General features: G+C 67.0%; 97 protein-coding genes and 1 tRNA gene (2 of these 98 running past the window's edge). 59 read left to right on the plus strand and 39 right to left on the minus strand.

The annotated features are described in order from the left end of the window. Nucleotides 1-159 carry the 5' portion of a hypothetical protein gene (locus AB4079_RS12435; RefSeq protein ID WP_441787615.1) on the minus strand. It extends 147 nt beyond the left edge of the window, so the window shows 159 of its 306 coding nt (coding positions 1-159); its start codon is at nucleotides 157-159; the stop codon falls past the left edge of the window. Nucleotides 160-527: 368 nt separating this feature from the next. Next, the gene (locus AB4079_RS12440; RefSeq protein WP_441787616.1) at nucleotides 528-2,501 is read right to left on the minus strand and encodes a hypothetical protein; all 1,974 of its coding nucleotides are present in this window, start codon (nucleotides 2,499-2,501) and stop codon (nucleotides 528-530) included. A 556-nt stretch (nucleotides 2,502-3,057) separates the two neighbouring features. Here AB4079_RS12440 and AB4079_RS12445 point away from each other — a divergent pair. The 6 genes from AB4079_RS12445 (at nucleotide 3,058) to AB4079_RS12470 (ending at nucleotide 9,643) form a co-directional block, all read left to right on the plus strand. Then, nucleotides 3,058-3,972, plus strand: a complete 915-nt coding sequence (locus AB4079_RS12445) for an aldo/keto reductase (RefSeq protein ID WP_441787617.1) — start codon at nucleotides 3,058-3,060, stop codon at nucleotides 3,970-3,972. Nucleotides 3,973-4,206: 234 nt separating this feature from the next. After that, a complete protein-coding gene (locus AB4079_RS12450; RefSeq protein WP_441787618.1) occupies nucleotides 4,207-4,491 on the plus strand; it encodes an ArsR/SmtB family transcription factor in 285 nt (94 codons plus the stop codon). Then, nucleotides 4,488-5,375: a PhzF family phenazine biosynthesis protein gene (locus AB4079_RS12455; protein WP_441787619.1), complete on the plus strand. Its 888-nt coding sequence runs from the start codon at nucleotides 4,488-4,490 to the stop codon at nucleotides 5,373-5,375. The genes AB4079_RS12450 and AB4079_RS12455 overlap by 4 nt, the downstream gene beginning before the upstream one ends. Beyond that, on the plus strand, nucleotides 5,372-6,394 hold the full coding sequence (locus tag AB4079_RS12460; RefSeq protein ID WP_441787620.1) for an ornithine cyclodeaminase family protein: 1,023 nt from the start codon (nucleotides 5,372-5,374) through the stop codon (nucleotides 6,392-6,394). The genes AB4079_RS12455 and AB4079_RS12460 overlap by 4 nt, the downstream gene beginning before the upstream one ends. A 43-nt stretch (nucleotides 6,395-6,437) precedes the next feature. After that, on the plus strand, nucleotides 6,438-8,711 hold the full coding sequence (locus tag AB4079_RS12465; RefSeq protein WP_441787621.1) for a hypothetical protein: 2,274 nt from the start codon (nucleotides 6,438-6,440) through the stop codon (nucleotides 8,709-8,711). Between the two features lie 110 nt (nucleotides 8,712-8,821). Further along, nucleotides 8,822-9,643 carry an NAD-dependent epimerase/dehydratase family protein gene (locus AB4079_RS12470; RefSeq protein ID WP_441787622.1) on the plus strand — a complete coding sequence of 274 codons (822 nt, stop codon included), beginning with the start codon at nucleotides 8,822-8,824 and terminating at the stop codon, nucleotides 9,641-9,643. A 54-nt stretch (nucleotides 9,644-9,697) separates the two neighbouring features. Here the strand turns inward: AB4079_RS12470 and AB4079_RS12475 are convergent, their stop codons facing one another. The 8 genes from AB4079_RS12475 to AB4079_RS12510 all read right to left on the minus strand — a co-directional run bounded on the left by AB4079_RS12475 (nucleotide 9,698) and on the right by AB4079_RS12510 (nucleotide 15,805). Then, a complete protein-coding gene (locus tag AB4079_RS12475; RefSeq protein ID WP_441787623.1) occupies nucleotides 9,698-10,102 on the minus strand; it encodes a cupin domain-containing protein in 405 nt (134 codons plus the stop codon). Nucleotides 10,103-10,184: 82 nt separating this feature from the next. After that, the gene (locus AB4079_RS12480) at nucleotides 10,185-10,829 is read right to left on the minus strand and encodes a CatB-related O-acetyltransferase (protein ID WP_441787624.1); all 645 of its coding nucleotides are present in this window, start codon (nucleotides 10,827-10,829) and stop codon (nucleotides 10,185-10,187) included. Nucleotides 10,830-11,019: 190 nt separating this feature from the next. Next, nucleotides 11,020-11,421 carry a GntR family transcriptional regulator gene (locus tag AB4079_RS12485; protein WP_441787625.1) on the minus strand — a complete coding sequence of 134 codons (402 nt, stop codon included), beginning with the start codon at nucleotides 11,419-11,421 and terminating at the stop codon, nucleotides 11,020-11,022. Then, nucleotides 11,418-12,956, minus strand: coding sequence for a hypothetical protein (locus tag AB4079_RS12490; protein ID WP_441787626.1), 1,539 nt, complete (start codon nucleotides 12,954-12,956; stop codon nucleotides 11,418-11,420). Before AB4079_RS12490 ends, AB4079_RS12485 begins: the two co-directional genes overlap by 4 nt. Further along, nucleotides 12,941-13,741: an ABC transporter ATP-binding protein gene (locus AB4079_RS12495; RefSeq protein ID WP_441787627.1), complete on the minus strand. Its 801-nt coding sequence runs from the start codon at nucleotides 13,739-13,741 to the stop codon at nucleotides 12,941-12,943. The genes AB4079_RS12490 and AB4079_RS12495 overlap by 16 nt, the downstream gene beginning before the upstream one ends. After that, the gene (locus AB4079_RS12500; protein WP_441787628.1) at nucleotides 13,738-14,373 is read right to left on the minus strand and encodes a TetR/AcrR family transcriptional regulator; all 636 of its coding nucleotides are present in this window, start codon (nucleotides 14,371-14,373) and stop codon (nucleotides 13,738-13,740) included. Before AB4079_RS12500 ends, AB4079_RS12495 begins: the two co-directional genes overlap by 4 nt. Nucleotides 14,374-14,422: 49 nt before the next feature. Next, nucleotides 14,423-14,887 carry a GNAT family N-acetyltransferase gene (locus tag AB4079_RS12505; protein ID WP_441787629.1) on the minus strand — a complete coding sequence of 155 codons (465 nt, stop codon included), beginning with the start codon at nucleotides 14,885-14,887 and terminating at the stop codon, nucleotides 14,423-14,425. Between the two features lie 12 nt (nucleotides 14,888-14,899). Beyond that, nucleotides 14,900-15,805 (minus strand): LysR family transcriptional regulator, encoded by a 906-nt coding sequence (locus AB4079_RS12510; protein ID WP_441787630.1) that lies wholly within the window; start codon nucleotides 15,803-15,805, stop codon nucleotides 14,900-14,902. A 79-nt stretch (nucleotides 15,806-15,884) separates the two neighbouring features. On the opposite strand from AB4079_RS12510, the gene AB4079_RS12515 reads away from it, so the two are divergent. Beyond that, the gene (locus AB4079_RS12515; protein ID WP_441787631.1) at nucleotides 15,885-17,087 is read left to right on the plus strand and encodes an MFS transporter; all 1,203 of its coding nucleotides are present in this window, start codon (nucleotides 15,885-15,887) and stop codon (nucleotides 17,085-17,087) included. Nucleotides 17,088-17,102: 15 nt separating this feature from the next. Here AB4079_RS12515 and AB4079_RS12520 read toward each other — a convergent pair whose 3' ends face one another. After that, nucleotides 17,103-17,708 carry an acyl-CoA-like ligand-binding transcription factor gene (locus tag AB4079_RS12520; protein ID WP_441787632.1) on the minus strand — a complete coding sequence of 202 codons (606 nt, stop codon included), beginning with the start codon at nucleotides 17,706-17,708 and terminating at the stop codon, nucleotides 17,103-17,105. Then, the gene (locus tag AB4079_RS12525; RefSeq protein WP_441787633.1) at nucleotides 17,692-19,233 is read right to left on the minus strand and encodes an MFS transporter; all 1,542 of its coding nucleotides are present in this window, start codon (nucleotides 19,231-19,233) and stop codon (nucleotides 17,692-17,694) included. Before AB4079_RS12525 ends, AB4079_RS12520 begins: the two co-directional genes overlap by 17 nt. A gap of 62 nt (nucleotides 19,234-19,295) precedes the next feature. Between AB4079_RS12525 and AB4079_RS12530 the strand changes: the two genes are divergently transcribed. Then, nucleotides 19,296-20,138, plus strand: a complete 843-nt coding sequence (locus AB4079_RS12530) for an alpha/beta hydrolase (RefSeq protein ID WP_441787634.1) — start codon at nucleotides 19,296-19,298, stop codon at nucleotides 20,136-20,138. Between the two features lie 106 nt (nucleotides 20,139-20,244). On the opposite strand, the gene AB4079_RS12535 is transcribed toward AB4079_RS12530, so the two are convergent. Continuing rightward, nucleotides 20,245-21,147, minus strand: coding sequence for a ribokinase (locus AB4079_RS12535; RefSeq protein ID WP_441787635.1), 903 nt, complete (start codon nucleotides 21,145-21,147; stop codon nucleotides 20,245-20,247). Nucleotides 21,148-21,319: 172 nt separating this feature from the next. Next, nucleotides 21,320-21,991 carry a TetR/AcrR family transcriptional regulator gene (locus tag AB4079_RS12540; RefSeq protein WP_441787636.1) on the minus strand — a complete coding sequence of 224 codons (672 nt, stop codon included), beginning with the start codon at nucleotides 21,989-21,991 and terminating at the stop codon, nucleotides 21,320-21,322. A 106-nt stretch (nucleotides 21,992-22,097) separates the two neighbouring features. Between AB4079_RS12540 and AB4079_RS12545 the strand changes: the two genes are divergently transcribed. The 12 genes from AB4079_RS12545 to AB4079_RS12600 all read left to right on the plus strand — a co-directional run bounded on the left by AB4079_RS12545 (nucleotide 22,098) and on the right by AB4079_RS12600 (nucleotide 32,493). Then, on the plus strand, nucleotides 22,098-23,333 hold the full coding sequence (locus tag AB4079_RS12545) for an MFS transporter (RefSeq protein ID WP_441787637.1): 1,236 nt from the start codon (nucleotides 22,098-22,100) through the stop codon (nucleotides 23,331-23,333). A gap of 350 nt (nucleotides 23,334-23,683) precedes the next feature. Further along, a complete protein-coding gene (locus AB4079_RS12550; protein WP_441787638.1) occupies nucleotides 23,684-24,061 on the plus strand; it encodes a hypothetical protein in 378 nt (125 codons plus the stop codon). Between the two features lie 23 nt (nucleotides 24,062-24,084). After that, nucleotides 24,085-25,452, plus strand: a complete 1,368-nt coding sequence (locus AB4079_RS12555) for an FAD-binding oxidoreductase (RefSeq protein WP_441787639.1) — start codon at nucleotides 24,085-24,087, stop codon at nucleotides 25,450-25,452. Continuing rightward, nucleotides 25,424-25,864, plus strand: coding sequence for a YciI family protein (locus AB4079_RS12560; RefSeq protein WP_441787640.1), 441 nt, complete (start codon nucleotides 25,424-25,426; stop codon nucleotides 25,862-25,864). Before AB4079_RS12555 ends, AB4079_RS12560 begins: the two co-directional genes overlap by 29 nt. Nucleotides 25,865-25,874: 10 nt before the next feature. Beyond that, the gene (gene trpS, locus AB4079_RS12565; protein ID WP_441787641.1) at nucleotides 25,875-26,942 is read left to right on the plus strand and encodes a tryptophan--tRNA ligase; all 1,068 of its coding nucleotides are present in this window, start codon (nucleotides 25,875-25,877) and stop codon (nucleotides 26,940-26,942) included. Further along, entirely contained in the window at nucleotides 26,939-28,447 is a 1,509-nt protein-coding gene (gene proS, locus AB4079_RS12570) for a proline--tRNA ligase (protein ID WP_441787642.1), read from the plus strand. The genes trpS and proS overlap by 4 nt, the downstream gene beginning before the upstream one ends. Nucleotides 28,448-28,581: 134 nt before the next feature. Continuing rightward, the gene (locus AB4079_RS12575) at nucleotides 28,582-29,133 is read left to right on the plus strand and encodes a GNAT family N-acetyltransferase (RefSeq protein WP_441787719.1); all 552 of its coding nucleotides are present in this window, start codon (nucleotides 28,582-28,584) and stop codon (nucleotides 29,131-29,133) included. A gap of 574 nt (nucleotides 29,134-29,707) precedes the next feature. Further along, nucleotides 29,708-30,058 (plus strand): ArsR/SmtB family transcription factor, encoded by a 351-nt coding sequence (locus AB4079_RS12580; protein WP_441787720.1) that lies wholly within the window; start codon nucleotides 29,708-29,710, stop codon nucleotides 30,056-30,058. Between the two features lie 79 nt (nucleotides 30,059-30,137). Beyond that, complete coding sequence (locus AB4079_RS12585) at nucleotides 30,138-30,521, plus strand: hypothetical protein (protein ID WP_441787643.1); 384 nt, start codon at nucleotides 30,138-30,140, stop codon at nucleotides 30,519-30,521. Nucleotides 30,522-30,538: 17 nt separating this feature from the next. Continuing rightward, a complete protein-coding gene (locus tag AB4079_RS12590; RefSeq protein WP_441787644.1) occupies nucleotides 30,539-31,108 on the plus strand; it encodes a GNAT family N-acetyltransferase in 570 nt (189 codons plus the stop codon). Between the two features lie 155 nt (nucleotides 31,109-31,263). Beyond that, entirely contained in the window at nucleotides 31,264-31,944 is a 681-nt protein-coding gene (locus AB4079_RS12595; protein ID WP_441787645.1) for a class I SAM-dependent methyltransferase, read from the plus strand. After that, nucleotides 31,945-32,493 carry a GNAT family N-acetyltransferase gene (locus tag AB4079_RS12600; protein ID WP_441787646.1) on the plus strand — a complete coding sequence of 183 codons (549 nt, stop codon included), beginning with the start codon at nucleotides 31,945-31,947 and terminating at the stop codon, nucleotides 32,491-32,493. It begins immediately after the preceding gene. On the opposite strand, the gene AB4079_RS12605 is transcribed toward AB4079_RS12600, so the two are convergent. Continuing rightward, entirely contained in the window at nucleotides 32,494-33,933 is a 1,440-nt protein-coding gene (locus AB4079_RS12605) for an aminotransferase-like domain-containing protein (RefSeq protein ID WP_441787647.1), read from the minus strand. Here AB4079_RS12605 and AB4079_RS12610 point away from each other — a divergent pair. The 6 genes from AB4079_RS12610 to AB4079_RS12635 all read left to right on the plus strand — a co-directional run bounded on the left by AB4079_RS12610 (nucleotide 33,905) and on the right by AB4079_RS12635 (nucleotide 38,919). Continuing rightward, nucleotides 33,905-34,825 carry a DMT family transporter gene (locus tag AB4079_RS12610; RefSeq protein ID WP_441787648.1) on the plus strand — a complete coding sequence of 307 codons (921 nt, stop codon included), beginning with the start codon at nucleotides 33,905-33,907 and terminating at the stop codon, nucleotides 34,823-34,825. The two genes, AB4079_RS12605 and AB4079_RS12610, sit on opposite strands and share 29 nt — an antisense overlap. Nucleotides 34,826-34,838: 13 nt before the next feature. Beyond that, on the plus strand, nucleotides 34,839-35,741 hold the full coding sequence (locus AB4079_RS12615; RefSeq protein ID WP_441787649.1) for a dihydrodipicolinate synthase family protein: 903 nt from the start codon (nucleotides 34,839-34,841) through the stop codon (nucleotides 35,739-35,741). Nucleotides 35,742-35,804: 63 nt separating this feature from the next. After that, the gene (locus AB4079_RS12620; protein ID WP_441787650.1) at nucleotides 35,805-36,782 is read left to right on the plus strand and encodes a nucleoside hydrolase; all 978 of its coding nucleotides are present in this window, start codon (nucleotides 35,805-35,807) and stop codon (nucleotides 36,780-36,782) included. 149 nt (nucleotides 36,783-36,931) lie between these two features. Further along, nucleotides 36,932-37,579 (plus strand): GNAT family N-acetyltransferase, encoded by a 648-nt coding sequence (locus AB4079_RS12625; protein WP_441787651.1) that lies wholly within the window; start codon nucleotides 36,932-36,934, stop codon nucleotides 37,577-37,579. Further along, nucleotides 37,471-38,328, plus strand: coding sequence for an aminoglycoside phosphotransferase family protein (locus tag AB4079_RS12630; protein WP_441787721.1), 858 nt, complete (start codon nucleotides 37,471-37,473; stop codon nucleotides 38,326-38,328). Before AB4079_RS12625 ends, AB4079_RS12630 begins: the two co-directional genes overlap by 109 nt. 201 nt (nucleotides 38,329-38,529) lie before the next feature. Beyond that, the gene (locus tag AB4079_RS12635; protein ID WP_441787652.1) at nucleotides 38,530-38,919 is read left to right on the plus strand and encodes a hypothetical protein; all 390 of its coding nucleotides are present in this window, start codon (nucleotides 38,530-38,532) and stop codon (nucleotides 38,917-38,919) included. 375 nt (nucleotides 38,920-39,294) lie between these two features. Here the strand turns inward: AB4079_RS12635 and AB4079_RS12640 are convergent, their stop codons facing one another. The 7 genes from AB4079_RS12640 to AB4079_RS12670 form a co-directional block, all read right to left on the minus strand. Beyond that, nucleotides 39,295-39,810 (minus strand): helix-turn-helix domain-containing protein, encoded by a 516-nt coding sequence (locus tag AB4079_RS12640; RefSeq protein ID WP_441787653.1) that lies wholly within the window; start codon nucleotides 39,808-39,810, stop codon nucleotides 39,295-39,297. 85 nt (nucleotides 39,811-39,895) lie between these two features. After that, nucleotides 39,896-41,125, minus strand: a complete 1,230-nt coding sequence (locus AB4079_RS12645; RefSeq protein ID WP_441787654.1) for an MFS transporter — start codon at nucleotides 41,123-41,125, stop codon at nucleotides 39,896-39,898. 406 nt (nucleotides 41,126-41,531) lie between these two features. Continuing rightward, a complete protein-coding gene (locus AB4079_RS12650; RefSeq protein ID WP_441787655.1) occupies nucleotides 41,532-41,957 on the minus strand; it encodes a hypothetical protein in 426 nt (141 codons plus the stop codon). Nucleotides 41,958-42,115: 158 nt separating this feature from the next. Beyond that, nucleotides 42,116-42,189: transfer RNA gene (locus AB4079_RS12655), tRNA-Gly, on the minus strand. 88 nt (nucleotides 42,190-42,277) lie between these two features. Then, the gene (locus tag AB4079_RS12660) at nucleotides 42,278-43,243 is read right to left on the minus strand and encodes a carbohydrate kinase family protein (RefSeq protein ID WP_441787722.1); all 966 of its coding nucleotides are present in this window, start codon (nucleotides 43,241-43,243) and stop codon (nucleotides 42,278-42,280) included. Next, nucleotides 43,243-44,487, minus strand: coding sequence for a glycoside hydrolase family 32 protein (locus tag AB4079_RS12665; RefSeq protein ID WP_441787656.1), 1,245 nt, complete (start codon nucleotides 44,485-44,487; stop codon nucleotides 43,243-43,245). The genes AB4079_RS12660 and AB4079_RS12665 overlap by 1 nt, the downstream gene beginning before the upstream one ends. After that, a complete protein-coding gene (locus tag AB4079_RS12670; protein WP_441787657.1) occupies nucleotides 44,484-45,845 on the minus strand; it encodes a glycoside hydrolase family 172 protein in 1,362 nt (453 codons plus the stop codon). The genes AB4079_RS12665 and AB4079_RS12670 overlap by 4 nt, the downstream gene beginning before the upstream one ends. 187 nt (nucleotides 45,846-46,032) lie before the next feature. Here AB4079_RS12670 and AB4079_RS12675 point away from each other — a divergent pair, with 187 nt between their 5' ends. From AB4079_RS12675 to AB4079_RS12695, 5 genes are all read left to right on the plus strand, one after another. Further along, the gene (locus AB4079_RS12675) at nucleotides 46,033-47,037 is read left to right on the plus strand and encodes a LacI family DNA-binding transcriptional regulator (protein ID WP_441787723.1); all 1,005 of its coding nucleotides are present in this window, start codon (nucleotides 46,033-46,035) and stop codon (nucleotides 47,035-47,037) included. A 144-nt stretch (nucleotides 47,038-47,181) separates the two neighbouring features. Then, entirely contained in the window at nucleotides 47,182-48,510 is a 1,329-nt protein-coding gene (locus tag AB4079_RS12680; protein WP_441787658.1) for an ABC transporter substrate-binding protein, read from the plus strand. Between the two features lie 99 nt (nucleotides 48,511-48,609). After that, nucleotides 48,610-49,446 carry a carbohydrate ABC transporter permease gene (locus AB4079_RS12685; RefSeq protein ID WP_441787659.1) on the plus strand — a complete coding sequence of 279 codons (837 nt, stop codon included), beginning with the start codon at nucleotides 48,610-48,612 and terminating at the stop codon, nucleotides 49,444-49,446. Then, nucleotides 49,443-50,351 (plus strand): carbohydrate ABC transporter permease, encoded by a 909-nt coding sequence (locus AB4079_RS12690; protein ID WP_441787660.1) that lies wholly within the window; start codon nucleotides 49,443-49,445, stop codon nucleotides 50,349-50,351. The genes AB4079_RS12685 and AB4079_RS12690 overlap by 4 nt, the downstream gene beginning before the upstream one ends. Nucleotides 50,352-50,491: 140 nt before the next feature. Then, complete coding sequence (locus tag AB4079_RS12695) at nucleotides 50,492-51,418, plus strand: quinone oxidoreductase family protein (RefSeq protein ID WP_441787661.1); 927 nt, start codon at nucleotides 50,492-50,494, stop codon at nucleotides 51,416-51,418. An 80-nt stretch (nucleotides 51,419-51,498) separates the two neighbouring features. Here the strand turns inward: AB4079_RS12695 and AB4079_RS12700 are convergent, their stop codons facing one another. Together AB4079_RS12700 and AB4079_RS12705 are read right to left on the minus strand one after the other, a co-directional pair. Then, nucleotides 51,499-52,296 (minus strand): alpha/beta fold hydrolase, encoded by a 798-nt coding sequence (locus tag AB4079_RS12700; protein WP_441787662.1) that lies wholly within the window; start codon nucleotides 52,294-52,296, stop codon nucleotides 51,499-51,501. Between the two features lie 32 nt (nucleotides 52,297-52,328). Then, entirely contained in the window at nucleotides 52,329-52,826 is a 498-nt protein-coding gene (locus AB4079_RS12705) for a putative quinol monooxygenase (protein WP_441787663.1), read from the minus strand. Here AB4079_RS12705 and AB4079_RS12710 point away from each other — a divergent pair. Then, nucleotides 52,768-53,415 carry a TetR/AcrR family transcriptional regulator C-terminal domain-containing protein gene (locus AB4079_RS12710; RefSeq protein WP_441787664.1) on the plus strand — a complete coding sequence of 216 codons (648 nt, stop codon included), beginning with the start codon at nucleotides 52,768-52,770 and terminating at the stop codon, nucleotides 53,413-53,415. The two genes, AB4079_RS12705 and AB4079_RS12710, sit on opposite strands and share 59 nt — an antisense overlap. 10 nt (nucleotides 53,416-53,425) lie before the next feature. Here the strand turns inward: AB4079_RS12710 and AB4079_RS12715 are convergent, their stop codons facing one another. Beyond that, nucleotides 53,426-56,008 carry a right-handed parallel beta-helix repeat-containing protein gene (locus AB4079_RS12715; protein WP_441787665.1) on the minus strand — a complete coding sequence of 861 codons (2,583 nt, stop codon included), beginning with the start codon at nucleotides 56,006-56,008 and terminating at the stop codon, nucleotides 53,426-53,428. A 231-nt stretch (nucleotides 56,009-56,239) separates the two neighbouring features. Here AB4079_RS12715 and AB4079_RS12720 point away from each other — a divergent pair, with 231 nt between their 5' ends. The 5 genes from AB4079_RS12720 (at nucleotide 56,240) to AB4079_RS12740 (ending at nucleotide 74,492) form a co-directional block, all read left to right on the plus strand. Next, nucleotides 56,240-63,499: a DUF7927 domain-containing protein gene (locus AB4079_RS12720; RefSeq protein WP_441787666.1), complete on the plus strand. Its 7,260-nt coding sequence runs from the start codon at nucleotides 56,240-56,242 to the stop codon at nucleotides 63,497-63,499. 59 nt (nucleotides 63,500-63,558) lie between these two features. After that, complete coding sequence (locus tag AB4079_RS12725; RefSeq protein WP_441787667.1) at nucleotides 63,559-64,191, plus strand: hypothetical protein; 633 nt, start codon at nucleotides 63,559-63,561, stop codon at nucleotides 64,189-64,191. Nucleotides 64,192-64,221: 30 nt separating this feature from the next. After that, nucleotides 64,222-65,970 carry an ABC transporter ATP-binding protein gene (locus tag AB4079_RS12730; RefSeq protein ID WP_441787668.1) on the plus strand — a complete coding sequence of 583 codons (1,749 nt, stop codon included), beginning with the start codon at nucleotides 64,222-64,224 and terminating at the stop codon, nucleotides 65,968-65,970. Next, nucleotides 65,967-66,752, plus strand: coding sequence for an energy-coupling factor transporter transmembrane component T (locus tag AB4079_RS12735; RefSeq protein ID WP_441787669.1), 786 nt, complete (start codon nucleotides 65,967-65,969; stop codon nucleotides 66,750-66,752). Before AB4079_RS12730 ends, AB4079_RS12735 begins: the two co-directional genes overlap by 4 nt. Before the next feature lie 180 nt (nucleotides 66,753-66,932). Beyond that, nucleotides 66,933-74,492, plus strand: coding sequence for a DUF5979 domain-containing protein (locus tag AB4079_RS12740; RefSeq protein WP_441787670.1), 7,560 nt, complete (start codon nucleotides 66,933-66,935; stop codon nucleotides 74,490-74,492). Between the two features lie 37 nt (nucleotides 74,493-74,529). Here AB4079_RS12740 and AB4079_RS12745 read toward each other — a convergent pair whose 3' ends face one another. Continuing rightward, nucleotides 74,530-76,137, minus strand: a complete 1,608-nt coding sequence (locus tag AB4079_RS12745) for a helix-turn-helix transcriptional regulator (RefSeq protein ID WP_441787671.1) — start codon at nucleotides 76,135-76,137, stop codon at nucleotides 74,530-74,532. Between the two features lie 104 nt (nucleotides 76,138-76,241). Between AB4079_RS12745 and AB4079_RS12750 the strand changes: the two genes are divergently transcribed. Beyond that, complete coding sequence (locus AB4079_RS12750) at nucleotides 76,242-76,826, plus strand: hypothetical protein (RefSeq protein WP_441787672.1); 585 nt, start codon at nucleotides 76,242-76,244, stop codon at nucleotides 76,824-76,826. Nucleotides 76,827-76,837: 11 nt separating this feature from the next. On the opposite strand, the gene AB4079_RS12755 is transcribed toward AB4079_RS12750, so the two are convergent. Further along, a complete protein-coding gene (locus AB4079_RS12755; protein ID WP_441787673.1) occupies nucleotides 76,838-78,166 on the minus strand; it encodes a response regulator transcription factor in 1,329 nt (442 codons plus the stop codon). Nucleotides 78,167-78,384: 218 nt separating this feature from the next. Further along, nucleotides 78,385-79,311, minus strand: a complete 927-nt coding sequence (locus AB4079_RS12760) for a hypothetical protein (protein WP_441787674.1) — start codon at nucleotides 79,309-79,311, stop codon at nucleotides 78,385-78,387. A gap of 87 nt (nucleotides 79,312-79,398) precedes the next feature. Between AB4079_RS12760 and AB4079_RS12765 the strand changes: the two genes are divergently transcribed. The 4 genes from AB4079_RS12765 to AB4079_RS12780 are packed head-to-tail and all read left to right on the plus strand — an operon-like array spanning nucleotide 79,399 to nucleotide 82,142. After that, nucleotides 79,399-80,205: an MBL fold metallo-hydrolase gene (locus tag AB4079_RS12765; RefSeq protein ID WP_441787675.1), complete on the plus strand. Its 807-nt coding sequence runs from the start codon at nucleotides 79,399-79,401 to the stop codon at nucleotides 80,203-80,205. A 21-nt stretch (nucleotides 80,206-80,226) separates the two neighbouring features. Then, entirely contained in the window at nucleotides 80,227-80,829 is a 603-nt protein-coding gene (dcd, locus tag AB4079_RS12770) for a dCTP deaminase (RefSeq protein ID WP_441787676.1), read from the plus strand. Nucleotides 80,830-80,857: 28 nt separating this feature from the next. Further along, a complete protein-coding gene (locus tag AB4079_RS12775) occupies nucleotides 80,858-81,385 on the plus strand; it encodes a hypothetical protein (RefSeq protein ID WP_441787677.1) in 528 nt (175 codons plus the stop codon). 10 nt (nucleotides 81,386-81,395) lie between these two features. Continuing rightward, nucleotides 81,396-82,142, plus strand: a complete 747-nt coding sequence (locus tag AB4079_RS12780; RefSeq protein ID WP_441787678.1) for a glycoside hydrolase family 16 protein — start codon at nucleotides 81,396-81,398, stop codon at nucleotides 82,140-82,142. An 87-nt stretch (nucleotides 82,143-82,229) separates the two neighbouring features. Here AB4079_RS12780 and idi read toward each other — a convergent pair whose 3' ends face one another. Next, on the minus strand, nucleotides 82,230-82,781 hold the full coding sequence (gene idi, locus AB4079_RS12785) for an isopentenyl-diphosphate Delta-isomerase (protein ID WP_441787679.1): 552 nt from the start codon (nucleotides 82,779-82,781) through the stop codon (nucleotides 82,230-82,232). Further along, complete coding sequence (locus AB4079_RS12790) at nucleotides 82,778-83,863, minus strand: hypothetical protein (protein WP_441787680.1); 1,086 nt, start codon at nucleotides 83,861-83,863, stop codon at nucleotides 82,778-82,780. The genes idi and AB4079_RS12790 overlap by 4 nt, the downstream gene beginning before the upstream one ends. A gap of 55 nt (nucleotides 83,864-83,918) precedes the next feature. On the opposite strand from AB4079_RS12790, the gene AB4079_RS12795 reads away from it, so the two are divergent. Continuing rightward, a complete protein-coding gene (locus tag AB4079_RS12795; RefSeq protein ID WP_441787681.1) occupies nucleotides 83,919-84,605 on the plus strand; it encodes a MarR family winged helix-turn-helix transcriptional regulator in 687 nt (228 codons plus the stop codon). Between the two features lie 151 nt (nucleotides 84,606-84,756). Here the strand turns inward: AB4079_RS12795 and AB4079_RS12800 are convergent, their stop codons facing one another. Then, nucleotides 84,757-86,205 (minus strand): MFS transporter, encoded by a 1,449-nt coding sequence (locus AB4079_RS12800; protein WP_441787682.1) that lies wholly within the window; start codon nucleotides 86,203-86,205, stop codon nucleotides 84,757-84,759. A gap of 63 nt (nucleotides 86,206-86,268) precedes the next feature. Further along, a complete protein-coding gene (gene sigJ / locus AB4079_RS12805; protein WP_441787683.1) occupies nucleotides 86,269-87,147 on the minus strand; it encodes an RNA polymerase sigma factor SigJ in 879 nt (292 codons plus the stop codon). A 90-nt stretch (nucleotides 87,148-87,237) separates the two neighbouring features. Here sigJ and AB4079_RS12810 point away from each other — a divergent pair, with 90 nt between their 5' ends. The 3 genes from AB4079_RS12810 (at nucleotide 87,238) to AB4079_RS12820 (ending at nucleotide 89,485) form a co-directional block, all read left to right on the plus strand. Then, entirely contained in the window at nucleotides 87,238-87,705 is a 468-nt protein-coding gene (locus tag AB4079_RS12810; protein ID WP_441787684.1) for a hypothetical protein, read from the plus strand. 8 nt (nucleotides 87,706-87,713) lie between these two features. After that, the gene (locus AB4079_RS12815; RefSeq protein ID WP_441787685.1) at nucleotides 87,714-88,448 is read left to right on the plus strand and encodes an SDR family oxidoreductase; all 735 of its coding nucleotides are present in this window, start codon (nucleotides 87,714-87,716) and stop codon (nucleotides 88,446-88,448) included. A 95-nt stretch (nucleotides 88,449-88,543) separates the two neighbouring features. Further along, entirely contained in the window at nucleotides 88,544-89,485 is a 942-nt protein-coding gene (locus tag AB4079_RS12820; protein ID WP_441787686.1) for a hypothetical protein, read from the plus strand. A 33-nt stretch (nucleotides 89,486-89,518) separates the two neighbouring features. Here the strand turns inward: AB4079_RS12820 and AB4079_RS12825 are convergent, their stop codons facing one another. Then, nucleotides 89,519-90,250 (minus strand): GTP pyrophosphokinase, encoded by a 732-nt coding sequence (locus AB4079_RS12825; RefSeq protein ID WP_441787687.1) that lies wholly within the window; start codon nucleotides 90,248-90,250, stop codon nucleotides 89,519-89,521. A gap of 100 nt (nucleotides 90,251-90,350) precedes the next feature. Here AB4079_RS12825 and AB4079_RS12830 point away from each other — a divergent pair, with 100 nt between their 5' ends. The 5 genes from AB4079_RS12830 to AB4079_RS12850 all read left to right on the plus strand — a co-directional run bounded on the left by AB4079_RS12830 (nucleotide 90,351) and on the right by AB4079_RS12850 (nucleotide 96,168). Continuing rightward, nucleotides 90,351-91,934, plus strand: coding sequence for an MFS transporter (locus AB4079_RS12830; RefSeq protein WP_441787688.1), 1,584 nt, complete (start codon nucleotides 90,351-90,353; stop codon nucleotides 91,932-91,934). A gap of 165 nt (nucleotides 91,935-92,099) precedes the next feature. Beyond that, a complete protein-coding gene (gene dnaK / locus AB4079_RS12835) occupies nucleotides 92,100-93,962 on the plus strand; it encodes a molecular chaperone DnaK (RefSeq protein ID WP_441787689.1) in 1,863 nt (620 codons plus the stop codon). Nucleotides 93,963-93,964: 2 nt separating this feature from the next. Continuing rightward, nucleotides 93,965-94,627, plus strand: a complete 663-nt coding sequence (locus tag AB4079_RS12840) for a nucleotide exchange factor GrpE (protein WP_441787690.1) — start codon at nucleotides 93,965-93,967, stop codon at nucleotides 94,625-94,627. A gap of 117 nt (nucleotides 94,628-94,744) precedes the next feature. Beyond that, on the plus strand, nucleotides 94,745-95,752 hold the full coding sequence (locus AB4079_RS12845; RefSeq protein WP_441787691.1) for a DnaJ C-terminal domain-containing protein: 1,008 nt from the start codon (nucleotides 94,745-94,747) through the stop codon (nucleotides 95,750-95,752). Between the two features lie 2 nt (nucleotides 95,753-95,754). Then, the gene (locus AB4079_RS12850; protein WP_441787692.1) at nucleotides 95,755-96,168 is read left to right on the plus strand and encodes a heat shock protein transcriptional repressor HspR; all 414 of its coding nucleotides are present in this window, start codon (nucleotides 95,755-95,757) and stop codon (nucleotides 96,166-96,168) included. A gap of 386 nt (nucleotides 96,169-96,554) precedes the next feature. Here AB4079_RS12850 and AB4079_RS12855 read toward each other — a convergent pair whose 3' ends face one another. After that, nucleotides 96,555-98,237 (minus strand): alkaline phosphatase family protein, encoded by a 1,683-nt coding sequence (locus tag AB4079_RS12855; RefSeq protein ID WP_441787693.1) that lies wholly within the window; start codon nucleotides 98,235-98,237, stop codon nucleotides 96,555-96,557. 318 nt (nucleotides 98,238-98,555) lie between these two features. Next, nucleotides 98,556-99,293, minus strand: coding sequence for a cysteine hydrolase family protein (locus AB4079_RS12860; protein WP_441787694.1), 738 nt, complete (start codon nucleotides 99,291-99,293; stop codon nucleotides 98,556-98,558). A 119-nt stretch (nucleotides 99,294-99,412) separates the two neighbouring features. On the opposite strand from AB4079_RS12860, the gene tdh reads away from it, so the two are divergent. Together tdh and AB4079_RS12870 are read left to right on the plus strand one after the other, a co-directional pair. Beyond that, the gene (tdh, locus tag AB4079_RS12865; RefSeq protein WP_441787695.1) at nucleotides 99,413-100,456 is read left to right on the plus strand and encodes an L-threonine 3-dehydrogenase; all 1,044 of its coding nucleotides are present in this window, start codon (nucleotides 99,413-99,415) and stop codon (nucleotides 100,454-100,456) included. Nucleotides 100,457-100,458: 2 nt separating this feature from the next. Continuing rightward, the gene (locus AB4079_RS12870) at nucleotides 100,459-101,646 is read left to right on the plus strand and encodes a glycine C-acetyltransferase (RefSeq protein WP_441787696.1); all 1,188 of its coding nucleotides are present in this window, start codon (nucleotides 100,459-100,461) and stop codon (nucleotides 101,644-101,646) included. A gap of 127 nt (nucleotides 101,647-101,773) precedes the next feature. On the opposite strand, the gene AB4079_RS12875 is transcribed toward AB4079_RS12870, so the two are convergent. Continuing rightward, nucleotides 101,774-103,156: an alpha/beta hydrolase gene (locus AB4079_RS12875; RefSeq protein WP_441787697.1), complete on the minus strand. Its 1,383-nt coding sequence runs from the start codon at nucleotides 103,154-103,156 to the stop codon at nucleotides 101,774-101,776. 73 nt (nucleotides 103,157-103,229) lie between these two features. On the opposite strand from AB4079_RS12875, the gene corA reads away from it, so the two are divergent. The 3 genes from corA (at nucleotide 103,230) to AB4079_RS12890 (ending at nucleotide 107,091) form a co-directional block, all read left to right on the plus strand. Continuing rightward, nucleotides 103,230-104,198 (plus strand): magnesium/cobalt transporter CorA, encoded by a 969-nt coding sequence (gene corA / locus AB4079_RS12880; RefSeq protein WP_441787698.1) that lies wholly within the window; start codon nucleotides 103,230-103,232, stop codon nucleotides 104,196-104,198. A gap of 48 nt (nucleotides 104,199-104,246) precedes the next feature. Beyond that, nucleotides 104,247-105,380, plus strand: a complete 1,134-nt coding sequence (locus AB4079_RS12885) for a class I SAM-dependent methyltransferase (RefSeq protein ID WP_441787699.1) — start codon at nucleotides 104,247-104,249, stop codon at nucleotides 105,378-105,380. A 187-nt stretch (nucleotides 105,381-105,567) separates the two neighbouring features. Then, complete coding sequence (locus tag AB4079_RS12890) at nucleotides 105,568-107,091, plus strand: APC family permease (protein ID WP_441787700.1); 1,524 nt, start codon at nucleotides 105,568-105,570, stop codon at nucleotides 107,089-107,091. Between the two features lie 1,037 nt (nucleotides 107,092-108,128). Here AB4079_RS12890 and AB4079_RS12895 read toward each other — a convergent pair. Together AB4079_RS12895 and AB4079_RS12900 are read right to left on the minus strand one after the other, a co-directional pair. Then, nucleotides 108,129-108,755, minus strand: coding sequence for a MerR family transcriptional regulator (locus AB4079_RS12895; RefSeq protein WP_441787701.1), 627 nt, complete (start codon nucleotides 108,753-108,755; stop codon nucleotides 108,129-108,131). A gap of 48 nt (nucleotides 108,756-108,803) precedes the next feature. Next, complete coding sequence (locus tag AB4079_RS12900) at nucleotides 108,804-109,151, minus strand: hypothetical protein (RefSeq protein WP_441787702.1); 348 nt, start codon at nucleotides 109,149-109,151, stop codon at nucleotides 108,804-108,806. Nucleotides 109,152-109,260: 109 nt separating this feature from the next. Between AB4079_RS12900 and AB4079_RS12905 the strand changes: the two genes are divergently transcribed. Together AB4079_RS12905 and AB4079_RS12910 are read left to right on the plus strand one after the other, a co-directional pair. Then, on the plus strand, nucleotides 109,261-111,414 hold the full coding sequence (locus tag AB4079_RS12905) for an ATP-dependent Clp protease ATP-binding subunit (protein WP_441787703.1): 2,154 nt from the start codon (nucleotides 109,261-109,263) through the stop codon (nucleotides 111,412-111,414). 336 nt (nucleotides 111,415-111,750) lie between these two features. Then, on the plus strand, nucleotides 111,751-112,815 hold the full coding sequence (locus tag AB4079_RS12910; RefSeq protein ID WP_441787704.1) for a zinc-dependent alcohol dehydrogenase family protein: 1,065 nt from the start codon (nucleotides 111,751-111,753) through the stop codon (nucleotides 112,813-112,815). Nucleotides 112,816-112,917: 102 nt separating this feature from the next. Here AB4079_RS12910 and AB4079_RS12915 read toward each other — a convergent pair whose 3' ends face one another. Beyond that, nucleotides 112,918-113,508: a nitroreductase family protein gene (locus AB4079_RS12915; RefSeq protein WP_441787705.1), complete on the minus strand. Its 591-nt coding sequence runs from the start codon at nucleotides 113,506-113,508 to the stop codon at nucleotides 112,918-112,920. Nucleotides 113,509-113,979: 471 nt separating this feature from the next. On the opposite strand from AB4079_RS12915, the gene AB4079_RS12920 reads away from it, so the two are divergent. Beyond that, on the plus strand, nucleotides 113,980-115,343 hold the 5' portion of the coding sequence (locus AB4079_RS12920; RefSeq protein ID WP_441787706.1) for a glycosyltransferase family 2 protein. Its footprint extends 163 nt past the window's final position; 1,364 of the gene's 1,527 nt are visible here — the first part of the coding sequence; the start codon lies at nucleotides 113,980-113,982; the stop codon falls past the right edge of the window.

Here is a 115,343-nt window from a genome sequence, read left to right on the forward strand (position 1 = left end):
GATGAGAACGTATCCGTCCCCGGCCCCGAACTGATGGTGAAGGGCGCCTTGCTGCCGCCCCATCTCCGCGATCCTTCGGTAGTCGTCCGCGCGTTCAGTGAGCGATTTCTTGAAGGCGCTCACATCGGCGGCAATCTTGGCGGCAACAATGACAGACATAGCGATGACCTCCTGGGGCCCCCCATTCGGGGCTGATGATACCGCCGGCCCGTGACGACCGGCAATACACCAGATCGTCCCTACCCTGCGGAAAGGTCCGACTGGGTGGCGACGCTGTCGGGGTTGACTCATCGCCGTCGAGAAGCAGCGTCTCAACGTGCTTGAGAATGTGAGGGTCGCCGATCAATGGCACCAGGCCCCTCTGATGGCACCGATGATTTCGGTGAGCCTTCAGTAGCCGCCCGAGGGGTATGGACCAATCGAAGTTGGCACTGTTTCGCCCGGCGAGACTTCATACGCGATTGCTTTGGCGTGGCATTGCTCTTGCTCAAGCCCGTAGAACGAGAAAGCCCAGAGGTGCATGCGTGTCAGGCGGAGTTCATGTGTAGGCGTCGACGGGTCGCTTCACCTAGGCGTCGGAGGCAGCCCGGGGTAGCCGGTGGACCCGAGGCGGGCCCCATGAGGTCGATGAACCACTGCTCGGTGATGTGTTTCTTTAGGACGGGGTCGGTCCAGGCTCTGACTCTTAGTGCGGGATCGAGCCTGGCAATACGGAGACGCTCCTTCATTTTTTCCTCAATCGACCTCTTTTCGTCAGCGCGCAGGTCTTCTTTCCACGTGGCCGAGAAGTAACAGGCCCCGTTGATCGCCGCTTCGGGGGATGAGAGCTGCAGTGCGTTCTCTAGCCATCCAGTGGTGAGCGAGTCCCATCGAGTCGTGTGCGAGGCGTCCGATTTTGGGAACACCGTTGCGTACGACAGGATGGCGGTCGGTCGCATCTGTCGCACGAGCGGGGTGCGCGCGTTTTTGTCCTTCTTGAGGCTGTTCATGAGATGTTCTGCAGTCGTACGGACTCGCTCGTCGGGAAAATTGGGGTCAGGTCGAAGTGCGTGCCGATTCAATAAGGCAAGCAGTTCGCTGTAGAGCATGCGACGGTAGGCTGCATCGTTCCCGGCGCGCACTTTTTGGTGGTTCCCGGGCTCGGTAAGTAGGTGGCGAATGTTGTCGCGGAGCCAGCCAAGGTAACGGTCGGCCGCTTCTAGTTGCTCGGCTTCGGTGAGCGCGGGGTTCTGCTGAGCAGCGTCGTAAGTCGAGACCGCGAGGGCTTGGGCCGCTAGCAGGTTGTCCGGATCCCAGTCGAGCGCTTTGAGCAGCAGCCTGAGTCTCAGGTCACCAACTCGGGTCCGTGTGGCAGCGACGTATTGCAGCCCGACACTTCTCCAATCCTGGGCCCCACATAGTCCTTCGAAGCCCGAGTATTCGCGGGCAAGCGTTGTGACTATCGCGGCGGCGGCGAACTCGAGAAGAAACGGGTCGAGGGCGTTCGGTTTGCGCTTTGTCATACCCGGCGTATCAGAGTGAGGCGGGTCCGGTTCCTGGTCGAGCGGTCGAAGGATCATATCGGCGGCGATGATGAATGCGCCTTTTCGCTTCAGATTGCGGGTGATCACCAAGGACAGTTGTGCTCCGCCATCGTCGGTGGCGGGTGTTGCGCCCACTAGCACATGCCAGGGCGTGGTGGTGAAGACGGTGTTGGCGATCCACTGGAGGGCATTCACAAAGGCGTTGGAACTCTGAACTGACAGTGCTGTGTCTTTTAGAGCGGTCAGATCCGATCCGGTCGGGATTTGCGGGCCCTGTGGCCGTGCGCCGCCTATTTCGGCGACCAGAGCGACGATTTCGGCCGTAGTATCGAGGTCCACGGCTCCGGACTTCTGGACTTCGATTGAGACGCGCAACCTGCTTGCCATGACCGAGGACAACAGCCAGGTGCCCAAAAGCGCCACGAGCCCGCTGATCGTGGCCGCCACGTACTGCGCCGTCGTCAGTGAGAAGATCAGGGCCGCCGTCGCCGAGACCATAGTGGCTAGGGCGACCATGCAGATAACGCTTCGGACCCAGGCGAACCTCAGCTGAAGCCACTGCGGCGGCATCTTTGGCGCATAGACGGCGAGCCGAGCGACGATGAGGAGAACGAGCAGAGTGACAGCAGCCGTGGTCAGAGGTGACTGCAATGGAGTCACGATGTCGTCAACGAATCGGTTCCAATAAAACTGAAACCGGATCGGCCAACCCGAGCTGGGGGCAACATGGTCGTCGACTTGGCTCGACGCTGCGAGCGCAGCGAGCCGCTCGGGTTCGCACACCGTCGCAACCGTTGGCGACGGAGTTGGTGTTGCTGTAGACGAGGACGTCGAACCTGGTGGCGACGTGGGCGCAGTGGACGCGGGCGCCTTGGGGATCGACGTTCGATACGCCGCGATGAGCGCCAGCGCTTTTTCGGGATGCCCAGCGTCGGTCAACGTTTGGGCCTGGTCGCAGACTGACTGGGTGGTCACCACACCGGGGACGATCGCTGAGTACCCGGGCGAAGGCGGTGCGGCCGGGAGCGAAATGAGGCTGCCACAAGCCGACAACCCCACCATAGTCGCGAGCCCGATCAGGACCGGCACGGGCCACCGTCTCGTCACAGCTCAACGCCTCCCCTTCCGGCCGGCGCTCGCGGGGCTCGGTGACGGCGCGGCTTGATGTCGGAGGCCTTGTCGCAGAGGTAGTCCAACTGATTGGCCAGCAGAATCATGACGGCACGGTCCTTCCTCGGCATGCCGACGGCACGCAGCCGCTATGTCGAGTATCCACCTAAATGAGTATTTGTCACTATTGCAAGGTTCAGGCTGCATCCGGGCGACATCGCATTCGCCGGTTTGAAAACCGCTCGACGGCGACGAGTTCGACTCGGAGCCCGACGAAGCGCGCGAAGGTGATCGTCTCCACTGGATTGGGGAGTTCGACGCGTTCGAGACGTTCGCGCACCGAGTCGGTGAGGCAGCGGGGCTGCTCGCACTAGAACGGAGCTCACGCCGGAAGAATTATGCTCACTACCGCGAGGAGGTCGGGTTGGAATCGAGATGGGAAGCCAAGGAACCCGGAAGTGGCCCACGGACCGCAGAAGCTGCCGGATCGTGGCGGCTGGGCGACCTGACGGTGAATCGAGTGGGATTCGGTGCCATGCGGCTAGCCTCGGCGGCAGCGTTCTCGGACGACACGAGCCGTGATCGGGACGAATCCATAGCGGTGCTGCGGCGAGCCCGCGACCTAGGGGTCGATCATTTCGACACAGCTGCGTTCTACTTCTCACGCCGGCTCTCCGCCAACGAGCTACTCAATTCGGCATTCCCCGCGCACGACGACGACATCCTCATCGCCACCAAGGTGGGACCGGCGCGCACGTCGTCAGGCGAGTGGGCCGACCCTGCTTCGCCAACGGAGCTTCGCGGGCAGGTGGAGGAGAACCTGCGGCAGCTCGGCAGGGACCGGCTGGAACTGGTTTACCTCCGGGTTTTCGGTAGCGGCTCGATCGCCGACCACTTCGGCGCGCTGAGCGACTTGCGTCGCGATGGCCTGATTGGCAGCCTCGGCGTCTCTAACGTGTCGGTGGCGCAGCTGACGGAAGCGAGCGCAATTGCACCGGTGGTTAGCGTACAGAACCGGTTCGGACTAGATGATCGCCCTGCGCAGGCTCTTGCGGTGCTCGCCGAAACCAGTCGTCTTGGAATTGCCTTCGTGCCATATTTCGCGATGGCTGGCACGGGTCGGGAGCGGGGTCGCGCGACGGAGGAGAGTCGCGAGGTGATTCAAGTTGCCGAGGATCGCGGCATTTCGCCCGCCCAGGTGCGCCTCGCGTGGACGCTACATCAAGGGCCGAACGTGCTGGCGATCCCAGGGACGGGCGATCTGCGGCATCTCGAACAGAACGTCGCAGTGGGAGGAATCCGCTTCACCGAAGACGAACTCCAGCTTCTCTCGGCCTAGCAGGCGACTAGCTGCGATCAGGCGAGCCCAATGGACCGGCTGTAAGCGCATCGCCGCTTTAGGCCTTTCCAGGCCTTCTCGATCGTTCGGTTGAAGCGCGGGAAGCCGTCGTCCTCCCCTTCGCTCCGAAGTCAGCGCCGGCCCGCGGCGCCAAGCCCTTGACGGCTGACAAGGGAATGCATACGTTTAGCTCTTATGCGAACTAGCGAAGCGATTCCCCTTCGGGTGCCCGCGATGAAAGTATTGGCCAGCCCCACCCGTTTGCTGGTGCTGGAGTGGTTGAAGGATCCGGTTTCCCAGTTCCCGCCCCAGGTGGACGGGGACCTCGTTGCGGACGGCGTCTGTGCCGACTACCTGCGAGAGAAGCTTGATGTTGCTGCGTCGACGGCATCTCGGCATCTCGGCCTACTGGTGGACGCCGGTTTTCTAATCGCGACGCGCAAGAAGGGGTGGACCTTCTACCGCCGGGACGAGGCCGGCATCCGCGCTTTCGTCGAGGAAGTGCGGACGCTGCTGTGACCCTACTGGCCTACACGCATGTGGATGTCTTCGCCTCTGGGCCGTTCCAAGGCAATAGCGTGCCCGTGTTCCTTGACTCCGCTGGTCTGAACCACGACCAAATGCTGACGGTTACGCAGGAGCTGCGGCACTTCGAGGCCGTTTTTCTCGCGCCGACCTCTGAGGCCGGCACCTGGCGGGCGCGCGTGTTCGATCTGTCCAACGAGCTGCCGTTCGCCGGCCACCCGCTGCTTGGTGCAGCGGCCGTTCTACATCGCACCGCCGACGAGGCGTCGGCTCCGGGCCCGGACACCCGCAGCTGGGAGATTCAGCTGCGGGAGCGAACCGTGCAGATCACTACGCGGCGATCCGGTTGCGGATGGCACGCGGTGATCGACCAAGGCGCACCGCAGTTCCTCGGCACTGTGCACGATAGGGAGGCTGTGGCGCCTGCGTTCGGCCTTCATCCGACGGACCTGGCCCCTGGTCTCCCCGTCCAGGTGGTGAGCACGGGACTCCGATATCTGATCGTGCCGGTCCGCGGCGACGCGCTTGCCCGGGCCGCCATCGTCCGGGACATCACCCCGCTCGTACGCGCCGCCGGGGCCGACTTCGCCGTGCTGCTAGACGAGGAGGCACTCGAGATCCGGCACTGGAACAACGACGGCCTCGCCGAGGACATCGCCACCGGCAGCGCGGCCGGCACCATTGGCGCCTACCGGCTTCGACACGGCCGTACCGCCCCTGGGCAGCCGTTCGATTTGCATCAAGGACGGTTCGTCGGACGCCCAAGCATCATGACGGTGGAGGCACGCGGCGCCGCGGACGATGTGGCGACCGTGCTGGTCGGCGGGCCAGTCGCTTTGGTCGGTTTCGGCTCAGTGCACGAGCCTGCAGAACGATGATGAACGAGAAGGCTCGGCACACCATTACTGCAGTAGGGCCTGAGCAAATCCGCGCGGCAGTCGGGCTACCAGATCTGATCGAACCCGTCGCCGAGGCGTTCCGCCGGGCAAGCGCCGGGGAAGCCGAGAGCGGGTTGGTCGTCATGTTTCCGGCCCTGCAGCCCGATGAGGGTGATGTCTACGTGAAGACTGGAACGTTGACGGGCAGCCCGGTCCATATCGTCAAGGTGTCGCCGTGGTTCCGCGTCAACGTGGAGGACCGCCGGCCTCAGGGTGGTTTTATCGCCGTGCTCGACAGCCGGACCGGACACACTCTGGCTCTGCTTCAGGACGACCACTACCTCTCCGATTTGCGAACGGCGGCTGCCGGCGCTGTCGTAGCCAGGTCGATGGTCTCTCCCGGCATCCGTACCGCGTTGGTGGTCGGCTCCGGCACTCAGGCCTATTGGCAGTCACTCGCGCTGCATCGCGAACGGCCGTACCAGGCCCTCCTCGTCTGGGCGAGGGACCCGCAGAAGGCCCACGAGCTTACGATGCAGCTCGCGCCGGTTCTCCACGGCGTGACGTTCGAGGTGGTCTCCGAACTGGAACCGAGCGTCCGCCGAGCCGATGTCATTCTGACGACGACCCAGGCACGAGAGCCCCTGATTCAGGGCCGCTGGCTTCGACCGGGTCAACACATCACAGCCATCGGCGCTGACGACGCGACCAAGTGCGAGCTCGACACCGCAGTCCTCCGCCGGGCCCGGGTTTTCGTAGACGCTCGAGATACCGCACGCGAGACCGGCGAGGTCTTCCGTGCCATCCGCGACGACGGGTACGCGCTCGACGAAATCGCCGGAGAGCTGGGCGAGATTCTGGCCGGCGCGACACCTGCGCGGACCCGGACAGACGACATCACGGTCGCGACTCTCTCTGGGCTGGGCGTCCAAGACCTCGTCGCCGCTCAAGTGGCTCTGCAGCGACTGGGCCTAGCACCGAAAGGGTTCGCTCTTGAAACGGAGCGGACTGCCCCCTAGTGTTTTGTGGGAACGATGCCACATTCCTCGCAGGAAGGCCCTGATGCCCCGGATCCGCCGTCTGCTGCTGCTCGGACACACTCATCACGACGTCGGGTACACCAACAGCCCACGGATCATCGACCGGATGCACGCGGAGCTTGTCCGCGAAGTCCTTAGGCTAGCCCGAGAGGACGCCGCCGGGCCCGGGGATCCCCATAGGTTTCGTTGGACATTCGAGGTCGCGCGTCCGGTACTGAACTTCCTCCGCTCGGCGACCGCCGATGAGATCGCGTGCTTCCGCGAGCTCGTCGCAGATGGCACGCTCGCGGTCACCGGCGGCTATCTGAACATGACCCAACTGCCCGACCTTGCTGAGTTCGAGGTCGCCTATCGGACGCTGCAAGCGATCCGCGAAGCCGGTATCCCGGTGCGGACAGAGCAACACGGCGACGTGAACGGCATCGCGTGGGGCGTCACCGACGCCATGCTGGATGCCGGCGTCGACCGGCTCGTCATGGCGCTCAATCCCGATCACGGACGCGCGCCCCTGGAGCAGCCGAGCGCTTTCTGGTGGGAGGCGCCCTCCGGCCGTCGCGTATTCACCCTGCTGTCCACGCATTACGGCCTGGGTGAGGAGTGGGGAATCGTCGACGGGGATATGGCACTCGCTGAGGAACGCATTCTGGAGCTGATCCACAGATTGGAGGCACGCGAGGACTACCCCTTCGAGGCGGTCGTCGTGCACGCCGGAAACGATAACCGTTGGCCGACAGGCCTGTTCACGGGATTAGTACGGCACTGGAACGAACGCCATCCGGATCGGCCGATGGAGACGGCGACAATCGACTCCGCACTAGATGCACTGACCGCGTCTGCCCCCGCCGACCTGCGTGTGCTGCGCGGGGAGTGGGCGGACTGGTGGTCGCACGGTCATGGCTCGACCGCGCGCGAGGTGGCCGTGTACCGGGAGGCGCGACGCTTCGCGCTCTCCGCACGTGCGGCTTTCCGCCTTGTGGCCGAACGCGGTGAGGGCGAGTCCGCGCCCGCGCTGGCGACCGTGCTCGGCTACCGGCGCGGACCGGTTCGCCTTCGCGATGACGCCGAGCTCGACGCGGTGTTCGAACGAGTCTATGAGGAGCTGCTGATGTTCGGCGAGCACACCTGGGGCTCATGGGAGACGTACTCGAAGCCGCACTCACACTTCAGCCACGCGCACTGGAACGCCAAGGCCGCGTTCGCCTACGGCGCCTGGGATCTCGCACGCGACCTCAACGTCGAGGCGCTGTACCGGCTGGCCGCGTCTGGTTCGGCAGCCGCGCCCGTCGAGGGCGTGCTGGTCGCGAACCTCACCAACCGTCCGCGCCGCGAGGCCGTCGACGCGGAGGTCGACGGGAACCGCCGTGTGACGCTAGTTGCCGATCTGCCGCCTTCGTCCGTGGTCGTACTTCGCGCTCCGGCTGCCGAGTCCCGATTACGGGAGGGTGTGACGATCGAGACGGGCCGCTTCCGCGCCACAGTGGACCCGGTGCGCGGGGGTGTCGTTTCGCTACTGGACCTTGAGACGGAGCGAGAACTCGTGGACGTCGACGCGGATCACGGCCTCGGTGCTGTCGTTACTGAGACCGTAACCGTGGCCGGCCGCTCGCACGCCATCTTCGACAACCCGAAGAACTTCAACCCGACGTTCCCGGGTCCTGAATTCGAGCGGGCGCACGCCTGGTCGTCTACGACCCCTCAGGTCACGGAAACGGATGATTATGTGCGCATCCGTTGGTGGAGCGAGCGGCCCGGCCAGCTCACCGCCGGGCATACGCTGACTCTGTTCCACAACCTCGATGACATCGACCTCGCCGTGCACATTGCCAAGCCCGAGAACTTCGGCCCGGAGAGCGTGCTCGTGACATTCCCCTTCGCAGCCCGCTCGCCGGAGTTCCTGCTGGAGACCGCTGGGGCGGTCTTCACAGCCGGATCCGAACAGTTGCCGGACACCTCCCAAGACTGGTACTCGGTGCAACACGCCGTCGGCATTCGCAGCAGCGACGGCGCGGCGGCGATGCTGTGGGGAACCGTGGATGCACCCCTCGTCCAGCTGGGCGGATTCCACACAGGGGAATGGGCACGGACACTGAACGCACCGAACGGCCATATCAACAGCTGGGTGATGAACAACCTCCACTTCACCAACTTCCAGGCCCGGCAGGAGTTCACCGGAACCCTGCACTACCGGTTCCGCCCCGCCGAGGCTGCAGGGCTCCGCGAGGCGGTCCGGGAGTACGGCAGCATGCTTGCCCTGCCGCTTCAGGCGCGGACGTACGCCGGCCCGCTGGGTTCGTGAGCAAGGTTCCGGAAACTGGCTCAGAGGTCGCCCCGAAGTGTGCCCCGATCGCCCACGGCACGGATCGGACATAGATAAGAGACCACGCGGGTCTCGGAAAGGATGGAACCATGCGTATTTTTCTGGCCGGTGGCTCTGGCGTGATCGGCATCCGCTTGATCCCCGCCCTTCTCGCTGCCGGGCATGAGGTGGTCGCGACGACCCGTCGTGCAGAGAACGTCGCCAGAATTTCGCAGTCCGGCGCCCAGGGAGTGGTGGTTGACGCGTATGACGCCCAGGGGCTCGAGGCAGCGGTGGCAGCGGCCGATCCCGACCTCGTACTGCATGAGCTAACGGACTTGAGCGAACACGATACGGAAGCGAACGCGCGATTGCGCCGTGAGGGCACCGCGAACCTAGTCCGCGCGGCAAAGCTGGCGGGTGTGGATCGGATGATCGCGCAGAGCATCGCCTGGATTTTCCCAGACGGTGAAATGCCGGCTACCGAAGACGATCCCATCACGCTCGGTTCGGCGGTCGATGACATGGAGCAGTTGGTCCGCTCCATGACTCACGCCACCATTCTTCGGTACGGGATGCTTTACGGGCCGTCCACCTGGTATGCCCCAGAGGGGGAAGTCGCCAAAGCCGTTCGTGCCGGGATGGTGCCGGCGACCCCGGCGATCACCAACTTCGTGCACATTGACGACGTCGTGGATGCAACGGTGAAAGCACTTTCCTGGTCTGACGGGACCTACCACATCGTCGATGACGAACCTGCGGCAGGAACCGTCTGGCTTCCCGTCTTCGCAGCACGGCTGAACGCACCGGCCCCTCCTGTAGCGCCTCTTCCAGAGGGCGCGCCGCGCGGTCGCGCCGTCTCGAACACGAAGGCCAGAGCGGCTGGATGGGTGCCAAACTATCGCTCGTGGCGCGACGGCTTCACCGTCTAGAAGTACGCGCAGGAGGAACCGAGTCGTTCTAGTGCTACTCCGCAGCCGCGAGAATCAGTTTCGGTCCGCTGGCCGAGGTGCGCGCAAGGCTTGACGCTCCCTGATCTCCTCGGCGGACAGATACGTCAGCATTTCCCGACCCGGGACGCACATCATCACGGCGAGGAACTTGGTGAACCCGTCGCTGAGGTTGTTGGCGGCCTGCCAGTGGACTACGTCGCCCCCCGGTTCCCAGAACGCTTCACCAGCTTTGATGACCCTTTGCGGCTCGCCTTCCAACTCGAAGATGAGTTCTCCCGTGATCACGTAACCAAAAACAGGCCCGGAATGACGGTGCGGCGGCGATCCGGGCGACCTTGGCTCAAGCTCGATAGTCACCGACATCACATCCGGTCGGCCCAGGTCGAACCTTAATTGGACATGGTCCAGCAACTGAAATACGGGGGATCCTTCTGGCATCTGTTACTCCTCAATCGACTCGGCGTCCAAGCGGGTTATCTCGAACCCACGCAGATTGACGGATCCACGCTCGGCTTGGTGGCTAGCGTTGAAGGGATGCTGCAACGTCCTGGAGCTCGGCTATTGATCCGTCAGCAATCACGCGGACGTTGGCGGAGATCACGTCGATCGGCCAATCCCACCATGCCACGGTGAGCAGGGCGTTGACGTCGGCAGCGTCAAAACGAAGGCGGATGGTTCTGGCAGGGTTTCCGCCGACGATGGCGTAGTCGGGCACCTCTTTGGTGACAACGGCACCGGTCGAGATGATCGACCCGTGGCCGATCCGGACGCCCGGCATGATGGTGGCGTTGCTACCGATCCAGACATCATTGCCCACGACGGTGTCGCCGCGGGAAGGCAGGTCTGCAATGAGATCCGCATGCTCGCTCCACGGAGGTCCCATGATGGGGAACGGGTAGGTGGACACGCCGCTCATCCGGTGGTTGGCGCCGTTCATGATAAAGGTCACGCCAGTAGCGAAGGCGCAGAACTTTCCGATCACGAGGCGCTCGGGTCCGTAGTGGTGGGTGACGTTGCGTGTCTCGAATTCCGTGGCATGCTCCGGGTCATCGTAGTAGCTGTATTCACCGACTTCGATCAACGGGCTCGTTATCAGCGGCTTCAGGAGCACAACTCGCTCTTGGCCGGGGATGGGATGAATGACGGTGGGGTCGGGGCCGGTCAACAATTTGTTGTCCTCTGATTTCGTGGATCTCGACTTCGAGAAGGTCGGCAAAGTTGAATCAAGCGGAACTCATGCCCGCACAGAATTAGGTGTAGCAGGCCAGGACCTCATTGACGCGTGATGGCGTGGCGGCAGCCCTGGACCGCGCTATTGTCGGCCGGGGACTCCATCGGATCCACCGCGGCGGCGCCTAGGCGATCGGGGTCCGGTCGGTTGGCAGGCCAAACCTCTCGGCATACCGGACCACGAGCGCCAGAACGGACGCCGTCGTGAATCCGAGTGCCCTGGCCTCAACTACCAGCGGTACGACTCGCCTGCTCGCGAAGCTCTCGCGTCGCTCGGCCAGGATGAGAGCCGCGGCCCCGTGCGCGATGCGCATCCCGACGCCTCGTTGGGGCTGCAGAACGCCCCTCGCCACCAGCAGACGCAGCCCTCGAGCAGCGGTGGCCGGGTTCATGCCGAAGGCGCCAGCGCAAACGTTTGCGGACGGTGCCAGGGTTCCTTCGGGATATCTGCCCGCGACGATGCTGTCGGCGATTTCCGATGCCACGAGCTGATACAGGGGGACGCGTTCCGCGTCGGGCTCGATCATCGGCGCCCACTGGTGGCGGTTGCGAGCTTGAGAAGCATTTCCGGTGCGTGCCGTTCTAGGTGTGTGCCCGCTGCCCGGCCGAGTCCGATCGTGCATGCGCAGCCGATCACAATGCCGAGGGGGAGGGCAAGCCAAGTAAGCCAGATTGCTCCGGTCGCCGACCCGACGACCAACGCCGCGAGCACGGGCACCGCAGTCACGGCGGTCAAAAGGAGGGTGGCGTAGGTCGTGAGCGTCCAGGAAGGGGTCGGCCCGCCCCCGTCGTCCAACGGCTGCGGTGCAACGGCGGATACCAGCGCCAGAACGCCGCATCCCCCGCCCAGTGCGACGGGGAGCAGAGCCAGCACCCAAGGCCACAATCCGGGCTGACGATCGATGAGGAGACCCGCAACGCTGAGAATTACCGCATAAGGGCCGATAAGGAGGAGCCACGCGAGCTGGCGTCCGCGGATGTCCGCTCGCTCCGCGTGCGGCGTGGTTACGGTGATCCCGAGCGACGGCCCATCGAAGCCGAAGGAATTGCCGGCGACGGCCGCGGCGATGATCGCCGTGCCCAGTCCCGCGAACGGGAGCAGGACATCCGTGCCCTGGCTGACGAGGGGGACCACGCATACGCCGAGGCCGACGACGAATGCGATGAGGAGGAAGCCAGAGCGAAGCGGATCGCGGAGCCAGAGCCAGAGCTCTTTGGAGGCGACTGCGCCCGTGGGTGTGGAAGGCAGCATGCGCCGCAGTCGACGTACGCGAGCGCGCCTCCCAGCTCCGCCAGCACTGACGAGACGTTCCGCGAGCACTCGTGGCCACCAGCGCATCATCGCGACGCACACGCTGGCGAAAGCCACCAAGAGGAGCAACGCGAGAATTGGCGCGCCGCTCGACCAGAGGCTGATCGAGTCGCCCGCCCATCCGGTCGGCATTGCCATCAGCACGGCGCTCAGCACGCTGGCGCGGCCGTCTGTCACCGATGCCATGAGGGCCGGCGCGAGGGTACCAGTGACAAAGACGGCACTGACCAGGAGCGCTGCGATGAGTGTGCTGGCATCTTGTCGACGGCGGGAGCCGGAGGGCACCGCGGCGGCGACGATCGTGCTCAAGGCGCTCACCAACGCGAGGGTGATTGCTACGCCCAGAATGCTGATCGCGCCTTGGGCTGGTCCTGCGCGGAAGCCGAAGACAATCAGGGCGGCGAAGGCCAGTGCCATGAAGGCGAGGGCGGGATCCGTGAAGCCGACGACGAGAAGAGAACGGGCAAGGGCCTTCTGTGGTGTGGGCAAAATGCGGAAGAGATCTAGGGGCGTGACGCTGTCAGGCCCAGAGAACGCTGCGAAGCCTATGCGCCCGCAGGTCCACACCAGAACAAGGAGTGAGATTTCGCCGAGCCCGCCGTGCAGGGGGGCGGTGAATCCGGTGAGAAATGTCCCGGCGGCGGTGAGGAGACCGACCGTGGCCGTACCGACCAGGGCAACGATGCCGAAAGGGGACTGCCGCATGTTGGACAGCCCGGCGGCCCGCATGCGAATCAGGATACGAACCATGACAACGTCACCCCCGCCGCGCTCGACCCGATCTGCTGAGCGAACGCATCGTCGAGGCTGCGGCCGGCGCGCACCTCGTCCAATGTTCCCGCGGCGACTACTCGACCGCCTGCCAGGATGGCGACGTGGTCGCAAAGCGCCTCGACCAGTGGCATAACGTGACTCGAGAAGAGGATCGTGCCGCCCCCGTCGATGAAGCCGTCGAGAATGGACCGGATCGTAGCGGCCGACACCGGGTCCACGGATTCGAGAGGCTCATCAAGCACGAGAACTCGTGGGCCGTGCAGAAGCGCAACCGCCAGTGCGATCTTCTTCGTCATTCCTGTCGAGTAGTCGGCAACGACCGTTCCGGCCGCGGACACGAGGCCCAAGGCGGTTAGCAGCTCGTCCGCGCGCTCCGCCACCAGTCGCTCATCCAAACCGCGAAGCAGCCCGACGAAAGTGAGAAGCTCCATTCCGGTGAGGCGCCGGGGGAGAAAGTCGGCCTCCGGCATTACGCCGAGTGCGCTCTTGGCGGCAACGGGGTCGTTCCAGAGGTCGAAGCCGTGTACCGAGGACGTGCCCGAGTCGGGCCGGATGATGCCGGTCGCCATCGAGAGCAGTGTCGTCTTGCCAGCTCCGTTCGGCCCCACCAGACCGTAAAACGACCCTTCGGGGATGCTGAGCTGGACGCTGTCGACTGCGGTGAAGTCGCCGAACCTCTTGGTGAGGGCTTCGAACCGGAAGGCAGGCGATGCTGCGGCGCTCGCGCGAGCGCCCTTTGCCTCAGCAACGCTTCGGCTCATGAGGATTCTCCATTCCGCACCGACTTTGCGGTCGCGCGATCAAAAAGTGCGACGAGTTCGGCCTCGAAGGAATCCAGGTCGAACTCCGGGTCGGAACGTAGCCGCTCTGACGTGGCATCGATGGTTGCTCGCAGGGACATCGCCAGGATTCGCGGAGCAAGGTCACCGAACTCGCCGGCTTCTGCCCCGTCGGCGAAGAGTTTCTGCAGCTCGAACGCGGCTGCTGCTTGGCTTTTCGCGAAAAGCTCCGGCACGCCCGCCGTAGCGCGTGCATTCGCGAGCACCTCGGTAACGGCTGCTATTTCGGTGCGATGAGTTGCGAGGAACGAGACGTTGGCGGCGATGTAACGACGAAGAGCCTCGCGGTAAGACCCCGCTCCTTTCACCCTCGGTATCATCCACGCTTGCGCGGACGCGAGGACCGCAGTCACCACCTCCTGCAGTAGTTCGGCCTTGCTCGCAAAGTGATAGGAGAGCACGCCTTTGCTGACCTGAATGCGGTCCGCGATCGCGGACATAGAGGTCGCGGCATAGCCGCTCTCCGCAAGGACCTCGATCGCCGACTGGGTGATCTGGGTACGCCGCGCCTCGGTCGTAAACGAGGCCCTCTTTTCCATCGGTTCTGTCCGCACGGTTAAAAATTAGTACACGCGGCCAATCGATGCAACGGGTGCCGGGTGACTAGAGGGGGAGCGACATTTTGTAGTTGGTCATCTTCACACCGCGCGTGACCGGATGTTGCTCTGCGACAACCGTGAATCCGTGCTTTTCGAAGAACGGGCGCGCCGTAATGCTCGCGTCTGTGTACAGCTCGGGCGAGCCTGCCGCGAGGGCGACGTCGTAAAGATGCGCCAGGAGGGCACCGGCTACTCCGCGTCGTCCGAATTTTGGCGCGACGAACATCATGTCGATGTAACCGTCGTCTCCGACGTCCGAGAAGCCCGCTACCTCTGCCCCGATGGTCGCTACGACGGTATTCAGCGACTCTCTGGCCGCGTTCCACCGTGCAAGGTCGTGATCACCTGGTCTGGCCCAGGCGGCGATCTGCTCCGCTGAATAGTCTTTCGACGCGGTATCGGTTATCGCTGTCACGAAAATCTCCAACGTCGCAAGGGCATCGGTTTCGGTGTACGGACGGATTTCCATCCCCGGATTGAATCACAATGGGCGCTCAAACGCACCGGGGTCTGCGAACCCGGCGGGGAGGCCAAGCATGTCGAGGAAAGCGGCCGCAGCGGGGCTGCTCCCGCGGTTCCAGATGACATATTCGGCGCGTGTCGGCGCGTCGACGACCTCCACGGTGGCAACGCCCCTCAGCCGAGGTGCGTATCCCGAGGCGAACATGGCAATGCCTAGGCCATTGCTCACTAGTTCTGCCATGAGATCTGCCGAGGACACCTCGAAGGCCACGTCGCGGGTGAGACCCGCGGCTGAGAAGGCGAGGTCTGTCTGGGCTCGTCCGGCTGTCCTGGCCGGCAAGTCCACAAATGTTTCCGACGAAAGTTCACGGAGCGAGACCGATTGCTCGCTTGCGAGCGCATGATCAGGCGAGACGACCGCCACAAGACGATCTCGAGCCAGCTCGTACGCGTTGACGCCTCGGGGTCGCGCGGTGGTCGGCACTCCAAGGAAAGCAACCTCGAGCGCGCCTTCTCGGACCTGTTCTGTGAGTTCGTCGCTCGCACCTACGCGCAGGCTGATTCGGACGTGCGAGTACTGCGTCCGGAAGTCGTGCAGAACCCGCGGAATGTCGATGGCAGCGACGGTCGGGATCAGCCCAACAGCTAGCCGCCCACGAATCTCGCCAACAGCAGCGGCGGCGTCGACAGCTGCTCGCGCCGCGGCATCAAGGCACTGACGAGCCGCTGGCAGAAATGCCGCGCCGGCCGGCGTCAAGCGCACTCGGCGACTGGTGCGCTCGAATAACCGCGCGCCTAGCTCACGCTCCAAGCGGGCCACCTGGTGACTGAGGGCTGACTGGACGACACGGCACCGTTCGGCAGCCTGCGTGAAGCTCTGAAGTTCAGCCACGGCAACGACGTAGCGCATTTGTTGTAGTTCCACAGACCCATCTTCCACTGTCATGAATCGGGTGACAACAATGCATTGGACTCATCGATGGATAGCGGGTGACACTGAGGCAGTGACGGATCTGAGAACCAACGAAACACGAGACAAGGCCACTTCCCGTTCACGGGCATGGGCCGGGGTATCAGCCATCACGGCCAGCTTGTTCGTGTTTCTGACAACCGAACTGATGCCTGTCGGGCTGCTGAGTCCGCTCAGCACGAGCCTGCACATTTCGCTGGGGACTGCCGGCCTGATGGTTACCCTGCAGGGATTGGCTGCCGGGGTCGGAGTCGTCTTTATTGTGGCGTGGACGCGGCGGCTGGATCGAAGGCTCTTGCTCTCAATCCTCCTAACAGTCTTGGTCGTCGGCAACCTTGTTACAGCGATATCGCCGAGCTTTGCGCTGATTTTGGCCACGCGGCTTTTGATGGGGTTCGCGAGCGGCGTCTTCTGGGCTATCGGCGTTAGCATGGCGATGCGCCTGGTTCCGAAACACCAAGCGAGTCGGGCCGCTGCCGTCGTGATGTCGGGAATCTCAATCGCGACAGTGGTGGGCATACCCCTGGGTACAATTCTCGAGAGTTTCGTGGGCTGGCGAGGTACCTTCCTTATCTGGTCCGGCCTCAGCCTGCTGGTGATGCTCTGCGTGATTGCAACCATTCCATCGCTGCGATCAACGAATACTGTGCCGGTCCGCGAGGTGTTCGTGCTTCCGCTCAGAAACGCCCGGCTTCGCCTGGTGTTGTTCGCCGTCGTCTTCTTCGTGCTCGGCCATTTCGGCGCGTACACCTTCGTGCGTCCGTTCTTGGAACAGAGTTCCTCCGCCACGCCTGTCTTCGTCACTCTTGTGCTGATGGTCTTCGGCGCGGGAGGCGCTCTGGGCAACCTCGCCGCCGGGCACGCCGTCAGGAGGAGTTTGAGGGGCACCTTCATAGTCGGTTGCGTCGGACTCGTGGCGTCGTTGCTGGTGCTTCTCGGGGTGGGTCACGGACAAGTCGGTACGACAATTTCGTTGGCCTTCTGGGGACTCTCCTTCGGAATTGTGCAGTTGTGTCAGGTGAATATGACGCAAGCAGCGGCACCCGAAACGTTCGAGGCGGCGATGTCGCTCAACACGATGGCCTACAACACGTCCATCGCACTCGGAGCTCTCTTCGGGGGAGTGCTGGCCGACCACATCGGTGTCACCAGTGCGATGTGGCTCGGCGTGGCACTAACGGCGGTCGCGCTACTGCTCGCGATCACCAGGAACGGAATGTTTGCAGGCGCGAATTGACGAGGCGCGTTGCGATCATTTGAGGTCCAGGCCGGTTTCTAGCTGCGCCATCGCGGCGTCCATCAATCCGATCGGATCCGCGGTCGGATCGTCGGCCACCGCCGACATCATCGCCATCGCGGCGCCGACGATCGCGCCAGCTAGAACTCGGATCTCGAAATCATTCGAGTCGCGACCGCTGCGTTCGGCGATCGCTACCGAGAAGGTGGTCATCGTTTCCGCGATCTGAGCCATCGCGGCAGCTCGGAGGGTTGGCACCGAGACTACCAACGCGATGCGCTCGCTGTGCTCGGCCTTCTCTTCTGCGCTGAGGCCGTCGAAGGTCTTCCGCAACGAGCGCCGCAATGCATCAAGCACCCCGATATCCGGGGGCAGAGACGTGAATGTTTCGATCAGCAGCGGATCGAAGTCGTCGGAGATGATCAGATCTTCTTTGGTCGGAAAGTACCGGAAGAATGTGCTCTCCGAGATCTCCGCGAGGGTGATGATCTGTTCGATCGTCGTATTCTCGTAGCCCTGACTTCTGAAAAGCTTGAGGGCGATGCTCTGAACCGAGGCACGGGTCTGTGCCTTCTTGCGTTCTCTCAGTCCGCGGGCGGGTTTTTCAGTTGGGGACGACAACAGGTACCTCTTCAACAGACTCCGCCGCGCGGCGTGGGATGAACAGTACCGCCAGAATAGCGCCGACCGCAGCGATGCCGGCGCAGACGAGAAAGGCGGTGTCCATTCCTGCAACGAACGCAGCTCGCACCGAGCCCAGCAGCGCTGCGGATCCAGTTCTCGTGGCGATCGCCACGCCGGCGAAGATGCTCTGGTGTGCTTGATCGGCCGCCCTGTTGGAGAGGCCGAGTGATGCGAGGTGGGAGAGGTAGACGGCGCTCAGCACGCTGCCGAACACGGTTGTTCCGAGCGGCCCCCCGATCTTCTGGATGGCTTGAACCACCGCCGAGCCGATCCCGCTGTCTTCGGCATTAAGTTGTGAGAGTGCGGCGGAGGTTGCGACGGAGGTAGTGATTCCAGCGCCTGCTCCAACGACCACCATCCACGCCATCACGAACCAAGCCGGCGAGTTCGCCACGGTGGATGATCCGACTAGGAACCCACTGGCGATCAGCAGAAAGCCCCACATGAGTGTCATCCGGTTGCCTATGCGGCCAGCCACTCCGTTTGCCGCGATCGCTCCGACGACGAGGCCAGCGATCAAAGGCAAGAGTCGCATTCCTGATGTCTGCGCGTCGACGCCGAGTACGCCTTGGAAGTATTGCGGCATTGTGAAGATGAGACCAAGCAGGGCTAGGCCACCGATCGCGGCGAGAATTGCGCCCCACAAGAAACGGGCGGATTCGAAGAGCGCAGGCTCGACCAGCGGGTCGCCGCCGAGCGCCTTCGTCCGGCGCTCCCAAGCAAAGAAGAGTCCGAGGGTAACTGCGCCCCCGATCATCAGGGTCAGCGCCCAGGCGTCAGTCCAGCCACGCTGCCCGGCTTCAACCAGCCCAGCCGTCACGGCGGCGAGGCCGCCGGCAGAGGTGACGATTCCAACGGGGTCGAGACGACGCACTTTCTCACTTCGCGACTCGGGAATGAGAAAGCCGGCGGCGATCAATCCCAAGATGACGACCGGAACGTTGAGCAGGAAGAGGGCGCCCCAGTGGAAGTGGGTCAGCATCCAGCCGCCGAGAATCGGACCCAGGGGTAGAGCCATGAAATTGGATGCAGCAAAGATCCCCACGGCCTTGGGCCGCTCGTCGACGTCGAAGAGGACGGTCACGGCGGAGAGGGCCATGACAACAACTCCCGCTCCCGCCAGTCCGAGGAGTAGGCGCCCTCCGAGGAACGCGGCTGATGTCGGTGCGTAGGCGCAGATAGCCGAGGCGACGCCGAAAAGAGTCAGGGACGCGAGCAAGGTCTTCTTGCGTCCGAATCGGTCGCCGATGAGGCCAGCAGGTAGAACGGCGGCCGCGAGGACGAGCAGGTAGCCCGAAGAGAACCATTCGAGGTCAGCTTCGGGCGCGCGAAGTGCGGTCGCGAGTGTGGGAAGGGCGACGCTGAGGGCGGTGGCGTCCAGCCCGATCGCGAGAACGGCGAGACTGACTCCTCCCAGTGCCATCCACTGCCGGACAGAGGAACGCTTTGCGGTTGTTACCATCTAATGACGGTAGCACTGATTTGAGGGTAACCGTCAGTTTGTTGCTCGAAGGTTCGGCCCGTATGCGCATCGCACTGGTAGATGTAGCATCCTCATTCATGCTCGTTCCCGATGTCCAACGGCTGCGTGAAGACGCGACGCGACGCGCCGGCTTGAGAGCGCTGGTGCCATTTGCTGGGAGCGTTGACCAGATGGAACTCGGGAAAGGGACCCCTCCCCTCTCTGCTCGCCTCTATCGTCCGGATCTCGCCACGCGGCCTGGAGTGAAAGTCGTGTTCCTCCACGGCGGCTACGCGGTCTTGGGTGGGCTGGACCTCCAGGACGGGTATTGCCGGCGGATCGCGGCCATCCTCGGCATCGAGGTGCTCGCGATCGATTATCGGCTCGCCCCGGAGCATGTGCTGGCCGACTCCGCGGATGACGCCGTCGCGGCAGTCGTCGCGCTCCGTGCCCAGGGTCCTGAGCGGCTGGTGCTATGGGGCGACTCAGCGGGCGGTGCCGTTGCGCTACGCGCATCGCGGGCGGCCCGTCCTGCCGTATTGGTGCTGACGAACCCGAACGTCGATCTGAGGCTCGCTGAATACGACGAAGCGGCGCCGGGTGGACCAGACCGGGAATTGTCGGGCTGGGCCTTCGCGCAATGGGCAGGGGAGGGCCAGCTCGAGCGGGCGCCCGATTTGGCGGCGAACGTCGCGGACTTGCCACCAGTCTTCGCAGCGGTGGGGTCAGACGATTCACTACTGCCGGACTCCAGGCGGCTGGTTGAACGTTGCCGGCGGGCCAACGTCCCTTCAGAGCTGGTCGTAGTGCCTGGCGCCTCTCATGGCTTCATGTCCGCGCAGGACGATCCGGCTGTCAAAGACGTGATCACCGCGGCTGGTGACTTCCTTGATGCGCACAGCTGAGCGTCCGATTCTCTCGTGAATTGGTCTCGATTGCATCCCGATCTGCATCGGTTGAATTCGAAAGCCGGCGCAGGGGGCTTGGTATTCGTGACTATCGGTGCTGGGTTCAGTCGTTCCCGCTGTGGGCATCAAGGTGCGACCGGGTGGCGTAGGAAGATTGGGCGCCCGGCGCGCTGACAGCGAAAGTGCCCGCGAGAACGCCCACTCGCACCGCTTCCTCGAGGTCATCTCCAACCGACAGCGTGGTGGCTAGTGCTCCCACGAACGCGTCGCCCGCCCCCGTTGTGTCGACGACCCGTGCTCCGCCGTCGGCGGCTTGATGCCCACTGCGGTCTCCGGTCGGCCAGCACGCTCCGGACGCGCCCAATGTGATCACTGCGGAACGCGCAGTTCGGCAAAGTTCGGTGCACCCACTTAGCGCAGTTTCCACATCGGTCACGGGCCATCCGAGCAAGCTGCTCGCTTCGTGCTCGTTCAGAATGAGCGGGTCGGCGGCGGCAAGGATATCGCTGGGGAACTCCCGGTACGGGGCGAGGTTGAACACCACTCTCATTCCGGTTTCGGCGGCGGCGTGGATGGCGCTCTCGACCACGGCCGGCTCGGATTCGGCCTGGACCACGAGTATTGCGGGGAGAGCCGCTGCACGCCGGACTGCCTCCGCCACGCGAGCCGGCGCAAGGGAAAAGTTCGCCCCGGGCACAACGATGATCGAATTTTCTCCCGAGTCGAACACCGTGACCATCGCGAGTCCGGTCTGTCCTCCGGCGATCTCTACATTCGAAGTGTCGACACCTTCGGCTTCGAGGGCTCGTAGGTTCGACCAACCGTTCTCGTCGTCACCGACGGCAGCGATGAGCGTGACGTTGGCTCCCATCCGACGCGCCGCGACGGCTTGGTTGGCCCCCTTTCCCCCCGGCTGCCGGCGGAGGTCGTGGGCCAGGAGCGTTTCGCCCGGGACGGCTGGCCGCGAAACGGTGACAATGTAATCGCTGTTGATCGAGCCGACCACCGCGATATGCGCTCCTCGATTTTCCGCGGCAGCACTGCTTGGGCGGACCTGCCGTTGCGTTGAGCTGATCGCTTTGGATCGGCGTCAACGTGCGCCGTACTGACTGTCCTTGGAACGTTGCGGTGTCCGAAAAGGAGGTAAGGGGAAAAGCGCGGCGGCGCGCGCGAGTTCACTAATCGGCGCGTGCGCGCTGCAGGAGTCCTTCGACTAATGCCCGAAGTCCGGCTTGATAGGTGTCGCGCTGCGCAATGCTCGGCCACTCGTTTCCAAGCCCCGCGAGGACGGGAAACTGCGTGGGGCTCAGGTCCCGAAAAACGGAGTCCCGGTAATTGGGCCGGTCGCGATCAGCGTTCCTCCGCGCGGAATGGGACCGCACGAGAATTTCACCCGCTGTGAAATACCAGATAGACCGGTACAAGTCCGCCGCCGCGATGGGGGTGAGGCCGCAGTCGATGGCGGCAGCCACCATAGTTTCCACCATCCGCAACGAATCCTCGCCGACCAGGTCGTCTGCGATGAGGATTTCGGTGGCCCAAGGTGCCGCCGAAAGGGTGTCGTGGATTGCAGTCGCAGCAGCGACGATTCGTTCGGCTGGGTCCTCCGGCATTGCGGGGTGCTGCAACTCGGACGCCCGTGCGTTCAGCAACTGAACAAGCAAGTCTTCTCGATCGCGAACGTGGTGATAGAGCGTTGCCGCACCGACGCCGAGATAGCCAGCCAGATGGCGAATGGTCAATTTCTGCCATCCGTCCCTTTCGATGAGTTCCTGAGCGCCGAGGAGGATCTGGGCCCGGGACGTCGAGGGCGGGCGGCCCGACGGTCGGCCGCTGGCGCGTGAAGTCATGTCGTCATCATCGCAGGCCCGCCCTCTCGCATCGTGAGAATTGCCTCTCACAGTTACGCGTGCTAATTTCCCGAACATGTTCGATAAAGCTGCAGCGTCCGTTGGGATGACAAAGGCGAAGCATCACAGCGCTGTGCCGGCGGCGCGATCCATACCCTTGGTATGCGCCGCAGTCTTCGGTCTGATGACTGGTCAGCAGATGGTGAACCCAGTCCTCGCGCCACTCGCTCGCGAGCTCGGAATTACAGAACTGGCTCTGGGTCTTGTCATGGCTGTCGGCGCCTCCGGTGTCGTCTTCGCGAGCGGCTTCTGGGCGCGCCGAGCTCTGGTGTGGGGTCACCGCCCCGTGCTACTCATATCGTTGCTGGGAGCGGCGAGCGGCCTTGCGGTATTCGCGGTAGTCGCCCAGTTGGGCCTCGATCACGCACTGCCTGCACCGCTGCCATTCACGCTGGTGGTCCTAAGCCGCGGGCTGCTCTTCGGTCTGGCCTGGGCTGCCGCCCCTGCAACCGCGCAGTCGTACATCGCCCGAACGACCACAGGGTCCGCGGAACGAGTCCGAGGGATGTCGATGTTCGGGGCCGCTCAGGGTCTTGGCCTCGCAGTCGGGCCGGCCGTCGGCGGTGTGTTGAGCGCCGGAGGACTCCTTCTACCCATGTACATGGCGCCGGTTGTGTTGCTCTTGATCGCCGCTGTACTGCTATTCGCCCTCCCGGGAGGCTCCAGCCAGGTTTCGGACGCTGCGCCAGCGCGCGTCCGCATCTTGGATCGGCGGATATGGCCGTTCCTGCTCATCGGCTTCGGCCTGTACCTCTCCATCACCGTCGTGTTGATGACCCTCGGCTTCCTTCTGCAGGATCGAGTTCATGTTTCGGAGGCCCAGGTGGGTCTTCAGACCGGGTTGGTCACTCTCGCAGGTGCGGCCTTCATCGTCATCGTTCAGATTCTCATCGTTCGCAGACTCGCCTGGCCGCCGCATCGCCTGATTCGCATCGGCTGTCTCGTCATGCTCGGAGGGACGATTACAGTGGCACTTGCGTCCACGGCGCTCTGGCTCGCTCTTGGAGTGGCCCTGATGGGAGCCGGCCTTGGCTTTGGTATGCCGGGTGTCTCTGCCGCACCGAGCCTCCGAGCGAGCGCTGCCGAGCAGGGGTCAGTGGCTGGCTTGGTGACAGCTACCGTTGCCGTCACTTTCGTCCTTGGCCCCCTCGTCGGGGATGGCCTTTATGAAGTTGGCTCTTCCGCTCCCTACATCGCATGCGTGGTGCTGCTGGCAGGGCTGTCGCTGTTCGCCTTCAGCTATCGAGGAGTGCGCGGAAACGCGGACTCCTCGGTTGGATGAGCTACCTAGCGCCAGGACCACCTGAGTTGCGACTCTTCGGATCGTTGGAACGGGCTGCGCGCCCGCGCGACCGAATGCTCAGGTCGCTGTCAACTCGGATCTTGGCCTGCCAAGGCAAAGACTGCGGTGGCTCAGCAGCCCATAGCCGATCCCCTGACCAATGCGGACGCATCAAAGGTTGACACTTTCCGAACGCGTTCGTAAACTCTCGTCTCACATGTGTCCGTCGTATCCGAACCCGGAAGTCTGTTATGTCAACTGTCAATAACGCTCGCGCAGTATCCATCACTCTGAGTCTGGGCCTAGTCCTCACCGTTATCGCAACTGCTGTGCCCTTCGTAGGGGCGCCAGTGGGAGAGCTCATCTCGGCATACGTGAAGGCGGGATACCCGGCCGCAAGTACGTCAGAGGTTTCAACTGCAACCACGATCTACCTCGTCGGCTTGGCCCTCGTTGGAATCTGCGGTGTAGTGCTCTGGGGAATCGCAATTGCGGCCACTCGGGCTGGCAAATGGTGGACCCCTTGGTTCGTCACCTCGGCGATGGTCGTCGGCATAGCGGTCGGACTGTTCGATCTCATGGTCCGTGACACGAATGGAGAGACCGGGCTTCCAGCCCTAGTCGGTTGGCTTGGTCTCGCGCCTTCTGCTGCAGGGGTTCTCGCCGTCGCTTTGCTTTGGATAAAGCCAGCCGCCCCTCGCCCCATGCCCGGCCACCCCTCGTACTGACGGGGCACAAAGGAGCACAAATCATGTCCTCTATAGAACAGGCTGAACATCGCCCGATGGTTTCCGATGTTATCCACCCGAGTGATCCGCGGTATGCGCAAGCCCGACGCACACGATTGATCTCTGGCTCCCCGTCGCTGGTCATCGTTCCTAACGACATTCGCGAGGTGAGTGCGGCTGTCCGGTTCGCAGGTGAAAACCAGCTGGAGATCGCCGTCCGTGGCGGTGGCCACAGCTTCGCCGGCTTCAGCACAACCGATTCCGGCATTGTCGTCGATCTCGCTCGGCTGACGGATGTGACAGTTCTCGATGAGGAACGTCACATCGTCAGGATCGGCGGCGGCGCAACTTGGGGCCACGTCGCAGACGTCCTGAGTCCGCGAGGGCTGGCGATTTCTTCGGGCGACACGCGAAGCGTCGGGGTCGGCGGCCTCACGCTCTCGGGAGGCTTGGGCTGGAAGGTCCGAAGGTATGGGCTCGCGTTGGATTCCCTCCGGGCGATCGAGATCGTCGTCGCGGACGGCACGATCTTGCGTGCGTCCGCCTCCGAGAACCGCGACCTCTTTTGGGCCATTCGCGGCGGCGGCGGCAACTTCGGCATCGTCACCGCGTTTGACTTCATTGCGCACCCGAGCACCGACGTCTTCTTCGGAAAGCTCACCTTCCCGCCGGCAGAGGCGGCGAGCGTGCTGGAGGGCTGGGCACACCACCTCTCAGCTGCCCCGGAACAGCTGACCTCGATTGCAAACCTGGCTAACCCCGTCACAGGAGGCCCTGTCGCGCCCGTGGAGGTCTACGTCTGCTGGGACGGCGACGACCTCGAAGAGGCGAACCGAGCGCTTGCCCCGTTACGCCAGTTGGGCACGGTTTTGAGCGACGACGTCGGCCGGTGCACGTATGCGTCCATCCTCGACGAGGGCGGCACCGTACCAGAGCAGTTTCGAATCGCTACGCGAAGCGGTTTCGTCGACGGGCCGTCCGTCGTGAGCGCATTGCGAAAGCTTGTGGAAGTCGCACAATCCGAGGGCACTCCCTTCATCTCCATTCGTGCTCTTGGGGGGGCGCTGTCTAGGGTTCCTGCTGACGGGACCGCTTACGCGCACCGTTCGGCAGCCCTCATGGTGGCCACAATTTCGGGCGGTCTGGCCACCGATATTGAGGCTGGTCAGCCCGACCGTGAGCGGATGTGGGAGGAGCTTCGGCCGCACCTCTCCGGCGCTTACGCCAACTTCCTCGACTCAGCCACACCGGACGACGTCAACAGGGTTTATCCGAGTGCGACCTACCGACGCCTAGCGTCCGTTAAACGCCGCTACGACCCGGCGAACCTGTTCCGATTGAACCATAACGTTATCCCCGCGGATGAGTGCATTGAGCACACTTCGTCGTAGTCCCCACCCCGGAGCCTGCGGCCCGGACGGGAAGAGCGATCGCGCTGTCGACGCGGAGCACGGGCGAGCCAATGTCGCGTCGCACCACCATTATCGAACGCTTTCGCCGGCTCCGCAGGAGGCGATTTTCATCGTCGTCCTGACGTACAAGGTGCCGATAACGCACATTGACGCGGAGCTGCACAGCCATAGGCAGTGGTTGGAGGAGCAGTACCGCGCCGAGAGGTTTGTCGCCTCCGGTTCGCAAGTTCCGAGGGTTGGCGGAGTCATCATCACACGGCCGACGAGCGAGACGGAGTTGCGTCAGGTCTTGGCCGAGGACCCTTTCGCGCGTCGCGGCTACGCCGACTACGAGCTGATCCAGTTCGTACCAACCATGTCCGTGCGGGACCCGTCCATTCTGCTGCGGTGAAAGGATTCTGATGGACTCGTTCCTAGCAAGCGCGGCGCGAATGCCCGCGCTGAAAGAGCGCATTCTCGACGCCCCGGACCAGTTTCGGGTTCTGACCGGGGAGCGGCCTACCGGCCTTTTGCACCTCGGCCATTATTTCGGCACCCTCCAAGAGCGCGTGCGACTGCAGAATCGGGGCGTCCGCACCTTCGTGGTGATTGCCGACTATCAGGTCATCACAGATAGAGACACCGCAAACAATGTCAGCATTCATGTGCGCGAAGCTGTGCTCGATTATCTGGCTACCGGCCTGGATCCCACGGAAACTACGATTTTCACGCACTCGGCCGTTCCGGCTTTGAACCAGCTCCTGGTTCCGTTCCTCAGCCTCGTCTCGGATGCCGAGCTGCGGCGCAACCCGACGGTGAAGAGCGAGATGGCGGCCTCTGGACGCAGCCTGAGCGGGCTGCTGCTCACGTATCCAGTCCACCAGGCGGCAGACATCCTTTTCTGCAAAGGCAACCTGGTCCCGGTCGGGAGGGACAATCTCCCGCACGTGGAGTTGGCAAGAACCGTTGCCCGTCGATTCAACGACCGGTTCGCTCCGCTGTTTCCCGAACCGGAGCCGCTGATCACTGATGCCCCGGAGGTACCCGGGCTGGACGGTCGCAAGATGTCCAAGAGCTATGGGAACGCCATTTCGCTCGCGATGACGGCCGACGAGACCGCTGATGTCATCCGTCGTACGCGCACCGACGGTATCCGGCGGATCGCATTTGATCCAGTAACACGTCCTGGTGTTTCCGGACTCCTGTCAACCGCCGCCCTGTGCCTGGGTTCCCGTCCGGAGGACATCGCTGACCAGATCGGGGACAAGGGCAGCGGCGAACTGAAACGGTTGACGACCGAGGCGGTCAACAGCTTCTTGGCGCCACACCGAGCTCGCCGCGTAGAAATGGCGGCCGACGTCGCTCTCGTCGACGACATTTTGCAGGAAGGGAACGCTCGCGCGAACCAGATGGCGGAGACGACGTTGGACGAGGTCCGGCAAGCGATGGGAATGACGTACAGCATCAGGGATCAGAAGCGACAGCTGTGACCAACACCTACTCACGCAAGCAGCCAGATCGAGAGCGGTTCTCCGGGGGCGTCCCCGGTGAAAAGCCTTATCGTCAGCCCGTGGCTAACAGCGGCAATTCAGCCGTAGTGGCGTCGTGGCAAGACGACTTTCCTCGGTGGTACCAAGATGTGCTTGAGAAAGCGCAGCTGGCAGACAACGGGCCCGTGCGCGGCACAATGGTCATCAGGCCCTATGCGTACGCGATGTGGGAACGAATGCAAGCCGAAGTCGATGCGCGTATCAAGGCGACGGGTGCTGAGAACGTGTACCTGCCGATGCTCATTCCGCAGTCGTATCTTGAGCGCGAAGCCGAGCATGTCGAGGGATTCAGCCCGGAGTTGGCCGTCGTAACGCATGCGGGAGGAAAGGCCCTAACCGAACCGGCCGTGGTTCGCCCCACGAGTGAAACCCTGTTCGGCGGGGTCATGTCGAAATGGATCCAGTCCCATCGAGACTTGCCCATGCTGTTGAACCAATGGGCAAACGTTGTCCGCTGGGAACTGCGCCCGCGGCTATTCCTCCGAACAACTGAATTTCTCTGGCAGGAGGGGCACACAGCTCACGCGACCGCTGGGGATGCAGCAGCGTACGCGAAGCGGGTCCACTTGGATGTCTACCGTGACTTTTTGCAAGACGTTCTCGCCATCCCCGTACTCGTGGGAGTGAAAACCAGAAGAGAGCGTTTCGCCGGCGCGGTGAACACGATGACCTGCGAGGGCATGATGGGCGACGGCAAGGCACTTCAGCTAGCGACGAGCCATGAACTCGGTCAGAACTTCGCCCGCGCGTTCAATATCACCTACTCCGATACCGGCGGAAACCAGCAGACCTGCTGGACCACCTCCTGGGGCTCGAGCACTCGCATGATGGGCGGAATGATCATGAGTCATGGGGACGAGGCGGGTCTACGAGTGCCACCCCACGTCGCTCCCGTGCAGGTGATCGTTGTCGCAGTCAAGGGCGACGAACGAACCATCGCGGCGGCCTCTGCAATCGTTGATGCCGTGCAAGCGGAGGGCGTGAGGGTACGGCTGGATGCACGCGAGACGCCGGGCTTTGGTCGCCGGGTCGTCGAGTGGGAGCTCAAGGGCGTGCCTCTACGTATCGAAGTGGGGCCTCGCGATCTCGACCAACAGCAGGTCACTGTTGCTCGACGCGACGCGCCTGGTAAGACGACGTTGCCGTTGAGCCAGGTAGCACCGACCGTGACTGCATTACTCCACGCGATCCAAAAACGTCTGTTTGACGACGCCCGACTGCGGCTCGCTCGCAACACGGTGGATGTGGCGAGGGTCGAGGATGCGGTGGCTGCCGCGTCCTCCGGGTTCGCGCGGCTCCCTTACTCCGCCCTCGGCGACCAGGGCGAAGAAAAACTCGCCGCCCACGCCATTAGCGTCCGATGCTTGCAAACTGAAGGGGGCGAGTTACCGGGGGCGGGAGATACGGAAAGTGATCTGTTTGCGATAGTGGGGCGCAGCTACTAAGCGGCCAGTGCCTCTCCGCGTTCACCCGTCGTATCGCGGCGCTCATGGCGCTTGTGCAAAAGCAAACGTCACCGTGCCTCGAACTCGGCGGCCACATACTACCGACTGGTCGCTTCAATGTTGTATTATGGATCATGTTCGAAAAACCCCTGGGTCACCAAGGTAGGGCCGATCTCGACGGTTCGATCGCGCTTACGCGAGCCTCGCAGGAGGACGCTGGAGACATCGCTCGCGTGTGGAGGAGCGCCTGGCTTGACGGGCACCGGGATCGAGTGCCGGCTGAGCTACTTGAAGCACGGGACGAGTTCTATTTCAGGTCGCGAGCGCAAGACCTGGCTGACTTCACGACACTCGCCCGCGAAGCCGGAGTGATTCTTGGGCTTGTGATCGTTGTTGGCAACGAGCTCCAGCAGCTCATGGTGGATCATGCTGCTCGCGGCCGCGGGGTGGGAAGTTTGCTTCTCTCGGAGGCCGAGCGTGGGGCGGCGGCTTCCGGCCTACGGGAAATCTGGCTCGCTGTCGTTCCAGGCAACTCGGCTGCGCGCGCACTGTATGAAGCGCGCGGGTGGATTGACTGCGGCCCGGAGGCCTACCTGTCGCGCACCTTGACCGGAGGTGTGGTTCCTGTCCCTGTTCACCGATACAGCAAGCGTTTGAGGGGATTAGGTGCTTCGGTACCAGCTTGACTTCGAGGACCTGGGAGCGGTCAGCTTCGCTGTCTCTCCGCTGAGCGAAACGGTTCGCTCAATGCGAGTGTTGCGGGAACCCTGGTTATTTCCGCATTTGAGGATGTGGAGCCGGTTTGCCCTGCGGGCGGTAGGAACCCAAAGTCCGCTCGTGATGTCGCTGACAAACGAGTCCCTTTGCACGCCTGACTGCCTCACATTTTCGATGGGTCGACCGGCGTCGATCACCGACGAACTGAGCGCGCTACAAGAATGCGACATCGAACTCTTGCGCTGCCAGCTGCATCAACTTCACGGTGGAGCTGCTCCGGTATCGAGGCAGCTGCCAGCGACGCTAGACGCTCTAACCGACGCGATTTGGCAGTATTGGTCCGCCGCCGTCGCGCCGTGGTGGGAGTCGATGCTGCATTGCCTCGAAGCTGATGTTGCCCACCGTGGGCGCCAACTCACGAATGACGGAATTGTGCGCACTATCAACGGGATTTCAAGCGGGCTTCGCCTGGCTGACCGAAATTTGCAGGCGGATGTTGCCCTCAACCGCACGGAGAGGCTTGCGGGCAGAGGCGTTGTGCTGATGCCCTCCCTGTTTTCGCGCGGTATCGCGGCGCCATCAGAGCCGGGCAAGCCTCTCCTCATTTATGCTGCGCGCGGGCATGCGGCAGTTTGGGATTCGGCCCGCGGACGGCGAGCGGAAGGGCTGGACCAGCTTCTCGGGTCCCGAAGATCTGAAGTCCTCCAGATGCTTGAGAAGCCCGCGTCGTCGACGGAATTAGCACGAAGGCTGGGCCTGAGCGTTCCAACGGTCAATCAGCACCTCAAGACGTTGCAACATGGCCGCCTGCTCCACACCTCGAGGCGAGGTCGCTACACAGTGTACGAACGGACGCAGTTGGGCGATGCGCTGGCGCGAGATTCTGCCGATTAGGCGTATCGCCTAATGCATTGTTGTGCGGAAGGCGGTCTGTGAGAGTCGGAGGTCGTAATTCATCCTTCGGAAGGCACCTATGAAAAAGTACTCAACAGCACTCGCATTGCTCGTCACAGGCACACTCGCCATGAGTCTCACGGCGTGTGGCGGCTCCACCGGTGCCAATGCCCAAGTTCCGGCAACCCAAGCACAGGTCCGGCTTCCGGCTTCCTTTCCAACGAAGGAGGTCCCGCTCTTGTCAGGAACCCTTCTCGTCGCGGCGGGCGATGCCGCTGAAGGTTGGAGTGTCACCGTGGATCCGACGGAGGGGGATCTGAAGGCGGCTGAAAGCGCACTAGAGGCCGCTGGCTTCAACGAATCGCGAGTCACCAAGGGTTCGGCCATGCTGCAGAATTCCCAATACACCGTGGCTGTGCAAAGTCCCGGAAAGACGGTCACCTACCTCGTGACCGCGAAGTGAAGGCGCAGGTGAGCTGTATGACCGCGACGAAAGTCTTCCCGCGAATTCGTCCCGCGACAATTAATGACGTGACATCCGTCCTCGACCTATTCGATCAGGCGGTGGAATGGTTCAAGACCTTCGGCAACATCGAGCAATGGGGAACAACACCCTTTTCCAGCCAGCCTCGCCAAGTGGAAAGGGTGTCCTCGTGGCTTGGTTCTCCGGGCGGTTGGATCGCCGAACTCCCAGGTGTTCCCGTCGCCGGGGTAATCGTGCTGGGTGCTAGGCACGACTACGTCCCTGCGATAGACAGCGAGGAACTGTACGTGCGACTTCTGCTTGGCGCGCGAGTTCCGGAGGCGAAGGGTGTGGGCAGGGCGCTACTCGCCTTTGCCGATCGGGAAGCGGCGTCGACAGGGATAAATCGCCTGCGTGTGGATTGCTACAACGGCGGAAATGGGCGGCTTCCCCAATTCTACGAGTCGTGCGGCTATCGCCGGACGGAAACATTTACGGTCCGCGACTGGCCCGGGCAACTGTTGGAACGTGTCCTTCCACCACAGTCGGTGGCGTGTGCCGCCGGTGATCGCGAGCGATCAAGCTAGTCGCAACGGGGACTAACGGACGTTTCAGCTCATCGAACGCTCCCCTCGAGACCGAGCAACCGTCGGGAGCGTCCTCAGATCATTAATGCACACCCTCATCGGTCGGATTCGCCGCAGGCTGGGAGTGAGCACAACTCTAAGAATCGAGGTCTCACGTGGACAACAGCCTTGGGGCAGGCGAGGGCCCTCAAGAGGACCGGGCGGAGCTTTGGAAGAGCTACAACGATAAGCAGTCGACGCGCCGGACTGTCCGCCCGCTGCTCAGCGAAGCGGCCGAACTGGCTGGACCGGGTGATGGCCGTGTTGCTCTCGAGTTGGGCTGCGGCGCAGGAATCGAATCGGTTGAGCTCGCTCGTCGCGGTTGGCAGGTGATGTCGATTGACTACGCACCAGAAACGGTCGAACGCGTCGGAGCTGTCATTACGGAACTCGACCCGCAGACCCGTCCCGCCATACACGTGCAGAAGCTCGATCTCGAGTCACCGGAAACCGGTTTCCCTTTCGCAGACCTGATCTACTCGGGCTATACGCTGCCGTACCTCCACCCGGCGACCTTTCCTCGCGTCTGGAGGAGGCTCATGGAAGCGATGCGGCCTGGTGGATACCTCGCGGTGCAGTTGTTCGGCGACCGCGATTCCTACGTCGGTCAGACCGACTGGAATTTCCACTCCAGGGCCGACACCCTCGAGTTACTTCAGGGACTAGAGATCATTTCCTTCACGGAAGAGGACGAAGACGGCATGGCAGCCGGAGGTCCCAAGCACTGGCACGTGTTTCATATCATCGCCCGTCGCCCGTCGCCCGACGGCGAAGCAGAAAACCCTGGGAGGCGTTAAATGAAGAGGCTGACGACCGACCGCCTCGTGTTGCGTGCTTTCACGCCCGACGACGCGGATTTCATCTTCGATATGTATTCACGAATGGAGGTGCAACGATTCATCGGGCTAGTACCGCGCGTCATGACCCAGAGGGCCGAGGCGGAGGAGCGCGCCGCCAGATATGCCGCTTTCGACCATCCCGTCCACGGCCTGTGGGCCATCACCGACAGGTTCACCAAGCAGAGGTTCGGGACGCTACTGCTCAAGCCGCTGCCGGCTTCCGGATCCGGAACTCCGCTCCGTCCGTCAGCCGATATTGAAATCGGCTGGCATCTTCATCCCGACGCCTGGGGGAACGGCTACGCGAGTGAAGCGGGACGGGCTGTGCTACATCACGCGTTCACTAGTGGGCTCAAGCACGTGTACGCGGTGACGTACAAGGACAACGTTGCCTCGCAGGCGGTCGCGAGCCGCATCGGGATGAGGCACCAAGGAAGCACCTCGGCTTACTACAACACCACGTGCGAATTGTTCAAGGCGCGGGCCTCGGACTACACCCGATCGTAGCTAGCATCCTTGCGCGGTGAGAGCTACTCCGATTGCTCTTGCGGCTTCGGGATAGCGTTCGGGCTCAGGGCCGGAGAAATTGAGTCGGATGTGGGGGCTTGCTGCCTCCGCGGGGAACCACTCATCGCCAGCCGCAATAAACACGTTGTGCGCAGCGGTGTCGCGTGAAAGTCTCGCCAGATCCGTCGCTTGGGGTAGGCGAAGCCAGAGGTTGAGCCCGCCGGCCGGCACGTTCTCAATATGAGCCTGGGGAACATGTTCTGCGACGCTTTCGGCTAGGAAATCGCGCCTGGTGCGCAACTCCATTCGCAATCTTTTGAGATGAGCGCGCCAACTTGGCTGGCTGACGACCTCGAGGGCCGCAGTCTGGAGCAGTCCGCTGACGTACATCGTCTCTGCGGCCAGATCTGTGAAGATCCTGTCCCGCACAGGGCCACGTGCAATGACGGCGGCGACGCGCAAGGCGGGCGAAACACTTTTGGTGAGCGACCGGAGATAGATGACGTGGCCCTCGGTGTCGTGCGTCGCGATTGGCGCAGGGTCCGCGTCTATGCCCAGGTCATGGGCCCAATCATCTTCGATGAGGAAAGCCCTCCGATTGCGAACGATGTCGAGGATTGCCCGCGATCTTTCGGGAGACCATTGGGCGCCGGTGGGATTCGCAAAAGTGGGCTGCGCGTAGAACGCACGAGCGCCGGACCTTCTGAGGACGTCGTCAACAGTCTCGGGGTTTGGCCCATCTGAGCCCGTCGGGATGGGCACAAGCACCACCCCCGCTTGTGCGGCCGCCACGATCGCTCCCCAGTAAGTCGGAGATTCAATAGCCAGCGGTTGCCCAGGGCCAACGACAGCCCGAAATATGGAGCTCAGACCGCTCTGGCTTCCGGGCAGGATGATGACGTCTCTTCCTGTCACTGGGGGTGCCCCGGCGAGCGTGGCGCCGGCCAACTCATTCGCGAACCACGTCTGCAGCTCGGGAAGCCCACCAGCCGGAGAACGAGCGGCCGCTGACGCGCTCCGTGCGGCTCGTGCAATCGCCGTTTGGACAAGTTTTGTAGGGAGCAGCTCCCGGGTTGGATACCCGGAGTGCAATGCGATCGCGTCGGGCGAAACGACTTGCTGCGTGGACGACAATGAAGGGATCCGCACACGCGGGGTACCGAGCGCACCCGTCTGCCAGCCGAAGTCCACCGGACTAGGCGGTCTGCCGGCTCTCACGAAGGTGCCAACACCCGGCCGCGTCTCAATGAGACCGAGCGCGTTGAGCTGATGCATCGCCTTCTGGACCGTCACCGGGCTCACCCCGAGCTCACGCGTGAGCGCTCGGCTCGAAGGCAAACGAGCGCCTGCCGGCGCTGCAGCGATCCACGCTCGCAGATGCGCCACGATTCGTTCGGTGCTATCGTTACTCATGTCAGGACAGAGTAGCGCTACGCGCATTTCGGCGAAAGCACTATCTTATAGGGCGGGCGTCTGGTGGGGCCTCCTGGGTGTCGCGGCGTTCTCCTTTACCGTGCCATTCACTCGAGTGGCTGTAGGAGGGCTTTCTCCGGTGTTCATCGGGGGAGCGCGCGCCGTTGTGGCCGCCGCGCTCGCGACGATCGCCCTAACTGCGACTCGGCAACGGTGGCCGCGGACGACTCAGTGGGGACGCCTCGCCGTTGTGGCGGCCGGAGTGGTGCTCGGTTTCCCTCTACTTACGTCGTTTGCACTCACTACGGCACCCGCGAGTCACGGCGCCGTGGTCATCGGGCTGTTGCCTGCGGCCACCGCCGTTATGGCGGTGATCCGGGGCAAGGAGCGTCCAGCGAGGTCCTTTTGGATTTTCTCACTGCTGGGCGCGCTGATTGCTCTTCTCTTCGCCTCGCTACAGTATGGCGGGCTCGGTCGATTGGAGTGGTCCGACGCCCTCCTCTTCGGCGCAGTACTCGCGGCTGCAGTCGGGTACGCCGAAGGCGCCCTCCTCGCGCGCGAGCTGGGCGCCTGGCAGACGGTGTCATGGGCTCTCGTCGTGGCGGCGCCGGTGACGATCGCCATCACAGGTTGGTCCGTAATCAGTCAGCCGCCAGTGGGCTCACCGGTCGAATGGCTGGCGTTCGCATATCTTGCCGTGGTGAGCATGTTCCTCGGCTTCTTCGCCTGGTACCGAGGTCTCGCCATCGGCCCGATTGCGCACGTCAGCCAGATTCAGTTGGTGCAACCGGTGCTAACCATCCTGTGGGCAGCCCTCTTGCTCCGCGAGCAGTTGAGTTGGGCGACGATCGTTGGGGGCATCGCGGTGATCTTCTTCGCCGCCCTTGCCGTTCGTACTCGCATGAAGCGCGGCCGTTGACGTGGTTCGAGGAATGGACACCGTGTTCGCCGGTCTGAGTGCCTTCCCGCTGACTCCGTTTGCCGACGATCAGTTCGACGCCGACATGTTCTCGCGTCTGGTCAATCGACTCGCCAGGGCGGGCGTCGACTCAATCGGGGCTCTCGGATCAACCGGCAGTTACGCATACCTCACAGCGGAGGAGCGTCGCCTCGCGGTACGCGTCGCGGTCGACGCTGCTGACGGCACCCCGGTGATTGTCAGCGCTGGAGCCATCACTCTGCGGGAGGTGCTCACCCACCTAGAAGACGCACATGAAGCTGGCGCTTCTGGAGTTCTTCTGACCCCGATGGCGTACCAGCCGCTCACCTCCAGCGAGGTTTACGAGCTCTTCGCCGCGGTCTCAGCGCACAGCACGCTTCCGATTGTTCTATACGACAATCCCCGCACCACTGGGTTCGCCTTCTCAGATGACCTCTACGCCAGCATCTGTGCACTGCCGAACATCGCCTCGATCAAAATGCCGTCGCTTCCCTCCGGCGCTACACAGGCCGCGGCCCGGGTCGAGCAGTTGCATGGGCTCGTGCCAGCTGAAGTTTCGATAGGCATCAGCGGCGACGCGGCAGCTGCCCGCGGGCTGCTAGCAGGATGCGACGTCTGGTATAGCGTTCTCGCCGGAATCCTGCCCCGAACGTGCGTTCAGCTTGCTCGTACGGCGATCACAGGTGACGCCGTCAGCGCCACAGCACTCTCAGAGCAGCTGGCACCGGTCTGGGACCTGTTCGAGACGTATGGCAGTTACCGGGCCGCGTCGGCCATCGCGGATGAACTCGGTGTCCTTCGGCCGGAGAGTCTCCACCGCCCCGTATTGCCACTGGCTGGGTCATCACGCGACCGTCTACGCGCGGTGGTCGCTTCCCTTCCAGAGGAGCACTGACAGTGCGTGCCAACGCGGCAAATCGTCCGCGTGCCGGCCGCTCCTAAAAGATAGGGAACCAGAATGGCGAAGATGATCCTGGACTGCGACCCGGGTCACGACGACGCGATCGCAATCATGCTCGCGGCCGGAAACCCCAGCATCGAGTTGCTGGGCATTACAACAGTCGCTGGGAATCAGACTCTCGACAAGGTCACGCGAAACGCGCTGTCGGTCTGCACTGCGGCGGGCATCCGAGTTCCGGTGGCACGTGGAGCCGCAGGTCCGCTGGTCAACCACCAGGTAGTCGCCGGGGACATCCACGGTGACAGCGGATTGGATGGCCCATATCTCCCGCCGGCATCTTTCGACCTGGACCCCCGCCACGCTGTCGACTTCATCATCGACACCGTGATGTCTCACGAGCCCAAGACGGTGAACCTCGTACCGGTCGGTCCGTTCACCAACATTGCGCTGGCGATCCGTAAGGAGCCGAGAATTGTGGAGCGGGCGAAGTCGGTTGTCGTCATGGGTGGCGGCTACACACGCGGTAACGTCACGCCGACCGGCGAGTTCAACGTGTGGGCAGACCCAGAGGCGGCCGAGATCGTCTTTCGCGCCGACTGGGACGTCACCATGATCGGATTGGACCTGACTCATCAGGCTCTCGCATCGGTAGAACTTCAAGATCGGGTTCGGGCGGTGGGCGGCCCCGTCAGCGAGTTCGTGCTCGACGTTTGGGAGTTCGTCGGTAGCACCTATAGAAAGGTGTTCGAGTTTTCAGCACCGCCCATCCACGACGCATGCGCTGTCGCCGCCCTCATCGACCCGTCGGTCATCACGGTCGCCAAGGCGGATGTCCACGTCGAGCTTTCCGGTCGATGGACTAAGGGAATGACTGTCACGAACTTCCAGGACACACCCGGCATGCATCACACGGGCGGGGTCGCCGCGGAACTTACCGACTTCCGTACGAACGTGGCGACCCAACTTGACTGGTCCAAGTTCGGCGACCAGATCGTCGACGCGGTTGAACGCCTCACCGTAAAGGTCATCGCGTAGCAGTTGTGAGACAAAGACGACGGCCACCAAAGGTTCCACATTTTGCTGACTGGCGCCGCGGCGGGCCTACGTAGACCAGAAGGAGAGTAGGAAAGAATGACAGTCCCATTCGAGAAGCGACGCCCAGTGGCGCGGGTGCGCTTGATGAGATGGTCAGGGAATTTGCCGAGCAAAAGGAGTCCCTTGAGCACGTCGCCATCGCCGCCGACGGCTGGCAAGTAATCCTTGCGCGCCCCGACATCGCGGTGCTCATAGCAGAAGCGGAGGGCGAGATCATAGGCTACGCGTCCACCATTGGGCACTTCCACTTGTGGAGCGGCGGTGACGTCCTCGCGCTCGACGACCTGAACCTCCGCCCCAGCCACCGTAGCAAGGGAGTGGGCAGTCAACTGATGAGCACTGTCGCTCGACTCGCCGCCCGTGATGACCTCCCTGTCCTCTGGGGTGTTCGATTGAACAACCACTCCGCCCAGCGTTTCTACACACGTCTCGGTGCCAACCTCAGAACAAAGATGACCGCCACCTGGGCCCCTGGCGCTTACCGTTGCCATCCCGATAGAGGATCGGCTTGCGGGCAAGGCGCCAGCCACACCAACGCACGTGCAGCCGACTACCTGCATCGCGTCCCAGCAATAAAGGGCGCCGATATGATCGGTGCATGGTTGCAGTGCCGCAGTCGTTCCTATCGATGCCCCGGTGGTGGCACGACGAAGAGGGGCGAAGTTGGCTGGATGAACTGCCAACGCTGGTCGACGCGAAGTGTGACGAATGGCAGCTCGAGGTGGACGGGGACGTGACGCACGGCTCGAACGCGCTGGTCGTACCGGTCCGGCGCTCGAGGGAGCGCGCGGTGCTACGGCTCGCGCCGCCCGGGGATGACGTCTCGGCTGAGACCGCGGCGCTAGTTCACTGGGGCGGCCGCGGTGTCGTGCAGCTGCTCGATGTCGACCTCGACGCCAGGGCCTCGCTGTTGGAGCGTCTCGACCCTGCCCGGTCGTTGCAGAGTGTTCCGGTCCACGAGGCGATCACGACCCTGGGTGAGCTCGCCCGCCTGTTGGCGGTCGCCGCTCCCGACTGGGCGCTGAGCACGTCGGAGATCGCACGAGACTCGGCAGCCTCGTTCATCGACGAGTGGGAGGCAGTCGGCGAACCGACGAGCCGGGCAATCGCCGGCGCAGCGGTAGAGCGGGCCGAGTGGCTGTCGGAGCAACCATCGAGCAACGAGTCCGTCGACGGAGACCTGCACTTCGGACAGGTCCTCGCCGGTCAGCGCTACCCGTGGACGGTCGTTGATCCGGTGTTGCTCTGTGGCGATCGCGAGTACGACGTGGCACGCGTCCTCTGGTCGCGTCTCGACGAGCTCGCAGATGATCGGGACGTCGTCGCGGCGTTCGACGCCTTCGTGCAGGCAGCTGAGGTGTCGGCGGAGCGCGCTCGAGCATGGGTCATGGTGCGTTCGATGTCGTACCTGACGTGGGGACTCCGGCGCGGGCTGACGTGGGACCCACCGAAGTGCATCCGTTTGCTCGGTCTGTTCTCCAAATGACGTCGCAGGCCGAGGTGGCCGGCCCCGATAGCCAACGCTGGTCACACCATCAGCAAGTTTCTGGATTCGTGTCATCACGTTCGCATCCGGAATCTGGGCTGTGCGGAGCGGGCCGGGTTGATACTCCTCGACTCAGCTTCATTCAGACTCGTGTGGGAAGGTCCGATCCGCCCGCAAAGGGATCGCCGCATTCATCAGAGCATGACAACCTGCAATCACCACACCGTCTGCTCCCATCTCAGCCCTCGACTCCGCATCTTCTCTCAAACCCACGGTTACGTCGTCGAACTTGTCGCTGCCCCACTTCTCGAAGGGCTGCAAACCGGCTACCTCGACGTGCAGGACTTCGCGGTAGTAGAGGCGTACGACGGGAACTGGCTGGACGCCGTGGACCTTGACGACCGCAACGCCGGCAGGCTTCTCTTCATCAAAGGCAGCATCTCCTACGGCACCGACGTCGAAGCGTATTTCCACGAGCGCGACTCGAACCAGGACGAGGTCTACGAAGGCGACCGTGTTCAGTGGCTTGTTGAGCTCGATGACTTCGAGGTGTTCACGCACCGAATCGCCGAGGTTGTAGCGCTGATCTGAACAAGCAGTGACGGGCGCCGTCCGACAGCAGAGGCCTAGTGCACGCACACACACGCAGATCTAGTCTGTCGACCGTCCGGACAAGTTGTCCTTCCTCCAGAAGTGTGTTCATCTCGGTGTCGGAAGTCCCTATCGCGGCTTTGGTAGATCAGCTCGGCGCCGAATCGCGGCGTAGCGCCGGCAAGAGTGCTGGCGACAACTTCTAATGGGCGGACGGAAGATCGCGTTGGCCCGCCGTATGCGGGTTGCGTTTGGCGCCCCTCACGGGACAGCTTTGCGCCGGTGCTTACGGGAGTCGTGCTGATATGTATCCGTGTTCAGCCGAGAAGGGGCCGGGAGGTATCGGGTGCACCGATTTCAAGCAAGCACGCACGCTTATGAAGTCTCGAACGCAGCGACCGTCAACGATGCTTTGACCGGATTGGGTCCGGGGGGACGCTCGGCGAGCTCATGGACTACTCGCCCTAGTTCGCGGGCGAGCTCCTGAACGCGTGGCCACTCCTCGCCCGGGATGACCACGTGCGCGTCGGTGAAAGCAAAAAGGGTCCCCTCCCGGTACGTGGGCGTCCGCGCGTTCAGCTGAAAAGCGATTGCTTGCATAAGTCCGACGAAGCTGTCTCGGTCGGCGTCGGCGAATCTCTCACCGCTGTTGGAATTGTGCGTGTACCTCTTAGCGATGCCACCCCGGACTGCAGTTTCGTCGACCAGCTCGAGCAGGCCTCCATCAGCAAGCCGGCGCATGTGGTAGCTGACGTTGGCTTGAGTCTCCGCCAACTCACGTGCGGCTTCCGCAGCGCTCATCGTGCGCCCGGTCAGCAACGAGAGTAACCGGAGTCGAAGCGGATGGGCCACGAGTCGCAGCCCATTCAGATCAGCGGCGTTGTCCTGCACGTTACGCTCCTTCTGCCCGCCATGCTCCAAGTGTTCCACCGTTCGCTATTGAATTCCGCAAGTAGGTCCGCCGCCGAGTGCCGAGTCAGGTCGTCACCCGTGCATCACCACGAGTTCGCCCGTTGAGCGCCGCGGTCATCACGGAGATGACCACGCATCCGCCAGCGGCAGCAGCAAGAACGACAGTCGAGCTCGTCGTCGATAGCTGAGTCAAGAACGCACCGCCAAGGGCAAGTGCGATAGCCGCGCCTGCGTTCACTGCCGTATTGATCAGGGCCGATGCTTCGGTTCGTTCTTCGACTGCAGCGATGTCGTCAGCGGCGAGATAGCCGGTGATCATTGACGGTGCAACAAACAGTCCAATGACGAAGAAGAGGATAAGCACAACGGTCAGACCGTTTGCCCACGCGGCTGAAAGAAGTGAAAAGCATGCCGCGAAACCGAAGACGAGGGTCCTCCGAAGCGGCGGTGTCACCCAGCTGCGTACCCCATACAACAATCCTCCAGCAACGCTTCCCGCTGCGAAGCACGCAAGGATCACGCCGGCCAGGCCGGGGTCACCCAGGGTTCGCCCATGCGCAGTGGAGAGCACCTCCGTAGCTCCCAAAACGATCCCGACCGCCACAAGTGTGGAAAGAACCGGCCAGAAACGCGCATGCCGCAGCGGTCCGACCCATCCACGCAGCGCGGAAGTGCGGAGGCGGGCCCCTTGTCTGGGCTTCCCCGCTGGGGCCAGTGCCAGGCCCAGCGCTCCAAGAAAGCCCGTAACGGCCGCGAAAAGCACAGCAATGCTAGGGCCATGCGGCAACAGGACCGCCAGCGCCACCAGCAAAGGCCCGACGATGAAGATGAGTTCCTCAACGACGGCGTCAAGGCTGTAGGCGCGCGACCGGTGGCCGTCCGTTGGCGATACCGAGGCCCACACCCCTCGCATAACCGCTCCCAATGGTGGAGCGCAAACACCGGCGAAAGCCGCCAACAACGTCGTTACCGCACCAGGAGCCTCGCTCACAATCAGGACGATAGTGACAAGCCCTCCCGAATAGCCCACCGCCAGCAACGGAAGAACACGCCGGGTCCCGTACCGATCCACCATCCGCGCGCGCAACGGCGCCGCAACAACGTTCCCAACGCCGAACGCACCAGCCACCGCCCCGGATAACCCGAAGCCTCCCGGTCCTGCTTGCACCATCAGCAACAGTCCCAGGGAGACCATCGCGAACGAGAGCCTTCCAACAATGGAAGGCACGAAGGCGAGCACCGCACGAGGTAGGCGCAGGACTTCCAAATATGTGGTTCCTTCTCCGGTTCGCACGCCACATCCTCTCTACTCCCCAGCACCGCGGGAGTCGTTATTCGACAGGCGAGGGTCGCTTAATACATACCACCAAACAGTGCTTTGGGGGTAGTGACGCCGGTGTCCTGGTCGGTGTAGCCCGAGTTCTGATCGAGCGGGATAGTCTCGGCGTGACCCCACCGCCCCCTCGGCCCAGCCGACTTCGTCTCCATCCAAGACGTTGTGGCAATCGTCCGCGGGCAGGCTCCAAGCCCTCGAACCACTGCTCAGCCAGCTATCGGGACGCGCTCCGTTTGGTGAGGGCTAGTTCGAGCATCCGACCCGGGGCCTCAACGAGGCGAAGTCGGACAACTGTTTTGGTGCCGAGTGCGCGCAGAACATCTTCCATAGAAGGATCCGCTGCCGGTCGCGACCAAGAGGTGCGTCAGTCCGCTTGTTCCTTCGAGTGTGCGACGGGAGAGCTTGCACGCTTCTCAGTGCTTACCGAGCGTCCAGCTTCCAGGAGCGACGAGTGGTCGCCGCGCCCCGAGAGGAACCCACCGCCATGCCAGTGCGGCAGCGCCGGCCGCGTGGGAGGCGTGGCGCCGCATCCGACGCACTGGTCGGGAAAGTTGCCCGCCACTACCGTGCGTTTGAGTCCGACCGGCACCTCGGAGTAGATGCCGCCGCCGCTGCGCACCGCGGATGTAGGCCCGAGTAGCGCGTTTGCGGTGACGATTGTGTCGGTGAGGCTCATAGCGCTCAATACATCGGTGCGTGAGCCGGGAAGCAAGGCGCCCGTTGCGATGCCGCCGCCGAGAAAGGTTCCGCCAGATCCTTTGGCGATGCCCTTGTTTCCGGTGATCGCCACTCGCGTGAGGGTGAGGTCTGTCTGTGACAGCAGGCCCGCACCGAGGACATGGGCCCATCTCATATATGCCAAGTGGCTGAAATATGGCAACCGGACTGAAATATGCCAGCAAACGCGAAAACAGCAAGAAAAGCCCGAGTAGCTTGAGAAGTGACAGATGGAGCGAGTGACGGGAATCGAACCCGCGCTATCAGCTTGGGAAGCTGAAGTTCTACCATTGAACTACACTCGCGCGGCCCGGAATCCCAGTAAAACACTGGGAAGTAAGGCTGCGGCCCAGACTACCCGCTCAATGGTTTTTGGCCAAACCCACCGTTTGCTCACCGATTCAAGCCTGCAGAATTGGACTGGCCGTTCAGCGCCTCTTCGGACTCGGGTCGCAGCTCGCGCTGCCAGGGAGGATCGGCCCCAGGACGTGTGACCGTGATCGCTGCCGCGCGCGTCGCGTAGAGGCCGATCCGTTCGAGCTCAGCAGAACCGAGCGCTTCGACGCTACCCCGTGCCAGGAGGGCGACGGCCAGGGCCGCCATGAAGCTGTCGCCGGCGCCGATGGTGTCGGCCACAGCGACCTGCGGAGCCGGCACTTCGAGCACGCCGCCCGCGGACGCCAGCAGCGCTCCGCGACCGCCCAACGTGATCGCCACCAATTCGGTCCCGCCGTCGAGCAGGTCTCTGGCGAGCCGATCCGGTTCGACGCCGGGATAGAGCCATTCGGCGTCTTCGTCGCTCATCTTGATGACGTCGACGGCGCCGATCAGCAACTCGAACCTCTCGCGCGCGGCATCCGGTGCCCCGATCAGCGCGGGGCGGATGTTCGGGTCGAACGTCGTCATGGTGTTCTGCGACCGCGCTGCTCGGAGGAGGTCCGACGCGACCGAGGCGCCAGGGGCGAGAAAGGCTGCGATCGATCCCGTGTGGAGGAGCGCCGGTCGCTCGGCGGCGTGCGCCCAGAGCTGCATGGCGTCGTCGCCGACAGGATTCCACGCGATGTCGAACTCGTACGTCGCGCTTCCGTCCACCCCGAGGATGGCCGTGGCCGTCGCGGTGCGCTCCGCCGAGAACGACTCCGGCGCCAGCTCCACGCCCGAGTCGGCGAGATGCGCGGCGATCCGCTGACCGCGCGCATCGGCGCCGATTGCCGTGAGAAACCGGGCGCGGGACCCGAGCCGGGCGATGCCGAGCGCAACGTTGGCGGGACTCCCGCCGCAGTACTCGCTGACCGTTCCGTCGGAGACCGCGATGTCGATGAGAGCCTCACCGAAGACGAACGCCCCTCCGGCCGGCATCACGAGCGAACGAGCGGCGAAACCGCCAAGGGGCCGTCGCCTTGGACGCGGTAGGCCGCGCCGTCGGGCTGAAGCGTGACGCCGAAGAGGCCGCCCGTCGTCGACACCTCCATCACCTGGGCGTCGAGCACGATCCTGATCGTGCCCGCGGACGGGATCTTCCACTCTTCTCCGCCGGCGGCGACCGTCAGGGTTCCGTCACGAAGCCCGAGATGGGCGACTGGTTCGCCGCCGGTGTCGAGAGTGAGTGCTCCCGCGCCATCCGATGGTTCCCACGTGATGTCGGCCGCGAGCCCAGGGAGCTGGCCGGCGGCGACACGAGGCCCATGGTAGGTGAGGAGGTCGGGATGCGGCACTGCGACAAGGTTGTCTCCCTCGAGGTGCAGCACGTGGGGCACGCTGTGGGCGCTCGCCCAGCTGGCTTCGAAATCGGCGACACCGCGCATCCAGAATGTCAGACACGGCCGTCCGGCCGCATCGCGGAAGAATGACGGCGCGTAATAGCTCGGTCCGAAGGTCAGGCGTCCCCACGATTGTGCGCGGAACCGGCCATCTTCGTACTCGCCGACGGCGTAGCCCGCGTAGTGCAACGTGTCGGCGTCCCACACCGACGACACCATGACTGCTCGTCCGTCGACCTCGAAGATCTGCGGGCACTCCCACAACGCGCCCATCCAGACCGGCTCACGCTCTTCGGTGGGGCGCTCCAGTGTGACTCCGTCGAACTCCCACGCATCGAGATCGGCCGAGCGGTAGGTCACGGCCATCGCCGTTCCGTCTTCTGCGCCGGCGCCGACGAACATGCGCCAGCCCTCGCCCTCGCGGACGAGGAAAGGGTCGCGGTATGACGTGATGCCGAGGCCGTCCGGGACGTCCGCGACGAACCCTCCCTTGCGCCAGGAGATCCAATTGTCGTCTTCGGGCGTCGCCACACGGATGCGACCCGTCCCGAGATCGGGCTGCGACGTCGAGGTGTAGAAGATTCGTGTCGCGCCCTCGTCGTCGGTCACGAGCGAGCCGGTCCAGATGCCGCCGTCGCCGTCGCCGGGTGCCAGGGCGACGGGAAGGTGCTCGAGGGTGAAGAGGTCCGCGCCGCGTGCGTGACCCCAGTGGCAGTTCGGCGCCCAGACCGTGCTCTCCGGCACGTATTGGTAGAAGAGGTGGTATTCGCCATCGCGCACCGTGATGCCGTGCGGATCGTTGATCCATCCCGACTCGGCCGTGAAGTGGAACGACGGCCTCATCGCCCGACCTCGGAGTCGTAGCGGGCGCGTACGCGCCGGGCGATCTCGACGTTCTCGCGCTCCCAGGCGTCGACCTCGAGCTCCCGCTCGCGACGCAGCGCATCCCGCTTGGCGACGAAGTCGTCCATCCGGCGGCCGGCGGCTGCGCGAGCGTTGCGCTGCTCCTCGGTGAGCTCGGGAAGAGGCGCCTCGATCACGCGGTCCACGGGCCGCAGGGGGAGCCGCTCCTCGACCTCGGGGATCGTCAGCACCGGCGACGGAAGGGTCTGGTACCAGTACGCCGTCGACGACCAGTCGTCGGAGAGGTGGTTGCCGTGCCCGTGCTCGAACGTGACCTTGATGCGCTTCTCGAAGCGGATGGGATCGACCATGTGAAAGCGGTAGCTGTGGTGGAAGCCCGGGACATCCTCCTCGTGCACGATCGTTCCGTTGAACTGGTAGGCGTTGCGCTGCATCCCCCAGGCGTGGCCGAAGTAGTCCTCCATGCCCGTGCCGTGCAGGCTGGGCGGCCAGGTGTCGTCGTCGATGAAGATCATGTCGTCGCCCTCGCCCCACCAGGAGCCCTGAAAGTGTCGAACGGCCAGCGTGCAGCCCACGTAGTGGCCGCGACCCTCGGTCTCGAGCGCGACGTAGTTGTCTGCGCCATCGAGGTTGGGAATCGTCGTCTCGATGCTGTTCGACTGCAGATCGGGCCCCCAGCCGCGGTTGGGCAGCGCCCGCCGCCAGTGCGCATGGAAGTAGAGCGTGTCTTCGGGCAACGGCTCGCGCACGAGTTCGTAGTCGATGTAGAAGTACTGCAGATAGGGGACGTCGTTCTGGTTCTCGACCACGATGCGCGCGCGCTTGCCGAACGGCATCCGAAAGTAACTGTTGAAGGCGGCCGAACCGCCGAACGTGTGCAGCTCGGGCTCCTTGGCCGAAACCGACAACGGCAACGAGTCGTACGAGCCGGACAGCGAGTTCATCAGGCCGAAGAAGTCGCCGAGCGGTGCGACGACGCTCGGCGTCTCCTGGTCGTCCCAGTAGATCTTGAGCACGATCTTGCGGTAGTAGTCCGGATCGACGACTTCCCAGCTCACACCGAGCGCGTTGTGGATCTCGAGCATGGGTACGCCCACGACAGAGGGGTCGATCTGACCCGGACCGGGCTGGAGGCGGCAGGATTGCGTCATCCAGATGTGCGTGATGTAGCCGGGGCCCTCGATTTCAGCGAGCGTGCGTTCTTGGCCCGGCATCACGATCCAGTTGTCGCGGTTGCGGCCGGTCTGGTCGAAACTCGAGACCCGCGCGGATCGAGCCGAGCGAGCGCGTGTCAGGTCGCCGAGCAGCCCGGCGGCGTTCGTGGGAGTGGTCACCATCGTCCTTCCTCATGCGGCGCCATGTGGGCGCCGCCATCGAAACGTTTGCTTTTTGGATGCTAGGTGCAGAGGCGTGCTGAATGCAAGCAAGCGCGGCAGATCGTTGATTTGCGGCTGCACACGGCGGGAGTGCTACCTTTGCGCAAACAGTTGTCGAAAGGGCAGGGGTGTCAGGCGGATGGCAACAATGGTCGAAGTGGCCAGGCAGGCACGGGTCTCCGTGTCCACGGTCTCTCACGTGCTCAACGGCACGCGGCATGTCAAGCCCGGGACGCGCAAGCGCGTACTCGATGCGATCTCGGCGACGGGGTACCGGCAGGACACGCTCGCGAGGGCAATGCGGCGTTCGCGAACCGACAGCATCGGGCTCGTTCTCTCGGATGTCGGCGAGCCGGCCTTCGCCGAGATGATCCACGGCGTCGAGTCGGCCGCCGTCGAGCATGGGCTCACTCTCCTCCTCGCCAACTCCGCCGAAGACGCCGACCGTGAGAAGCGCGCCGTCGAGACGTTGCTGAACCGCCGCGTCGACGGGCTGATCCTGGCACGCGCCGCAGTCTCAGACCCCGTGCTGCTCGAGTCGTTGCCCGGCGAGAAGTCGCCGACCGTCCTGCTCGACCGCATCTTTCCCGACCTGCCGTTCGATCAGGTGGGCGCTGACAACCGCGAGACCATGCGGCGCCTGGTCACCCATCTCATCGATGCAGGGCACGGGCGGTTCGTGGTCGTGGCCGGAGACCTGCGGGTGCCGACGCTGCGCGAGCGCAATGAGGGCTTCGCCGACGCCGTGCTGAGCGCGGGCCTGCGGCTCGACGACCAGACCATCCTCGCGTCGGACGACTGGCGCACGTTGGAGGACATGGTCGGCTCCGCGCTGAGGGCGGCCGATGCCACGGCGGTGATCGCGACCAGCACGCCGTTGGCGGCCCTCAGCTTGCGCGCGCTCATCGCTGCCGGACGACGCGTGCCTGACGACGTCGCCTTCGCGACGTTCGACGGTTTCGACCACGCCGACCTGTTCGAGCCGCGGGTGACCACCGTGCGGCAGCCCGCGTTCGACATGGGTGCCACGGCGGTCCGCCTGCTGGTGGACCGGCTCGAGACACCGGAGGCGAGCCCGCGCACGGTGCGGTTGCAGCAGCGCATCGATTGGCGCACATCGACGGAGGGCCGCGCGCCTCGAACGAAGGCTTGACAGTCCGTCGTCGATCGGTCTACCTTCAGACAAACGTTTTTCGCAAACGTTTCGATAGATTCGCAAGACCCGGTGTCCGATCCCCGTCACACGCCGCTACCCAGCGGAGCTCCCGCACCGGAGACCCCATCAAAGGAGATGCACGTGTCCCTCTCACCAACCAAGGCCACCCGGCTCGGCCGGCGATCCCGGCGGATCACCGCCGTCGCCGCAGCCGGGGCTCTGGCCCTCGCCTCCCTCGTCGGCTGCGCGGCATCCGGCGGCTCGGACGGTAAGACGACCATCACCCTCTCGATGCAGAACCCGGACGTGAAGACCGCCGACCCGGCGACCTGGGCGATCGTTCAGGCGTTCGAGAAGAAGAACCCGTCCATCAGCGTCCAAGTGAGCGGTGAGGCTGTCGCCGAGCACCTGCAGAAGCTGTCGATCGCGGCGCAGAGCGACACGCTGCCCGACATCTTCTGGGTCTACAAGGCGACCGCCGAAGAGATGCTCAAGGGCGGCAAGCTCATGGACCTCGCGCCGACCCTCGACAAGCTCGGCATCACGAAGCGGCTGCCCGAGAGCACCGTCTCGAACTTCTCGTCCGGCAAGACCATCTACGGCGTCCCGTACCAGGGACTCCTCACCGGCCTGTGGGTCAACACGAAGATCCTCTCGGACAATGGCCTGCAGGCTCCGACCACGTTCGACGACCTGGTGAACATCGCCAAGGCGCTGAAGGCGAAGGGCATCGTGACGATCTCCAACGGCGCGAACCAGTCGGCGTTCAGCGTGTGGAGCTTCTTGCTCGACCTCGACCGTTTCGGCTACCAGGACAAGATCGACGACATCCTGTCGGGCAAGGCGAGCTATGACAACGCGGACTTCCTGAAGCTCTACGAGCACATCGCCGAGCTTCGGGATGCGGGAGCCTTCGCGACGAACGTGTCGACTCAGACCTACCAACAGGCTGTCGACCAGTTCACCAGCGGTAAGGCGGCGATGCTCGACTCGGGTGTCTGGGCGTCCAGCGCGATCCAGAAGGCGTCGATCGCCCCCGACACGAAGTTCTGGATCGGCCCGCAGTTCTCCGACGGCGTCGGCAAGCAGGACATCGCGATGAACGTCGCCTCGGCCCCGCTCGTCGTCAGCAAGAAGGTCTCGTCGGACTCCGCCAAGTCGGCCGCGGTCGAGAAGTTCATCACGTTCTACTACAGCGATGAGGCGCAGCAGCTCCTGGTCGACAACGGCCAGCCGCCGGTGACCGACTACCAGCCGAAACTCGACCCGACCACTCAGAGCGCACTGAAGTCGGCGCTCGACGCGGCGACGGCCGAGGGCGTCACGAGCCCGCGGTCGCAGCCCGACCTGCTCGTGTCCACCGCCGTCTCGAACGCGATGTACGACAGCATCTACGGTGTGATCCAGAATCAGCTCACTCCGAAGAAGGCGCTCGAGCTCGTGCAGACCGCGATCGAGTCGAACAAGTAAGCCTCACCGGGGTCCGCCATACGGCGGGCCCCGGTGATCCCTCCCCGCACAGAAAGCAGAACTGTGGTCTGGATTAGCTCTCGCTGGAAGATCCTCGTCATGATCGGGCCTGCCGCGATCCTCTTCACGATTTTCGTGGTCTACCCGGTCCTCTACTCGCTCGGATTCTCCTTCACGAAGTTCCAGGGTTTCGGAAGCCCCGAGTTCACCGGCTTCGGAAACTACGTCGCCCTGTGGAACGACCCGTTCTTCTGGCGGTCACTGCTCAACACGGCGATCATCCTCATCGTCAGCCTCGCGGTGCTCATCCCTGGGGCCTTCGCGCTGGCCCTGCTGCTGCGGCGCAAGATCGCCGCCGGTGGGGCCCTTCGGGCTCTGGTCTTCGGACCCGCGATCATCGCGCCGATCCTGATCGGCCTCATCTGGGTCTTCATCCTCGACCCGAAGATCGGTCTGCTCAACCGGGTGCTTGCCGCCTTCGGGATCGCGCCGGTGCAGTGGATCGGTGGCGACACGCTCACGCCGTACGCCATTGCGATCGTCTTCATCTGGAGCAGCGTCGGCTTCGCGATGACGATCTTCTACGCGGGTCTTCAGGTGCTCCCGGATGACGTCATCGAAGCCAGCTCGCTCGACGGCGCTACGGGGTCGCAGCAGGTGCGGCACATCGTCATACCGCTGATGCGGGAGACGTTCGCGATCGTGACCATCCTGATGATCACCAACGTGTTCAAGATCTTCGAGCTCGTCTACATGCTGACCGGCGGTGGCCCGGTGCACCGGTCGGAGACGCTCGTCAGCTACATGTATTTCCTCACGTTCACGAACCAGCAGTACGGGCTCGGGATGGCTCTCGCCGTCATCATCACCGTGCTCGGCGGCATCGTCTCGATCGGCTATCTCGCCCTCTCTCGCGAGCGGAAGGCAGCAGCATGACCATCACCGCAACCGCCCCAACAGAGCCCGGCGCGGTCGGCGCGCACGGCGCGCCCCCGGCCGAGCGACGCAAGCGACGCCGTCGCCCTCTCGCGATCGTGCTCGGTGCGGTGGCCTACCTGATCACGTTCCTGATCGTGCTGCCCATCCTGTGGATCGTGCTGCTGTCCTTTCAGCCGAGCGGCGACATCCTCGGCAACCCGTTCTCGTTCTCGCACCTGACGGTCGACAACTACCTGAATGTCATCGGGTCCCTGCCGCTGCTGACCATGTACGGCAATACCCTGCTGATCGCGATCGTCTCGGTCACGGTCGGAACGGCGGTCTCCTTCACCGCGTCGTACGCTCTGACCCGCATGGTGTTCCGACGTCGGCGCGCACAGGCGGGCATCCGGTTCTACCTGCTTGCCGGGCTCGCGGTGCCGGTCTACATCCTGCTGTTCCCGGTCTACCGGCTCGACCTCGCGTTCGGAGTGTTCGGCACGTACGCGGCGCTGATCCTGCCGTACATCGCGGTCTCGATCCCCTTCAACACCCTCCTCTTGACCGGCTTCCTCCGAGAGTTCCCGGGCGAGATCGAGGAGGCCGCGATCATCGACGGAGCAGGGCTTTGGCGCCTGTGCTGGTCGGTGGTGCTGCCGCTCATGCGTCCGGTCATCGCGACCATCCTGATCTTCAACATCGTGTACGTCTTCAACGAGTTCCCATTCGCGTCGATCCTGATAAACAACCCGAACATGGTCACGGTGTCGCTGGCCGTCTCGCGCTTCCAGGGCCAGTTCACTGTGGACTACGGCGGGATGATGGCGGCGGCGACACTCGTCCTTCTACCCCAACTCATCATTTACGCGTTCTTTCAGCGGCACATCATCGCCGGCATGACCGTCGGCGCCGTCAAGGGCTGATCGCGCGCTAAAGCGACCGGCCAGACGGGTTATGGCCACGTTCATCTTCTCGTCCAGCGCGAATCGACCCCACATTCGCAAGAGCGTACGCCGAGACACAGATCGGCGAACTTCGGACAGACAGCGCGAGAATGGGGGCCATGAAGGCTGCGCGCGTGCATCGGTTCGGGGATCCTCTCCAGATCGACGATCTCCCCGATCCTCAACCCGGCCCGGGTGAGGTGACCATCGAGATCGCGTTCGTCGCGGTCAACCCACTGGACGTCTGGGTGACGCAGGGAACGGTCGCGGGGGGCAGCCAGTCGTTGCCGTTCGTTCCGGGCGTTGAGGCGGTGGGCGTGGTGGATGGTCGCTGGTATGTCGTAGATGCCGGGAACTTCGGCACCACTCGTGACGGTTTGTATCGGGAGCGGGCCGCGGTGCCGAGGGCGGCGCTGATCCCTGTGCCTGAGGGCGTGGATCCCGCCCAGGCTGCGGCGATGCCGGTGACGGGACGGACAGCGTGGTGGCTCGTCAATGAGGTTGCGCCGGTGCGAGAGACGGACCGGGTCATCGTGCTCGGTGCTTCGGGTGGCGTCGGATCCCTTGTGGTCCAGCTGGCGAAGAGTAGAGGAGCGGTGGTCTGGGGGCAGACCGGCAACCAGGAGAAAGCGGAGTCGATCACAGCGGCCGGGGCCGATCGTGCGGTCGTGGCTACCGCAGATGATCTCGCCGCCCAACTTGGCGAACTGGAACCCACCATTGCCTTCGATGCGCTTGGCGGACGTTATACGCGGGTGCTCATCGACGCTCTGGGCATGGGTGGGCGGATCGGCCTGTACGGCACCTCCTCCGACCCGGAAGCGACACTGGACCTCAGAACCCTCTATCGGAAAGGTGTCAGCCTGCTGCCTGGCTCCGTTCCGCCGAATCGGCAGCGGGCCGCCGTCGAGGCGGCGCTGGACGAATTGGTGGAGGGGCATATGAAGGTAGCGGTAGACGACGTACTGCCACTGGATCTCGCAGCCGAGGCACACCACCGCATACTCACCAAGGCTGTCAGCGGGAAACTGCTGCTGCAGCCCTGATACTGCGTCTTCATCGACGCGCGATCAGCGGGTGGTTCACGCGGACCGCGCTTCCGATCGGTGCGGACAAGGCACCAGCACTACGCGGACAAGAGTGCACGCGAGTAGAACGCGGCAATCGCTGCCGCGAGTTCCTGCGGCGCGCCTGACTGCGCTGAGTGTCCCTGGCCGCGCAGCACCACTTGGTCTGAATTTTGTAGAACGCGACTGAGCGCGTCCAGTCGGGCGTCGAGGTGCCGGGGGCTGCGATCTCCACCGATCAGTAGAACCGGGGCTGACAGGCTCTGGAAGCTGCTCAGCCGAAAGCCGAGAGCGTCCATTGCGGCCACGTCGGCTATTTGCCGCGGCGCCATTCTTCTCATTTTCGGGAAGAGGCCCACGAGCACCCCGATGAGTCGCGCCTGCCACGGTGGGAGCCCCACCATGTCCCGAGTGAAGATCTGCATGGCCTTACCGGGGTGTCCAGCCGCGACCGCGCGCTGCGCCGCCGGAAGGAATTCTCCGCCCGCGAGTCTGTCCAGTGGCACCGGCGGCTCGTACACCGCACCCGCGTAGAACGCCTTCGGGATCGCAGCCAAGCACTCGAGGGCCAGGTACCCGCCGGAGGAGTGGCCGAAGATCAGTGCCTTCTCGCCGAGCTCTTCCACGACGGCCTTGACGTCTGCGATCTCGTCGGCGAAGGAGCAGGGGGACGGGAGATCCAACCGATATTGGCGACGGTGAAGTACGAGGACTCGGTAGCTCTCGGAGAGAGCAGCTGCAACTTTTCGATAGCCGGTCCCGTCGTCCATACCAGGCGGAACGATAAGGATTACCGGCCCGGACCCGGAGTCGTGAGCTCGGACTTCGGTTCCATCTGCTGACGTGACTGTGAACATGGTGCTCCTTGGGTCGCCTGGGCTCCGGACATTCACGGGCGGTGCGATCGGCCGACGGTTGAGAACGGAGAGGATGAGTGGGAGATGTGGTACATCTGCATGTCGCCGCCGAGGAACCGCATTCCCAGCTCCGGCGGAGCAGCAATGGCACGCCAGTCGTCGAGTGCTTGCTGGCTCTCCCACAGCTCAAAGTTGTTCACCCGCCCGACATCGACCGGATCGGCCGAGATGGCCAGGTCGAGACAGCCGGGTGCCTGTCGACCTCGTTTCACCAGGTCGGCGTGGGCGTGCACGAACCGGTCCCGGTCCGATGGGGCAAGCTGAAGGTATCCGGCTACTATGAGCATCTTTTTCTCCCCATCGTCCTGCTCAGGCCACCCACCGCCCGAGACAAGCGTTCGAGATGACGTCGCTTCCTTTGCGCCGCTAAGGAACTCTAACCCTAGCCTTAGCGGTGCTAAGCTGTCAACCGTGCAGGATAGGCAACGGCTCAACAGGGGGTCGATCGTCGTGGCCGCCCTAGAGCTCATCGGCGAACTCGGGCTGGACGGCTTCAGTATGAGACGCCTGGCCCAGCGCCTCGAGGTTCAGTCCCCGGCGCTGTACTGGCACTTCCGAAGCCGAGAGGAACTGCTGGGGGAGGCGGCCGAGGTCGTCATCATGGGGGCCGGCATGGGGCCGCCCGAGGTCGGCGAGTCGTGGCAGGGTTGGATGAGGCGACGCGCTTTCGGCTATCGCCAGTCACTACTTGCGCAACGGGACGGCGCGCGGATCGTGGCCGGTGCCAGAGGCGCCAGCGTCGGCATGGTCCAGCTGTTCAATGATGAGGTCGAAGCGCTCGCAGGTTTTGGATTCTCGCCGATGTCTGCCATGCAGACGATCGCCGTGATAACTCACTTCGTATCCGGCTTCGTGCTGAAGGAGCAGACCGAGGCTGAAGGAGCCGGCCGCGACCCGGCTGGCGCACAAGCTTCAATGCAGACGTTCATCGGGACTGCGTCTCCCGCGGTCGTCGAAGCCTTCGCCGCCGGCGCCAACCCGGTAAGCGAGCGCGTGTTCACGGCTGGCGTTGAAATGATCATCGCCGGCACGTCATTGCACCTTCGAAGCAGCCAGTAGAGGCCGCCGTTTACTCGCCCTTGCGAATTGGACGACGGCGGCGTCGGACCACGATGAGCGCCGCGCCGAGGAGGAGCACGATGAGGCCCCCGATCAGCGGTGGGAGAAGGTCGGAGCCGGTCAGCGCGAGAGCGCCTGAGCCGCCGCCAGGCGTAGCGGCGGCGGGACCGACTGCGTTGATGTCCACGGCGACTGCTGCGGTCGTGCACGTGTCGGGGTTGTTCACGAGGCAGAGGCGGTATTCGAACGCATAGTGTCCAGCCGCCGCGCCCGCGACGACCGTGACGTCGCCGCCCGGCGCGATGCTGATGCCGGACGGGGCGTTCACTGCGGACGCGAGCACGTCGGCTGCGGTGGTCGGCTGGCCGCCGACCGTACCGGCGCCGATGACGTTGCCGACCGTGCCGCCGGCGGGTGTGCCGGTGAAGCTCTGCGCAGCTGCCGTGAGTGCCGGCGCGGCGACCGTCACGTGCACCGAACCGCTATCGCACAGTGTCTCATCGGGCGCGGGAGCGCAGACCTGATACTCGAAACTGTCGTCGCCGGCGAACCCGGCGTCCGGGGTGTAGCGCAGGACGCCGCCCACCGGGGTGACGCTGCCGTGCGCGGGCGCCGCACTCACGGCGAAGCCGGAGCCGGGTGCGATGTCGCCGGAGGAGAGGTCGACGTCGACGGGGTCGCGGTAGGTGGTCGTGGCGTTCGCGTCCGCCGCCACGGGGCCCACGATGAGCGCCAGGGTCGCGGGCGCCGAACGCGCCCCGGTAGCGTCGGCCACCGAGTACTGCACTTGGGCGGCGGCTCCTGCGAGGCCGGTGGCCGGGGTGAAGGTCACGGAGCCGTCTGCGGCGACCGCCGCCTCGCCCTCCGGCAGCGCGACGGAGGTCGTCAGCGCACCGGTCACCGGGTCGATGAGCCGCACAGACGCCGCGTCGATCGGAGCGTCGCCGGGGGTGTCGTCGGCCGCGGGCTGAATGGTCACCGCCTGGTCGATGGTCGTGGGGAGCCGGTTGTCGGTCGCGGTCGGGCCGACCGAGAGCGCTGCGCTGAACTCCGACGTGTCACCGGCCGCGTCCGTCGCCGTCGCGGTCACGACCGCCTGCGGGGCGATCGCGGTGGGGAAGGTGACGTCGAAGGTCGCGACACCCGTGGCGTCTGTCGTCACCTGGGACGAGCCGAGCGGTGCGGCGCCTTCGCCGTAACCACTGGCGTCGCGGGTGCCGGTCAGGGAGAAGTCAAGCGTGTAGGTGGCGTTGGGGGCGCCGGCGTAGGTGCCGGTCACGTGCGTGGAGCCGCGCTCGACACGCTCGAGCACCGGGTAGTTGACGAGGGCGTTCGGGCCCGTCCGCACGGCGCCGGCAGTGCCATTGGCGGTCACACCGTCGTTGGCGAGGTCGATGCCCAGGCCACCGTTTCCGTCGATCGCGTTGCCGCGAACAGTCACGCGGGCGCTGCTGTCGGCGGCCCCTAGCCCGACGGCCACGCCGTCGCCGCCGTTGCCCGTGATGGTGTTGGCGTCGCCCGCCGAGGCGCCGCCGACGGTCACGTCGACCGTGCCGACGGTCGAGACACCGTGCCGGCCGTTGCCGGTGATGGCGTTGCCCGCGATGGTGACCGGGCCGACGAAGGAGCTGTTGCCCGCGCCGCCGCTCAGGGCGATGCCGTCGGTGGCGTTATCGCGGAGCTGGTTCCCCTGGATGAGCAGCCCGCTGTTCGAGCCCTGGACCGTCATCCCGGAGCCCGTGCTGTTGGCCACCAGGTTGCCGGTGATCTGCGCGCCCGAGGTGGCCCCCACGGCGATGGCTGTCGCATTCGGTCCGGCGACTGCACCCGCTGCATCCACGCCGAATCGGTTGTCGGAGATGACGAGTCCGCTGTAGAGCCCCGCTACACCGAAGGGGTAGTTGTTGGCGCAGTTGACGGCGGCCGCAGTGCTGCCGCCGAAGACGTTGCGGCGGATGGTGAGATCGGACTCGCCGGCTTCGGTCGAGAGGGAATTGCGGCAGAGTATGCCGGTGCCGTCCGGGTCGATCGCGCCGCCCGGTGTGACGCCGAACAGATTGTCCTCGACCGTCAGTCCGTCCGGGAAGTGGAACGCGCCGTTGAAGGCGGTGCGCGCGCCGACGAGACCCCTCGACGCCCCGGTGATGGACAAGCCCCGGACCGCGACGGGATTCGGCGTCTTCGGAACCAAAAGACCGAAGCCCTTGATCTGGACGAGCGGGGACGGCGTCAGGCCGGGTCCGCAGACCGCGCCGGGCTGTGTGCACCCGTCCAGCGTCACCGAGGAGGTGACGCCGCCCAGCACGGGGAGGGCCGTCAGCGGGGCGATCAAGAACGGGCCGGTTCCCGGGATGGCGAAGGTGATCGTGTGCGTCCCGGCCGTGCTGGTCGCGTCCGTTATGGCCTGCCGCAGCGACCCGGCCCCGCTGTCGGCGGTGTTGGTCACGGTGAAAGTGGCCGCCAGACTCGGCGCAGCCGGCACCAGGGCGAGTCCGAGAGCGAGAGCCGAAGCGACCAGCAGGCCGACGGCAGTGCGCGCAGCGCGGCTCCTCGACGACGAGGTGACGGGCGGTACGAAAACGTTCCTTCTCACGGGGCTCCAACGGCTGTGTTCGGATGATGCGCAGACGCGACGCCCGGTTCTCTGACACTTTCTCAGGAGTAGACCGCCGGGTCTGACTCTAGTGATCCTTCCCCCGATGGCCAGGGTGAACCCGGGGTGAAACCTGCGCGTCTTGGTGGACCAACCCCTTGATTTGTCGGTTAGCTGTGACGTGACCGAATGCGTGTGCGTCCGGCGATACCTGTTGGGGAAGGAATTGCTGTGGCGCGACGCACCACCCTTAGCGCCGAAGAGGGCGCACAGACCGTTCCGTCCCCGCGAGGGATCCGGTCGCTGTTCTGGCACGCAGGCTCGCCGACACGGGGCTTCCGCGTCCTGTCCGGGCTCATCGCGATCGCCGTCGGCGGTATCTCCGTCTTCAGCCTGGCCGGAGCCGCCGACGCAGCGACGACCGCTACGCACGAAATCACGACGAACTGGGTGGGAAACCCGACGACCGCGCCGTACGGGTCGGCAGTCACCTCGGAGTGGCACGTCAGCACGAACGATGCGACGAACCCGCAGGCCAACCTCCCGGTCGACAACGTGCGCGTCACGCTCACGGCGAGTAACGGCGTCTTCAGCAGCATCCCGGCGGTCTGTAAGACCACCGGCGTCACGCCGGCCTCGTCGATCTCGGCGAACGGCTCGACCCTGGTCTGCAACCTCGGGACGATCACCGAGGGGACGGCCGCCGTCATCCAGGCGCCCGTCAGAGCGACCGGAGCCGTCGGCGCGAACCTCTCCGTCTCCGGCACGGTGACCTCCGACTCCGCGGTCGCCGCCGCGGGCCCGGTCGCGACCCCGCCGCTTCCGATCACCGGAACACACGGCATGGACCTGGTGCTCAGCGCGCCGAATCAGAACTACCAGCAGTCGACCATCCCGAGCCGCAGCGGCGGAAACCGTCCGTCCGTTGTGGTCGACTACGGGGTCGCAATGACGACCGGGAGCATTCCGGGGCCGGCGACGTACTCGTTCACGGTGGACATCGCCGTGTCTGTTGCCGGCCAGCTACCCGGACTTCAGTGGGAAGGATGCGCGCCGGTCGACAATACGGCCCAGGCCACCGGGATCCCATATTCGGACCCCAGCATCGCCAACCGCACCAACACCCCGGCCTGCACGATCAGTGGCAGCGGCACCCACTACACGGTCACGCTGAGCGGCCTCGATTACAGCCTGCAGCACGTGCCGACGACGGACAGCCTCGGCAACGCGATCCCGGCGGCGAGCACCTTCATCGCGTCCGGGAAGCTCAACTTCAGCTACACCACGCCGATCACGGCCACTACGGGCGTGACGTTCGGCGCGACCCCGACCCCGTTCACTTTCACTGACGGCGTCACGCAGGCGGAGACCAACTCCTCCAACGATGTTTCGGGCACGTCCCTCGTGCTTCCCGGTGTGTTCTCCATGTCTTGGCAGGGCAGCCCCGCCGCCGGCCGTTCCCCGTGGGACGCGAACCTGTGGGCCGCACCCGGGGCGGCACAGACCAAGACCTTCCCCTGGCCGGCCGCAGGATCTTCGACCAACCCCGGACCGTACACGCTCGCGGATCAGCCGCTCCTCGGCCAGGCCGACAGCGTAACCTGGTCCACCTACAGCGGTGCCGGAGGCGCGGACCTGGCCGGGTCCTGCGTCATGATCCAGAACCCCGCCGCCTTCACCCCGCGATATGCAGACCTGCTCGCGGCCGACGGCGCGTCGTATTCCAACATGACGACAGGGCATCTCTGGTACCGCACGGATGCCCTGAACACGAAGACCGAGACCTGTGGTGAGCCCGTCGGTGTCGCGGGAAGCCCGTGGATTTCGGCACCGCTGCCAGCAGTCTGTGCCACGCAGACAGCGTCGATCTCGCCCGCGTATTCGGACGACAAGTGCCTCGTAAACCTTCCGGCTGGTGTCACCGCCGTGAAGATGACCTGGAACCCGGCCGTTGACAAGCAGTTCCATCACTTCCTGCGGGTCTGGGGTTACGTTCCGCCGACGGCTCCGATCGGTGCTGAGTCATGGGTGGTCGGGGCGTTCAACGCGCCGTACAACACTGCCACGACATTCCCGGGCTTTCCGAACCTGAATAACTACACCAACATCAGCACCAACAACAGCGTGGTCGCGGTCATCCCGGGCAGCACCTATGGCCCGAACACCAACGGGATCCGGGATGCGATGCGCATCCAGGGGCCGACCGGTGCCATCACCAAGACGACTCCGAGTACGACGGCGCAGCCCGGCGTTCCGGTCACCTACAACCTCACGGCGGAAGCCGACCTCGCGGTGCAGGGTCCGCCGAACCAGACCTTCACGGTCACCGACACGCTGCCGACCGGCATGGCGTACGTCGCCGGTTCGAGCACACCAACACCCGTGGTGACGACGAATGGTTCCGGTCAGCAGGTGCTGACCTACACCTTCACGAACGTGCCGGCGAACACCGCGCAGCCGATCACGTACCAAGCCCAGATCCCGGCGAACGGATCAGTCGCACCGGGGACCGTCCTGACGAACACCGCGCAGGTCGATGTTCCTGGCGACAACCGTCCGGTCGCTGCACGGCAGGCGGCAGCAACCGTGACCGTGCCGAACCGGGGCGCGACGACTCTCGGCAAGTCGGTCGAGGCGAACACGCTCTCCTTCTACGGCGACTCCTCGGCGTGGGACCTGGCCGTCAACTCGCAGGACCCGGTCAGCAACCCGTACACGGACACCATCGACATCCTCCCGAACAAGGCGGACGGGCGCGGCACGACCATCGACGGCGCCTACACGGTCACCGCAGTGACCGCTCCCGCCGGATCGACGGTGTACTACTCCACGGCGCCGCTCACGTCGTTGAACAACGATCCGCGCGCCGCCTCCAACGGTGGAACGCCGGGCAGCATCACGGGCAACACGGTCGGCTGGACGACGGTGAAGCCGGCGAAGCCGACCGCCGTGCGCGTCATCGGCCCGGCGCTCGCGCCCGGCGCGACCCAGAACATCCGGATCGCGTTCACCACACCCGCCGGAACGGACTGCGCGGCGCCGGCGTCGACCGACAACAAGCCGGGGCAGCTCCTCGTGAACTCGGCGAACTCGATCGCCGGCCACACGGCGCTTCCGATGCTGTCGTCGGCCACGACGACCATCGGCGACTGCTACGCCCTCGACCTCAAGAAGTACGTGCTGGCCAAGGGCGGCAACCCCGCGAACGCCGCAGACTGGCATGACGCGAACAGCACCGCCGACTACCAGCAGTACGCGGTCGGCGACACGGTGCCGTACAAGATCACCGTGACCAACAAGGGCACGGGCGCGCTCACCAACATCCCGGTCACGGATTCGCTCGTCCCCGGCTGCGACTTCACCGTCGCGAGCCTGGCTGCCGGAGCGTCCGCCTCCAACACCTGCTCGGCGACCGCGGCCGTCGGGACTACGGTGAACACCGCCTCGGCGTCCGTCACGCCGCCGGACGGACCGACCCTGACGCCCAACGACCCGGCCGGCATCGTCGTACCGGACCCGTACCGCGTGGTGAAGACCTCCAGCCCGGCAGCGGGCACCGCGGTCGCGCCCGGCGGAACCGTCACCTACACGATCACCGTGTCGGAGCCGGCGGGCAGCTCGGCACCGTCGCTGAACCCGTCCCTGACGGACGACCTGGCGAAGGTGCTGGATGACGCCGCTTACAACGGCGACGTCACCTCGACGGCCGGAACCGCGTCCGTCTCGGGGGCGACCTTGCAATGGTCCGCCGCGACGATCATGCCGGGGCAGACGATCACGATCACGTACTCGGTGAAGGTGAAGAACCCGGACACCGGCGACAAGGTGATGACCAACGTGGTGACCACCCCGACCGGTGGCAACTGCCCGACCGGCAGCACGGATCCCGCCTGCACGGTGACGACGAACATCGAGTCGTTCACGGTCGCCAAGTCCGTCTCTGTTGCTCAGGCTGCGGAAGGCCAGGCGGTGACATACACGGTGACCGTCACGAACACGGGAACGTCCGCCTACACGGCCGGCCACCCGGCGTCGTTCACCGACTCGCTCACCGGGCTCCTCGATGACGCGGTCTACAACAACGACGCGAGCAACGGAGCGACGTACGCCGCGCCGACCGTCTCGTGGTCGGGAGCGCTGGCGGTCGGAGCCACCACCACGGTCACCTATTCCGTGACGGTGAACACTCCGGACGGCGGTGACCACCTGCTGAAGAACACGGTCACCCCGACCGGCAGCGGCGGCACCTGTGCCGCGGCCGGTGCGTGCGACACGCGGACTCCGATCGCGTCGTACACGGTCTCGAAGACCGCCTCGGCGACCGAGACCTCACCGGGCGGCGTGGTCATCTACACCGTCACGGTGACCAACACGGGTCAGGTCGGCTACACCGCCGCGAGTCCCGCATCCTTCACCGACAGCCTGACCGGCGTCCTGGACGACGCGACCTACAACGGGGACGCGAACAACGGTGCCACGTATGCGGCACCGACCGTCTCCTGGGCGGGCGCTCTGGCGATCGGCGCGACCCGGACGGTCACGTACTCCGTCACCGTGAACACTCCGGATGCCGGGGACCACCTGCTGACGAACGCGGTCGTCCCGACCGGTTCCGGGGGCACGTGTACGACGGCAGCCGACTGCACGACCAACACCCCGGTCGGCAGCTACACGGTCGCGAAGACCGCGTCGGCTGCGTCCACCACTCCCGGCTCGACCGTGACCTACACGATCGTCATCACCAACACGGGCAAGGTCGCCTACACCGCGGCCAAGCCGGCGACCATCACCGACAACCTCACCGGTGTCCTCGACGACGCGGTCTACAACAACGACGCGTCGAACGGTGCGACCTACGCAGCGCCGACCATCAGCTGGGCCGGCCCGCTGGCGCTCGGCGGCACCCAGACCATCACCTACACGGTGACGGTGAAGAACCCCGACCGCGGCGACCACGTGCTCAAGAACACCGTATTCACACCGCCCGGCGTCGGTAACTGTCCGGCGGGATCCACCGACCCGGCCTGTTCGCCGGCCACGCCCGTGCAGTCGTACCGCGCGGTCAAGACCACCACGGCCACCACGGTGACGCCGGGCCAGGTCGTCCCGTACACGATCACCATCACGAACACCGGTCAGGTGCCGTACACGCTGGCGGACCCGGCGGTGTTCACCGACGACCTGACCAGTGTCCTCGATGACGCGACGTACAACGGGGATGCGACCAGCGGCGCTGTCTACGCAGCTCCGACGCTGTCGTGGTCGGGTGCACTGGCGGTCGGGGACACGGTCACCGTCACCTACTCGGTGACGGTGAACACGCCGGACGCCGGCGACCACATCCTGAACAATGCGATCGTCACCGGAGCGACGGGCAACTGTGCGCCCGGCTCCACCGACCCGTCCTGCAATGTGCAGATCCCGACCAAGTCCTTCCACGTGGTGAAGACGGCCTCGTCGACGACCACCACGCCGGGCGCGACCGTGACCTACACCATCGTGGTGACCAACACGGGTGAGGTCGGCTACACCGCGGCCACGCCGGCGAGCTTCACCGACGACCTCGGCAACGTGCTCGACGACGCCACCTACAACAACGATGCGACGAATGGAGCGACCTACTCGGCGCCGACGTTGTCCTGGTCGGGAGCACTCCCGGTCGGCGGGACCGAGACGATCACCTACTCGGTGACCGTGAAGGACCCCGATGCCGGTGACCACATCCTCGACAACGCGGTGCTCACGCCGGCCGGGCTCGGCGGCAACTGCACGGTCGATTCGACCGATCCGGATTGCGCCGTGACCGTTCCGGTCAAGTCGTACACGACGGCGAAGACCGTCTCGACGGCGACCACGACGGAAGGCTCGCGCGTCACCTACACGGTGACGGTGACCAACACCGGTGCGGTCGACTACACGGCTGCCGCGCCGGCGTCCGTGACGGATGACCTCACGAGCGTGCTCGACGACGCCGCCTACAACAACGACGCCACGAACGGAGCGACCTACTCCGCTCCGAACATCGCCTGGGCGGGTGCGCTGCCGGTGGGTGGAACCACGAGCATCAGCTACTCGGTGACGGTCGACCAGCCGGACACCGGCGATCACGCGCTGAAGAACGCCGTGCTGCCGACCGGTACAGGTGGATCGTGTGCCGCGCCCGGCGAGTGCGGCACCACGACCCTCGTGCAGTCGTACTCGACCGTGAAGACGGCATCCACGACCACGACGGAGCCGGGCGGTGTCGTCTCGTACACGATCACCGTGACGAACACGGGTGAGGTCGCGTACACGGCGGCGAACCCGGCCACCTTCACGGATGACCTGACGAGCGTGCTCGACGACGCGACGTACAACAACGACGCGACCAACGCGGCCGTCTACTCGGCGCCGGTGCTCTCCTGGTCGGGCGCGCTCGCTGTCGGGGCCACCCAGACGATCACCTACTCGGTGACGCTGAACAGCCCGGACTCCGGCGACAACGTTCTCGCGAACGCCGTCGTCACCCCGTCGGGGCTGTGTGTGTCCGGGTCCACTGATCCGAGCTGTTCGGTGCTCGTACCGGTGCGGTCGTACACGGCCGTGAAGACGGCATCCACCACCCAGACCGAGTCGGGCTCGACCGTCGGCTACACGATCGTGGTCACCAACACCGGCGCTGTGGCCTACACGGCAGCGGCACCCGCCACGTTCACCGACGACCTCACCGGGGTCATCGACGACGCCACCTACAACAAGGACGCGACCAGTGGAGCGGTCTACGCGGCTCCGACGCTGTCGTGGGCGGGCGCGCTGCCGGTCGGCGGGGCCGTCACGGTCACGTACTCGGTGACCGTGAGGACTCCGGATACCGGCGACCACCTCCTCAAGAACGCGGTGGTCACCCCCACCGGGCCGTGTGCGTCCGGGTCGACCGACCCGACCTGTTCGACCGTCGTCGCGGTGCAGTCGTACCACGTCGCCAAGAAGGCCTCGGCGAGCAAGGTGGCACCCGGCGGAGTCGTGACGTACACGATCACCGTCGAGAACACCGGCCAGGTGCCCTTCACGAGCGCGCGTCCCGCCACCTTCACCGACGACCTGACGAATGTGCTCGCCGGTGCGACCTACGGCGGCGACGCCAGCAACGGCGCCACCTACACGGCACCGACGATCGCCTGGGCCGGAGCCCTGGCCATCGGGCAGACCGTCGACGTGACGTACACCGTGCGGCTGCTGGCGACGGATGCGGCGCGCCAGGTCCTGCACAACGTCGTCACCACGCCCGACGACCCGGCCGGAGTGGTGTCGAACTGCCTGGCCGGAGACACCGACCCGGACTGCGCCGCCGACGTGACCGTCGACCCGCAGGCGGTCCCGCCGGTGGCGCCCACTCCGCTGGCCGGCACCGGCAGCGACGTGCTCCAGCCGATCGGATGGGGCCTCCTGCTCCTGCTCTCAGGCCTCGGACTGGTGTTCGGGCTCCGCTACCGTCGCCGTCGCCACAGCTAGCGGCAGGGCTGGTGACGATGTACAGCCGCGTAGCGCACGTTCGTCGGTGGGTCGCCGGCGTGACCGGGATCGGTCTCGCCGGTGGCGCGCTGCTGAGCGTTCTGCTCGGTGCTCCGGCGGCGGTGGCCGCAACGGCCGCCGCTCCGGAGGCCGCGCCGGCCGGTCTCTCGATCGCGATCAGTGACGGCGTCGCGGCGACCGCCTCCGGGTCGACGTCGAAGTACACGGCCACGGTCACCAACGACGGGACGGCTCCGGTGACGGGCAAACTCGTGATCACGCTGCCCGCGCAGGCGAAGTACAGCGAGGCCGGGGGAGCGCACGTGGAGAAATCCGATGCGGTCTGGCAGGTGACCGTTCCTGCGGGAAAGTCGGTGACCCATCGGGTGACCGCGGACATCGGTCGTATCCCCAAGGGCGAGGTTCGGGTGACGACGCTCGCGACGTTGTATGCCGCAGACGACGGTTCGCGGATCCTGGTCCGGGCGGCGGACGCGAATGCGATCCAGGGTGTCGTCGATCCCGCGCACACCGTCGGGCAGAAGCCCGCCAAGGCTGCTGACAGCGGCGGCTCGCCGGCCCTTCTCGTCGTCGGCGTCGCAATCTCCGTCGTACTCCTCGCGCTCGCCGCCACAGGCGTCGTCTGGTTACGGCGCCGGACGCGTCGGGCGTCGCCGGAGCGCGTGCCGTAGCGTGGAGTCCGCCAAGTAGGGGAGGATCACGTGGACAGTCGGCGGTCACAGCCTCCGTCCACCTCCCTGACGCTGGGCGCGACGGCGCGTTCGCTGCGCGTGCGGCACGACGGCGCGGCAGCGTGGATGCCCGACGGCGTCGACGTGGAGGTAGCCCCCGGCGAGGTGCTGCTCGTGCTCGGGCCGAGCGGGTCGGGTAAGTCGAGTTTCGCGATGACCTTCAACGGGCTCATTCCGCATGCCCTGCCTGCCGACGTGAGCGGCACGATGACGGTCGCGGGCATCCCGACGTCGGACGCCACCATCGCCGAGCTCAGTCTGCATGTCGGGATGGTGTTCCAGCAGCCGGATGCGCAGCTGATCATGCGGACGCTGCTGGACGAGGTGTGCTTCGGGCCCGAGAACCTCCTGGTTCCGGCCGCCGAGGTGAAGAGGCGCGCCGAGGCGGCGTTGCGGGCCGTCGGCCTCTGGGAGCGGCGGGACGACGATCCGGACCTGCTCTCCGGCGGCGGACAGCAACGGCTGGCTATCGCCTGCGCCCTGGCGCTCGAGGCGCCGCTGATGGTGCTGGACGAGCCGACGTCGAATCTCGACCCGGCCGGGGCGGAGGAGGTGTACCGCCTGCTCGGCCGCCTGACCGGGCCAGAGTCGCCGCGGTCCGTCGTCCTGGTCGAGCACGACCTCGACCTGGCTCTGGAGATCGCAGACTCCGTGCTCGTCCTAGACCGCGTGGGACGCCCGTTCGCGCAGGGTCCGGCCCGGGAAGTGCTGCGCACTCAAGCGGAGGAGTTGGAGGCCCTCGGGGTGTGGCTGCCCACTCCGACGACGGCGGCGCTCCGGATGCGGCGGGCGGGCATCCCCGTCGACCCGCTGCCCCTCGATGCGGCAGAGCTCACAGCGGCATTGTCCGGCGTCGCGGTCGACGGCCTCCGGGAAGCGAGCGGCGGCTCGACCGCTGAGCCGGAAGAGGCTGGCGGCGGCCCCGCGATCACGGTGAGCCGGCTGACCCTCACCCGGGCCGGCCGGCGGGTGCTCGACGACCTCTCGCTCCACGTCGAGAGCGGAGACTTCTTCGCCATCGTCGGGCCGAACGGGGCGGGGAAAAGCACTCTCGCCCAGGTGCTCGCCGGCATCCTTCGGGCGCCCCGCGGCACAGTGGATGTGCTCGGCCTCGACCCGACGCGTGCCCCGCGAGGCGCGCTCCGTCAGGCGATCGGGTTCGTATTCCAGAACCCTGAGCACCAGTTCGTCGCGCACACCGTCGTGGACGAGCTGGCGGTCGGCCTCCGGGCACGGCGGCTGCCCGACGACGAGGTCGATTCGCGAGTGGAGCGGATGCTCGACCTGCTCGACCTGGACCCGCTGCGAGCCTCTCACCCCTTCCGGCTCTCCGGCGGTGAGAAGCGGCGCCTGTCGGTTGGAACCGCCCTGATCGAGGGCGCTCCGCTGCTCGTGCTGGACGAGCCGACGTTCGGTCAGGACCGTGCGCGGGCGACCGCCCTCCTCGACACGCTCGCGGCGCTCAATGCGAGCGGCACCACGGTCGTCGCGATCACGCACGACCTCGCGCTCGTCGGTGAGTACGCCCGGCACGTCGCCATCCTGGACGCCGGCCGGATCGTCGCGATGGATGAGACTGCCCGCATCCTCGCCGACCGGGAGCTTCTCGAGGCCCACGCCCTTCGGCAGCCGCCGCTGGTGCGCGCGCTCCGCGCGCCCTCCGTGCCGCATCCACTGCACGGGCTGACGCGCCTGGCCGACCTGCCGGGCAGCGGATGACTGCGTCGGCACGTGTATCGACGGCATCGCAGCGGGCGTTTCTGAACCGGCTCAACCCGCTGGCGAAGGTCGCGGCCGTCGTCCCCGGATGGATCGCACTGGTGTTCACCCGCGATCTGGTCACGTCGCTGCTCCTCTTAACAGGCAGCGTCGTGCTGCTGCTCGTCGGTGCCCGCTTGCGGCCGTCCACGCTGCTCGTCCTCCTGGTCGGGGTACCCGCCGGCGTGCTCGTCATGTCCGCCGGCTTCGCGCTGTGGGCGCACCCGGATCCGTCGGCCGACCCGACGGTGGTCGTGTCCGCCGGACCTGTGCAGCTGACGGCCGGGGCTCTGCTGGTCGGGCTCGCGGGTGGGCTGCGGCTGGCCGCGGTGTTCGGCCTCGCCCTCATCGGCGGACTCACGACGAGCGGGCCGGAGCTCGCGCGGGCCCTGACGGCGCAGCTGCGCGTCCCCTACCGGTTCGCCTACACGGCCGTGGCCGCCTACCGGTTCGTCCCGCGTTCCGCGGCCGAACTCACGCTCATCAGGCACGCGCTGCGGGTGCGCGGTGCGGGGGCGGGGCGTGGTCCCCTCGCGCCGGTTCGCAGGATGGCGGCGCCGCTCCTCCCGCTGCTCGCCTCGAGCATCCGGCATGCCGACCGTGTGGCGCTCGCCATGGAGTCTCGCGCGTTCGGCGCGCATCCGCGGCGCACCGAGCGCGTGCCGATGCGCTGGCGGTCGGCGGACACGGTCTTCGTCGTCGTCGCTTGGATGCTGACGCTGGGCGTCCTCCTCGTGCGGTGAGCGTTGCGGAGAGCCCCGAAATCGTCCCTCTGACGGGGGGTTTTAAGGATTTCTGCGGGTGAACCGAGGGTGAAAACCGCCCCATCGGCGTTCGGGCACAGGCAGACTTCGGCAGTAACCCGATAATGGTGCGCCTTCTCGCGCGCACGCAGCCCCACCCCGTTCTGCCCGAAGGACATCGTGCTCACCCGAATTCGCTCGCTTCTGCTTCTCACCCGTACCCGCCGCAGCGGCAGTCACCGCCGCCGCCCCCTCCACGCTCCGGCGAGCGTGGCGACGGGCGTCGTGCTCGCCCTGATCGGAACGCTCTCCCTCGGCGTGCCGGCCGCGAACGCGGACGACCTCGGTTCCGGCGTGCTGAACCTGTCGAAGACCGCGAACGTGACAGACGTTCAGCCGGGCCAGAGCTTCCTCTACACACTCAACTACGGCTGCTCGTCCACCACCACCGGGTGTGTGAACGCTGTCCTGAGCGACCCGGTCCCGGCGCCGCTGCAGATCGTCGGCAAGCCCACCGTCGTCGGCGCGGGCAGCGTGACGACGACCGTCACCGGCAACACGGTGACCGTGGCCTTCGCCGACAGCGTCCCCAACACCATTCCGGCCAGCACGGGTCTTGCGGCGGGAACCACCGGATCGGTGCAGATCCAGGTGACGATACCGGAGAACGTGGGCAAGGATCAGGACGGCGTCGTCCTCACCAACACGGCGACCTTCCAGGCGACCAACGCGACGACCGTCACCAGCGGCGTCCCTGTCACCGTCCACGTGCCGGATGTCATCCAGGCGACCGTCTCGAAGACGTGGACCCCCGGCTCCACCCAGTACAACCCGGGCGAGACCTCGCAGATCGCGCTGGCCGTCCAGAACACCTCCAACATCCCGGCCACGACGCTGACGGTGGCGGAGCCCGCCGACCCGGTCGCCGCTGGAGGAACGTTCGAGTTCTACGACTTCGCCGGATTCGGCGCGGTGACCTTCCCGGCCGGCGCGGACCAGGTGCAGGTCGTCGCCATCACCGCCGGAGGCCCGGTCGACGGCCCCGTCGGCGCGACGCCGCAACTGCCGGCCGGCGTGCAACCCGGCGACGTCACCGGGCTCCGATTCGTCTTCTCGTCCAGCACCGGTGACACCATTGCCGCCGGAGGCGCAGGCGGATCCGTCGCGCTGACCCTCGCCCAGCGGGCCGACGGCCGCACCAGCGGCGCGAGCCTGGTCTCGGGCGGGACGCGGACCAACCAGGTCGGCGCCACCGTCAGCACCCCGGATGGAGACGGCCAGGCGCCGCCCGCGTCGGCGCAGCAGGTCGTCGCACCGCTCACCGTCAGCGTCGCCGCCGGCAAATCCTTCCAGGACCGTCAGATCCCGGCCGGAGACTCCTCGGTCGCGACCCTCACCGCGAAGAACACGTCCACGGGTCCTCTCACCTCGCTCACCGTCCGCGAGCCCGGGTCGGGCGGCTTCTTCAGCGACAAGGTCACCTTCGGCGGATTCGTCGCGGGTGCCGCGTGGCCGCAGGGTGCGACCAGCGCCACGGTGCACTGGTTCGTCGACACCGGAGCCGCTCCCGCGGACTCGCCCTTCGACGCCACGTCCGGGCTTCCCGCCGCTCCGACCCTCACCGGCGGCCAGTTCCTGACCGGCTTCGACGTCGTCTATTCCGGCACGATCACCACGGGCGCCTCCGCCACCATCCCCTTCACCGTGAACACGACTGAGGATGCGGGACCGGTCGGCTCCGGCTTCGTCAGCTACCCGAACACCGTCACGGCGATCGGAGCGAACCCGGCCGGGACAGCCTCGGATGATGCCGGCGCGAACCTGGACGTCTACTTCCCCGAGGTGAAGCTGACCCTCGACAAGACCATCACTCCCAGCACGGTCATCCCCGGCGGGACCAGCCTCGTGCAGCTCTCCGCACAGACGCCGAGCGGCACCAGCTCCGTCCGTCCGGACACCATCGTGATCACTGAGCCCCAGGACACGGCCGCCGCGCCGTACTGGAACGCGTTCGACGCCACCGCGATCGCTCCGACGGCGGTCCCCTCGGGCTCGACGCTGACCATCGAGTACACGACCGATGGCGCGACGTGGAAGACCCTGAAGGTGGTGGACGCAACGGGCGGATCCACCAGCTACTCGGCCGTGCTGGACAGCGTCCTGCCCACCGGCACCACTCACTCCGACCTGCGCGGGCTGCGCTTCACCTTCGCGGACGCGAGCGGCTTCGGCCAGGCCACGAACGTCAAGCCCGCCATCGCCTTCACCGCGCGCGCACAGCTCCGCGATGGCAGTGGGCCCACCAACCCGGGCACCTACCCGGCGATCACCTCCTACGACAACTGCGCCGTCAGCCAGGCCTCGGGCACCGTCGCCGGAAGCTCCGGCATCACCAGCCAGCCCGCCGTCGACTGCGCCAGCGCGGGCGTCCAGGCGACCGACGGCGGCCCCGGGCCGCTGCTCGCCGCGAAGGCCTGGGACGGCACGAAGGTGCTCCAGGCCCAGTCCGGCACCACGACCGGCGTCACGCTCGGCTGGGGCAGCCAGGTGAGTGGGATGCAGTCGATGACCATCCAGGATCCGGCGGTGCCGAGCCCCGTCTCCGGCAGCGTCTTCCAGGCGTTCGACCTGTCGCGCATCGACGCGATCACGCCGACCGTCACCCAGGGGGCGTCGTTCGACCCGCTGATCCGCTGGGACAAGGTCTCCACGGTCGAGCTCTTCGACGGCACCCAGTGGAACGACATCACCGCCGAGGCGTGCCCGAGCGCGAACTCCTGCGACGGTACCTTCCCCGGCTACACGCTGACGGCGGCCGAGCGCGCCAGCACGCAGGGCGTGCGCCTGACCGTCGTCGAGAGCCCCAACCGCGGTGCGCGCATCCAGGCCACCGGTGACCCGACCGCGCCTGCGGTGGGCAGCGGCGTCGCCAGCGCGAGTGCCAGCGCGCTTCCGGGCGGCCGCACCATCCACCTCGACCTGACGATACGCAACAGCGTCCGCGGATCGGACCCCAGCGACTGGGTGACCGGGACGCGCACCTACAATCTGCCCGGTTCACCCGGCGCCGTGGACAACACCGTCCGGGTGGGCGCTCAGCCCTTCAGCGGCGCTCCGACCACGCGGGATGCGGACGACCACGTCACCATCCTCGACCCGACGTTCACCACCAAGGTGACCAAGACGGCGTCGCCGCAGACCCTCGTCATCCCGCAGCCGGACGTGCCGGCATCGGCCTACCCGACGACGACGTACACGACCACCGCGACCAACACCTCCAACAGCAACACCTGGCAGCTGCGGCTCTCCGACCCCACCGAGTGCACCAACGCCACGACGACCGACCCGTGCGTCTTCCCCCCCTACGACGCCTCCGGCAACCCGTTCGAGCAACTGACGCTGACCACGATCGCCCTCGACCTCAGCCAGGCCACCGGCGTGCAGCCGTCGCAGAGCAGCGTGTCGCTGCTGCACCGTGCAGCCGATGGCACCGAGACCACCCAGACCCTCGGCCTCGCCGCGGCGACGGCCCTCACGCCCGCCCAGCTGAGCGACGTCGTCGCGGTCAGCGCTCTCTTCCGAGGCACCAATGCGCAGGGAGCGGACGGCACCGGCGGCACCATCGCGCCGAACCAGAAGGTCACCCTGAAGCTGACGGCCCAACTGCGCGCAACGACCCGTACCGGCGGAACCGTACCCGTCCCGAGCACCATCGACAACACCGCGCACGCGACGCTCCACGACGACGTCTACCCGGTCGTCCAAGCACAGGACGCGCAGAGCGCGGCGGTCACCCTCGAGAACGGCAACCTGCAGGTGACGACGGCCAAGTCGTTCAACCCGGCGACGACCCTGCAATCCAAGCCGGTCGACCCCATCCAGGTGAACCTGCGCGCCCGGTCCACGGGAACCCTGTCGCCGAAGGTGCTCGTGATCGAGGATGCGGACGCCAGCTTCTGGAACGCCTTCACCCTCAGCTCATTCAGCCTCCCCAACACGCCGACCGGCGCAGACCGCGTGCAGGTGGATGCCCAGACCGGCCAGGGCTCGTCGGCACAGTGGCAGGTCGGTACGCCGACCACGATCGGCTCCGCGGCGCTGCCCGCGGGCATCTCCGCGGGGGACGTCACCGGTTTGCGCTTCACCTACACGCGCGCCGACGGCGGCCCCTTCGCTGCGTCCAACAACGTGGACGAGGTGACGCTGAACCTGTCTCTGCGCACCACCCTGCGCGATGGTAGCGGCCCGGTCACCTCGACGGTCGTGCCGCAGCCGATGCCCGGCGAGACCGCAGCGGGTACCGTCTCGGACACCGTGACGGCCGATGCTTCCTACAACGACGTGCACGCCACGCAGGCCGCCGCCACCGCGACGTTCACCGTCGACCCCGGCACGGCGAGCCTCGCGGTCGAGAAGACGACCCCCGGCCAGGCCGCCTCCGGCCGTGAGGTGAACTGGACGCTGCGCTTCAAGAACACGGGGACCGGCCTCCTGCCCGACCCGGTGGTGACCGACACGCTTCCGGCCGACGGATCGCTGCTCTATGTGCCCACCAACGTGCCGACCTACACGACGTCGACCGGAGGCACCCTGCCGGTCGACGGCGCGGTGATCGTCCGCAGTTACGACCCGGCCACTGGCACCATCCGCTTCGCCTGGCCGGCCGGTTCGCAACTCTCACCGGGCGAGACCTACAGCATCACCCTCAGCCTGCAGATCAAGCCTGGTCTCGCTCCGGCGACGGCCGCGGTGAACACGTTCGGCGTGACCACTGGGCGGCAGCTCACCAATGCCGGCTGTACCGCGCTCAACCCGGGCAACGGACGGGCAGTGACCTTCGCAGGCAACACCTGTTCCACCTCCAACGTGGTGACCACCCTCTCGCAGGGCTCCTTCACCGCCGCGAAGGGCGTGAAGTCCACCACGGGTCAGGCGCAGAACACCGTGAACCCGGCGATTCCGTGCACCGCCGACACTGAGGGCTACTACCGCTACCCGTGCGCGGCGGTCAGCGCGATCGGGGCCACCGACGCGTGGAAGCTCGACATGGTCAACGGCGGAAACGTCGCGGCCAAGGGGCTCGCCGCTGTGGATGTGTTCCCGTACCCGGGTGACACCGGCGTCGTCGACTCGTCGCCGCGAGGTTCGGCGTACACGCCGCGCTTCAACGGCGACCTCGCCTTCCAGCCCTCGGCCGACGCGGCCGGAGCCACGATGAACTGGTTCGTCACGACCGCGGCCAAGCCGTGCGCCGACGACATCACGCCCGGCAAGTCCTGCCCGGCCGGGTCGTGGGTTCCGTCGAGCCAGGTCGGCTCGAGCATCCAGGCGGCCGATGTCACCGGTGTGAAGATGGTCTTCGACTTCACCGGGACCGCCACCGGCACGCTCGCCGCAGGCGCCGCCGTGAAGGTCACCTACAGCAGCACGAACGTGCCGACCACCACGGCCGGCGACAACCGGGCGCCGGTCAGCGCGCCCGTCACCGCCGTCCGCGCGTGGAACTCCTTCGGCTTCTACCCGACCTACGTGTCCGGGTCGCAGCCGGCCGGCCCGCAGGAGCCGATCAAGTCGGGCGTCATCCTCACCGGTGGTCCGTTGCAGATCACCAAGAGCGTTACCGGTGCGGCGGCGCAATACGCGCCGACCAGCTTCCAGGCGAACGTCGCCTGCACGGTCGACGGTGTCGCTGTCGACCTGGGCGCGAACGCGTCGGTCGCGCTGAGCGCGGCCGACCAGTACACCGCGCGCATCGACGGCATCCCGACCGGCGCGGAATGCGCCGTCACGGAGAACGGGGCCGACGGGTCCTACGGCGAGTCGAGCCGCAGCGTCACCCCGGGGACAGTGGCCATCGCCGCAGCCGATGCTGCGTCGCCGGTCCCGGCCGCTCAGAAGGTGGCCATCGTCAACGACTACGGCGTGACGGACCTCACAGTGACGAAGCACGTCGACACCGCCGCGACCGCCGGCTCGTTCGGGCCGTTCGATGTCGGAGTCTTCTGCCGGGCGCCGCTCGGCCAGAGCATCCCGTTGGCTGCCGGCGATACCGCCTTCACACTGCCGGATGGCGGATCGCACACGATCAGCGGACTGCCCGCGCTCTCGTCGTGCGTGGTCACCGAGACGGATGCGGACGGCGCTGCCGCCTCGCCCAACCACGTCGAGTACTCGGTCGACGGCGCGGCCGCGACCAACGGCTCCCAGGCGACCGTCACGCTCGGCGACGGACCGCAGGCCACCACGGCTGCGATCACCAACCACTACGCCGCCGGCACGCTGGCGATCACGAAGACCGTGGACGGTGACGCGGCTGCCGGATACGGCGACGGTCCCTTCACCGTGCACGCCACCTGCGTCTACGACGGCGACCAGACGCTGTTCGACGGCGACCTGACGATCACCGGTGGTCAGACCCTGACCGTCCCGGGCGTCTACCCGGCGGGCACCCAGTGCTCCGTGGCCGAGACGGCCGACGGCGGAGCGACCGGAAGCACCGTGGACACGCCGACCGTGACCATCCCTGGTGCTGTCGACGGCTCGGTGCCGACGGTGACCGTCAATGTGACCAACACCTTCTCCGCCGGGAGCGTCACGATCGTGAAGCAGCGAACCGGCGACGGTGTCGACCAGTACGGCGTCGGTCCGTTCACGGCACAGCTGGTGTGCACCTGGCAGAAGGACGGCCAGACGCTCACCATCCCGCTGCCCGACGCCGGTATCGTCACGCTCGACGCCGCGGACAGCTACACCGCCACCGTGACGGGCCTCATCCAGCGCGCGCACTGCGACGTGACCGAAACAGCGACCGGCGGCGCCACGTCCGTGGCCATCGCGCCGGCGGGTGGCGTGACCGTCCCGGCCGGCGACCCGGCGCAGGTGACGATCACCAACGCCTTCGACACCGGCTCGCTCGTGATCGACAAGAAGCGGATCGGCGACGGTGTCGCGAAGTTCGGCGCCGGTCCGTTCACGATGCAAGTGGTCTGCAGCTACGCCGTGGATGGTGTCGTCACCCCGATCGCGCTCGCCGACGGTGGCACGGTCGTCTTGTCGAAGGACAACGGCTACACCGCCACCATCGACGGCCTCATCGATGGAGCGTCGTGCGCCGTCGAGGAGACGGATGCGGGGCTGGCGACTGCGACGACGATGGACCCGGAAGACGGCGTCGTCAGCATCCATGCCGGACAGAAGGCGACCGTCACGGTGACCAACCGATTCGACGTCGGCCACCTGACCATCGCGAAGACGGCCGACCGCGCGACCGCGCTGGTCGGCGACACGATCGTCTACACGATCACCGTCAGCAACGACGGCCAGATCGACGCGAAGGATGTCGCGGTCACCGACGCGATCCCGGGCGGGATCCGAGTGACCGGCACAACACCGAGCGCGACGACCGCGGCGAACGGAGACCTGCGCTGGGTGATCCCCGGCATCGCGAAGGGTGCCAAGGCCACCATCACAGTGACCGCCGAGCTGATCGCTCCGCAGGACACGACCAACCGTGCGAGCGTCGAGACGCCCGTCGGTCCCTGGGACCCGTCCACCGGCGACCCCCGCTGCGGCGACGGTGCGGTGGCCTGCGTCACCGTCACCGACCCGCCCGTGCACGGGCTCGCCGGAACCGGAAGCGACGTGTTCGGTTCGCTGGCGGCACTGATGGCGGCGCTCGCCGCGCTCATCGCAGGCGCCGGGATCGTGCTGCTGCGTCGACCGAAGCCGCGGAGGCGGTGAGCCGGGTGGCCCGGGAGCCTCGGTCGAGCGCGACGATTCAGTCGCGCTCGACGAGCAGGTGCCGGTTCACAGCGACCGCGAGGGCGTCCTCGCGGTTGCTGACGCCCAATTTCCGATAGATGCTGCGCAGTTGCGACTTGATCGTGTTCGTGGAGACCACCAGCGCGGATGCGATCTCAGAGACCGAGCCGGTGCGCATGAGCTGTGACAGCACCGCCAGTTCCCGGTCGCTGAGCAGCAGGTCGTGCTCGATGGACGGGAGCAACGAGGACAGGGGAACGTCCCGCGTCACCTGGCCGTAGCCTGCCTCGGTCAGAGCCGCGACCACGCGGTCGAAGTCGTCGGAGGGCAACAAGGCGATCGCCAGACGCTGCTGCGTCCTCTGCAGGAGCGCTCCCAGCTGATCGATGACGCCGCGCAGGCGGGGGGTCGGCGCGAACCGGAGCAGCACCGCGGCTTCGAGCGCCGCGGCCTCGGCGGCAGCCCGCGCGGTGTGGGGGTGGCCGGCGGCCTCCTTCAACTCGGTCAGGGCAGACCCGTTCTTCCCCAGCGACAGATTGACCCTGGCGCGCTGGATGTGGCGCTCGGGACCGGCGGGCGCGTCGCGGTCCACGATGACGGCGGCGGCGTCGGGGTTGCCCAGGGCGAGCTGCAGAATGCCCCGAAGTCGCGCGAGCTGGTGACGGGCTCCGGCAGAGCGGGCCTCGCCGCCGCGCATCGCCGCGTACGCCTCCAGCCCCGCCAGCGCCTCTCCCGGCCTGCCCTCCACCAGGTGCAGGAGGGCCTCCAGCTGGGCCTCGGCGATCCAGTGCTCGATCGTGCGACGGTCGTGCACCATCGCCTCCAAGTGGAACCGGGCCGTCGCCGTGTCGAAGCGTTCGAGCGCGATCATGGCCTCGGCCAGACCATAGAAGGTGCCGGTGTACATCCGGCGCTGACGGTCCGTCCAGGGTTCGCCGCGTGCGTACTCCACATGGACGACCGCCTCGGGCAGGTCCCCCTGGAGTGCGTGGATCCCGGCGAGCATCGCCAGGTTGCCGAAGCCGGAGGACGGCGCGGTGGTCGGTGATGCGGCGAGGCCCTTGGTGAAGGTCTCCATAGCGCTATCCACGTCGCCCGCGTAATAGAAGGAGATGCCGAGCTGCGCGTAGAGCCGCGGCAGTTCGCTGATGCTCTGCCTGTCCTCGTCGCTGAGCCGGTCGAGGAAGGACACCGCGGCCCGGGCCGGACCGACGGCCAGCGCTGGCCGCCCGATGAGACGGTACGCGGACGCCTCAGCCGAGCGGATGAGCGCGCGGTCGGCGGGTGTCAGGGTCGCATTGCGCGGGGCCCGCGCCGACCGCACCGCGATCACGAAGTACCGCAGAGCGCGCACCCGGTGGAAGCCGAGGGCGTTGTAGCCCAGCCCGAGCATCATCGCGATCAACGGGTGCGTGCGCAGAGCGGAGATCGGCGCACGTTCGAGGAGGAGCCGCGTCGCCTCCCCGTGCCGGCTCGCCAACTCGAACCAGCCGGCGCGCACAGCCGCGTTGGCCGCATCCCAGTCGCCCTGAGAGACGGCGCGGTCGAGCACGACGATCGCCGATCGGTCCTCCGCCGGCGGATGCGATTGCGCTGCGGACTCGTGCACTGCTTCGTCGTCCAATGGTTCCCCTCCTGACTCCATCATTGCGTGTGTGCGGCCGCCGAGCGCACGGAGGCGGGATAGCCTCGATCGTGCGCCAACCGGGCGCCGGACGGAGGTGGACGATGGCGGGAGACACCCGGCCGCCGCGGCCTCCGCTCAGCACGCGCGCGCTGCTCATCATCGCGGCCTTCGGCGCCCTCGGCGCGCTCGTGCTGGTCCTGGTCGCGCCCGTCACGTCGCTTCTCGCGGCGCTCTTCCCTCCGGCGTACGCACTGGTAGCCGGGGTGCACAGCGTGCTGCCCTTTCTCGCGCGGAGGCTCGTCGGCTTCACCTGGACGACCACCATCGCGTGCGCGCTGGTCGGCATCCTGGCCATCGGGTTCACCCCGCTCGGGGCACTGATCGTCGTCCCGTTCGTGATCACCGGGCTCGGATTCGACGTCACCCTGCTCCTGCTGGGCCGGCGCGCGACCGTGCGGCGGTGGCACTTCTTCGGCGCCGCGCTGGTGACAGCCGTGCTCCTCTTCCTCGTATCGCTTCCCGTCTTCTCGCCTCGAGACCTGTCGACGCCGATTCTGCTGCTCACACTGCTCGGACGCGTCGTGGGCCAGCTCGCCGCCGCGGCAATCGCCTGGTCGATCGGGACCCAGGTGCTCAAGGCGGGAATCATGCCGGTTTCCGCGCGTACCGCGACCCGAGAGGACTGAGTTCGCGACGGTCACTCCGAGCCGCCCAACAGGTGACGCTCCAGGGCGATCGCGATCGCCTCGTCGCGGGTCTTCACGTCGAGCTTGCGGTAGACGCTGCGGAGTTGCGACTTCACGGTGTTCACCGAGACGTGGAGCTGCGCAGCGACGGCCGCGTGAGACGGGTGGTCGAGCAGGGCAGCCAGGACGGCTGCCTCCCGGCGGGTCAGGGGACTGTTCGACTGCACGTGAGACAGCAGCGAGCGCGGCCTGCTGGGCGCGACCAGGTCGGCGTAGCCAACCTCGGTGAGCGCGCCGGACACCCGCTCGAGGTCGGACGGGGGCAGGACGACCAGCGGCAGCAGCAGGCCGTTCTCGCGCAGCACGGCTCCCGCGTGCTCGACGACTGCCATGCTGCGGCGGTCGGTGGAGATGCGCAACAGAGCGGACGCCTCCAAGGTCGCTGACTCGGCCTCCTTGCGTGCCGACAACGGCGCGCCGGACACCGCTCGCAACTGCTGGAGTGCCGCACCGTGACGACCGCGGACCAGCTCCGCCCGGGCGCGCCCGATGTTCCCGGCGGTGCCGGACCCGGCATCCCGATCGAGAATCGCTACTGCCGCGTCCGGGCGCCCGAGCGCCGACTGCAGGAGCGCGCGGACCGGTGCGAGGATGCGGCGGGCGGGTTCCGTCCGTCCCTCCGGCCCGCGCGACCGCATGGACTGCTCCAGCCGGGCGAGCGCCTGCCCGGGATGCCCGGACAGCAGCTCTGTCATCGCCACTGTGAGCAGGTGGAGGATCCAGTGCACGCCCACCGGTCCGGTCTGTTCCACCTCGGCGAGGCGTGCTTGCGCGGTCACTGCGTCCAGCTGGTCGAGAGCGACCAGGGCCTCGGCCAGCTGGAGGACGACCGTGTCCTCCCGTCGCAGCGGGGCAGGTAGCGTGTGCGCAGCCAGGATGTGGTCGCGTGCCTGGGCCAGGTGGCCGTTCAGGGCGTTGACCCCGGCGAGCATCGCGACGATGCCCGGCGTGGGAGGCTCGCCCCGCATGCGCGTCCGCATCAGTCCCCGCTCGAGCGCATCGAGGGCCTCCTGCCCGGCTCCCGCATACAGCAGGTGCGCCCCGACCCGGGCGTACAGGTCTCCGACCGTGCCGGCGCTTCCATCGGAATCGGGCGCCGACTCCAGTTCGGTCAGCGCGGCCCGAGCTGCGGCCCTGGCGCGGTCCGATTGACCGAGCAGACGGTAGTGGTCGGCTTGCCTCGCCAGAGTGGTGGCGGCGTCGATCCGGCCCGCTCTCCGTCCTGGCGGCGACTCCCCGTCGTCGCTTCCGGCGTGTGACATGGTGATGTGTGGTTCCACGAGCTGTCCTTCGAATCCGCAGGGACGCGCAGGCGCACCAGAGCCCCGTCGGACGTGCCGCCCAGCACAGGGGGCGTGCACGTTCCGGCATCGAGTGCGCGTGTCAGCGCGTCGGTTCCGCACCCGTCGCGGGTGCCCGATCGGTCGGCGCGGCACCGAAGCGTGTTCGGGCCGTCGCCCGGAGAGGAGCCGCGAGGCCCCCGGTCCGGAAGGGAAGGTCAGCCAGGACTGACGTCGTGTTCGCCCGGTGGCGCGTTGGCCGGGCGGTTCTGCGGCGGACTGTCCGTGACAGAGCTCGGCTGAGGAGGCGTGCTCCACGAGCCGTCGACATCCGCGACCGCGCTCGCGCCCGAGGCGCCGGAGCCGGCCAGTGCATCGCCGTGCATCGCGGAGCCATCGGCACCGGCGGGCAGGACCGCAGTGACAGTGGGGAGCGCGATGGATGCGCTTGGCGGGGTGGGCAGCGCGCTCGCAGCAGCCGATGCGACGGCCCAGGCCGCGCGGGAGACCGACGGGGTGACGAGGGGAGCGGGAGCCGCGACGCTCGGATCAGCGGCGGGCACGGGCGTGGCGCCGACGGCGATCGCGGGCACGGGCAGGTCACTGCCGGCGGGAGGAGTCGCAGGACTTTGCGGAGCGGCCGGGGTGCCGGATCCCGGCGGGGTGGCCGGGGTCGACGGGTTCGACGGCGAGGTCGTTCCCGTGGAGCCTCCGGTCACGATGCCGGTGACGTCGCCCACGATCTGATCGACCGTGCCGAGGACGGGCGCCGTGATCGACCCCGTCGGGCTGGTGCCGAGGATGCCGCCGACGGTGTCGCCGGGCAGTGCGGAGACGAGAGTGTCGACGGCGGTGGTCACAGGCTTGACGGCTGTCCCGAGCAGTCCGGGGTCGCTCGGGTTCTGCGGCGTGCGTGTCGCGCCCAGTGAGGACGTCAACGCGCCGACGGCGCCGGTGGCCGAGTGCACGATCGAACCGAGGGGTGACCCGGAGGGCGTGCCCTCGTCCGCAGCGGCCGGCGCGGACGCGGACTGGAGCATCAGCCCAGCGATCGTGAGCACACCTGCTCCCGCGAGGCCGAGCAGTGCGAGCCGCAGCAGGCGCAGGCGCGAAAGCCGCTGCTCCGCGTCTGCCCGTGTGCGCACCTGTCCGTCCCCCGTTCCACGTCGCCGATGGTGACTATAGCGAATACCGGTTGCACAAGGGAGAGGCGACTCGGCACGATTCGTGTTATGACAGCGATCAGCACCGACCGACAGTCTTTTGGAGTGGGCGTGATCGGCGGCCCCACCACGGTGATCGACCTGCACGGGCTGCGCATCGTGGTGGACCCGACCTTCGATCCGCCCGCGGACTACGGATACCTGCACAAGACGGCCGGCCCCGCCGTCCCGGCCGCAGCGCTCGGTGACGTCGACGTCGTGCTCGTCAGCCACTCGCAGCATCCCGACAACCTGGACACCAGCGGCCGTGAGTTCGCGGTGTCGTCGCCGCTGATCCTCTCCACCCCCAGCGGGGCGGCCGAGTTGGGACCGCGGGCGGCGGGCCTCACGCCGTGGGAGCGGTTCAGCCACCCGTCCGGGCTGACCATCACCGCAACGCCGGCGCTGCACGGCCCCGCCGACGAGGTGACGCCGGAAGGCTACGTCAACTGCGAGGTGCGCGGCTTCCTCATCGAGGCGCCCGACTCGCCGACCGTCTATGTCGGCGGCGACAACGCCTCCCTGTCGGTGGTTGCGGAGGTCGCCAGGAGGTCCCCCCGGATCGACGTAGCGCTCCTCAACGGCGGGGGAGCGCACGTCCCGTCGAAATACGATGACCGCCCGCTCACGTTCACGGCGGATCGCGTGGCCGCTGCCGCCGAAATCCTCGGTTCGCCGCGCGTCGTCGTCGCGCACCAGGACGGCTGGCAGCACTTCGCTGACGGACCAGCCGACACGAGGCGCGCGTTCCACCGGGCCGGCCTCGAAGCGGTGCTTCGGGCAGCGCCCCTCGGCTCCTGGAGCATCAGCGACGTCACGCCAGGAAACCCGGCGTAGTCCACCCGATAGGCTGGGCGCGTGCTTCTCTCCGATCGCGACATCAAGGCCGAGCTGAGCTCCGGGCGGATCGCCCTGGAGCCGTTCCAGGTCGAGATGGTTCAGCCGTCGAGCGTCGACGTGCGGCTCGACCGGTTCTTCCGGCTCTTCGACAACCACAAGTACCCATTCATCGACCCGGCCGAGGACCAGCCGGAGCTGACCCGGTTCGTCGAGGTGGATGCGGACCAGCCGTTCATCCTGCACCCGGGCGAGTTCGTGCTCGGGTCCACGTTCGAGCTGGTCAGCCTCCCGGACGACGTCGCCGCCCGACTCGAGGGCAAGAGCTCGCTCGGCCGGCTGGGCCTGCTCACCCACTCCACCGCCGGGTTCATCGACCCGGGGTTCTCGGGGCACGTGACGCTGGAGCTCAGCAACGTGGCGACGCTCCCGATCAAGCTCTGGCCGGGCATGAAGATCGGCCAGATGTGCTTCTTCCGTCTGTCGTCGCCGGCCGAGCGGCCGTACGGCTCGGCGGAGTACTCCTCGCGGTACCAGGGGCAGCGCGGCCCGACGGCATCCCGCTCGTACCTGAACTTCCACCGCACCGACGTCTCCACCACAGAAGCGGGTCGCCCCGCCTGAGCCGAGCCGTCCGACCGAGAGGGGCACCATGAGCGAGACCACCGACCAGGCCTTCGCGCGGGCCCTGATCAGCAGCGGTCCGATGGACCACAACCCGCAGCGGATGCAGCTGTTCGGCCGGCTCGTCGGAAGCTGGACGGCGGACGTCCGCCTGCTCGACGAGGCCAGCGGGATCTGGCGCGAGTCGGTCAACGAGTGGATCTTCGCCTACACGCTCGGCGGCCGTGCTGTACAGGACGTCCTCGTCATCCGCGACGAGTCGGACCCCGAGGGCGTCCGCGGGCGCGGGTCGACGGTCCGTGTCTACGACACGACGGTGGGCGCCTGGCGGGTCAGCTGGTTCGGCGCCGAGGCCGGCGACTTCTGCACGCTCGTCGCAACGCCGTACCGGCGCGACGGGATCCGCCAGGACGGCACGCAGACCGACGGCCGCCCCATCCGCTGGAACTTCTCCAACATCACGGACGACTCGTTCGAGTGGGACGGCTGGGTCTCCGACGACGAGGGCCGCACCTGGTGGCTGGAGCAGCACATCGACGCCACCCGCACCGGGTGAGGCCGACGCGGTGTTCGACGACTTCGACGCTCCCGAGCTCGACCGCGCGGTCTGGCTCCCGCACTACCTGCCAGCATGGAGTTCACTCGCCGAGAGCCGTGCGACCTACCTGATCGAGGACTCCCACCTGGAGCTGAGCATCCCGCCCCAGCAGGGCATGTGGTGCGCCGGCGACCACCAACCGCCGCTGCGGGTGTCCGCCCTGCAGACCGGCAACGTCTCGGGACCGGTCGGCTCGACGCTCGGGCAGCAGCCGTACCGGGAGGGCCTGGGCGTCCGGGAGGCGCAGGACGAGTTCCGCGGCTGCCTGGTCGAGCGCGGCACGGTCGGGATGCGTGCCTCGCTGTACCTGAGCGCCCGGTCGATGGCATCCCTGTGGCTGGTCGGCTTCGAGGATGCGCCGGAGCGGAGCGGCGAGTTGTGCGTGATGGAGGTGTTCGGCCGCGATGTGGACGCGGACCGGGCGCTGGTCGGCATGGGCTTCCACGCGTTCCGGGACCCGCACCTGGCGGAGGACTTCGAGAAGGTCCCCTTGGTGATCGACGTCACCGAGCCCCACGCCTACGAGGCGAACTGGGACGGCGACGAGGCGACCTTCCGGGTCGACGGGCGGGTGGTGCGGATGCTGGATGCGCCGCCGCAGTATCCGCTGCAGCTCATGCTGGCGGTGTTCGACTTCCCGGAGTGGCCGGACCCGCACGATCCGGACCGCGCGTTCGTCCCGACGCTGGCGGTGGACCGGGTGTGGGCGAACTGACTCGCCGGGCGAGGGGATACCTCTGCGGGCATACGTCGGGAGAGTTATCCACAGTCAATTACACAGGTGGAAAATAGTGAGTCCGACTCACAGCTGACCTGAAGCTTCGAGGCTGTCGTCGGCGTACAGGGCCGGCAGCTGAAGCGTCAGCCAGGGGCTGAAAGCCCACGGAGTCTCCTGGACGGCGGACAGCACCGCGCGCGGATCCGTCCAGGCCCACTCGACGACCTCCGCCGGTGAAGGGTCGAGATCGCCGACGACGGTCGCGGTGAACACCGGGCAGACCTCGTACTCGACGATCCCCGCCGCATCCACCGCGCGGTAGCGGAAGTCGGGCAGCACCGGCGTCAGATTGTCGATGGTGGCACCCAGCTCGTCGGCCGCGCGGCGGACGACCGCATCCTCGATGGCCTCACCCGGACCGGGGTGGCCGCAGAACGAGTTCGTCCAGACCCCGGGCCAGGTCGCCTTGCTCAGCGCGCGGCGGGTGACCAGGATGCGTCCCTCCCCGTCGAAGAGGTGGCAGGAGAAGGCGAGGTGCAGTGGGGTGTCCGCCGTGTGCACCGTCGCCTTGTCCGCTGTGCCGATGGGCGTGCCGTCCGCGGCGAGCAGCACGACCTCTTCCCGGGGTGGCGTCATGCGTCCATACTAGGCGCGCTGCCGGACGCCCCTTCGTCCCCGTCGGCCTTCTTCTCGCCGCCGTTCACTCCGCCGTCGCCGTCGCCTGCCGGACGCCAGCCGAGGTTCCGCGCCATGGTCTCGAGCGTCGCCAGCGTGACCTCGAAGTCGCCCTCGGGGATGCCGTTCGCGAGTTCGGCTCGGACCGTCTGAACGCGCTCGAACGCGTTGTCGTGGGCGGCCCGCCCTTCATCGGTCAACGTCGCCCTGTCACCGTCGAACCAGACCCAGCCGCGCTCGACGAAGTCGGCGAGGACACGGTGGATGCGGTGACCGCGGTGACTGCCGCGCTCGCCGCACGGGCGCTGGTGGTCGGCGAAGGGATGCGCCGGGTGGCCCGGAGCGGCGGCGCCGGGGAACGACCCGTAGCCGTGGCCGCCGGGGAACGGGCGACCAGGGAAGGACGCAGCGTGCCAGCCCGGGAATGGGCCGTAGCCGTGCCAGCCCGGGAATGGACCGTAGCCGTGGCCGCCCGGGAACGGTCCGGCCGGGTGACCGCCGCGCACGGCGCCGAAGGCGAAGCCGCGGTCGAACCCGCGCTCGTACCCGCGCTCGAATGCGTGCTCGAAGTCGCCGTCGTGTCCGTGGCCGTCGTGGTGGTGGTCGTGGTGGTCTTGGTGGTCGTTGTGGTGGCCCTCGTGCGCGTGCTGGCGCTCGCCGTCGGCGGCGGCGGCGTGCTCGTCGCGTGGCTCCTGTCCGCGCCAGCCCGGGTGGTAGCCGTGGCCGGAGACCCTGCCATAGCCGCCGCGGCCGTCGTCGCCGCGGCCGTCGTCGCCGCGGCCGTCGCCGCCATGGCCGTAGCCGCCGCGGCCGTAGCCGCCGCCCCGGCCGGCGCGTTGTCCCCGAGTGTCGCCGTGCGGCATCCTCTCAGCGAGCTCGTCCGCGGTTGCCGGGCCGTCCGCGAGGGTGTGCAGGATGCGCCAGCTTCCGCGGCGCAGCCCGAGGTCGGCGAGTGCTTCGCGCATCCGCTCGTGCAGTCGTCCTTCGATGACGCCGAACCAGTATCCGGGCGGCGTCTGTGTGGAGTCGTCGATGTTCGTCATCGCGGCTCTCCTTTCGTTTGTATGTACTGTTACAAGTAAATGTATAGTTACATGCATGAGCGACGGTCGTCAAGAAGATTCCGCAGTTCCGCCAGGAGCGGACATCGTGGCGATGGTCGAGCACGCGCTGCTCGCCGTGCGCCGCGACCAGTCCCGCCGTCGCCCTCCGTGGGCCGAGGGGATGCCGCAACCCCACGGATACGGGCACCACGGCGGCCACTGGGGTGCCGGTCCGTTCGGCGGCGGGCCGTTCGGCGCCGGTGGCATGCCGCCGCGGTCCGGTGGGGTCCCGTTCGGCGACTCAGCCCGCCAGGACCCCGGGCGCCGAGGACGTGACGGTTCCCTCGGACGCATCGCGCGCGTCCGCATGCTCGAGGCTTTGGAGGCGGCGGAGTCGGACGACCGCAGCCTCTCGGTGAGCGGTGTCGCCGACGCGATTGGTGTAGACCAGCCGCGCGCGAGCCGCCTCGTGCAGGAGGGCGTGGAACGTGGACTGGTCCGCCGCGTCCCGGACCCGTCGGACGCGCGACGCGCCCTCATCCAGCTGACGACTTCCGGACGTGCCCAGCTGGACGAGCTGCGCACCCACCGCCGCTCCGCCGTCGAGACGGCGCTGGCCGGCTTCACGCCGGAGGAGGCGCGGACCTTCGCCCAGCTGTTCGACCGCTTCGTCCGCGCCTGGCCGCGTCCCGCCGCCGACCCGTCCACCGGTCCCGACCCCGGCGCCGCCCCCGACGCGTAACTCCGCCGCTCCCGCCCTTCCGCGCCCCTCCCACCCACGCCGAGTTGCGACATCTGGTCGCAACTCGACGCGAATTGGAGCATCGACTCACGACTCACGACTCACGACTCGTGACTCGTGCGCCAGGTGGCCCACCGGCGAGCGGCTAGCGTCAGCGGTCGGCCGTGCGGCGGGGCGCCCGCACAGGCAGCAGCAGCCCCAGGCCGATCGCGAGGACGAGGACGATCGCCAGGATCCCCCAGAACTGGGCGCCGCCGACCGCGACGAACACCGCGAACAGCGTCGGCGCGAGGAACGACACCGCGCGCCCGGTCGTCGCGTACAGGCCGAACACCTCCCCTTCGCGGCCGGCCGGCGTCACTCGGGCGAGGAACGTCCGGCTCGCGGACTGGGCAGGCCCGACGAAGAGGCAGAGCACGAGCCCGCCCACCCAGAACGCAGCAGCGCCCAGGTCGTGGGTGAAGAACACGGCCAGTCCGGCGATGATGAGGCCGACCAGCGACGTCACGATGACCGCCTTCGGCCCGAATCGGTCGTCCAGCCGCCCGGACAGCAGCGTGCTGATGCCCGCCACGACGTTCGCCGCGATCGCGAAGATGATCACCTGCCCGCTGGTGAACCCGAAGGTGCCCTGGGCGAGGATGCCGCCGAACGTGAACACGCCGACCAGACCGTCACGGAACAGCGCCGACGCGACGAGGAAGAGCACCGTGTTCCGGCTCTCCTTCCACAGCCGGCCGATGTCGCGCACGAGCACCGCGTACGACGCGAAGAAGCCGACGCGCGGCGTGCGGGCGTTCGGCGGGATCTCCGGCACCGCGAACAGCACGGGGAGCGAGAACACGAGCGTCCATACGGCGGCGATGAGCGCGATGATGCGGATGTTCAGGCCGCCGGCGGTGGATGCGTGCAGCAGCCCACCCGTCCCATCGGCGTTGCCGGTGACCAGGCCGAAGTAGACGATGAGCAGCAGCGCGATGCCGCCCAGGTAGCCGGCGGCCCAGCCGAAGCCGCTCACGCGCCCCACGGTCTTCGGCGTGGAGACCTGCACCAGCATCGCGTTGTAGTTGACTGTCGCGATCTCGTAGAAGACGGTCCCGATGGCCACGAGTGCGACCCCGAGAAGGAAGTACGAGGACTGGCCGACGACGAAGAACATGAGGGCGGTCACTACCACGACCACACCCGTGTTCACCCCGAGCCAGAGCTTGCGCCGCCCCGATCCGTCGGTCCGCTGGCCGAGCACGGGGGCCAGCAACGCGACGACGATGCCGGCGATGCCGACGCCCCACGCCAATCCACTCGACAGCACGGCGACCGCCGCGTTGTAGGCGCTGTGGGCCGGCCCCGAGGTACCCGCCTCCGCGTTCTTCGCGGACACGATGGCGGGACTCACGAACAGGCTGCTCGTCAGGTACACGGTGAAGACGAACGTCGTGATGACCGCGTTGAACGCCGCGCCGCCCCAGTCCCAGGCCGCCCAGGCCACCACCCAGCGGGTGGGGATGCGGCGGTCGGTCGCACTGTCGGCGAAGAGCGGGCTCGCGGTGGTCACCAGGGCGTCATCGCCCGTGCCGCGACCGGGCAGATCGGTGGTCATGGGGACAGCGTAGGGCCGGGCATCCAACGGTGGATGAACGACGCGGCCGCGGCGGTCGCCTGCTCAGCCCCAGAGAGTCAGCTTCTCCGGATTGCGGACCATGCGGATGCCGGAGACGACACCGTCTCGCACGCTGAGAGTGATCACACCGGTCACCTGGCCGTCGTCCACCATCACGAAGCCGAGCCCGTCGCCGGTCTGCCGGGGCAGCACCGCGACGTCCGGATACTTGGCCGCAAGGCCGAGGAGGAAGCGAGCGACACTGTCCGCGCCCAGCACCGGTCGGCGTGCGGCGCTCACGACGCCGCCGCCGTCCGAGGTGAGCTCGACGTCCGGGTCGAGCACGGCTACCAGCGCACTCAGGTCGCCGCCCGCCGCGGCCTCCGCGAACGCGCGCACCACCCGGTCGTGCTCGGCACGGGGGACGTCGCGCTCGCGCCCCTCCCGCACCCGCCGGCGGGCGGACGCGGCCAGCTGACGACAGGCGGCGGGCGAACGGCCGACCGTCTCGGCGATCTCATCGAAGGGCAGGCCGAAGACGTCGTGGAGCACGAAGGCGACCCGCTCAGCCGGCGTCATCGACTCCAGCACGAGCAGGAGCGCCGTGCTGACCGAGTCGTCGAGGGTGACCCGGTCGAGCGGGTCCGCGGGGCGCTCTGTGGCAAATGTGTCCGACGGAACCGGTTCGGGCAGCCAGGGGCCCACGTACCGCTCCCGGCGGACGCGCGCGGAGCCGAGCACATCCAGGCACACACGGCCCGCAACCCGGGTCAGCCAACCGGCGGGGTTGGCGATGGCGTCGCGCTCCGTCGGGGTGAGCCGGTACCACCGCGCGTACGTCTCCTGAACCGCGTCCTCCGCCTCCGCGACCGTGCCGAGCATCCGGTACGCCAGCGACAGAAGGTGGCGGCGCTCCGCCACCACGGCCTGGTCCACTTCCATCGAGTCATCCATCACACCCATTAAGACGAATCAGGGGCAGCGAATGCGAGCCCCACCTCACATTTCGGGACGCTGTGTCGTCGGATGGGCATGGACAACACACCTCTGCGGCGCACCCTGCTCGGGCTCGGCGTAGCACTCGGCGCTTTCGTGGGCGGCTGGGCGTTCTTCGCCCCGGACGCCTTCTACAGCTCCTTCCCCGGTTTCGGCGTGCACTGGATCGACGTCGACGGCCCCTTCAACGAGCACCTGATCCGCGACGTCGGCGCCCTGTACCTCGGACTCGGCGCCGCCAGTCTCGCAGCGGCACTCTCACGGTCCGCCCAGCCCGGAAGAATCGTCGGGCTCGCCTGGGCGGTGTTCGGCGTGCTGCACTTCGGCTACCACGCATCACACCTGGAGGGCTCGGTCGGGGACCGCGTCGGCACGCTGGTCTCCCTGGGGCTGAGCGCGCTGCTGGGACTGGCGCTGCTGCTGCCGTCTCGCGCACGAATGCGTCAGGATCCGATGCACGCGGCGCCGACACCCGTGGCGGAGCGGTCGGGGGTCGTGCGATGAGGGTGGCGGTGGCAGGAGGCACCGGCGTCGTCGGCCGGCACGCCGTCACGGCGCTCGCCGCTGCCGGGCACGAGCCGGTCGTGCTGAGTCGCAAAACCGGGGTCGACCTCGAACGGGGCGACGGCGTTGCGGCTGCGCTGCACGGTTGCGCGGCGGTCATCGACGTGACGTCGGTGCAGACGGTGGGAGCGAAGCGGTCGAAGGCGTTCTTCGGCGACGTCACACGCACGCTTCTGGCCGCCGAGCGGGAAGCGGGTGTCGGACACCACGTGGCCCTGTCGATCGTCGGTGCCGCGGAGGCCCCCTCGGCCTACTACGCGGGCAAGGCGCTGCAAGAGCGGCTGGTGCAGGAGTCCGAGACGGGATGGACGTTGCTGCGGGCCACGCAGTTCCACGAATTCGCGGCGCAGCTGGCCGCTCGCGGCGGCAGGGGACGGCTTCGCGTCGTCCCGACCATGACCTCGCAGCCGGTCGCGGCCGCGGAGGTCGGCGCAGCGCTCGCGGAGATCGCCGTCGGCGCGCCGCGCGGGATCGAGCGCGATCTGGCGGGGCCGCAGGTCGAGGACATGCCGTCACTCGTCCGGCGCTACCTTGCGGCCCATGGTGAGCGCGCCCGCGTGCTGGCGATTCCGCTCCCCGGCCCGTGGGGCAAGGCTCTTCGCGACGGGACGCTGCTCGGCGGTCCGCAGGCCCGCCTCGGTGTTCAGACGTTCGACGAGTGGCTCACCGCGACGATGTCCTGACCGATTCCGCTCGCCGGCAGGGATTCCGTGGACGCACGGTTTCTCCGCTGGGCCGCTGGACCGTAGCGTTGCGGCATCCCGACATCGGAGGTCCCGTGAGCACTGCCCGCACCGCCCCGAACCCGTACGGCTGGGTGCGTCACCTGATGCCGCGCATCGTCGTCGGCGCGCTGATCGCCGCCGCCCTGGTCGGCGTCTACGCCGTCGTCCTCGGGCGCTTCGACGAGACCTGCTGGCGGCTCATCGGCACGATCGGCCTGTTCGTGTTCTTCGCACTGGTGTCCTGGTACGACGCTGACGTCTCCGCCCGGCGCGCCGCCTGGTTCGGTGCGGTCAGCGTGATCACGTCGGTGTACCTGTTCGGCATCGGCCTCTGGAAGGTCTGGATGCCGGTCTACCAGCCGGTCGACGGGGGCTACGGCGCGTCCGACCCCTGGTGGCAGCCGGCCTCGTGGTTCCTGCTCGTGCTCGTCACGCGTGTCGGTCTGTTGCACATCCACCTCGTGCTGAACACGCAACGGCGGTTCACCGGTCCGATCATGAGCAAGGTGACCGTGGCGACCCTGGTGCTCGTCGGGCTGCTCACCGGGGGACTGTCGCTCCCGCTGATCTGGACGCACGTCGACTTCGGTGAGACGTACTGGCGCATGGTCGCAGTGGTGGCGATCCTGGATGCGCTCGGCACCGTGCTGATCCCGCTCACGTACTCGCTGTTCGGGCCCACCGCGGCGCATCCGCCGGCGGCCGTGGGGATGACGTTCGCACCGGCTCCGGCGCCGGCGCCGACGCCCACGTTCACGCCCACGCCGGCGTTCGCGCCGGCGCCGCCGTTCGGCCCTCCGGCCGCCCCAACACCGGGCACCGCATCCGCACCCTCCGGCTGCCCCGTCGCACCCGCCGCCGCTCCGGCCTCCGCCTACCCGCGGCTCGACGCCGGCAACGGGCTCCGCCTGGAGTGGCCGCGTTACATCAACGGCCAGCCGCTCCCCGCGCGTCCGGACGGCTCCCCCGACTTCACGGGCGTCGCCGGCTACTGACCGGCCGCTTCGGACCGAGCGTCGGATCGAGCCTCAGATCGAGACAGGGAGGCTGTAGACCGTCCCGCGGTCGTCTCCGCGCACCTGCCGGTGCAGGTCCTCCATCGTGACGTCGAGCTGGCTCGCAGTAGCGGCCGCCGCCGTCAGGTCGCGCAGCAGGCCCTGCGGGACCTCGCCGTCGTACTTGTAGTAGATCTTGTGCTCGAGGCTGGCCCAGAAGTCCATGGCGACCGTGCGCAGCTGGATCTCGACCGGCACGAGCACCGGGCCCTCGCTGAGGAAGACGGGCACCTCGACGATGACGTGCAGGCTCTTGTAGCCGTTCGGCTTCGGGTGGGCGATGTAGTCCTTCACCCGCAGCGTGCGCACGTCCTCCTGCGCGGTGAGCAGGTCGAAGACCCGGTAGACGTCGGAGACGAAGCTGCACACGATCCGGATGCCGGCGATGTCGTGGATGGCATCCCGGATGGCGTCGAAGCTGGGCTCGCAGTTCTTGCGGATCACCTTCTGCTCGATGCTCTCCGGCGACTTGAGGCGGCTGGAGATGTGCTCGATCGGGTTGTAGTCGTGCAGTTCGGCGAACTCTTCGCGCAGGATGCTGACCTTCGTCGAGATCTCGTCGATGCCGAACTTGTACGGCATGATGAACCGCGCGAAGTCGTCCCGGAACGCCTGGACCTCGCTCAGCGTCGCGGGGTCGATGCTCTGCAGGGCCTCGATCGCGCGCGTCGAGAGAAGCGGTGCGGCGGCGGGATCCGTGTCCATGTCGTCGACGCTATCGACGGTGCTTGTGCGGTCGGTGTGAATCGGGGGAGTCCCAAGAAGCTCGTCGTGTGCTTGCCTGACCGCAACGGAAGGGGGCGCCATGACGGATGCGGGCTCTGCGCCGACGCGGTTCAACGGGCGTCTGGCGATTCTGCTGGCGATGGCGATGTTCGTCCTGGTCGTGGACACCTCACTGATGAACGTCTCGATCTCAGCGGTCGTCCACGACCTCCATACGACGGTCAGTGGGGTGCAGAGCGCGATCGCGCTCGAAGCGCTGGTCTCTGCGGCCTTCATCCTGATCGGCGGCAAGACCGGCGACCTGATCGGGCGGAAGCTCGCCTACATCCTCGGGTTGCTCGGGTACGCCGTCGGCGCGATCGCCATGACGCTGGCGCAGAACCTGGCGGCGATCATCCTGTTCTGGGCGGTGATCGGCGGGATCGGCGCCTCGCTGCTGCTTCCGTCCATGCAGTCCCTGATCCACGGAAACTTCGAGGGCGCGCAGCAGAAGCGCGTCTACGCGCTGGTGGGGGCGTCAGCGGCGATCGCGGCGGCGGTCGGGCCGCTGCTCGGCGGCTTCATCACGACCTTCCTGTCGTGGCGGGTCGGCTTCCTGCTGGAAGCCGTCATCATCGCCGTCGTGCTGGCCGGGATCGGCCTGGTGAAGGATGTCCCGTACACCGGCGACCGGTCGATCGACCTCGTCGGCGCCTTCTTCTCGGTGGTCGGGATGGGCGGCATCGTCACCGGCATCCTGGTCTGGCAGGAGGGCGGCGAGCGGGTGCTGCTGATCATCCTGGTCGGCGTCGCCGGCCTGCTCTCGCTGATCATCTGGCTGCGGTCCCGCTCGCGGCGCTCGAAGCCGACGCTGCTCGATCCACGGCTGTTCCGGTCGAGGCTGTTCCAGTCCGGGGTGTCCGGGCAGCTGCTGCAGCAGATCGCGCTGGGCGGCACGATGATCGCCCTGCCGATCTACCTGCAGATGGTGCTCGAGTACAACGCCCTGTGGTCCGGGCTTTCGATCGCGCCGCTGTCGCTGAGCATGTTCGTCGTCGCGCTGCTCGCCGGCCGTGGGCTGAAGCGCAGGCCGGCGACGCTCATCCTCTGGGGCTTCGTGCTCGTGGTCGTCGGGATCGCGGCGATCATTCCGCTGGTGCCGATCGCCACCTCGGGCTGGTACTTGACGCTGCCGCTCATCATCGCCGGCTGCGGGCTCGGGCTGCTGGTCTCGCAGCTGAACAACTACACGCTGTCGCCGGTGTCGGATGAGCGGGTGAGCGAGGCGGCGGGCGTGAACTCCGCCGCCGGGTCATTCGGGCTCTCCTTCGGGCTGGCCTTCGCCGGCGCGATCATGCTGGCGACGCTGGCGGCGACGTTCACCGCCAAGACGGACGCCAGCACCGTCTTGCCGCCCGACGACAAGCAGCAGATCTCCCACGTGCTGGAGAGCGATGCCGAGGTCATGTCCAACACCAAGCTCACCGAACTGCTCGCGACCGAGCCGCCCGAAGTGCGGGCGGAAGTCGTCCGCATCAACACCGAGTCGCGGCCGATCTCCCTGCAGGTCGCCCTTCTGGTGCCGCTGCTGGCCGGGCTCCTCGGCGTCGCCAACGCCTTCCGGATGCGCCGCCTCCCGGACCCGGCGCCCAACGCTGCGGCCGAGGGGTCGCTCGCCGGCTGATCCGGAATACTGGGAACTCTCCTAAAGTTGAGTCATGTGTACTCAAGTTTGGCCGTCGCCGTCTTGACACCATCCCGATGGGATGACAGTGTTGAGCCGTCGAGGCTCAAGTCTTGACCGCAGACTTTCACGGCCACAAGCCAGCAACAAAGGAGAGAAGCACATATGTCACGTGCAGTAGGAATCGACCTCGGAACCACGAACTCCGTCGTCTCGGTGCTCGAGGGCGGCGAGCCCACGGTCATCGCGAACGCGGAAGGCTTCCGCACCACCCCGTCGGTGGTCGCCTTCACCAAGGACGGCGAGGTCCTCGTCGGCGAGACCGCCAAGCGCCAGGCGGTGACCAACGTCGACCGCACCATCTCGTCGGTCAAGCGCCACATGGGCACCACCTGGAACACCGACGTCGACGGCAAGAAGTACACCGCCCAGGAGATCTCGGCGCGCATCCTGCAGAAGCTGAAGCGCGACGCCGAGCAGTACCTCGGCGACACCGTCACCGACGCGGTCATCACCGTGCCGGCGTACTTCAACGACGCCGAGCGCCAGGCCACCAAGGAGGCCGGTGAGATCGCGGGCCTCAACGTGCTGCGCATCATCAACGAGCCCACCGCCGCCGCGCTCGCGTACGGCCTCGACAAGGGCAAGGAGGACGAGCTCATCCTCGTCTTCGACCTCGGTGGCGGTACCTTCGACGTCTCCCTGCTCGAGGTGGGAAAGGACGACGACTTCTCGACCATCCAGGTCCGCTCGACCGCCGGCGACAACCGCCTCGGCGGCGACGACTGGGACCAGCGGATCGTCGACTGGCTGATCAAGCGCTTCAAGGACAGCACCGGCGTCGACGTCTCCAAGGACAAGATCGCCCTCCAGCGCCTCAAGGAGGCTGCGGAGCAGGCCAAGAAGGAGCTGTCGTCGAGCATGTCGACCAGCATCCAGCTGCCCTACCTCTCGCTCACCGAGAACGGTCCGGCCAACCTCGACGAGTCGCTCACCCGCGCCCAGTTCGAGCAGATGACCAGCGACCTCCTCGACCGCACCAAGAAGCCGTTCCAGGACGTCATCCGTGAGGCCGGCATCAAGGTCGGCGACATCGCGCACGTCGTGCTCGTCGGTGGTTCGACCCGTATGCCGGCCGTCTCCGAGCTCGTGAAGCAGGAGACCGGCGGCAAGGAGCCCAACAAGGGCGTGAACCCGGACGAGGTCGTCGCCGTCGGCGCCGCCCTGCAGGCCGGTGTCCTGAAGGGCGAGCGCAAGGACGTCCTCCTCATCGACGTCACCCCGCTGTCCCTCGGCATCGAGACCAAGGGCGGGATCATGACCAAGCTCATCGAGCGCAACACGGCCATCCCCACCAAGCGCAGCGAGACCTTCACCACGGCCGACGACAACCAGCCGTCCGTCGCGATCCAGGTGTTCCAGGGCGAGCGCGAGTTCACCCGCGACAACAAGCCGCTCGGCACCTTCGAGCTGACCGGTATCGCCCCGGCCCCCCGCGGCATCCCGCAGATCGAGGTCACCTTCGACATCGACGCCAACGGCATCGTGCACGTGTCCGCCAAGGACAAGGGCACCGGCAAGGAGCAGTCGATGACGATCACCGGCGGGTCCAGCCTGCCGAAGGACGACATCGAGCGCATGGTGCGCGAGGCCGAGGAGCACGCGGCCGAGGACAAGAAGCGCCGTGAGTCCGCCGAGACCCGCAATCAGGCCGAGCAGCTCGTCTACTCGATCGAGAAGCTGATCAAGGACAACGAGGACAAGCTCCCGGAGGACGTCAAGAACGAGGTCCAGGGCGACGTGGACGGCGTCAAGGCCGCCCTCGCCGGTGACGACGACGACGCGGTGAAGACCGCTTTCGACAAGCTCAACGCGAGCCAGGGCAAGCTGGGCGAGGCGATCTACTCGTCAGCTCAGGCTCCCGAGGCGCCGTCCGAGCCTGCCGAGGGTCAGCAGGCGGGCGAGACGTCCTCCGACGACGAGGACGTCATCGACGCCGAGGTCGTCGACGACGAGGAGAAGAAGTAACGATGTCGGACCAGAACGGCGGCTCGGAGGAGCCGGAACGCGAGGAGCCGATCATCCACGACAAGCGGAAGATCGACCCTGAGACCGGGAAGGTCCGGCAGCCCGACGGCGGCAAGCAGGGCGACGACGGCGAGCACGACCTCTCCCACGAGGAACTCGTCGACGTCGGCCCGGCCGACGAGAAGGAGGAGGGCGACATCCTGAGCGATGACGACCTCGACATCCTGTCCGGCCAGACGACCGCAGAGGAACTCGCCGCCGAGCGCCTCGCCGACCTCCAGCGGGTGACCGCGGAGTACGCGAACTACCGCAAGCGCACGGAGGCCAACCGCGAGATCGAGCGCGAGCGGGCAGTGGGGGATGCCGTCAAGGGCCTCATCCCCGTGCTCGACGACCTCGAGCGGGCGGAGAAGCACGGCGACCTGGGCGAGGGCAGCGCGTTCTCGACCATCGCCGCGAAACTCCGCACGGCGGTCGAGCGTCTCGGCCTCGTCCCCTACGGCGAGAAGGGCGAGCCCTTCGACCCGCAGATCCATGAGGCGATCTTCCAGCAGCCCACACCGGGCGTGACGGCGGACACCGTCGCCGAGGTCGTGGAGACCGGCTACCGGCTGGGCTCCACCACTGTGCGGGTGGCGAAGGTCGTCGTCGCGGTGCCGGCCTGACCCGGCAGCAGCGCACGGCGGAGCGGCGGGACATCGGTCCCGCCGCTCCGGTCGCGGTGCACGTGCAAAACATGCAGACTTCATCCACCACCGTCAACGACGTGAGAGGAGGCGCCCGTGGCTAGCCAGGACTGGTTCGACAAGGACTTCTACAAGGTGCTCGGCGTCTCCAAGGACGTCAGCGAGGCCGACCTCAAGAAGACGTACCGCAAGCTTGCGCGCAAGTACCACCCCGACTCGAACCCGGGCGACGCCGCCGCAGAGGCGAAGTTCAAGGAGATCAGCGAGGCCTACTCGGTGCTCAATGACCCCGAGGAGCGCAAGGAGTACGACCAGATCCGCGCGATGGGGACCGGCGCACGGTTCACCGCGCCCGGCTCGGGCGGTCAGGGCGGTTTCGACGACGTCTTCGGCGGGATGTTCGGCCAGGGCGGCCAGCAGCAGAGTCAGTACTTCACTAACGGAGGGGCCTTCCAGCAGGGAGGCGGCGGCTTCGACGACGTCTTCGGCGGACTCTTCGGCAATGGCCGGTTCGGCACCACGACGGGAGGCTACCGCGGCTACGGCGGACCGACCCGCGGTCGTGACGTGACCGCCCACACCACCATCGACTTCGTGACCGCCACTCGCGGTGAGACCATCACGCTGCAGGCGGCCGACGGCAAACCGATCAAGGTGAAGATCCCCGCAGGGGTCGCCGACGGCCAGAAGATCAAGCTGCGCGGCAAGGGCCAGCCGAGTCCCGACGGCGGCGAAGCCGGCGACATCGTCCTCACCGTGGCCGTGCGCAAGCACCCCGTGTTCGAGCGGGACGGCCTGAACCTGCGCGTCAACGTGCCGGTGACCTTTGCGGAGGCAGCGCTCGGCGCGACCATCGAGGTGCCCACGCTCGGCGGCGACCCGGTCAAGCTGCGCGTCGCCCCCGGCACCCCGAGCGGACGCGTGCTGCGCGTGAAGGGTCGCGGCGTCGAGACCGGCAAAGGCACCGGCGACCTGCTCGCGGTCGTCCAGGTGGCGGTCCCGTCGCACCTCTCCGCCGAGGCGAAGGATGCGCTGGAGGCGTTCGCCGCCAAGCTGCCCGACGAGAACCCGCGGGACGACATCCTGGCCAAGGCCCGGAGCTGACGATGGACGAGAACAGCCAGGTCTTCGTGATCTCGATCGCGGCGGAGCTCGCGGGCATGCACCCGCAGACGCTCCGCCAGTACGACCGGCTCGGACTCGTCAGCCCCAACCGAACCGCCGGCAAGTCACGCCGCTACTCGATGCGCGACGTCGCCAAGCTTCAGGAGATCGCCCGCCTCGGTTCCGAGGGCGTGAGCCTGGAGGGCATCCGCCGCATCCTGGAACTCGAAGACCAGGTGGGCGAGCTCCGCGGCCGGGTGCGCGAGCTGGAGTCGGCGCTCGCCGACGAACTCCTCAACAGGCCGGGCCGCCGCGTCTTCGCGGCCGGCTCGGAGGGCGAGGTCGTCTCGATGCGTGCGGGCACCCGCATCCGCCGCAGCAACCAGCTCGTCGTCTGGCGCCCGCTCGAGCGCTGACCGCGCCGCGGCCCGCGTCCCCGCGTCCCGCGCGCCGCGCTCCGCGCGTCCCGCGCTCGGTCACCTCGCGCGGCGCCGGGGGTCCTGCATCCCTCCGATTGCGACATCATGTCACCACTCGTCGCGAATAGGAGCGCCTACTCACGACTAGAACCACGAAGTGCTCGCAGTCGCGCACCGACACGGCGTGTCGGCGACGACTACGAGCACCTCGCCGTCCCGCATCCCTCCGATTGCGACATCATGTCACCACCCGTCGCGAATAGGAGCGCCCACTCACGACTCGACGACGCGAAGTGCTCGCAGTTGCGCACCGACACGGCATGTCGTCCACGACTACGAGCACCTCGCGAGGGATGCGACCCTCGCGACGGGGTCGCGGTGGGTCAGCGCTCCGACGGGAGCGATTTCGTCCCCTCGATCCGGACCGCCTGCGGGGCCCGCGGGTCGAGGCCGAGCTGGCTGAGGATGGTCGGCGCGATCTGCGTCGTCTCGACCGGTGCGCCGATCCGCTTCGCGCGGCGCGCATCCGGCGTCGCGACGACGATCGGCACATCACGGTCGTCCGCCGAGGCGCCACCGTGCTCGGCGATCTTCGACGTCCCGCCGGTGTACACCACGCCGGTCTGTGCGATGCCCAGGATGTCCGGGATGCGCGAGTCCGACGCCGACGTCCCGAAGTACTTCGCGACCGCGGCCCCCGCGTAGATGTCGGTCAAGCCGGAGGACCCGACGGTGATCGGAGCCGTGCTGTAGGTCGTGCCGGATCCGGTGTGCGTCGCCAGGTAGTTCTTGGCGAAGTCCGCGGCCGCCTGCGTGTGCTGGCTCAGCCACAGCTGCATGATGTCGTCATCGGTCGAGAAGGCGACGAGCGCGCCGGAACCCGGATGGGCGGCCGTCCACGCTGCGTTCAGGCCGTCGATGATCGGGCCGTCGTCGATGCGCTTCAGCGCGGCGGGGTCGGTGGGCGACTGTCCGTGCTTCGCCGACAGGATGATCGTCGTGTCCCGGTCGTGTCCGGTCTTCTTCAGCTCGGCAGTGAACTTCGCGAGCGAGGTGTCGACGAAGCCGAGGGCCTTGGCCAGCAGCGGGCCGGGCGTCTTCCCATCGGCGAGGTACCCGCCGGTCAGGCCGTCGGACGTCGGGAGCTTCTGCGCGGTCGACACCGACTGGAAGTTCATCCCGAAGATCGCCGGAACCGGCTCAGCGTTCGCGCCGGAGTGGTCCTTGCCGTCGATCTCGTTGAGCACCGCCGTGACCTTGTAGCCGTCGTACTGCTGCGTTGCGGCGTTGTCCTTGGTCCAGTCCCCGCTGAACTGCGCACCGGCGATGCTGTTGATCTCGGGCGTGAAGAGGTCGTCGATGCCAGCGCCCGACGGGCCGTTCAGGATCTCGTAGGCCGGGTGCTTGTCGCTCCACGCCGTCCGCATGCCGGCCTGCTTGGCGACCTCGAACACCGTGTTCACCTTCAGATACTGGTGCGGGTACACCGGCTTGCAGGTGGCGGGATCGACCGGCAGGGCCGCCGGGTTCAGGAGGCTCGCGGGCGCGCCGGTCATCGAGAGGATGCTCGATGGGAGGCCCGAGAGCCCCTGGCCGGCGTCGATGCTGTCCTGGTTCTTGTCGGCTGCCTCGGTGAAGGCCACCTCGGCGCCGGGCTTCGCGGCCGCGCAGTCGGTGGTACCCGCGGGGAGCAGCGCCCGGTTGTAGGTGTCGTCGTAGTAGACGCCGGTCGTGCCGGGGTTGCCTCCGGTGACCTGAGCGACCATCCCCGGGAACGAGTCGGAGGGGACGGGCGTGACGGCGTTGGTGTAGTCCGTCCCGCGGTTCGCCAGGGCCGCCATCGCCGACTTCGGGTTGGCGCGGACGTACGCGTCCACGTCCTTCTGGTGCAGACCGTCGACCGAGAGGAGGAGGACGTGCTTGGCCGTCGCGCCGTGCCCGCCCTCCCTGTCGCCTTCGTCGGCGAGGGAGGGTGCGGCGACGACGCCGGCGAGGAGGGCGCCGCCGGCGAGCGCGGCGCCGACGACGAGGACGCGGGAACCGGCCGTCCGTCTGGTGGAGAGCATCAGCATTCCTTTCGAGGGGGTCCACCCCCGACCGGGGGTGCGTCAACCCGGCTCGATCCTGATGGCCCTGCGCTGCCACCGCGATGCGCGCGCCGAACTGCTCGACCAAGGTTCACGCGGCATTCACCGCGCGGGGGACAGCTCCAAGCCGGCTCTCAGCCAGCGAGGTCCGATGCTGTGGGCGCGTTCAGGTGCGCCCGCTCAGCGACGACGCTCAGCGACGACGCTCAGCGACGACGCTCAGCGACGACGCTCAGCGACGACGCTCAGCGACGACGCTCAGCGACGACGCTCAGCGACGATGCCCATCCACGACGCTCAGAGCGACGAGACGCCCTGGCCGACGTAGAGCGTGTTCTGGATGCTGTGCGCCTCGCCCTCCGCGATCTCGCGGTCGATGCCCGCGCGGACGTCGCGCATCAGCTTGTGCAGCTCGGCGTGCTTCCCCGGCAGCCGCGCGTGGCGGGTGCTCTCCCAGAGGTTCGACACCGGCAGCGTCTCGCCGGCCTCGACCGCCAGCGTCCACTCCTCCGTCGTCGCCACCGCGGCGAACTCCGACTGCATGGTGACGAGCACGCTGCGGTGGAGCGCGTCCGCCGAGATCGCGCCGGCCTCGTTGACGAGGTCGAGCGTCCCGGTCGCGTCGGAGAGGAACTCGACCGTGAACCCGAGCTCGGCCGCATCCCGTGCCGTCCCCGCGCAGCAGTGCTGCGTCATGTACCCGGCGATCGTGACCGTGTCCACACCCTCGTCCCGCAGCCACGACTCGAGGTTCGTGCCCGGGAAGGCCGAGACGCTCCCCTTGGTCACAACGTGCGCGGGCGTCCGGTCGGCGATCGACGGGTGCAGCGCCGCACCCTCCGAGCCGCGCGCGAAGACGGGTGCGCCCTCCTCTTCGATGTGCTGCACCACGACGACCGGGACTTCGTGGTCGTCGGCCGCATCCCATGCCACCTCGATGTTCGGGATGGAGGTCGTCAGGTCCGGGAAGCAGATCTGCAGGTTGCCGGTGACGTACTCGTTCTGCAGGTCGATCACGATCAGCGCGCGCTTCATGCGTGCACTCTAGCGCCCGCGGCACGGCCGCTGGTCTAGGCTCTATCTCGGTCGGACCGCCCACAAGGCGAACCGCCCGTCCTGCGATGAAGCACACCGACTCCCACGAGGAAGCGACGATGAGAGCCCTGTTCAAGAGCGAGGCCGCACCGGGTCTCGAACTGGTCGACGTCCCAGAGCCCGAGATGGGCCCAGAGGATGTCCGGATCCGCGTTCTGCGCACCGGCATCTGCGGCACCGACCTGCACATCCTGCGCTGGGATGACTGGGCGGCGTCGGCCGTGAAGGCCCCGCTCGTCCCCGGCCATGAGTTCTTCGGCGAGGTCGTCGAGGTCGGGCCGCTGGTTCACGACGTCGAGGTCGGCGACCTGGTCTCGGGCGAGGGGCACATCGTCTGCGGCACCTGCCGCAACTGCCGCGCGGGCCGCCGCCAGATGTGCATCCGCACCCGGGGTGTCGGCGTGCAGCGCGACGGCGCGTTCGCCGAGCAGCTCGTCCTTCCGGCCACGAACGTCTGGGTCCATCACAGCGCGATCGAGCCGGAGGTCGGCGCGCTGTTCGACCCGCTCGGCAACGCCGTCCACACCGCCCTCGCTTTTCCCGTCGTCGGTGAGGATGTGCTGGTCACCGGATGCGGCCCGATCGGCCTGATGGCGATCGCCGTCGCCCGTCACGTCGGCGCGCGCTTCATCGTTGGCACCGACGTGAGCGCGCAGCGCCTGGAGCTGGCGAAGGGGATGGGCGCCGACTTCACCGTCGACGTCTCGCAGCACGACATCCACGAGGCGCAGAGGGCACTCGGGATGCGCGAGGGCTTCGACGTCGGCTTCGAGATGAGCGGCGCACCGACGGCGCTGCCGTCGATGATCGAGAACATGAACCACGGCGGCCGCATCGCGATGCTCGGCCTTCCGTCGCAGCCCATCGCCGTGGACTGGGGCATCGTCGTCACGCACATGCTGACGCTGAAAGGCATCTACGGCCGGGAGATGTTCGAGACGTGGAACGCCATGGGCGCGATGCTGCAGACCTCGGCCACCCTGCACGACGCGATCGCGTCGATCGTGTCCGACCGCTTCCCCGCGCGCGACTGGGAGAGAGGCTTCGCGGCCGCGGCCGCTGCGGGCGGGGGCAAGGTCATCCTCGATTGGACGGAGGTCTGAACGTGTACGGGAGTTTCCGCGAACACATCGCCACGCAGCTGCAGGAGATCGACGAGGCCGGGCTCACCAAGCGGGAACGCAGCATCCACGGCCCGCAGTCGGCGCTGATCACCGCAGACGGGCAGCAGGTGCTGAACTTCTGCGCCAACAACTACCTGGGGCTGGCGGACCACCCGGCCCTGCGCGACGCCGCGAAGTCGGCGCTCGACGTCTGGGGCTACGGGATGGCCAGCGTGCGCTTCATCTGCGGCACCCAGGAGCAGCACCTCGAGCTGGAGCGCCGCGTGTCGGGGTTCCTCGGCACAGAGGCGACCATCCTCTTCTCCTCATGCTTCGACGCCAACGGGGGCGTGTTCGAGACGCTGTTCGCGGCCGAGGACGCCATCATCTCCGACGAACTGAACCACGCCTCGATCATCGACGGCATCCGCCTCTCGAAGGCGCAGCGCTTCCGCTACAAGAACCGCGACATGGCCGACCTGCGCGCACAGCTGCAAGCGGCACGGGATGCGGGCGCCCGGTTCACGGTGATCGTCACCGACGGCGTGTTCTCGATGGACGGCTACATCGCCCCCCTGGCGGAGATCTGCGACCTGGCCGACGAGTTCGGCGCACTGGTCTTCGTCGACGACTCGCACGCTGTCGGCTTCGTGGGCGAGCACGGTCGGGGGACACCTGAGTTCTGCGGCGTCTCCGACCGGGTCGACATCTACACAGGGACGTTCGGCAAGGCGCTCGGCGGAGCCTCCGGCGGCTACGTCTCCAGCCGCCGCGAGATCGTGGACCTCCTGCGGCAGCGCGCGCGTCCGTACCTCTTCTCGAACACCCTCGCGCCGTCCATCGTCGCCGGGACGCTTGCCGCGCTGGACCTGCTGGAGCAGTCCGACCACCTGCGCGCGCAGCTGATCGCCAACGCCGAGCTGTTCCGCCGGCTGATGACCGAGGCGGGCTTCGACCTGCTGCCGGGAGCGCATCCCATCGTCCCGGTGATGTTCGGGGATGCGGCGCTCACCGGCCGCATCGCCGACGAGATGCAGCGCCAGGGCGTCTACGTCACCGCGTTCTCGTACCCCGTCGTGCCGAAGGGCCGCGCGCGCATCCGCGTGCAGCTGTCCGCGGCGCACACGGAGGAGGAAATCCGCCGCTGTGTGGACGCCTTCGTCGCGTCCCGCGCGACCGTCGCGCGCTGACCCCGCCCCCTCACCACCCCGAGGGCGCAGATTTGCCCCACATGTGCGTTTTCCGGCGCTCTTTCGGCACACTTGGGGCAAATCTCGGCACAAGCCGGGGCAGGGAGGCGGGGAGGCGGAGAGGCGGTCAGTCGTCGAGGGTGGGGCGGGTGCGCCGCAGCGTGGCGCCGCGGCGGGCGAAGAACAGGCTCAGCGCGATGACGAGGAACACGGCCAGCGCGGACAGGTCGACGATCGCGACCGTCCCGCCGACCGCGGCCGCCTGCGTCAGCCCGCAGGCGCGGGACGCCTGGTCGGGCACGCACAGGAAGCGCTCGCCCGCCCCGGTCGCATCCGTGGGGAGCCAGGATGCGATCAGCTGGTTGTAGCCCGTGGCCAAGCCTTTCGTCAGCGTCGGACTCGAGTGCCCCGCCCCGGGCACCGGCCAGTACGTGACCTTCCACCCGGCGTTCTCGGCCGCCGTCGCCGTGTCCTCGACCTGCTTCCGGAACGTCGGGTCCGCGGCGCCGGAGATGAAGATGCCGACCGTCTTCTGCGGGTAGTCGCGCGAGGCCAGGACGTTCACCGGCCACGTCTTCTCGTACGCCACCTGGTCGCCGCCGAAGTACTGATCGCGGGTGAACACGGGACGATGCTCGCCGGGCTTGTCCGGTCCGGAGATGTCGATGACCGCGCCCCACGTCTGCGGGAACGCGGCCCCCAGGTATGCCGCGCATTCGCCGCCGTGGGAGAACCCGGCGATGACCCGCTGCGAGCGGTCGTGCGACGCCGGGAGGTTCGCGTCGATCCAGGCGGGGACGTCCTGCGACAGGTACGTGGCCAGCTTGCTGCCGGGCACGTCCGCGCACGGCGGGTTCTTGTCCAACGCGCCGAGCTGGTCCACGACGAGCACGAAGGGCGCCTGGTTGAGCCGGTCGTCACCGAGGCTGTGCAGGGCGTCGAGCGTGGCTCCGAGGGTCGGGCTGCCGGGCTGGCCCATCATCATCTCGACGACCGGCCGGGTGGAGGAGGGGTCGCGCAGCCAGCCCGGGGGCACGAACAGGTGCGCGTCGCGGGCCGCGAAGTCGGAGGCGGTCGGCGGGATGCGGACCGCCAGCTGGTATCCGTCGGCCAGCGTCTTCTCGGTGACCGGGATGGCGCGGCCCGCCACCACGGGCTGGGAGAAGGCAGGCGTCGCCGCGACGGCGATGACGCCGACGGTGAGGGCCGCAGCGGCTGCGGCCAGCCCGACGCGCACGGCCTTCCGATCGGCGGACTGCACGAGGTCGCCGATCGCGAGCGGCAGGATCGTCGCGGCGAGGAGGAGGTCGAACCACCCCATCCCGACCAGGTCCGGCCGTGGGAGGAGCAGTACGCCGACCACGACGAGCACGAGCCCGATCACCTGGCCGGCGACGACGGCGACCACGGTCGCGTTGGCGCGGAACCGCCACGAGCGCCGCACGAACCGGTACGCGGGGTAGGCGCCGACCACGATGAGGGCGGCGGCGAGCCAGGCGAGCGCGGACATTGCGGTCAGTCTATGGCCCGGCCGCCTGAGACCGGCGCGCGCTGAGCGTACGGTGGCGGAGGAAAGGGGCGAGATGATCGTCGACAACGCCGTGTACGTGGACGGGCACCGGACGGAGCCGCCGTCGCTGGAGGAGACGTCCGAGACGGTCCGCGACCGCGGCGGCTTCGCGTGGATCGGCCTGTACCGCCCGACCGCGGACGAGCTCCAGGCCGTGGCGCAGGAGTTCGACCTCCCGTCGCTCGCCGTGGAGGATGCACTCTCCGGCCATCAGCGGTCCAAGATCGAGAAGTACGGCTCCATGCTGTTCGTCGTGCTGCGTCCCGCCGACTATGTGGACGAGACGGAGAAGGTGGAGTTCGGCGAGGTGCACCTCTTCCTCGGCGACGACTTCGTCATCACCGTCCGGCATTTCGAGAGCCCGGACCTGAGCGGCGTGCGCCGTCGGCTGGAGGGCGATGCCGCCCTGCTGGCGCACGGCCCGATCGCGGCGCTGTACGGCATCCTGGACGAGATCGTCGACGAGTACGCGCCGGTGATCGCCGGCCTCGAGGACGACATCGACGAGATCGAGGACCAGCTGTTCTCCGGCGACCGCGGGGTCTCCCGGCGCATCTTCGAGCTGTCGACCGAGGTGATGCACTTCCAGCGGGCCGTCGATCCGCTGCGCGGTGTACTGACCAGCCTCCGTCAGGGCCTGCTCGCGCACGAGGAGGACGAGGCGCTGCGGGATGCGTTCCGCGACATCGAGGACCACGTCATCCGGATCACGGAGCGGGCGGACGGCTTCCGCCAGATCCTGCAGAACGCGCTGACGGTGCACACGACGCTCGTCGGCCAGCAGCAGAACGACGAGGTGAAGAAGATCTCCGGATGGGCGGCGATCCTGTTCACCCCGACCCTCGTCGGAACGATCTACGGCATGAACTTCCGCATCATGCCGGAGCTGCACTGGGCCTGGGGCTATCCGTTCGCGCTGCTGCTCATGCTGGCGATGGGCGTCGGCCTGTACTTCGTCTTCAAGCGCAAGGGGTGGATCTAGCGCGGAGCCGGGATGCCGCCGGTCGCGCCCTCTGGTTGACTGGGGGACGTGTCCTCCGCAGCTCCCGGCTTCCCCTACGAGCGGCTGCGCCGGTGGCCGGACGTCGAGGCGCCGAACCTGTTCGCGTCGGACGCCGCCGACCGGCTGCTGGCCGACCTTGCCGGTGATGCTGTTGTCACTCCGGGGCTCGTCGTCATCGGCGACGCGTACGGCGCGCTCACGCTCGCGGCGGCAGCCCGCGGCGCCCGCGGCATCCGGGTGCACCAGGATGCGCTGACCGGCGAGCGGGCGCTCGATCGCAACGCAGCGGACCTGGACCTGACCGGCAGCTATGAGCACCGGCCGCTGGACGAGTCGCTGCTGCGGGGAGCACGGACCGTTCTCCTCCGGCTGCCGCGCAGCCTGGATGCGCTCGCCGAGATCGCCACCCTGATTGCCGAGCACGCGCACGCCGACGTCGTCGTCCACGCCGGCGGGATGCTGAAGCACATGACGACCGCGATGAACGGCGTGCTCGCGGAGGTCTTCGGGTCGGTGGAGGCGTCGCTGGCTCGGCAGAAGGCGCGCGTGCTGACCGCTCGGGAACCGCATCCCGCCGCCGCCACGATGCTCGACCGCTGGCCCGAGCGGATGCTCGACGCGGACAGTGGGCTGTGGGTGTGCGCACACGGTGCAGCGTTCGCGGGTACGGCGGTCGACATCGGCACGCGCTTCCTGCTCGGGGTGCTCGGCGAGGCGGTGCCGGATGCGCGCACGGCGATCGATCTGGGCTGCGGGACGGGCGTGCTGGCCGCGGCGCTCGCCGTGGCCCGGTCGGCGCTCCGGGTCGTCGCGACCGACCAGTCCGCCGCGGCTGTCGCCTCCGCCGCCGCGACCGCTGCGGCCAATGGTGTCGCCGACCGTGTGACGGTGGTGCGGGATGACGGTCTCGGCTCGCAACCGGACGCCTCGGCAGACCTCGTGGTCCTCAACCCGCCGTTCCACATCGGCGGCGCGGTGCACACCGGCATCGCGCACCGGCTGTTCGCCGACGCCGGCCGGGTGCTGGCCCCCGGCGGCGAGCTCTGGACCGTCTGGAATTCGCACCTCGGTTACCGCTCAGCGCTCGAACGCGCGGTGGGGCCGACCCGTCAGATCGCGCGGAACGCGAAATTCACCGTCACCGTCTCCCGCGCCCGCTGAGCGACTTGTTCCGCCGTGAATGTGCGCACTCGCAACGCTTTCAGGGGCAACTAACGCCTTTTTGCAACCGAATCCGTCGCTATGACCTTGTCCTCAGCGACGGAAGTTGCTAACGTCCCCCTGTCGCACAACGGCGTGGCGCCCCCCAGCCCCGTCGTACCCGCGACCTTCGCAGTCAGGGAGAGCAATGACGCAGACCAGTTCCCGGCCCGATGCCCCGCAAGGCGGCACCGAGCACACCCGGCAGGAGAACCACGCGCTGAAGGCGGACGGCATCAGCGCTGCCGGCTCCATCGTGATGGCCGTCGCGGGCAGCGCGCCGGCCTACTCCATCGCGGCCACGACGGCGACCCTCGTCGGCGTCGCGGCGCTCGGCGCTCCGGCCGCGCTGCTCTGGTGCGGCATCCCGATGCTCGGCATCGCGTGGGCGTTCCTCTACCTCGGACGCCTCGACGTGAACGCGGGAGCTGCATACTCCTGGGTGGCGCGTGCGCTCCACCCCATTCTCGGCTTCCTCTCCGGCTGGGCGCTCGTCATCTCGGCCACGATCTTCATGGTCGCGGGCGCGCTCCCCGCCGGAGCGATGACGGTGACCCTGTTCGCCCCGGATCAGGCCAATAACACCCTCCTGATCACCAGCGTCGGCGCCCTCTGGTTCCTCGTGATGGCGGCGTGCGTGCTGTTCGGTGTGCACGTCACCGCCCGCGCGCAGTGGATCATGTCGGTCATCGAGGTCGGCATTCTGCTCGTCTTCGCAGTCCTGATGATCGTGCGCGCGTCGACGTCGGCACACGCCGGCCCCTCCTTCTCGTGGGACTGGCTGGGCTTCCAGCATCTGACCGGTCAGGGCGTCTTCGTCTCGTCCGCCCTTATCGCCGCCTTCTACTTCTGGGGCTGGGATGTCGCGGCGAACCTCAACGAGGAGACCAAGGATGGCCACAAGAGCGCGGGCTCGGCCGGAATCATCGGCGTGATCATCGTGTTCCTGCTGTTCGAGGTCTTCACCATCGCGACCATGGTCATCCTGCCGGCCAAGACGATCGAGGCGAACAGCGCCAACGTCCTGTCCGTCCTCGGTGAGGCGGTCTGGCCGGGCATCGGCGGCAAGATCCTCGTGATCGCCGTCGCGCTCTCCACCATCGCCACGCTCGAGACCACGCTGATCCAGGTGACCCGGACGCTGTTCTCGATGGGACGCGACAACACCATTCCGAAGATCTTCGGCTCCATCCACCGCCGGTGGCGCACGCCCGCGTTCGCGACCCTGATCGTGGTCGGTGTCTCCCTCATCCTGTTCCTCGGTGCGAACCTGATCGGCAGCAGCGTCCAGGACATCATGAACAACGCCATCCTCTCCATCGGCATCCAGATCGCGTTCTACTACACGCTCGCGGGTCTCGCCGTGGTGGTCGCGTACCGCAAGGTGCTGCTCAAGTCGGTGAAGAACTTCATCCTGATCGGACTGTGGCCCGGGATCGGCGCGCTGTTCATGGGCGTGATGTTCGTGGTCGGTATCTGGCAGAACTTCCAGAACGACGCGATCGTGGTCAACGTGCTTGGGCTCGGACTGATCGTGCTCGGCATCGTCCCGATCGTGATCTTCTACCGGAAGGCCAGCGGTTACTACAAGCGCCGCCCGCTCGAGCTCCCCGACGAGCTCGACGCCGCCGCCCCGCCCAACGTCGACGACCGCGACCCCGCCGCCCGCTGACCCCGCCCCTCCCGCCCCAACCGTCGAGTACACAAAAACTGCACGCTTTCGTTGCTGAAAGCGTGCAGTTTTCGTGTACTCGACGGTGGGGGGAGGGGCGGGAGTCAGGCGGCGGCCAGGGCGGCGCGGGGGCGGACGGCGGACGGCGAGCACAGTGGTCGTGGCGAGGATGCCGCCGGCGACGATCGTCCACCCGGCGGCCAGGAAGACGCCGTCGGGGTGGACGATGGACTGGCCGGCGAGTGCCTGTGCCGTCACCAGGGCGACCACCGCGGCATAGACGGCGGTCGCCACGACGACGAGTCGCGTCCGCACGCGGTCATCCGCGAGTCGCGGCCAGCGAGCGCCCAGCCAGCCGAGAGCGACGGCGAGCAGCGGCAGCAGCTGCAACGCGTGCATCCCGATGAAGTGCGGGATGCGCAGGTCCCCTCCCACGGTGCTCCAGCCGAGCACCGGCAGTCCGGGGCCGCCGTCCGGCAGACCGACCGTGTGCGCGCCGGCGATGCCGCTGAAGCTGCTCAGCTGGGCGGCGGTCGGTCCGGTCATGAGGTAGGCGAGCCCCATCCCGACCAGTGCGATGACCGCACCCGCACGCACGGCGAGGGTGGTCGATGGCGTGCCCAGCCGCAAGAAGAACACGGCGATCGTGGTCAGGAAGGTGCAGACGTAGAGGGTTGTGATGGACACCGCCATGGTCGCCCACACCGCGCTCGCGAAGGGAGTGGACACGTTGAAGTGACTTGTGGTGCCCGCCGCCGCCGCGCCGACGATGAGCACCTGTTCGACGATCAGAGCGACGGCGATGACCGTCCCCGCGAGGTGCGCAGCCCGGCGCCACCGCGGCAGGTGGGCGATCAACCACGCCCAGGTGACGCTGTAGAGCAGGATCGACACGGAGAACTTGAGCGGCTTCACCCACGCGTCGAGTCCGGTGATCTGGCGCGGGTCGACGAGGAGTCCGATGACACAGACGACGGTGCTGAGCACCATGAGGGCGGCCACCGTCATGAGCGGACGGTGCCAGGCGAAGACAGTCTTCACGAGCTTCTTCTTTCGTTGGTGACGACGGCCTGGGCGATTCGCCGCAGGCCGAGCGAGAGGGTGTCGCCGAGAACCGTTCCGACGACCATCAACTCGGTCATGCGCGACGGGTCGGGGAGGGTGGCGACGGCGTCGAGGTCCGCCTCCGCGTGGCTGCGCGCGGCCGCCGCATAGCGGTCGAGGTAGTCGTCGGGGAGCGGGAAGCCGGCGTTCGCGAACGCGTCGATGACGCGCGCCGCGATGTCGCGGCCGATGTTGTCGTCGCAGTCCGTCCATCCGGCGCGTGCGGTGAGGGCGTCGACCCGCGCCAGCGCGTCGGCCGACGGTTCGGCGACATCCGGGACCGCGGAGCGGGACAGCGCCTGCTGGGCGATGTCGAAGGTGTGCACGAGCGGTGCGTCCGGATCGTCGAGGGCGACCAGCACGCTCTTCACGGAGGCGATCGAGAGCTTGCCCACCTCGAGCATCGCTCTGATCAGACGCAGCCGCCGCTCGTGCTGATCGCCGTAGAGCGTCCGGTTGCCGCCAACACGCTCCCCGGCGGGCAGCAGCCCCTCACGCACGTAGTACTTGATCGTGGCGGCGGGGGTGCCGGAGCGTTCGGCGAGTTCGGAGATGAGCACGCGCTGATAGTAGCACTACCGGTAGTGCCACTACCAGTGCCGTTCTCGCTAGAAGTCGTCGTCCGGGCGTCGCCGGCTCGACGGCGAGTCCAGCATCGACAGGAAGAACAGCAGCGCCAGGAGGGCGAAGATCGCCAGCCCGCACAGCAGATCACTGAGACTGAACGGGATGAGTTTGCCGTCGATCGAGAGGACGAAGATCGTCTCCATCACGCCGAACGCGACGAAGAACAGGCCGAGCAGCACCCGCGTGGCGATGATGTTGCCGCGCCGGTGGACCTCCACCCGGCGGAACTCGACCATGAGCGTCAGGAGCAGCAGGGGCAGCACCTGCGCCAATGTGGCTGCCGTCGCGCTGTCGATCAGCACCACGCGGAGGTCGGCCGGATCCACCATGAGCGACAGGCTACCGAGAAATCCTCGCCCAATCGGGAATTACGCCTCGCGAAGGAAAGTTGAGCCTAGTAGACTCAAGTTTGCCCACGACGAAATGGGAAGGAACCACATGGCGAACATGCAGGGCGCCCCCTCCACGCAGGAGGACGCGAAGAGCGCTCTCGAACAGTACGGCGTCAACCTGACGGAGATCGCCAAGAGCGGCAAGCTCGACCCGGTGATCGGGCGGGACGCCGAGATCCGGCGGATCAGCCAGGTGCTGACCCGCCGCACCAAGAACAACCCCGTGCTCATCGGCGAGCCCGGCGTCGGCAAGACGGCGGTCGTCGAAGGGCTCGCCCAGCGCATCGTCGCGGGGGACGTCGCCGACTCGCTCAAGGGGAAGCAGCTGGTCGCCCTCGACCTGTCCGCGCTGGTCGCGGGCGCGATGTACCGCGGCCAGTTCGAGGAGCGGCTGAAGGCCGTCCTCAAAGAGATCAACGACGCCGACGGGCAGATCATCACGTTCGTCGACGAGCTGCACATCCTGATGGGCGCCGGTGGCGGTGAGGGGTCCGTGGCGGCCTCCAACATGCTGAAGCCGATGCTGGCCCGCGGTGAGCTGCGGCTGATCGGCGCCACGACCCTCAATGAGTACCGCGAGTTCATCGAGAAGGATGCGGCCCTCGAGCGCCGCTTCCAGCAGGTCTACGTGGGCGAGCCGTCGGTGGAGGACACCGTGGCGATCCTCCGCGGGCTGAAGGGCCGGTACGAGGCGCACCACGGCGTCACGATCGAGGACTCCGCTCTCGTCGCGGCCGCCTCCCTCTCCAACCGTTACATCACCGCGCGCCAGCTGCCGGACAAGGCCATCGACCTGATCGACGAGGCCGCGTCCCGCCTGAAGATGGAGATCGACTCGGCCCCCGTCGAGATCGACACGCTTCAGCGACAGGTGGAGCGGATGAAGCTGGAGGAGTTCGCCCTCAAGAAGGAGAAGGACGACGCCAGCAAGGAGCGCCTGGAGCAGCTGCGCGAGCGGCTGCGAGAGCAGGAGTCCGAGCTCGAGGAGCTGCAGGCACGGTGGCGCGCCGAGAAGGCGTCGCTCAACCGCGTGGGCGAGCTGCGGTCGCAGCTGGAAGAGGCCAAAACCAAGCGCGACCTCGCGCTGCGCGACGGCCGCTACCAGGAGGCGTCCCGGATCGAGTACGAGACCATCCCCGGCATCGAGCGCGAGCTCGCCGAGGCCGAGCAGGCCGAGCACGACGTCCCGCGCATGGTCAACGAGCAGGTGACCGCCGACGACATCGCCGCCGTGGTGGCCGCGTGGACGGGCATTCCCGTCTCCCGTCTCACCCAGGGCGAGACCGAGAAGCTGCTGCACCTGGAGCACGAGCTGGGCCGCCGCATCATCGGGCAGAAGAAGGCCGTTCAGGCGGTGTCGGATGCGGTCCGCCGCAGCCGCGCCGGAATCTCCGACCCGAGCCGGCCGACCGGATCGTTCCTGTTCCTCGGCCCGACCGGCGTCGGCAAGACGGAGCTGGCGAAGGCGCTCGCCGCATTCCTGTTCGACGACGAGAAGGCGATGGTCCGCATCGACATGAGCGAGTACGGCGAGAAGTTCTCCGTCTCGCGCCTGGTCGGCGCCCCTCCGGGCTATGTGGGTTACGAGCAGGGTGGTCAGCTGACCGAGGCCGTGCGCCGGCGTCCCTACTCGGTGATCCTGCTCGACGAGGTCGAGAAGGCGCACCCCGAGGTGTTCGACGTGCTGCTGCAGGTGCTGGATGACGGGCGGCTGACCGACGGGCAGGGCCGCACGGTCGACTTCCGCAACGCGATCCTGGTGCTCACCTCCAACCTCGGCAGCCAGTACCTGGTCGACCCCACCCTGAACGAGACCGAGCGCGAGGAGGCGGTGCTGCAGATGGTCCGCCAGGCCTTCAAGCCGGAGTTCGTGAACCGCCTCGACGACATCGTCGTGTTCTCGACGCTGACGAAGGAGGAGCTGGGCGAGATCGTCGAGCTGGGCCTGGATCGGCTGATGGCGCGGCTGTCCGAGCGGCGGCTGGAGTTGGCGGTCACCCCGGACGCCCGGGCGTGGCTCGCCGAGCGCGGGTACGACCCGATCTACGGCGCGCGCCCGCTGCGGCGGCTGATGCAGCGTGAGATCGAGGACCGTCTCGCCACCGCGCTGCTGGCCGGCGACGTGCGCGACGGCGACCTGGTCCGGGTCGACCTGGACCGCGTGAACGACCACCTCACCGTGGGGGCCGTGCGCGAGTAGCGGCCGTCGGAGGTGTTCAGGAGGCGGCGTCCCGTGATCGGGGCGTCGCCTCCCTGTCGTCGAGCCTGGGGCCAGCGGAGGTCTTAAGCACTCTGATGGTCGGCATTCTCCTCCGTTCCCCGCAAATCCCGGCTCGGTCCTGCGGTTCTCCTCCGTTTCCGATCGCGACGGAAACGGAGGAGAACGGGAGGCGAACAGCCGCATGTGCAGCAAACGGAGGAGACGAGACGCCCGGCCGCTCGTCGGCTCCTCCGTTTCCGGCACGACGCCCGCGCGCGGCGTCCGCCAGCGCGGCGTCCGGCGAGCGGTGCCGCCCCCTGCGCGTAGGCTCGAACCATGCGTGCTGCAGTCATTCACGGAGAGCGCGACGTGCGCCTCGAAGAAGTCCCCGATCCCACCCTCTACACCGGCCCCGGCTCGAACGGCCAGGACGCCGTCGTGCGCGTGGTCGCCGCCTGCGTCTGCGGCAGCGACCTGTGGCCGTACCGCGGCGTCACCCCCACGAAGGAACCGCACAGGATCGGCCACGAGTTCGTCGGCGTGGTCGAGGAGGTCGGCGCCGAGGTGCGCACCATCAAGCCGGGCGACTTCGTCATCGCCCCGTTCTACGACTGCGACATGACCTGCGTGAACTGCCGCAACGGTGTCAGCACGTCGTGCCTGAACGGCGGCTGGTGGGGGTCGGACGACCGCATCGGCGGCTTCGCCGACGGTGGCCAGGGCGAGCGGGTGCGCGTGCCGCACGCCGACGGCTCCCTGGTGGCGACGCCGGAGTACCCGCGCGCCGAACTCATCCCGAGCCTGTTGACGCTGTCGGATGTGATGGGCACCGGCCACCACGCCGCCGTCTCAGCCGGGGTGACGCAGGGGAGCACCGTGGTCGTCGTCGGCGACGGCGCGGTCGGCCTGTGCGCGGTGCTGGCATCCGCCCGGCTCGGCGCCTCGCGGATCATCGCGATGTCGCGTCACGAGACCCGTCAGGCGCTCGCCCGCGAGTTCGGCGCGACCGACATCGTCGCCGAGCGCGGTGACGCCGGCGTCGCCGCGGTGAAGGAGCTGCTCGACGGGATCGGCGCCGACTGCGTGCTGGAGGCCGTCGGCACCAAGGAGTCGATGGACCAGGCCATCCGTTCCGCGCGTCCGGGCGGGATGGTCGGCTACGTCGGCGTCCCGAACGGCGGCCCCGAGCTGCCGGTGCGCCCGCTGTTCCAGAGCAACATCGGCGTCAACGGTGGTGTCGCACCGGTGCGCAACTACGTGGAGGACCTGCTGCAGGATGTCTGGTCCGGCGCGATCGAGCCGGGCAAGGTGTTCGACCTGGAGGTGCCGCTCGACGAGATCGGCGAGGCCTACGCCGCCATGGACGAGCGCCGCGCGATCAAGACGCTGGTGCGTCCGTAAGGTGCGTCTGTAAGGCCCACGGAAACGGGCGCCCGCCGGGGAGTGATCTCAACCCGGGCGGGCGCCCGTTCGTGTGCGCCGATGCCTGCATCGGCCGGTTCGTCAGGCGTTGACGACGACGACGTCCTCGAGCGCGCGGCGGGTGCGCGGCGCGACCTCGCGCTCGCGGAGGGGGGAGGGCAGGGTGTCGGCGTCGCCGAGCACGCCGATGGCCGTGATCGACACCGGGATGAAACCCTCGCCGAGCTCGAAAGCCTCGCGGAGCCCCTGGGCGTCGAAGCCGCCCATCTGGTGGGTGTGCAGGCCATCGTGGTGCGCCTGGATGGTCATGTGGGCGACCGCCTGGCCGAGGTCGTAGGTGGCCCAGCGGCGCTCCTTGCCCTCCGCGTCGATGGTCTCGGCCACGGCGACGACGAGCGCCGCAGCGGATCCGGCCCACACCTGGTTGAAGCCCGCCAGGTTGGCGACGATCGTGTCGAAGGCCTCGCTGCCGCGGCGGGCGACGATGAAGCGCCACGGCTGTGAGTTGTTGGCGGAGGGGGACCAGCGCGCGGCCTCGAGGGCGGCGCGGAGCTTGTCCTCGTCCACGGCGGCGGCGGCGTCGAAGGCTCGGGGGCTCCAGCGCTCGGCGAGTGCCGGCAGCAGCGGCACGGACGTTTCGGCGCTTCGCGTGGCGAAATCGGTCATGGTCATCGGGGTCTCCTCAGTGGACGCGGTGCGGGGTGGATGAGGCGGCTCCATTGCCGAGCTAAGCATGTAAACGCATGGAGCCGCGCGGTATTCCCGGGCCGTTGTGTGAACGGGATGTGTCGCCGCTGTAAAAGTTCGCCACCGTCACGGAGGGCCGCACCGCGACCCGACCGGGGTACAAGATAGCCACCGCCCGGGAGTGTCGGATCGTGGTTGCCGGCATGCCCACGATCGACGCGATCCACCCTCCCATCAGCGATTCCCCTCGCGAACGTCGATCCTGCGGGGTGCTCAGCACCGTGTCCGCATGTCCGAGGACACCCACGAATGGGGCACACGCCGACACGCCGCAACGCCGCCGTCGACCCCCACTTGCGGGCCGTCACGACCCTCCCGTAGAACTGGCACCACCCGAACCGACCAGATCCCCAGCGCTGCGGATGCCGCCCCCACCGTCTGTGAGAGGTCCCGTCCGTGTTCATCTTCCTGCTGCAAATCCGTCACATGCTCGGCGGCCACCCCGAGTTCTACCTCTTCGCCATCTACTCCGCCCTGATCTGGGTCATCTGGATCGTCAAGGTGCTGATGTCGCGCCGCTACCGCCCGTACACCGGCGAGTTCCACGGCACCACCAGCGTCGTCGTGCCGGTGGTGGATGAGCCGCTCGACCTGTTCCGCGACGTGCTCGGCCGCATGGTCGAGCAGAAGCCGGGCGAGATCATCGTCGTCATCAACGGCGCCCCCAACCCGGAGCTCGCCGAGGTGTGCGAGGAGTTCGCGCCGCTCGTGCGCTGGGTGCACACGCCCATCCCGGGCAAGCGCAACGCGGTGATGATCGGCACCAGGATGTCGACGGGCGAGATCACCGTGCTGGTCGACTCCGACACGATCTGGACCGAGGGCACGCTGCCCGAACTCGTCAAGCCGTTCGAGGACGAGCGGGTGGGCGGCGTCACGACGAAGCAGCGCATCCTGGAGCCGGAGCGTAGCTGGATCACCCGGTGGGCGGACTGGCTGGAGAACTCGCGGGCGCTCTACTCGATGCCGGCGCAGAGTGTGGTCGGCCAGATCGGCTGCCTGCCGGGCCGGACGATCGCCTTCCGCCGCTCGATCCTGATGCGGGTCATGGACAAGTTCATGAACGAGAAGTTCCTCGGCGTCTTCCTCGAGGTCTCCGACGACCGCACGCTGACGAACCTCACACTGAAGGAGGGCTACCGGACCGTCTACCAGCACACCAGCCTGGTCTACACCGACGCCCCGCTGAAGGTGAAGAAGCTGTACAAGCAGCAGCTCCGCTGGGCACGCGGGAGCCAGTACAACACGCTGCGGATGCTGCCCTGGATGCTCGGCCACGCCCCGCTGCTGGCGTTCTTCTTCGTGATGGACATCATCCTTCCGTTCATGCTCGCCGGCGTGATCGGCGGCTGGGTGTACCGGTCGATCACCGGCGGCGGGTACAACTTCTACGAGGGCTTCCTGAAGACCTACGGCATCGGGGGCGGCATCCTCACCGTCGTCGCCCTGATGGTCGCATCCTCGGTGATCAGCATGTCGATCCGGCAGATCCGCCACCTCGGCGAGAAGCCGAGCGACTTCTTCCGGCTGCCGGTCTTCATCATCGTCTCGACCTTCTTCCTCATGCCGATCCGCCTGATCGGCTTCTTCCGGATGGCGCACGCGAGTGGATGGGGCACCCGCGCAGGTGCCTACGCCGGGGGCCCTGCGGAGACCAGCTCCGAGGCGGAGATCGCGCTGCACACGTCGGGTGCTGAAGAGGCGTACACCTCATCGCCCGCGCTTCCCGATTCCGTCGGCGGAGTGACCACGGCCACTGC

The sequence above is a fragment of the Leifsonia sp. 2MCAF36 genome, from assembly GCF_052115525.1.
Taxonomy (GTDB): Bacteria; Actinomycetota; Actinomycetes; order Actinomycetales; family Microbacteriaceae; genus Leifsonia.

Coding starts and splice junctions, on each gene's coding strand:
- AB4079_RS12665 (WP_441787656.1), bottom strand. CDS start 44,487: ATGAGGCCGTCGTTCCACTTCACGGCCGAGTCGGGATGGATCAACGAT.
- AB4079_RS12795 (WP_441787681.1), top strand. CDS start 83,919: ATGAGCGACGGTCGTCAAGAAGATTCCGCAGTTCCGCCAGGAGCGGAC.
- AB4079_RS12590 (WP_441787644.1), top strand. CDS start 30,539: ATGACCGCGACGAAAGTCTTCCCGCGAATTCGTCCCGCGACAATTAAT.
- AB4079_RS12830 (WP_441787688.1), top strand. CDS start 90,351: ATGACGGATGCGGGCTCTGCGCCGACGCGGTTCAACGGGCGTCTGGCG.
- AB4079_RS12485 (WP_441787625.1), bottom strand. CDS start 11,421: ATGATCGAGCCCGACGCGGAACGCGTCCCCCTGTATCAGCTCGTGGCA.
- AB4079_RS12905 (WP_441787703.1), top strand. CDS start 109,261: ATGGCGAACATGCAGGGCGCCCCCTCCACGCAGGAGGACGCGAAGAGC.
- AB4079_RS12765 (WP_441787675.1), top strand. CDS start 79,399: ATGACAGCGATCAGCACCGACCGACAGTCTTTTGGAGTGGGCGTGATC.
- AB4079_RS12490 (WP_441787626.1), bottom strand. CDS start 12,956: ATGGTTCGTATCCTGATTCGCATGCGGGCCGCCGGGCTGTCCAACATG.
- AB4079_RS12800 (WP_441787682.1), bottom strand. CDS start 86,205: ATGACCACCGATCTGCCCGGTCGCGGCACGGGCGATGACGCCCTGGTG.
- AB4079_RS12460 (WP_441787620.1), top strand. CDS start 5,372: ATGATGAACGAGAAGGCTCGGCACACCATTACTGCAGTAGGGCCTGAG.
- AB4079_RS12775 (WP_441787677.1), top strand. CDS start 80,858: ATGAGCGAGACCACCGACCAGGCCTTCGCGCGGGCCCTGATCAGCAGC.
- AB4079_RS12825 (WP_441787687.1), bottom strand. CDS start 90,250: ATGGACACGGATCCCGCCGCCGCACCGCTTCTCTCGACGCGCGCGATC.
- AB4079_RS12810 (WP_441787684.1), top strand. CDS start 87,238: ATGGACAACACACCTCTGCGGCGCACCCTGCTCGGGCTCGGCGTAGCA.
- AB4079_RS12850 (WP_441787692.1), top strand. CDS start 95,755: ATGGACGAGAACAGCCAGGTCTTCGTGATCTCGATCGCGGCGGAGCTC.
- AB4079_RS12600 (WP_441787646.1), top strand. CDS start 31,945: ATGAAGAGGCTGACGACCGACCGCCTCGTGTTGCGTGCTTTCACGCCC.
- AB4079_RS12450 (WP_441787618.1), top strand. CDS start 4,207: ATGAAAGTATTGGCCAGCCCCACCCGTTTGCTGGTGCTGGAGTGGTTG.
- AB4079_RS12585 (WP_441787643.1), top strand. CDS start 30,138: ATGAAAAAGTACTCAACAGCACTCGCATTGCTCGTCACAGGCACACTC.
- AB4079_RS12915 (WP_441787705.1), bottom strand. CDS start 113,508: ATGACCATGACCGATTTCGCCACGCGAAGCGCCGAAACGTCCGTGCCG.
- AB4079_RS12840 (WP_441787690.1), top strand. CDS start 93,965: ATGTCGGACCAGAACGGCGGCTCGGAGGAGCCGGAACGCGAGGAGCCG.
- AB4079_RS12465 (WP_441787621.1), top strand. CDS start 6,438: ATGCCCCGGATCCGCCGTCTGCTGCTGCTCGGACACACTCATCACGAC.
- AB4079_RS12625 (WP_441787651.1), top strand. CDS start 36,932: ATGGTCAGGGAATTTGCCGAGCAAAAGGAGTCCCTTGAGCACGTCGCC.
- AB4079_RS12560 (WP_441787640.1), top strand. CDS start 25,424: ATGAGTGCATTGAGCACACTTCGTCGTAGTCCCCACCCCGGAGCCTGC.
- AB4079_RS12700 (WP_441787662.1), bottom strand. CDS start 52,296: ATGTTCACAGTCACGTCAGCAGATGGAACCGAAGTCCGAGCTCACGAC.
- AB4079_RS12675 (WP_441787723.1), top strand. CDS start 46,033: ATGGTCGAAGTGGCCAGGCAGGCACGGGTCTCCGTGTCCACGGTCTCT.
- corA (WP_441787698.1), top strand. CDS start 103,230: ATGATCGTCGACAACGCCGTGTACGTGGACGGGCACCGGACGGAGCCG.
- AB4079_RS12475 (WP_441787623.1), bottom strand. CDS start 10,102: ATGCCAGAAGGATCCCCCGTATTTCAGTTGCTGGACCATGTCCAATTA.
- AB4079_RS12470 (WP_441787622.1), top strand. CDS start 8,822: ATGCGTATTTTTCTGGCCGGTGGCTCTGGCGTGATCGGCATCCGCTTG.
- AB4079_RS12575 (WP_441787719.1), top strand. CDS start 28,582: ATGTTCGAAAAACCCCTGGGTCACCAAGGTAGGGCCGATCTCGACGGT.
- AB4079_RS12735 (WP_441787669.1), top strand. CDS start 65,967: ATGACTGCGTCGGCACGTGTATCGACGGCATCGCAGCGGGCGTTTCTG.
- AB4079_RS12790 (WP_441787680.1), bottom strand. CDS start 83,863: ATGACGAACATCGACGACTCCACACAGACGCCGCCCGGATACTGGTTC.
- AB4079_RS12545 (WP_441787637.1), top strand. CDS start 22,098: ATGACAAAGGCGAAGCATCACAGCGCTGTGCCGGCGGCGCGATCCATA.
- tdh (WP_441787695.1), top strand. CDS start 99,413: ATGAGAGCCCTGTTCAAGAGCGAGGCCGCACCGGGTCTCGAACTGGTC.
- AB4079_RS12705 (WP_441787663.1), bottom strand. CDS start 52,826: ATGAGCTCTAGGGCGGCCACGACGATCGACCCCCTGTTGAGCCGTTGC.
- AB4079_RS12750 (WP_441787672.1), top strand. CDS start 76,242: ATGGCGGGAGACACCCGGCCGCCGCGGCCTCCGCTCAGCACGCGCGCG.
- sigJ (WP_441787683.1), bottom strand. CDS start 87,147: ATGGAAGTGGACCAGGCCGTGGTGGCGGAGCGCCGCCACCTTCTGTCG.
- AB4079_RS12855 (WP_441787693.1), bottom strand. CDS start 98,237: ATGCTCTCCACCAGACGGACGGCCGGTTCCCGCGTCCTCGTCGTCGGC.
- trpS (WP_441787641.1), top strand. CDS start 25,875: ATGGACTCGTTCCTAGCAAGCGCGGCGCGAATGCCCGCGCTGAAAGAG.
- AB4079_RS12555 (WP_441787639.1), top strand. CDS start 24,085: ATGTCCTCTATAGAACAGGCTGAACATCGCCCGATGGTTTCCGATGTT.
- AB4079_RS12690 (WP_441787660.1), top strand. CDS start 49,443: ATGACCATCACCGCAACCGCCCCAACAGAGCCCGGCGCGGTCGGCGCG.
- AB4079_RS12495 (WP_441787627.1), bottom strand. CDS start 13,741: ATGAGCCGAAGCGTTGCTGAGGCAAAGGGCGCTCGCGCGAGCGCCGCA.
- AB4079_RS12670 (WP_441787657.1), bottom strand. CDS start 45,845: ATGGTGACCACTCCCACGAACGCCGCCGGGCTGCTCGGCGACCTGACA.
- AB4079_RS12580 (WP_441787720.1), top strand. CDS start 29,708: ATGCCCTCCCTGTTTTCGCGCGGTATCGCGGCGCCATCAGAGCCGGGC.
- AB4079_RS12685 (WP_441787659.1), top strand. CDS start 48,610: ATGATCGGGCCTGCCGCGATCCTCTTCACGATTTTCGTGGTCTACCCG.
- AB4079_RS12900 (WP_441787702.1), bottom strand. CDS start 109,151: ATGGTGGATCCGGCCGACCTCCGCGTGGTGCTGATCGACAGCGCGACG.
- AB4079_RS12540 (WP_441787636.1), bottom strand. CDS start 21,991: ATGACTTCACGCGCCAGCGGCCGACCGTCGGGCCGCCCGCCCTCGACG.
- AB4079_RS12505 (WP_441787629.1), bottom strand. CDS start 14,887: ATGGAAATCCGTCCGTACACCGAAACCGATGCCCTTGCGACGTTGGAG.
- AB4079_RS12605 (WP_441787647.1), bottom strand. CDS start 33,933: ATGCGCGTAGCGCTACTCTGTCCTGACATGAGTAACGATAGCACCGAA.
- AB4079_RS12890 (WP_441787700.1), top strand. CDS start 105,568: ATGACGCAGACCAGTTCCCGGCCCGATGCCCCGCAAGGCGGCACCGAG.
- dnaK (WP_441787689.1), top strand. CDS start 92,100: ATGTCACGTGCAGTAGGAATCGACCTCGGAACCACGAACTCCGTCGTC.
- AB4079_RS12695 (WP_441787661.1), top strand. CDS start 50,492: ATGAAGGCTGCGCGCGTGCATCGGTTCGGGGATCCTCTCCAGATCGAC.
- idi (WP_441787679.1), bottom strand. CDS start 82,781: ATGACGCCACCCCGGGAAGAGGTCGTGCTGCTCGCCGCGGACGGCACG.
- AB4079_RS12875 (WP_441787697.1), bottom strand. CDS start 103,156: ATGTCCGCGCTCGCCTGGCTCGCCGCCGCCCTCATCGTGGTCGGCGCC.
- AB4079_RS12530 (WP_441787634.1), top strand. CDS start 19,296: ATGCGCATCGCACTGGTAGATGTAGCATCCTCATTCATGCTCGTTCCC.
- AB4079_RS12610 (WP_441787648.1), top strand. CDS start 33,905: ATGTCAGGACAGAGTAGCGCTACGCGCATTTCGGCGAAAGCACTATCT.
- AB4079_RS12635 (WP_441787652.1), top strand. CDS start 38,530: ATGACAACCTGCAATCACCACACCGTCTGCTCCCATCTCAGCCCTCGA.
- AB4079_RS12660 (WP_441787722.1), bottom strand. CDS start 43,243: ATGCCGGCCGGAGGGGCGTTCGTCTTCGGTGAGGCTCTCATCGACATC.
- AB4079_RS12525 (WP_441787633.1), bottom strand. CDS start 19,233: ATGGTAACAACCGCAAAGCGTTCCTCTGTCCGGCAGTGGATGGCACTG.
- AB4079_RS12615 (WP_441787649.1), top strand. CDS start 34,839: ATGGACACCGTGTTCGCCGGTCTGAGTGCCTTCCCGCTGACTCCGTTT.
- AB4079_RS12630 (WP_441787721.1), top strand. CDS start 37,471: ATGCCCCGGTGGTGGCACGACGAAGAGGGGCGAAGTTGGCTGGATGAA.
- AB4079_RS12860 (WP_441787694.1), bottom strand. CDS start 99,293: ATGAAGCGCGCGCTGATCGTGATCGACCTGCAGAACGAGTACGTCACC.
- AB4079_RS12910 (WP_441787704.1), top strand. CDS start 111,751: ATGCGTGCTGCAGTCATTCACGGAGAGCGCGACGTGCGCCTCGAAGAA.
- AB4079_RS12620 (WP_441787650.1), top strand. CDS start 35,805: ATGGCGAAGATGATCCTGGACTGCGACCCGGGTCACGACGACGCGATC.